Here is a 115343-nt window from a genome sequence, read left to right on the forward strand (position 1 = left end):
GTCAGGGCTGGTATCTGACCTATCACTACTGGCCGACCTCCTTCAACTCCCACATCTTCGAGGGAACGTTGTATTTCCCCGAGCCGCGCACTCCGCGCGAGCGTGTCGCCCAGGAACTCGCGGCCGTCTCGTTCAAGGAGTACGGCCTGCAAGACGCCAACACGCTGGAGGCGACGCAGAGCATGATCGAGTCGCGGGTGGTCGATCGATTCCTACTCAACGACCAGGAAATCCTGCTGCGGCACTTGCATAAGGAGACCGCGGCGTGGATCGATCAATACCGTCGGACCTCGACGGCGGGGGTGTGACCGCGGTGTCCTCCATGCTGCCCACCGAGTTCGCCGACCTCGAGCAGTTCACGGACTGGTGCCTGCCTTCCGAGCCGGAGCGCTATGCCAAGAGGCTGGCGAGCACCATGGCCGAGATGAAGGCGTTTTACGACGCGATCACGCCCCGGGCGGAAGAGGCCCTGAGTTACTGCGACAAGTTCTCCCTCGACGACCTGCCCGATGACGTCCTGAATCTGATGCACCTGCTGTATTCGATGATCATGGTGTCCTTTCCGGTGGAGTGCTGGAAGCAGCCTCGGGTGCCCGACTCCGGTGCGTCCACGCTGGATTGCGTGTCCGAGCCCGTTCCATGACCACCGTCCTGCGGGCGGCGCGGTGGGCCGACGTGGTCGGCGGCCAGGTTCGCTCACCGGCCGTGGTGGTGGTCGAGGGTGAGCGTATCGCCGCCGTCAATCCCGAAGGCGGCGTGCCGGATTCGGCCACCGTCATCGACCTGGGAGACGTGACGCTGCTGCCGGGCCTGATGGACATGGAACTCAACCTGCTGATCGGCGGGCCCGGCGGACCCGAGGGTCTGCCGTCACCGATGCACGGTGTCCAAGACGACCCCGCCTATCGCACCTTGCGCGGCGCGGTCAATGCGCGCACCACGCTGGAGGCGGGTTTCACCACCGTGCGCAACCTGGGTTTGATGGTCAAGACGGGCGGCTACCTGCTCGACGTTGCGCTGCAGCGCGCCATCGACCAGGGCTGGCACGCCGGCCCGCGGATCTACCCCGCCGGTCACGCCGTCACTCCGTACGGCGGGCACCTGGACCCGACGGTGTTCCAGCGACTCGCCCCGGGAATCATGCCGCTGTCGATAGCGGAGGGCATCGCCAACGGCGTCCCGGACGTGATCGCCTGCGTTCGCTACCAGATTCGCCACGGGGCCAAGCTGATCAAGGTCTCGGCGTCGGGCGGGGTGATGTCCCACAGCACGGCCCCGGGCGCCCAGCAATACTCCGACGCGGAATTCGCCGCGATCGCCGACGAAGCCCACCGCGCTGGGGTGCGGGTGGCCGCGCACGCCGTCGGCGACACCGCGATCCAAGCCTGCATCCGCGCCGGGATCGACTGCATCGAACACGGATTTCTGGCCAGTGACGAGACGATCCAGATGATGGTCGATCACGGCACCTTCCTGGTCTCCACCACGTACCTGACCGAGGCGATGGCGGTCGACCGGATCGCACCGGAGCTACGCAGGAAGGCCGAAGAGGTGTTTCCGCGCGCCAAGGCCATGCTGCCCAAGGCCATCGCCGCCGGAGTACGGATCGCCTGCGGCACCGACGCGCCCGCGATCCCGCACGGCCAGAACGCCAAGGAGCTCGGCGCGCTGGTAAAGCGTGGCATGAGTCCCATGCAGGCGATCCGGTCGGCGACCTTGGTGGCGGCCGAGCTCATCGAAGCCGACGGCGAGCTCGGCCGGCTCGCCCCCGGCTACCTCGCCGACATCATCGCCGTGCCCGGCGATCCCGCTCAGGACATCGACACCACACTGGAGGTGTCATTCGTCATGAAGGGCGGCCAGATCTACAAGCAGGGAGCCGAGCATGGAACTCACCGATAACCTCCTGTGGCTGCTCAAGCAGGCGTTCTACTATTCGCTGACCACGATCAACGACGCGATGCGGGTGCACGGTGTCAGCACCGCCCAGATCGGTGTGTTGCGCCAACTCGCCAACGAACCGGGCCTGTCCGGCGCCGAACTCGCGCGCCGCCTGCTGATCAGCCCGCAGGGGGTGCAGCTCGCCCTGACCTCCCTGGAACGCCGCGGCCTGGTGGAGAGAAAACGAGACCCCCAGCACGGCCGCATCCTGCAGGCCTACCTCACCGGCGAGGGGCGCAACGTCGCCGCGACGGTCGTCACCGACGCGATCGCCGCGCACGAGAAGGTGTTCGGCGTCCTCAGCGTTCAGGAGCAACAAACCCTGCGTGAGCTGCTCGGCCGCGTCGTCGAAAAGGGCACCGGCCATGAGCTTTTCAATGACCACGTCGAGAACTAGGGCAAGTCTCTAGTACTTGATATCAATGGCAAGTACTTGATACTGTTCGGGGGATGTCAGAACCCACAGCGGCCACCGGGGCGGGGCCGCGCGATACCGACGGGGTCGTGACCGAGGAAGTGACCATAGAGCTGGACCGGCGCGCCACCACGGTGGCCTACAGTGCGGGCGACACCCTGCTGCAGACGGCCCGCATGGCCGGCTTGGCGGCGCCATCGTCGTGCGAAACCGGTTCCTGCGCAACGTGCATGGCGCGTCTGACGCACGGGAGCGCGCGGATGCTCAACAATGACGCACTCGACGACGAGGAGGTCGACGACGGCTGGGTGCTGACCTGCCAGGCCCTGCCGACCAGCAGGACCGTGCGGGTGGTCTACGAGTGAACATGCAGGAGAGCAATCGCGATGGAACGTCGTCTGTGAGCCGGGTAGCCGTGGTGACGGGCGGTGCCTCGGGTATGGGCGAAGCCACCTGTCACGAACTGGGCCGGCGCGGACACAGGGTCGCCGTCCTCGACGTCAACGAGCAAGCGGCGCAACGTGTCACCGAAGATCTGCGTGCCGAGGGCGTCACCGCGATCGGCGTAGGCGCCGACGTCACCGACCGGCCCGCGCTGGAGCAGGCTTTCGCGAAGACCCGCAGCGAGTTGGGTCCGGTCACGGTGTTGGTGACCAGCGCCGGGCTGTTCGGATTCTCGGCCTTCGCCGACATCACCGCCGAGTCGTGGGCGCGGATCATCGACGTCAACCTGACCGGCACGTTCCATTGCTGCCAACTCGCGCTCCCGGACATGGTCGACGCCAAATGGGGCAGGATCGTGATGATCTCGTCGTCGAGCGCTCAACGCGGCTCACCGTTCGCCGCTCATTACGCGGCGGCCAAAGGCGGGGTGATCACGTTGACCAAGTCGCTGGCCCGCGAATACGCCCCGCACGGAATCACGATCAACAACATCCCGCCGTCGGGCATCGAAACGCCGATGCAGCACCAGGGCCAGGCCGCCGGCTATCTGCCGCCCAACGAGCAGATCGCCGCCAACATCCCGTTGGGTTACCTGGGCACGGGGGCCGACGTCGCCGCGGCGGTCGGGTTTCTGTGCTCGGAGGAAGCCAGGTTCATCACGGGCCAGGTCTTGGGCGTCAACGGCGGCGCCGTGTTGTGACGTCGATCAGGAGGTTTCTATGACCCGATCAGGCAGGCCCCCGGAGGGGTCCTGGACCGAACACTATCCCGAGCTGGGCACCGGCCCAGTGTCGTTCGGCGACTCCACGTCGCCGGAGTTCTACGAACTCGAACGCGAAGCGATCTTCAAACGCGCCTGGCTGAACGTCGCCCGGGTGGAGGAGCTGCCTCGCGCCGGCAGCTACCTGACCAAAGAGATCGAGGTGGCCCGCACTTCGGTCATCGTGGTGAAGGGGCGAGACGAGCGCATCCGGGCCTTCTGCAACGTCTGCCGCCACCGGGGAAACAAGCTGGTGTGGAACGACTTTCCCGCCCAGGAGACGCGGGGCACCTGCCGCCAGTTCACCTGCAAGTACCACGGGTGGCGCTACGACCTCGAGGGTGCCCTGACATTCGTGCAGCAGGAATCCGAATTCTTCGACCTCGACCCGTCCGAGTATGGACTGCGACCCGTGCACTGTGACGTCTGGAACGGGTTCATCTTCATCAACCTCGACGCCGAACCGCGGCAGAGCTTGCGCGAATTCCTGGGGCCCATGGTCACCGGGCTCGACGGTTACCCGTTCGGCAAGTTGACCGAACGTTACGAGTGGGTGGCACATAACAACAGCAACTGGAAGATCTTCGCCGACGCGTTTCAGGAGTACTACCACGTACCCTCGCTGCATCCCCAACAAGTGCCCCCCGACGTGCGCGACCCCAACGCCGGATTCACCTGTGGGCACTTCCAACTCGACGGTCCGCACCGACTCGTGTCGACCGCCGGCCGGCGACGGTGGCTGCTGCCGCCGGAGTACATGTATCCGATCGAGCGCGCCACCCAGAGCGGGCTGGTCGGGCCGTGGCGCACGCCGGATATCGGAGACCTACCTCCCGGCCTCAACCCGGGCGGCATCGAGCCCTGGGGCATCAGCAATTTCCAGATCTTCCCCAACATCGAGATATTGATCTACGGCGGCTGGTACCTGCTCTACCGCTATTGGCCCACCTCGCACAACACCCATCGCTTCGAGGCCTACACCTACTTTCACCCCGCCCGCAGCGTGCGGGAACGCATCGAACACGAAGTGGCGTCGGTAGTGCTCAAGGAATTCGCGCTGCAGGACGCGGGGATGCTCGGTGGTACACAGGCCGCGCTGGAGTACGGGATCGTCGACGACTTCCCCCTCAACGACCAAGAGATCCTGGTGCGCCATCTGCACAAGGTCGTCGCCGACTGGGTCGATGCCTACCGCAGCGAACACGCTCCGGCGCCGGCGGGGAGTTGATCGCATGCCAGATGCCATGCTGCCCAGCGCATTCAGCGAACTCGAGAAGTTCGCCCCACGGTGGTGCCTGGCTACCGAAACCGAACGCTGGAACGCCAGGATCACCAGCACGATGCCCGAGATGCACGAGTTCTACGACGCGTTCTTCCCGCGCCTCGAAGAGGCCATCGAATACTGCGACAAGTTCCCACTGGACAACGTGCCCGACGACGCGCTGAACCTGCTGCGCATGATCTATTCGTTGATCATGGTGGCAATGGCCGTGGAGATCATGCATCAACCCGCGCCCGTCAGCGCCGCCGACGCGGTCATGATCCGCACCGTCGAGCCGGTGCCCTGACGGCGGCCTCCAACATCATGGCCAGAAAGGACAGACCATGGGTCTGCTCACCATCAACAAGCTCACCGCGTCCGTCGGCGCGGAAGTCACCGGCCTCGATCCGGCCCGGCTGGCCTCCGGCGACCCGGTCGGTCAGGCGATCCTGGATGCGTTGGAGGACAACGGAGTTCTGGTCCTCCGCGGTCTGCACCTCGACCCAGAGATCCAGGTCGATTTCTGTCGTCTACTGGGTGAGGTCGACCATTCCGCCGACGGCCATCACCCGGTCGCCGGAATTTATCCCATCTCGCTGAACCCGGCCAAGAACTCCTCGGCGGAGATCTTGAAGGCCACGTTCGACTGGCACATCGATGGCTGCACGCCGCTCGGCGACGAGTGCCCGCAGAAGGCCACCGTCCTGTCGGCCGTGCACGTCGCCGAATGGGGCGGCGAAACGGAATTCGCCAACTCCTATGCCGCCTACGACGAACTGACCGCCGAGGAGAAGGACCGCTTCGGGGCGCTCCGCGTCGTGCACTCCCTGGAAGCCTCGCAGCGGCGCGTCCACCCAGACCCCACGCCAGAACAGCTGGCCCGCTGGCGATCCCGGCGCACGCACGAGCACCCGTTGGTGTGGACGCACCGCAGCGGCCGCAAGTCGCTGGTGCTGGGCGCTTCGGCCGACTACGTGGTGGGCATGGATCTCGAGGAGGGCCGAACGCTGCTCGAGGCGTTACTCGCGCGGGCCACCGGAGCGGACAAGGTGTACAGCCACCACTGGGCGGTGGGGGACACCGTCATCTGGGACAACCGCGGGGTGCTCCACCGCGCGGCCCCATACGATCCCACCTCACAGCGGGAGATGCTGCGCACGACCGTGCTCGGCGATGAACCGATCCGATAGCACCAAACCGGTCCGTCGTGCGCGCCGGCTATGGCACGGTTGGCAGGTGCTGAGATACGCGCTGACCGTCGCGGCAACCGTCCTGGGCGGCGCCGCGGCCATCCCGTTCGCCCCGCCGGCCGCCGCGGACCAGGACAACTACGTGGCCTTCCTGTCCCCGTCACGCAACATCAGCTGCGAGATCAACTATCAGCGTCGCGGCATCCCCGACGAGACATTCTGCTTCACCCTGGCGCCGCCGGCTTCGGTAAGCATGGACACCGCTGGAACCCTCTCCCGCTGCACGGGCGAAAGCTGCCTGGCCAATCCGGCGGAGGGCACCCCGATCCTCGGTTATGGCCAGACGCGGGGAGCCGGCCCGTTCACGTGCCGGTCGGAGAGCGGTGGGGTGACGTGCACGGTGGCCTCGGGGCGCGGCTTCACCGTCTCGAGTTCGGGAATCGCTCCGGTCGGGTGACGGCTGCGCGCGCAGCCCCGGGCCTGGCCTCACCGCCTACTGTTGTGCCGCCTTCGCCCGTGGACGTTGGGCGATCGGCGCGCTTTCCGCCGACCCGGTGCCCTCTTTGGGTAGCAACCACCACACCATCGGGTATGCGGTGGCAAAGCCGAGCCACATCCCGGCCCACATGACAAGCCAGAACGCCATGGAGGCGGGGGAGTAACCCAACACGAATGCGACGAGCAGCATGGAGGCCCCCATGCCCACGTCGAACGCGACGATCGCGAGAACCGAGATGCGCGAGGCCGCCCACAAGCGCTGCCGCGCCGACCGGCTCCGGTCGGTCACCGACAGCGAGTGATACTCGAATGCGATCAGCAGCGGCAGCGCAAAAGCCGCGATCAGCAACATCATCGGCCACACGCCCTGGCCGGCGATCGTCATACCGGTCCACATCACCAACGGCATGGCGATCATGTGGCCGACGAATGAGACGGCCCCGCCCGGAATGGTCTGCACGGCCGCCGTGGCCGGCAGCCCGAGCGAGGGCGGGCAACCGTGTTGTTGCTGCCAGTGTCGGGTGGCCGGCCGGGCCCAGCGGTAGTAGGCCCACCAGGCCAGCGGACCGGCGTAGATGGCGGTGATCGGCCAGACTGCCTCCATGGCACGCAGCGGCTGCCGATAACCACCCACGTAGATATCCGCGAGCATGGCAGCGGCCAGGAGCGCGCCGAGGCCCGTCACGATCCAGGCTAGAAGCGTCACCCACTCGGGTGCGGGCATAGACATCATGATGTTGGTCCTTCCTGTGTCGGTGGGAGTCTGAATCCCGTTGGAATGCGGGTGAACTCGATCTGCGTCGTGGTCATGCCGGTTCAGGCGACGCCCTGCTGGGCGAGCAGGGTCTCTGCGAGCCGGGCGATCTCGTCCGCGCAGCCCCACGACAGGGTGACGCCCGCGCCGCCGTGTCCGTAGTTGTGCACGATCCGGGTGCCGGGTTCGATCTGCAGCCGCACGCCGCCTTCGCGGAAGGGCCGCAGCCCCACCCGCACCGGGTCGGCGGCGTCCAGTCGGGCTTCGCGCAGAATCGGTAGGAATTCCCTGCAGCGTTCGAGCATCTGCTGCAGCGGCGCATAACTATCCAGCCGAAGGTCGGTGTTGTACTCACCGGGTTCGACCAGGCCGCCGAGCAATAGCCGGTTGGCCCCGCGGGGAACGATGAAGACCATGTCTTGGTCGTCGGTCCTCGTATCGTTGGCCACTGCGTGGGCGGCGGTCACGCGGGCCATGCGGCTGCCGTCGTTGATCACCCGCAGCAGCGCGCCACGGTGGGAAACCATGCTGGTGTCGCCGGCCAGTTCGCGCGCTCCCAGCCCCGAGCAGTTGACGATCAGCTCGGCACCGTACTCGGCCAGCAGTTCGTCTTCCCGCTCGGCGAGCCGCCCCCGAATGGCGCGCCGACCGACGGTGACGCCCGCGGCCTCGGCCTGGCCGGCCAGCCAGGCCATATACCAGTCGGTATCGATGGTGGGTGCCAGGTACGAATAGGCGTCCACCACCCCGGCGCGCGGGCTGACGCCGTAGGCGGCAATCAATTCGGGGTCGTGCACGAACCCGGGAACGAAGCGTCCGACCTCGGTCATCTTCGTCAGCTCAGCCGGGTCCTCGTCGACCGGACGAGAGAAGTAGAAGACCGCCGGGCGCAGGCTGACGCCGGTGCGCGGGTCCGCGGCGAGCCGGGCGAAGCGAATGTAGGAGTACCTCGCCCACTCGGCGGAACGGCCCAACACGGCCTCATCGTGGTGGCGGCCGCACACCGATGGCGGCCATTCCCACAAGGCTCCGGCCACCGTCGACACCGTGTCGACGCCGAACCGGTCGGCGATGACGACGACGCGCCAGCCTCGTCGGGCCAACACCAGCGCGGTGGTCCACCCGCTCACCCCGGCCCCGATCACCAGCGCGCCCGGCTGGTCCGCGCGCGCCGTCATGAGCGCGCCTCCCGCCGGTTGTCGGCATGGGCGTAGCGAAACTGCTTCGGGCATTTGGACAGAACAGAATTCATGGATCTCTCGTTTCTGGATCGGAGCGCCCCGCGAATCTGCGCGCGGCGAGAGTAAGGACGGCGGCGACCGGCCGACGGGGGAACCCACGACGGCTCGGCGCTGACCGATCAGATACGAGCGATGCAGAAGCGGGTCAAGATATTTCGACCCGAGCGGTGAAAGACGGAGCCGTCAGGTCGAGGCGGCCCCCGCGGCGCCGGGACCACCGGTGAAGCCAGTGAACCGGCCAAGACCAATGCCGAGACGACCAGGGCCAGTGCCACCAAATGGATTGTCGAGCACGCCTGTGCCACATGTTTGCAGGTCTGGTCCAGCGGCGAGCATGAGCCGCCCATCGGCGCCGGGTGCGCAAGCGTGGCCGCTCGCGGCCCGGCGGCGGCCGCCGGGAGGGACCGCGTTCCGGTAGCCGTCGCGCTCGCGGCCGGCAGGTGGCATCCCGCCGCGACACCCAGCGCCCAGAACAGGGCCACGACTGCGGTGGTGTAGCGCAGCCACTGGCTGGTGTGGGAGGTCTGCGTGCGCATAACAGTGGCGATGCTATCACCCCCCGGGGGTATATGTCAGTGACTGCGCCCAGCCGAGGAGTATGCACCTGAGCTCTCGGCAATTTAGCTTGGTACAACACGCTTTTTCGAACCGCAGGAAACTGCTTGCCCGCTATTGCGCTCGCTCCCGGTACCCTAACGGGGTATCTTCAAGCGGAAGGGGGTCATCCGCCCCGGGCTTCGATCATCGCCGAGCGATTGACCTTTGTTGCCGCGGTGCGGGGAATGGCATCGACGAACTCGACGGTCTTGGGGGCCTTGTAGTGGGCGAGCCGGGTCTTGGCGTAGTCGATCACCTGCTCTTCGGTGAGCGCCGCGCCGTCGGCGAGCTGCACCACGGCGTGCACCCGGCGTCCCCATTGCGGGTCGGCGAGGCCGATGACGACGACGTCGGCGATGCCGGGATGGCCGGCCATCGCCGACTCCACTTCGGCCGGGAACACATTCGCGCCGCCGGTGACGATCATGTCGACGCGCCGGTCGACGATGTAGAGGTAGCCGTCCTCGTCCAGGTAGCCGATGTCGCCGGCGGAGCGGAAGCCGTCTTCGGTCGACGGCAGCGGCGGCGCACCCCCGACATAGCGTGAGCCCGCGCTCATCGGTGCGCGCAGATAGATCTCGCCGTGCTCACCGGGGCCCAGCTGGTGTGTTCCGGCGTCGAGGATCCGGATCTCGGTGTCGCGGAAACCGCGGCCGACGCTGCCCGGATGAGCCAGCCACTCATCGCCCCGCAAGGCGGTGAGGCCCAGGTTCTCCGTCATCCCGTATGCCGACACGATCTGCTCCGGGCTCAGCAGCTCGAACCAGGTGTGCATGAGCGATGGGGGCATCACGGCGGCGCCCTGCAGGATGAACACGATGCTGGACAGGTCCCGCTGTCGGACGTCCGGCCGGGCCGCAATACGCGCCAGCATCGTGGGCGTGGCGGTGAAGTTCGTGATCCGAAAGCGCTCGACCACATCCAAAACCAATGCTGCGTCGAATTTTTGGAGTATGACCAGATGGTCACCGGCCAGCAGGAAGAAGAAGGTGGCGAAGCCGTTGGTGTGGTACATCGGCGCGGGCACCATGATGGTCTGCGGCTGGGCCACCGGCGTCCAGTTCGACAGGAACGGCTCGCCGTGCTGGGGGGTCCAGAGCGACGGCGCCAGGCTGAGGATCACCTTCGGCACGCCGGTCGAACCGCTGCTGCAGATGCCGTTGACATTGGGGGAGACGGCCACGGGCAGGGCGTCGGCGGGCTCGGCCGCCGCCTGCGACTCCAGGCGCCAGCGACTCGCCTCGTCGACGACCACCGCGGGGTTGATCACCTCGCGCACCCTGTCGCGCTCCCATTCGGGCAGGTCCCAGTGCATGGGCACGGGTACGGCGCCGATCTTCCAGCAGCCCAGCGTGGCCAGCACGAGGTGCTCGGAGTTTGGGATCGCCAGTGCGACAAGGGAACCCGTCGCGGCGCCGTGGGCGGCCAGCGCCCGGCCCCACTGGTTGGCGCGGGCGTCGAGTTCACCGAAGGTCAGCGATTGTGTGGTGCCGTCGAGCGCGACGACGGTGACCCCGAAGTCATCCGGGCGCCGCTCGGCGAGTTCTTGCAGTTTGACGCCGAACGGGATTCCGTCGGCTAACGGGTTGGCCGTCACCTCGTCCGCGGCGGGTTTGGTCACGCCGATACCGGCCCGCTGAACAGCGTTTCCAGCGAGCCGTCCCGCACGTCGGGGATCAAACGCAACGCGAGCGCCTCGGCGCCCAACGGCAGGCGGATCAAGGGCTGGGTATGCCGGTCGAGCACGCTGATGTCGGACTCATCGCAGAAACCCAGGGCGCCGAGCAGTTGGTGGGCGGTGCGTAGCACCTGCCGCGCCGTCTCGGATGCCTTGAGCCGAAGAACGAGTGCGTCCGCCGAATGGACCTGTATGGGCAGCGATTCCGGCCGGCACACGGTGAACTTCGCCAATTCGTACAGTCCGCGCACGGCGACGGCGGCCTCCGCGACGGCGAACCTGACGGCCTGAAAATCTGCCAGCGGTTTACCGAACTGAATGCGGGCGCGCACGTGATCGGTGACGATGTGCAGCGCCTGCTGCACCGATCCCAGAATCCGCCATGATCCCAGCACGAGATGAAGGTTAACGTCACTTGCCGGAATGGTGCCATGGGGTTCCCCGAGGGAAGCGGGCACCAGGAAGGGGCCGAGTTTGGCGGCGGTCCGCTTCGCCGGCGTCGGGCGGTAGCGGGTGCCGTTCAGGTCGGCGGCGATCCATTCACCGGGCAGGTCGCCGTGGTCGATCCGCGGCGCCTCGGGGTTGACCAGGACAAGACGAGCCCCGTCGACTGCCAACAACTCTTCGACAAGGGGGTAAGGCAACGCGGTCGCGCCGGCGGCCCGGCACAGCACGGCTGCGGCCAGCAGGTCGTCGGGCACCGAGCGGACATCGAGGTCGAACGCGCCGACCTCGCTCAGGGCCGTCCGGGCGGCGTCCCGGACGCCGTCGTCGGTCTCGGCGCGCAACGCCGCCTGTGGGCCGCCCAGACGGGCGAATCGCTTGGCCGCGACCGCGGCGAAGTCGTTGATGTCTTGTGGTAGATCGGTTTTCATCGGTGTTCTCCCAACACGTCCCGGGCCACCAACATCTTCTGTACTTCGATGGTGCCCGACGCCACGGTGGCCGCTTGGGCATAGCGCCAATGGTCCTCGATCGCCCCGTGCAGCGCCGCGCCGGAGCCGCTGTCCAGTGCGATCGGACCCAGCACGTCGAAAAGCAGTTCGGCGACCTGCTGGTCGCACGTGGTGGTGGCGATGCGGGCCGCGCTGGCCGCCGCGCCCGCCGCCGGATCATCCTGCAGAGACACCGCGCGATAGGCCAGCAGCCGGGCCACCCGGAGGTCGACGAGCGCCCGCACCCACCGCGATCGCAGCGACTCGGGCAGCGTGTCCCAGTCGTCGCCGAGTTGGGCGCGCATCCGCTCGAGCAGCGACTCGCACCGCGCGTAACGGGCGATGCCGACGCGCTCGAACGCCAGCGCTTCGCGCATCACCCGCCAGCCGTCGCCGACCTCGCCGAGGACGTCGCCGGGAAACGCCGGTACGCCGTCCAAGAACATCTCGTTGAGGTGGTGCGGCCCCAGCATCGATCCGATGGGCCGGACGGTGAAGCCGGGCCGGTCCATCGGGATCAGGAACAGGGTGAGCCGCTTGGGCTTTGGCGCCTCGGGATCGGTGCACGCCGCCAGCACACACCACGACGCCATCAGCGCGTACGACGTCCACACCTTCTGGCCGGTGATGCGCCAGCCGTCCCCGTCCCGGACGGCGCGGGTGCGTAACGAGGCGAGGTCGGTGCCGGCCTCCGGCTCGGAGAAGCCCTGACACCAGATCACGTCACCGGCGGCGATGGCCGCCAGGTGCTTGGCCTTCTGTTCGGCTGTTCCGTAACGCATCAGTGCCGGGCCCACCCAGTTGATGCCCATGTATTGCGGGCCGCGGGGCTCGTGCTGCGCCCACATCTCCTCGCGCAGCACGGTCTGCTGCCACACCGAACCGCCGCCGCCCCCATGCTCTTTCGGCCACGCCAGCGCCAGTAGACCCTCCGCGGCGAGCAGCTTGCAGAACGTTTCGGTGGTGGCGAGATCCCGCGGGTTCTCGGTGCAGGCCCCGAGGAAGTCGGCGGGAATGTGGTTGGCCACCAACTCTCGCAGGTGTTTGCGCAACTCCGCGGCATCGTCCCCGAGGTCGTAATCCATCGTCGTCATCCCTTCGGCAGCCCGAGCACCCGCTCGGCGATGATGTTGCGCTGGACCTCCGATGTTCCGCCGTAGATGGTCGCGGCCAGCGCGTCCTGGCGTTCGAAGAGCAGGTCTGGGTCGCTAAGCGATTGCATTCCCGCGGTGGCGGCGGCCAGCTCCCAAACGCGCTGCAAGGTAACCGATCCGAGCAGCTTCATGGTGTCGGCTTCGGGGCTCGGTCGCCCCGCGAGTTCGTTGCCCAGGGCGCGGTATCCGGTGGCCCGCAACGCTTCCGCGTCGGCGAGCAGGGAACCGAGCTCGGTGCAGGTATCCGCCGTCGGCTGCGCTCGGCGTACCGCGTCGAGGCCGCGCTTGATCTCGACCCAGTTCATGATCCAGATCATCTGGCGTTCGTGGTGCAGCGAGGACAGCGCGACGTTCCACCCGCCGTGCAGCGGCCCCAGGAGGTTGTCGGCGGGCACCTCGACATCGTCGAGGAAGACCTCGCAAAACGTCTCGTCGGAGATTGACGCCATCCGGATGGGCTCGATGCGCACCCCGGGGGAGTGCAGGTCGAGGATGAGGCAGGAAATGCCGCGGTGTTTCGGCGCCTCCGGATCGGTGCGCGCATACAGGGTGCACCACCGCGACTCGTGCGCTTGGGTGGTCCAGATCTTGTGTCCGGTCACCCGGAAGACGTCCCCGTCCCGCTCGGCCCGCGTGCGCAGCCCGGCGAAATCCGATCCCGCTTCCGGCTCGGACATGCCGAGGGCCCACCATTCGTCACCGCGCAGCAGCGGTACCAGCAGGCGGTCGACCTGGGCGGGCGTGCCGAATTGCCGGATGCCGGGTGCGGCGACGTTGGGGCCGGCGATGTTGGGCAGCTTGGGCGCCGACCGCAGCGCCGCCTCGATCCTGACTTCCATCGCGTCCCGCAACCCCAGGGACCGGCCGCCGTGCTCCCGCGGCCAGGTCGGCTGGATCCATCCGGCCTCGAACGCGGCGCGCTGGTAGTCCCGCCGCAGTTTCAGGTCCCAGCGGTATTGCCGATAGTTGGCGTAATAGTCCTTCGGCAGGAAATCGGTCAGCCAGGCACCGAATTCCTCGGTGGGCGAGATCATTTCGCGCTTCCCGCGAAGCGGCGACCTACCTCGTGGTAGAGCGCCCGGCTGTCTCCCAGCATCGCGCCGGCCTGCCATGCGTGCCGGACGTAGAGGTGGGCGTCGTGCTCCCAGGTCTGCCCGAGCGCACCGTGCACCTGGACCGCGGTTCTGGCGCAGTTGACGGCCGCATCGCCCGCCGCCGCCTTGGCGAGTGCCGCGCTGGTCCAGGCGGCGGCCGGGGACGTGGTCGGATCGGCCAGCCGGGCGGCCGCGGCGTAGGTGAGGCTGCGCGCGCGCTCCAAGCCGACGTAGTTGTCGGCGAGCGCGTGTTTGATTCCCTGGAACGCGCCGATCGGCGCGCCGAACTGGCGGCGCGTCTTCGCGTGTTCGACGGCGCGGTGCAGGGCGGCGCCGGCCACGCCGACCAAATCAGCGGCCACTGCCACCAACGGCCGCGTCAAGGCAGTTTCGCTATCGACGGGCGCGATGGCCACCGGCTCGGCGTCGACCTCCACGTCCGCAAGCGGTTGCGCGGGGTCGGTCGACTCGCCCGCGATCACGGTCACCCCGTCGCCGCAGCGAACGGCCGCCACCACCGTGCCGTCGGGGGCGGTGTCCGTCCGCGCCAGCGTGACGAGCAGATCGGCCCGGGACAGGTTGGGGACCGCGACCGCCCGACCCCGCAGCCGTCCGCCGTGCAGCGCCATCGGCGCACCGGCCAGCCGGGATCCCCTGGCATGCACCGCCAACGTGGCGACGGCTCCGCCCGCGATCTCGGCGAGGACCGCGTCCAGGCCGGCAGGCCGCAGTGCGCCGGCGGCCAGGCCGACACTGCTCAGCAGCGGAATCGGTGCCAGTGCGGCGCCGCATTCCTCGAGCACCACCGCGAGCTCGACCGGCCCGTAGTCGCCGGCCTCGGCGAGTTCCGTCCAACCGAGGTCGACAACCGTCTTCCACAGCGCGCGCCAGCGTTCCGGATCCGTGAACGCTTGCCGGGCTGCATCGGCCGGGCACTCCGTGCGCAGGATGTCGCGCACAGTGTCGCGCAGCGACAGCTGGTCCGCGTTCAGTCCGACATCCATAAGACCCCTAACATAATAAAAATAGTAAACTAGCGGCCCGGTTGGCAATCGCACGGCAACATACGCATAGGTGGGTGCATGGTCGAGTGGTATTTGTTCCTGCCGCAGGTGCGGCTGTCGACGGCCGACATCGTGGAACGGGCGCGCCGCGCCGAGGCCAGTGGCTTCGACGGCATCGCGTTCATCGACCACCTCGAGGCGCCCGGTCTGCCCGACGAAAGCATCTGGGAGGCAATGGGCATCGCCGGCTGGGTGGCTGCCAAAACCGAGCGGCTGCGGATCGGACACCTGGTGCTGTGCGACGCATTCCGCCACCCCGCCGTGCTGGCCAAGCAAGCCGTCACCCTGTCGGACGTATCGCAGGGCAGATTCGAGCTGGGTCTGGGCGCGGGGTCCTGGCCCGCGGAATTCGCCAGATTCGAGGTGGGCCAGCAGGATCCGGTGGCCAGGGTGGAGCAACTCGGGCACCACCTCGACTTGATCAGACGGTACTGGGGCGACGATCCGCAGGGCGGTCCCGTTCCGCAAGCCCCCCGGCGGTCGCATCCGATACCGCTGGTCCTGGGCGGCACCGGGCCCAGGATGATGGAACTCGTTCGCAGGCACGCGGATTGGTGGAACGTGCCGGCCAACCACCTCGACAAGTTGCCCAAGCTGGCGCCCGCCGCGGGGACGGCCCGGGTGTCGGTCCAGCAGATGGTCGGGTTTGTCCGGGCGGGCGGCGACCCGGACAAGGTGCGCGAGGTCAGCGCGCGGCGATTCGGCAACCTCGGGTCGGGGCTGGTGTGCGGCGACGCCGGCGAGCTGATCGCACACTTCACCGGCCTGGCCGCCCAGCGGGTCGAGCGGTTCTACGTGTGGTTCGCCGACTTCGCCGTCCCCGATTCCCTGCAGGAATTCGGCGAGACGGTGATCAAGACGTTCCCCGCCGCCGGCGACGGGCCTCCGTAGGCACCACCGGTGGCCGGGCGTACGGCCCGCGCTGCACCGCGCTCAGCCGGATCTCCGGCAGATCCACCGACGGGTCGACGGTGTCCAGCCAGGCGACCGCGTCCGCCACTTCCGAGACCCGAATCGCGTACATCTCGAAAGGAACGTCCTGCAGCATCTCGGTTTCCACCGGGCCGGGTGTGACGATGTGGACGCTGATGCCGTCGCGGTCGACTTCGGCCGCCAGGGCTCGTGCGAATGCGTTCATGCCGGCCTTCGATGCGGAGTAGGCGGTCCGCGCCATCATCGGTTCGTGTGCCGCCGACGAGGAGATGAACACGAACCGCGAACCCGGGCGCATCCGTGGCAGCGCGGCGGCGGTCACCACGAAGCACGAATCCAGGTTGGCCGAGATGATGGTTCGCCATTGTTCGAACGTCTGCTTGCGCGCGTAGGTTCCGCCCAGCGTGCCCGCGGCGTGGACGACGAGGTCGATCGTCTCCAATGCGCTTGTCGCAGCGGCGAACTCCTCCGGGTCCGACGCGTCGGCCACGACGTGGCGGGCACCGATCTCCTCGGCGGCCGCACGCAACGGCGCCTCGCGCCGCGCCGCCAGCACTACGTCGTAACCCAGCTCGACCAGCTTGCGGCCGCACCCCTTGCCGATCCCGCCGCTGCCGCCGGTGACCAATGCGGTTCTCAACGGCCGCCGCTTACGGTTGCCGGAAATCCCGCGTCCGCGACAAGGCTTGCGGCGACAACGCGTGGATCCGTTGATCGGAACGATCGGAGAGCACGTAGGTCTGGGTGTCCGCCAGGTGGCGACCGGCGATGCGGCGCGCCCGGTCGACGTCACCCTCCGCGATGGTCTCGGTCAGCTTGACGTGCGTGCTGAGCACCGCGCGGCGTTGGGCCAACGAGGGGTAGGTACCGCGCGCCGCGCTCTCGTCCGCCCACTGCTGTTCGTGGCTGGTCCACAGCGTCTCCAAGCTGCCGACCACCGCGATGATGGTGTGATTACCGCAGCCACGCACCACCAGATCGTGGAATTCCCGGCCGATTTCGGTGAACAGCCCACCGTCCTCGATGTTCTCGGCCATGGACTCGTTGAGCCGGTTGAGCTCCGGCACCAAGGTGTCCGCCCGGTCCGGTCGCCGCGCGGCCAGGGCGGCGCACGCGGGCTCGAGTTCCTGCAACGCCATGCCGAGGTCGGCGACCGCCACGGACTCGCTCTGCAACAACAACCCCAGCATGTACGCGGCGCTGGTCTTCGCCGGGGCGTGCACGACGGCCCCGCCGCGGTTACCCCGCCGGACCGAAACCAGGCCCTCGGTTTCCAGGATCCGCAGCGCTTCGCGCAGCGAAACCAGGCTCACGTTGAACTGGTCGACGAGCACCTCTTGGCGCGGCAACAGATCGCCGTCGGCGAGCTCGCCGTTGATGATCTGGCGGCGCAACTCGTCGGCTACGATTTCTGCGATCCGCGGCGCCGACAATCGGCGACGGGCGTCCTGCCCAATTCCCAAGGCGGTCATCCGATCCTCGATGCAAAGCAACTCGCTGGCTTAGCTATTTTAGCAGTAATGGTATAAATAGCTTCTTCGATCGCGCGTCGGTCGGGAGGGCGGGTACAAGTGAGCGAGCGGTCCGAAAGCCGGCCCACACCGCTGCGTGACCTGCGTGTCGTAGAGATCAGCGACCGGATAGCCGGCGACTACTGTGGGAAGCTGCTGGCCGATGCCGGGGCGGAAGTATGCAAAGTCGAACCGCGGCAAGGGGATTGGCTCCGGCGGTACTCCGCCACCGGGTCGGTGATCGGCGACGGGGCGAGTTCGCCGTTTTTCGCCTACCTCAACTCCGGTAAGCGCAGCACCACGCACCCCGCAGCCTCCAAGCGTCTTTCCGCCTTGCTGGCCGCCGCGGACGTCGTGCTGGTCACGGCCGGTCGGGCCCGGGCGGCGGCCCTGGGTGTCGACCCGCAGCGGCTGCTGGCAGCCTCCCCGGGCGCCGTCATCGTCACGATCTCCGACTTCGGGTGGACCGGACCGTACGCCGACCGGGCCGCCAGCGAGTTCACGCTGCAGGCGTGGGCGGGCTCGCCGGGCTTCCGGGGCGATCCCGCCGGACCTCCGATCTCCATCGGCGGCGACCTGGGGGAGTACATGGGCGGCGTGTACGCCGCGTTCGGGGCGCTGGCCGTGCGCCGCCGCGTCGAGCGCGGCGGCCCCGGTGAGCACCTGGATCTGTCCATGCTGGAGGCGATCACCGCCATGCAGAGCAGCGAATGGCTGCACTCCCAGCTGCTGCGGGTGCCGCCGATCCGCCGCACCCTCGAAGTGCCCTCGATCGAGCCCGCCAAAGACGGCTACGTCGGGATCACCATGGTCACCGGCCAGCAATGGCTGGACTTCGTCGCGATGGTCGAATGTCCACAGCTCGAGGAGATCGAGCAGCTGCGGTTCCAGATCGGCCGGTGGGCCTACCGCGACCTGATCCGCGAACAGATCCGCCCCTGGCTGGCCGAACGGACGGTCGAGGAGATCGTCGAACTCGGCCAACTGTTCCGGCTGCCCATCGCGGCGCTGGGTAACGGCTCCACGATCCGGGATATGGAGTACGTGACCCAGCGCGGGGCCTTCGTTCGCAACCCCGCCGGCTTTCACCAGCCCCGGCCGCCGTGGCTGATGTCGGCGTGCGCGCCAGCGCCGACCGGGGCAACCCCCGCTCTCGGCGGGGCCAACGATGAGACCCCTTGGCCGCCAAGGACGCCCGGGGAGGGCCCGGCTCCGCGCACGTTACCCCTGGCCGGCGTGCGCATCGTCGACCTGACCGCGTTCTGGGCCGGTCCCGCGGCAACCCATCTGCTGGCCGCGTTCGGCGCCGACGTCGTCAAGGTGGAATCCATCCAGCGACCCGATGGGATCCGCTATTCGGGTGGCATGCGCACGGATGTCGACGATTGGTGGGAGTACGGCTGGGTGTTCCACGCCATGAACACCAACAAGCGTTCGGTCACGCTCGATTTGGGCTCCGAAGACGGGCGCCGCCTGTTCACCGAGCTGGCCGCCGGCGCCGACGTGGTCATCGAAAACTTCTCCCCACGGGTGATGGACCATTTCGGCCTGACCGCCGACATGCTGCTGAACGTCAACCCCGAACTCGTGGTTGCCCGCATGCCCGCGTTCGGGCTCGACGGGCCGTGGCGGGACCGGGTCGGATTCGCCCCCACCATGGAGCAGATCGCCGGACTGGCCTGGGTGACCGGGCTGCCCGACGCGCCGCCGGTGACCCCGCGGGGGGCCTGTGATCCGCTGGCCGGCGTGCACGCCGCGTTCGCCGTGCTGGCTGCGCTGAACTTCGCCGACCGGACCGGATCGGGGCAGCTCGTCGAGTTGCCGATGCTCGAAACGGTGCTGAACGCCACCGCGATCCAGGCGATCGAATCCGAGGTCTTCGGCGTGACGCTGACCCGACGGGGCAACCGCGGGCACGGCGACGCGATCCAGAACATCTACCGGTGCGCCGGCCAGGACAACTGGATCGCGGTCACCGTGCGCGACGATCGGCAGTGGCGTGCGCTGGTCGAGCTGATGGGTCGACCGGCCTGGTGCGACGAGGAGCTCTCCACCGTCGCGGCACGGCGGCACAGGGCCGACGACGTCGATCGCCGGCTGGCGGAGTGGTTCGCCGACCTGCCCCTCGACGCGACGGTGGAGCAATTGGCCGGCGCAGGCATTCCCGCCGCGCCGGTGGTTTCGCCGTCATTGGTCACCGATAACCCTCAGCTGCGGCACCGCGGATTCTTGCAGACCCTGCACCACCCCAGCACCGGTGCGGGCCTTTATCCCTGCCCTCCGTTCGCCCGGCTGGCCGGCCAGGACAACTGGCTGCTGCGGCCACCGCCGCGATTGGGCGAGCACAATGAAGACGTACTGCGCGATCGGTGCGGGCTGACCGACGACGAACTGACGCGCCTCGCAACCAGTGGGGTGATCGGGACCCGACCCAAGGGCCTGTGAGAAGTGGAGGGCATCTGATGCGCGTGACAGTCGACGAAAACCTTTGTGAGGCCAACGGTTTCTGCGAATCGCTGGCGCCGGACGTCTTCGAACTCGGGGACGAGGACGTGGTGCAGATCGCGGACGGCCCCGTGCCACCGCGGCTCGAGATCGACGTGCGCGCCGCGGTGGATCAGTGTCCCAAGGCCGCGCTGCGGCTGATCGACTAGCGCTCGGTCACCGAAATCGGCATCGCGTCGTAGATCGACATATTGGTGGTCAGGTTCGGGTAAGCCACCCGTGCCGGGCCGATTTCGATGTCGTCGCAGCGCAACAGCAACTCGTCGAAGACCGCGCGGAGCTCCGCGCGGGCCAGCATGGCGCCCAGGCAATGATGCGGCCCGCCGCCCCCGAAGGCGACGTGCGGGTTGGGTTGACGGCCGACGTCGAACGTGAACGGTGAGGGGAAGACCTCCTCGTCGCGGTTCGCCGATCGCAGCATCGACACCACCCGTTCCCCCTGCGCGATGTGCTGGCCGTCCATCTCCACATCGATCTTCGCGGTGCGCGTCCAGTACGCGACCGGTGAGGCCCAGCGCAGCACCTCCTCGATGGCACTGGGCCGCAGCGCTTCCTGCTCGCGATAGCGCTCCATCTGGTCCGGATTCGCCATGAACGCCTGCAGCCCGATCGCCAGCGCGTTCTTGGTGGTGTCGCTGCCGGCGAACGCCAGCACGAAGAAGAAGAACTCGAGTTCGTTGGCGGGCAGGCTGAACTGCTCGCCGTCTGCGCCGGTGATCACCGCGGTCGCCAGCGTGCTCCAAATGTCATCGGTGGGGTTGCGCCGCTTCTCTGCGGTCAGCTCCATCGCGTAACTGAACACCGATGCGAAGAGGTCGAGCTCTGCCCGCCCGCTCGGGCCCGCCTCCGGCGCAAGCACCTTCAGGATGCGGTCGAAGATGTCGAATATCCGCGGCCGGTCCTCGTCCGGGATGCCGAGGATGTCGCCGATCACCGTCATCGGTAGTGCGTCGGCGACGTCCTCGATCCAGTCCCCGCCGCCCTTGGCGAGCAGCGCATCGATCATTCGCGCCGCACGCGCCCGGATGCCGTCCTCCAACTTGGCGATCGCCCGCGGATTGAACGCGTTGGAGATGAGTTTGCGGCGCTTGTTCAGGTCCGGCGGGTCCATCGTGATGATCGTCGGGGACGCCGAGAACATGGCTACCGGCTGGATGAGCGGGCCGTCGGCCGCGGTGAACGACTCGGTGTCGCGGTGCAGGCGGACCGCGTGCCGGTGTTTGGTCGCCACCCAGAAATCACGGTGCACGGTCTGGGCCACGCCCGGGGTCAGGCCGTGGCGGAAGATCGGCCGGCTGCTCCGTAACTCCGCGAACAGTTCGTCGGGAAAGCCGTTGCGCCACAGGGCGAAGTCGGAAAGGTCCACCGCCGCAGCCGTCATGCGATACCCCAGTTCTGCCAGGGCGCGTTAGCGCCGCGTTGACGTTCAATGCTTAAAATAGTAAAAATAGACCTTGTCGTCGAACCTTGGTGAGTGAAGGGCGGCCCGGTTGCGCTCGGCTCGCCTTGGTCTGGGCGGGATATGGAGAGCTGGTGACGCATACAATTTCGGACCCGGCGTCGGATTCGGCCGGAGACCCCTCGGAACGCGAGTTCGGTTCGGCCGGCATCGCGCTGTCGAGCTACCGGTTCCCGACGGGCTGGTTCATCGTGGCCTTCGGCTCCGAGGTGGCCGCCGGCGCCGTCAAGCGGGCGCACTACTTCGGTGAAGAGCTGGTCATCTTCCGCACCGAGACCGGCCGGGTGCACGTGATGGACGCCTATTGCCAGCACCTGGGCGCCAACCTTGGCGTCGGCGGCACCGTGGAGGGCGAGAACATCGTCTGCCCCTGGCACGGCTGGCAATGGCGCGGCGACGGCAGCAACGCGGTGATCCCCTACAGCAAGATCGGCTGCAAGAACAACGTCCGCATCCGCACCTACCCCAGCATGGAGTGGTACGGCTTCATCCTCGCGTGGCACGAGCGGCACGGCCGCGCGCCGTACTGGCAGCCGCCGGTGCTGCCCGAGCTGGAGACCAACGAGTACTACCCGTTGCACCCGCACACCCAGATGCTCAACCGGGTGAAGGTGCACCCGCAGATGATCATCGAGAACGCCGCCGACCCGTACCACGTGCAATACGTGCACAAGGCCGCCAATCCGGCGACCACCGCGTCGTTCGAGGTGTCCGGGTACCACTTGCACGCCACCGTCAACGCGCATTTCGGCGGTGGCCGCGCGTCGACCTGGCTGACCCCCAACGGGCCGGTCGACGCCAAGATCATCTACGACAACTACTCGCTGGGACTGGGGGTCGTCCGCTTCCCCAGCGAATTGGTGGCCACGGTCCAGGTCACGGGGCAGACGCCGGTCGACGAGGACTACACCGATTACTTCTACACCCAGGCTTCCGTCCGCGAGCCCGGCGACACGGGCGACGTGCCGACCGGTCGCGCAGCGAAATTCCTGGCGCTGCAACAGGAAGTCATCAAACAAGACTTCTTCACGTGGGAGAACATGAAGTACCTGGAGAAGCCGAACCTGGCTCCCGAAGAGGCCCACGACTATGCCGCCCTGCGCCGGTGGGCGCACCGCTTCTACCCGGGCGCGCAGCCCTCGCCGTCCGACTTCGGCTACACCGCCGACGGTCAGCCGGACCCGGCGGCCGCGAAAGCCTGAGCGGAAGCGCCGGAGGCCTCATGTGTCCCGACCGGAGCGGACCTCCCGGGCCCGCCGATTTCGGTGTCGAGGGCTTCACCGTGCCGGCCGTGCTCGATCGGCGTGCAGAACAGCATCCCGACCGCGTGATGATGTCGATCGCGGGCGTCGACGTGACCTTCGAGCAGATGCGGCAGCGGTCGTGCGCCGCGGCGAACATGCTGACGGACTTGGGGGTTCGGCCCGGGGATGGCGTGGCCCTGTTCACCGGCACTTGCCCGGAATGGGTCTACTTCTGGCTGGGCGCGGCGCGCCTCGGCGCCGTGAGCGCCGCCGTCAACGCCGCGAACAAGGGGGACTTCCTGCTGAACGCCCTGCGGCTGTCGCAGGCGAAGGTCGTCCTCACCGATGCCGAGCGCCGGCCCCGGCTCGACGAGGTGGCCGGCGCGTTGGACGCCGCGCCGAGCGTGGTGGCCCGGGGGGACTCACTCGAATGGACGTTGAGCCGAGACGCCGGCGCACCGCTCGCCGTCACTGCCGCCGCGGCGACGGACGTGGGATGCCTCTTCTACACCTCCGGTACCACCGGGCCGTCGAAAGCGGTTGCCACGACGTGGCATTACCTGTTCACGGTGGCCGCGACGGTCGCGTCGGCCTGGGAACTGGGTGCGGGGGAGGTGCTGTGGACGGCGATGCCGCTGTTTCACCTCAGCGCGGCGCCCAGCGTCCTGGCCCCGATGCTGCTCGGCGCGACGACCGTGCTGGCCGAGGCGTTTCATCCCGCCAAGGTGTGGGACGAGGTACGCGCCCGCGGTGCCGTCGGCTTCGCCGGTGCGGGCGCGATGGTGTCGATGCTGCGCAGTCTGCCCGCGGATCCGCGCGATGCCCAGCTTCCGTTGCGATTCATCTCCGCGGCTCCGATCGGCGCCAAGGACTACCGCGACATCGAAAAGCGTTACGGCTGCCGCATTGTCACGATGTACGGGATGACCGAGGCGTTTCCGATCGCCGTCAAGGCCCTGGCCGACGACGGCGTGCCCGGAACGTCCGGCCGGCCGAATCCGCATTTCGACGTGCGCATCGTCGACGAGAGCGGCGAGCCGGTGCCCGTCGGCGCGGTGGGGGAGATCGCCTGCCGGCCCCGGCACCCGCACGTGATGAGCGACGGCTATGTCGGCCCGGGCTTGCAGGTGATTCCCCACCCGGAATGGTTTCGCACGGGCGATCTCGGCCGGTTCGACAGCGAGGACAACCTGACGTACGTCGACCGCAGGAAGGATTCGCTGCGCCGGCGCGGTGAAAACGTTTCCTCGGTGGAAGTGGAAACCGTTGTCATGCAACATCCCGCCGTGGCCGAAGCCGCCGCCGTCGGGGTGCCCAGCCCGTTGGGTGAAGACGACATCCTGGTGGCCGTCACGTTGCGGCCGGGGGCCACATTGGACTACCCGGAGCTGCTCGACTTCTGCGCGGCCCGGATGCCGTACTTCTGCGTGCCGCGCTTCGTGGAGATCGTCAGCGAACTTCCCAAGAACGTCATCGGGCGGGTACGCAAAGACCTGTTGCGTGTGCGGGGGGTGACTCGAGAGGCGTGGGATCGTGAAGCTCAGGGCTATATCGTTAGCCGGTAAGTTACGTTAATGTTACGTAGTCGTCGGCAAGTTACTTTAGCGTTACATCCGTCCGCTCGTTGGCAGTCGTTTTCCGGGAGAGGCTGGAGACCAAAATGACGATGTCCTATCAGGAACAGCAAATGCTCCTGGCCGCCGCCGCCCGCGCTGCCATCCTGGATTTGAACGCCCGGCACAACCGGGCATATTCCAAGGGCGACCGGGACCGCTGGATCGCCACCTTCCGTCACTCCGGGGCCACCTACACCCGCGACGGCGATACCTTCGACGATCTGCGCGCCGCTTTCGACGGCGGCGACGGTCAGCGGTTGGTGACGGTCGATCACGAGATCCGCATCGACGGAGTCAACGCCGTAGGGCGTTGTGTTGTCCTGCTATTCGCCAGCATGTACGGCGACACCACCCTGCGCGCGACCGGGGTGTTCAAGGATGCCCTGGTCTACGAGCGCGGCGGCTGGTACTTCACTTCGCGCCAGCTGCAATGGGATTCGGTGCCCAGTCGGCATCCGCTCGTTATGTGAGCGGCGTGGACCCGGATCTCAGTTACCAGCTGGCCTTCGGCACCTACGAAGATGCGCTGCGAATGGTCGGCGCGACGAGCGAGCCGCGCGTCGCGGCCACGGCGGTCAGCGGCGCGCGCATCCAGTTGTTCGCCGCCATGGTCCACGACCGCAATCGCTCTTACTGGGACGCCGAGTTCGCCCGCCGGAAATGGGGAGGGCTGCTAGCGCCCCCGGCCCTGCTGATGGGCTGGTTGATCCCTCCGCCCTGGGAGCCGCAGGGCAGGCCGCCGGCGGCGTCCCTGGTGCTGCGGGTGCCGCTGCCTGGCACCACGTTCATCAACGCGGCCAACGATGTCGAGTTTCTGCACCCCATCGTCGAAGGCGATCTGCTCGCCGTCGTCGAGGAGCTGGTGTCGGTGTCACCGGAGAAGCGGACCCGGCTGGGTGTCGGCCATTTCGTCGAGACGCTGGAGACCTACCGGCGCCAGGACGGGACGGTGGTCGCCACGTGCCGGAACACCCTGTTTCGTTTCACACCTGGGGCGTCCCCGTGACCGGCGACGATCTCGACTTCGACGAGATCACCGTGCCGGTCGAGCTGCCGGAGCTGGTCGACCACATCAGCTACCAGCGAGTGGTGGAGAACGCGGGTGCGACCTGGGACTACTTTCCGGGGCACTTCGATCCTGAATACGCGCGGCGCCAAGGTAATCCGACCATCTACGTCAACACGATGCATCTCGCCGGCTTCGCGGACCGCGTCGCGACCGACTGGGCGGGGCCGAGCAGCCGCGTGGTGCGCCGATCCCTGAGGCTGATGGGCTCGATCTATGCCGGCGACACCATGATCGGCCGGGGCCGCGCGGTGGCCAAACGGCGCGACACGTCGGTGCACCCACCGCGCTGCCTCGTCGACATCGAGATCCAAGTGACAAATCAGCATGGCGCGCTGTGCTGCCCGGTCGAGCTCACTCTGCAGGTGCCCGAAGTCGGCGCAGCGGCGACGGATTGACGTAGGGGAACTGCCGGCCGATATCGCCGGTGCTATCGCAACGGGGAATCGCCGCATGCCCCCTGATGACATGCGTCACCGACAGCGTTTATAGCGGCGGCAGTTGCCCTTTGCATACCAGCGTCTGGAGTTCGACGTACTCGTGCAGGCCCTCGGGGCCGAATTCGCGCCCGATGCCCGACTGCTTGAAGCCGCCGAACGGGGCGCCGATGTCGAGGGTGTACATGTTGATGCCGTACGTCCCGGTGCGCACCCCCGCCGCGATTTCCAAGCCGTGCGCGATGTCGGAGGTCCACACCGAACCGGCCAGACCGTAGTCGCTCTCGTTGGCGATCCGGATCGCGTCGTCCTCGTCGCGGTAGCGCAGCACGGTCAAGACCGGACCGAAGATCTCCTCCCGCGCGATGCGCATGTCGTTGGTGGCGTCGGCGAACAACGTTGGCTGCACGTACCAGCCGCGCGGCGCCGGGCTGTCCTGGCCGCCGAGGACGACGCGGGCCCCTTCGGCCTGCCCGGACTTGATGTAGTCCTGGACGCGGCGCTGTTGGCGTTGTGCGACAAGGGGTCCGATGTCGGTGGCGTCGTCGGCCGGATCGCCGACGTTGAGGGCCGACATCATGTCGGCAAGCGCGTCGACGACCTCGTCGTGCCGGCGGTCGCTGACCAGGATCCGGGTCTGCGCGACGCAGGCCTGACCGTTGTTCATCAGGCCGGCGGTTTTCAATCCGGCCACCGTCTTGCCGATGTCGGCGTCGTCGAGGATGATCGCCGCGGACTTGCCACCCAATTCCAGGCTCACCCGCTTGAGTTGTTCGCCGCACAGGGCGGCGATGCGGCGCCCGACGGCGCTGGATCCGGTGAACGCGATCTTGTCCACGCTCGGATGCCGCACCAGCGCCTCGCCGATATCGGGTCCGCCGGGCAGCACCGAGACGACCCCGTCGGGCAGGTCGAGCTGCTCGATCATTTCCGCCAACCACAAAGCGTCCAAAGGGGTTTCAGGCGCGGGCTTGATGATGACGGTGCACCCCGCGATCAATGCCGGGATCAGTTTGGGCATGATCAGGAACTGCGGGACGTTCCATGGCACGATCGCGCCGACCACCCCCACCGGGGCCCTGCGCAGGTGCACTTCGCCGAGCACGCCCTGGCGCCTTTCCTGCCACGGAAAGTCGCGCGCGGCGGCCAGCGCCAGATGCATCAACGACGCCGCGGCCGCCGACTGGCCCAGCCGGCTGAAACTGCGCGGTGAGCCCATTTCGTCGGTGATCAGGTCGGCCATGTCCTCGATGTGGCCGGCGTAGATGGTGGCGAGCTGTTCGATCTTGGCCATCCGCTCGGCGTGGGTCATCCGCGGCCATGGGCCGTGGTCGAACGCGTGTCGCGCGGCGGCGGCGGCGGCATCGACGTCCTCGGGCCCGGCCACCTGGACGTGGCCGACCGGTTCTTCGGAGTGTGGGGAGATCACCGCGAGCTGCTGGGGGTTGGCGGGCTTGCGCCAGTGCCCCCCGATGAAGAGTTCGTTGTAGGACCGGTGGCCGGCGTTTTCTGTCATCCGGCACCTCCTCGAGGGTCGGGCGCAATGCGACAGGGACCGGGATTTCGCTATTGACGCTAACATAGCGAAAAAAGGCAGCGAGGCCCATATGACCAGCGATTGGCGCAGTTACCCCTTCCAGTTGGTGCCCGGCGACAGCCAGCTGGACTTCCCCGCCGCCGAAGGCGACCACCCGGACCAGGAGTCGGATACCTGGTTCATCGCCGGGCAGCTGGATGCCGCCGAGGCCGACCGGTCTTTCGCCTTCCTGACCATCTTCAACAAGAACCGGCCCGGCGGCGCCGTGGTCGCCGACTTCTACACGATGGCGCTGTTCGATCTGGATTCCGGCGATTACGGCACCTACACCGATTACGACATGCCGCCGGCCAATCTGGAGCCCGGAGCGCGGCGCAAGCTGACCCTGGCGGCGGGGCATCTCGACATCCACTACGCCAGCGGGGCGGGCACCGCGTCCTGGACCACCTGCCGCGACAACGAAGGTGGATTGCTGCCCTACACCTATCGCGTCAGCCTGGTCGGCGAGGACCAGTCGGGGCGGCCCATGCGGCTCGACCTGGCCGTAACCCCAACGCGCGCACCGACGCCGGTGGGTGCGTCGACATACAACGGAAAGATCTGCTGCTTCGGCCAGACGGAGACCTATTCGTATTTCCAGACGGGGATGGCGATGACGGGCACCCTGCGCTGGGGCGGTGTGGTCCACCAGGTTTCCGGCAACAGCGGCCATATCGACCGGCAGTGGTTCCCGAAGTACGCCGGCGGCGGTGGGACCGGGGGAGACCCGCGGGCCCGATCCCACGAATGGCGCACCATCAACTTCGACAACGGCGTGGACGTGAGCATCTGGCGGCAGTTCGACCGCACCAACCGCAATGCGCTGCAGCCGTTTACGGGGGTGACGATGAGTCATCCCGATCCGACCGTGCCGCCGGAATGCGCCGAGGACGTCGAGGTGGAGATCAGCAGCTACGTGCGGTGGCCGGACGCGGTGCAACCGCTGGTGCGGCCGCACGCCGCGGCCCGCTACATGCCGGACCGCCATCGGATCACCAGCCGCACCATGCAGCTCGACATCGTCGGAGAGCCGCTGGTGCCCGCTCCCGCGCACGGGCTGCCCATCGAATACATGGAGGGCCCATACCGCTACCGCGGAACCCTCTGGGGTAAGCCCGTGACCGGCTTCGCCTTCAACGAACGCTCCCTGGCCCTGTACCGCGACTGGGAGCTGGTCGAGGTGCTCGCCACCACCGTCGCGAACATGGAGCCCGCCGACCGGGACATGCAGATGGCCGCGGCTCTGCTGGTGCAGCTGCTGGCCCGCGGCCGTCGCAGCGAAGCGGTCGGGCTGTTGACCACGGTGCGCCCCGCTCAAAGTGACTCGCTGGCAACGCTGTTGGACGACCTCGTGGCGGTGCTGTCCGCCGAGGGGTCACGCCAGGACGGCTGACCCGGCTAGCGCCCGCGCCCAGGAGTTGTGGCGATGCTGCAGCCCGGGTTCGTTGCGGCCGAACAGCAGGTGGTCCCTGGCGCCGGACTCGAGGTTGGCCTGCAGGCTTTCGACCAGCCGGTAATCCTCGTCGCGCACCGTGGCATGCGCGTAGTCGAACACCGCTTGCGCGCCCGCGGCCACCGATTCGTCGGAAAGGTCCAGCGGGGTGGAATTCTGGTGCACGGTGATCGATCTTCCCGGCCGGTCGCCGGGGTAGATCCGGAACAGTTCGCCGTTGGCGATGGTCACCGACAGCACGATGTTGGGAAACAGCGCGTAGATCACGACCATGTTCTGGAACGGATTCCACTGCTCTTCGGGGACTCCGTCGAGCTCCAGGATCGCGTTGAGCGGGAAGATCAACCGGTGGTGCGGTCCGAACGCGTCGAAAACCGTGCAATTGCTGCGGGCGATGGTGGCGAAGGTCTGCCGGTGCACGGTGGCGAAATGGTAGTTCTCCGAGAAGGTGTCGACCGCCAGCTTCCAATTGATCGGACAGTCGAGCACCTTCTCGCCCAGCGGCGACCACCGCCCGATGCCCCACGAATCGAGCTCGTCGGCCAGGGGGCCGAGGTGCGCGGCGATGTCCAGCGCTGCGCCGGGTTGCAGTGCGACCCAGAGGAATCCGGCGAACTCGGCGGCCGGAAGTTCGGTCAGGCCGTCGGCCCTCACGGTCACGTCCGCAAAACCCTCACGGCCCGGCAGGCCGACCAGCCGCCCGTCGTTGTCGTAGGTCCACGCGTGATACGGGCACGTGAACCGCTTCGCGGTGCCGCAACCCGTCGCCACCTGCGACTGCCGGTGCAGGCAGACGTTATCGAACGCTTTGACCGATCCATCGGCGGTGCGGGTCAACAGGATCGACCGCCCCATCACCGTCTTCGTGCAGTAAGCGCCCGGGCCGGGCAGCTCCGAGACGTAGCCGACCAATTGCGGGCCGGCCATCACCATCGCCCGCTCCCGCTCGTGGCGCTCGGCCGACGTGTAGGCCTGTGCCTCGACCCGGTGTACGTCCGGGGCGAGATCGGTGGTCTTGTCGCGCGCCAGCTTCAGGGCGCGGCGCGTGAGGTCGATGAGTTGGTCGCGTTCCATCTGCCCAGTACAGACCTTGCGACAGTTGTAAGGTCAAGGAGTGCCTGACCGGTTGCTGATCGGCGACGTCACGGCCCTGACCGGGATCGCTTCCGGTCGCATCCGCCACTACGAAAAGGTCGGGTTGCTGCGTGCCGAGCACCTGTCCAACGGCTACCGGGTCTTCGGCGTGGAGCAGGTGCTCGACCTGCTGCGCATCGACCTGATGCGAAGTCTCGGCGTCAGCATCAACGACATCCAGCGCTTGGTCGCCGGTGGGCGTGCCTCGCTTGCGGGCGTGCTCGACGAGCACCGGACCCTGCTGCTGCGTCAGCGCGACCGGCTGGATCAGTTGATCGCGGCCATCGACCGATCCCGCGTCGCATCCCGCGCCGCCACCGACTGCCCGGACGCCGACGTCAACGAGGACATCCTGCGCACGCTGGCGACGACGCACCGCGACAGCATCGGCGTCATCGGGCGGCTCAGCGCGCCGCTGTCCGCGCCCATCGCCGCCATGTACGCCGACCTGTTCGACGAGTGGGACCTGCCCGTTCCGGCGCTGTTCGGGCAGATGGTCCTGCCGCCGGCGGCCAGCACCCTGCTGGCACAACTGGCCGAGACGCCGGGACGCCGGGTGCTGTTCGACCGGTTGCGCAACCTGGCCGGCGACGTGATCGGGTTGGGTGACGATCGGGTGGCCGCGACGGAGCTTGCCCGCAGCTGGGTCGATCGGCAGCTCACCGATCCCCTGCCCGACGACGTCGTCGGCGTGCTTCGCGCGGTGCGGCCGTCGCTGGAACGTGACCCGGTGATCGTGCAGGGATTCCGGGCCTGGGCGGGATCCATCAACCCGGCGGCCGCGCACTTCCTCGACGAGATCGCCCGTCAGACCGCTCACCGGAGCCTGGAGGCCGTGAGTGTCATCGTGCTGCCCGCGGCGAGGCCGAGCCAAACCGGCGATGCGGCACTGTGATGCAGATGTGACCAGTGTGGTCAACGAGTCGGATGGGGTTCCTGTCGTACTCTGTCGCTTGTGTCATCGGTTTCGCGACGCGACGTACTCAAATGGGCGGCCGCGGGCCCTGCCTTGGTGGGCCTGGGTGTCGCGGGTGCGGCGCTGCGCCCGGCGCCCGCGTCGGCGTCGCTGGGCACCCTGCTCGACTATGCGGCCGGCGTCATCCCCGCCAGCCAGATCCGGGCCGCCGGCGCCGTGGGCTCGATCAGGTATGTCTCCGACCGGCGTCCCGGGGGCAACTGGATGCTGGGCAAGCCGATCCAGGTCGCCGAGGCGCGTGACCTCAACAGCAATGGGCTGAAAATCGTCTCCTGCTACCAGTACGGCAAGGGCAACACCGCCGACTGGCTGGGCGGGGCCAATGCCGGAATCCAGCACGCGCAGCGCGGCATGCAACTGCACGCCGCCGCGGGCGGGCCCGCCAGCGCGCCGATTTACGCCTCGATCGACGACGACCCGTCCTATGACCAGTACAAACAGCAGATCGTGCCCTACCTGCGGTCCTGGGAGTCGGTGATCGGTCATCAGCGCACAGGTGTGTACGCCAATTCGAAGACCATCGACTGGGCGCTGCACGACGGTTTGGGGTCTTACTTCTGGCAGCACAACTGGGGATCGCCCAAGGGGTTCACCCACCCGGCCGCCCATCTGCATCAGGTCGAGATCGACAAACGCAGCGTCGGCGGGGTCGGGGTGGACATCAACGAGATCCTCAAGCCGCAATTCGGGCAATGGGCGTAGCCCGGCGGCTCGTTCACCGCGCGTCGCTCGCCCGCGTCTCTTAGAGATCCCAGCAAACACTCGTTCGCTCATTCTCCGCGGCGGCGGGCGCGATCGCCCCCGCGGCGACGCGGCGCGGGCGGGTCGGACGCGGCTTCGCGGCTCGAAATTTTTACATAACGATTACATAACAAAACTGCTTTGATCAGCGCAGTTATAGCTACTCGACCGTAACCACCTGCATGCAGCAGGTTTGTTCGCCGCGCCCGCGCCGCCAATTCAACCCGGTGTTACCCACGACACGGTTACCCGTGCGTAGAACTCATCAGTAACCGATCACCACGAAAAACGGGGGTCGGTCCTTATGACACTCTTAGTGCAGCCGATGCAGTCCGCCGCGCCGCTCGACCCACACGGGCGGTCCGCGACAACACACCGGTCAGCCGTTTCCCGGCTCTGATTCGACGCGGAATCGCCGAACCCGCCCGCCGGTGATGACCGGCCGAACGAACCGATACGTAAAGACGCATACAGGGAGACATAGAAGGTGACGATCCATGAGCACGACCGGGTGTCCGCTGATCGCGATGGAAATGGCCCCCACGCGGCAGCCGGGGAAGCCCACGCTCTGGTCGACCGTCTGACGGCCGGCGAGCCGTACGCCGTTGCGTTCGGCGGCCAGGGCAGCGCCTGGCTGGAAACCCTCGAAGAACTCGTCTCGTCGGCCGGGATCGAATCGGACCTGGCAACGCTGGTCGGTGAGGTCGAGCTGCTGCTCGAGCCGGTGGCCAAGGAATTGGTGGTGGTGCGCCCGATCGGTTTCGAGCCGCTCACGTGGGTGCGCGCGCTGGCGGCCGAGGACCCGGTGCCGTCGGACAAGCACCTGACGTCGGCCGCGGTGTCGATCCCCGGCGTGCTGCTCACTCAGATCGCGGCCGTCCGCGCTTTGGCGCGCCAGGGCATGGACCTCGACGCGACCCCGCCGGTAGCGATCGCCGGGCACTCCCAAGGCGTGCTCGCCGTCGAGGTGCTCAAGGCGGCGGGTGCCCGCGACGCCGAGCTGCTGGCGATGGCCCAGCTCATCGGCGCGGCCGGGACGCTGGTGGCCCGCCGGCGCGGAATCTCCGTGCTCGGCGATCGCCCCCCGATGGTGTCGGTGACCAACGCCGACCCCGAACGCATCAGCCGGCTGCTCGACGAGTTCTCTCAGGATGTCCGCACCGTGCTGCCGCCCGTGCTGTCCATCCGCAACGGCCGGCGTTCGGTCGTGATCACCGGGACGCCCGAACAACTGTCCCGCTTCGAGCTGTATTGCCAGCAGATCTCGGAGAAGGAAGAGGCCGATCGCAAGAACAAGCTGCGCGGTGGGGACGTGTTCTCGCCGGTCTTCGATCCGGTGCAGGTGGAGGTCGGCTTCCACACGCCGCGGCTGGCCGACGGCATCGACATCGTCGGCGGCTGGGCCGAGAAGGTGGGCCTGGACGTCGCCCTGGCCCGCGAGCTGACCGAAGCGATCCTGGTGCGACGCGTCGACTGGGTCGAGGAGATCAGCCGTGTGCACGAGGCCGGTGCGCGCTGGATCCTGGACCTGGGTCCCGGCGACATCCTGACCCGGCTGACGGCGCCCGTCATCCGCGGACTGGGCGTCGGCATCGTGCCCGCCGCGACCCGCGGCGGTCAGCGCAACCTCTTCACCGTCGGGGCCGTCCCCGAGGTGGCGCGGGCATGGTCGACCTACGCCCCGACCGTCGTTCGCCTGCCCGACGGCAGGGTCAAGCTCTCGACGAAGTTCACCCGGCTGACGGGCCGCTCGCCGATCCTGCTCGCGGGCATGACCCCGACCACCGTCGACGCCAAGATCGTCGCCGCCGCGGCCAACGCCGGGCACTGGGCGGAACTGGCCGGCGGCGGGCAGGTCACCGAGGAGATCTTCGCGGGCCGCATCGAGGAACTGGCCACCCTGCTCGAGCCGGGCCGCACCTATCAATTCAACGCGCTGTTCCTCGACCCCTACCTGTGGAAGCTGCAGGTCGGCGGAAAGCGGTTGGTGCAGAAGGCGCGTCAGTCGGGTGCGGCGATCGACGGCCTGGTGATCAGTGCCGGCATCCCCGACCTCGAGGACGCCGTCGACCTGATCGAGGAGCTGAACGACGTCGGCATCAGCCACGTCGTGTTCAAGCCCGGCACGGTCGAGCAGATCCGCTCGGTCATCCGCATCGCCACCGAGGTGCCCACCAAGCCGGTCATCATGCACATCGAGGGTGGACGCGCCGGTGGCCACCACTCATGGGAAGACCTCGACGATCTGCTGCTGGCAACGTATTCCGAGCTGCGGTCGCGTCCCAACATCACCGTCTGTGTCGGCGGCGGCATCGGCACCCCAGAGCGGGCGGCCGAGTACCTGTCCGGGCGGTGGGCGCAGGCGTACGGCTTCCCGCTGATGCCGATCGACGGGATCCTGGTCGGCACCGCGGCGATGGCGACCAAGGAGGCCACCACCTCGCCGTCGGTCAAGCGGATGCTGGTCGAGACCCAAGGCACCGACCAGTGGGTGGGCGCCGGAAAAGCCGTGGGCGGCATGGCTTCCAGCCGCAGCCAGCTCGGTGCCGACATCCACGAGATCGACAACAGCGCGTCGCGGTGCGGCCGGCTCCTCGACGAGGTCGCCGGTGACGCGGATGCCGTCGCCGAGCGTCGCGACGAGATCATCGCGGCGATGGCGAACACCGCCAAGCCGTACTTCGGCGACGTCGCCGACATGACCTACCTGCAGTGGCTGCAACGCTACGTGGAGCTGGCCATCGGCGCGGGCGACTCCACCGCCGACACCGCCGCGCCGGGCAGCCCCTGGCTGGCCGACACCTGGCGCGACCGCTTCCAGCAGATGTTGCAGCGGGCCGAAGCCCGTTTGCACGCAAACGATTCCGGTCCGATCGCCACGCTGTTCGCGGACCCGGCGTTGCTGGAAAGCCCCGAGCAGGCCATCGCCACGCTCGTCGGCGAATACCCCGATGCCGAGACCGTACAGCTGCACCCGGCCGACGTCCCCTTCTTCGTCACGCTCTGCAAGACGCCGGGGAAGCCGGTCAACTTCGTGCCGGTCATCGACAAGGACGTGCGGCGCTGGTGGCGAAGCGACTCGCTGTGGCAGGCCCACGACGCCCGCTACGACGCCGACCAGGTGTGCATCATCCCGGGCACCGCGGCCGTGGCCGGCATCACCCGGATGGACGAACCCGTCGGTGAATTGCTGGACCGCTTCGAGCAAGCCGCCATCGACGAGGTGCTGTCGTCCAACGGGCAGCCCCGCACCGTCGCGTCGCGCCGGATGGGCCGCCCCGACGTGACCGGACCGCTGGCCGTCGTGCTCGACGCCCCCGACGTGCAGTGGGCCGGCCGCACCGCGATCAACCCGGTCCACCGGATCGCCGACCCCGCCGACTGGCTCGTTCACGACGGGCCCGAGAGTCGCCGGGCCACACACTCGTCCACCGGGGCGCGGCTCGAGGTCGACGGCGACCGGGTGGTGCTGAGCGTTCCGGTGTCGGGGACCTGGATCGACATCCCGTTCACCTTGCCCCCCAACACCATTGACGGCGGAACTCCGGTGGTGTCCACCGAGGACGCCGCGACCGCCATGCGTGCGGTGCTGGCGATCGCCGCCGGTGTCGACGGGCCGGAGCTCTTGCCGGCGGTCGTCGACGGGACGGCCAGCGTGACGGTGGGCTGGGATCCGGAGCGGGTCGCCGACCACACCGGGGTCACGGCCACCTTCGGGGAGCCGCTGGCGCCCGGCCTCACGACCGTGCCCGACGCGCTCGTCGGGCTCTGCTGGCCCGCCGTCTTCGCGGCGATCGGCTCGGCGGTCACCGACACCGGCGTCCCGGTCGTCGAGGGCCTGCTCAGTCTGGTGCACCTCGACCATGCGGCCCACGTGGTCGGCGCGCTACCGAAGGTGCCGGCCGAGTTGTCGATCGCCGCAACGGCTTCGGCGGCCATTGACACCGACATGGGCCGTGTCGTCCGGGTCGCGGTCACGATCGCCGACGCCGGCGGCGCGCCGATCGCCACTCTCGATGAGCGGTTCGCGATCCTGGGCCGCACCGGTGCCGCCGAGCTCACCGAGCCGGTGCGGGCCGGCGGCGCGGTGTCGGAGAACGCGACCGACACCCCGCGTCGTCGCCGCCGCGACGTCCGGTTGACCGCCCCCGTCGACATGCGGCCGTTCGCCGTGGTGTCCGGTGACCACAACCCGATCCACACCGACCGGGCGGCCGCACTGCTGGCCGGCCTGGAATCGCCCATCGTGCACGGCATGTGGCTCTCGGCGGCCGCGCAGCACGCGGTGACGGCCACCGACGGCCAGGCACGCCCCCCGGCGCGCCTGGTCGGCTGGACCGCCCGCTTCCTGGGCATGGTGCGCCCCGGCGACGAGGTCGACTTCCGCGTCGAGCGCGTCGGAATCGACCAGGGCGCTGAGGTTTTGGACGTCGCCGCCCGCATCGGATCCGATCTGGTGATGTCGGCGACGGCGCGCCTGGCCGCCCCGCGCACGGTGTACGCCTTCCCCGGTCAAGGGATTCAGCACAAGGGCATGGGCATGGACGTCCGCGCCCGGTCCAAGGCCGCCCGCAAGGTGTGGGACAAAGCGGACAAGTTCACCCGCGACACGCTCGGCTTCTCGGTGCTGCACGTGGTGCGCGACAACCCGACCAGCATCATCGCCAGCGGTGTGCACTACAACCACCCCGAGGGCGTGCTGTACCTGACGCAGTTCACCCAGGTCGCGATGGCGACCGTGGCGGCGGCGCAGGTCGCCGAGATGCGTGAGCAGGGCGCCTTCGTCGAGGGCGCCATCGCCTGCGGCCACTCCGTGGGCGAGTACACGGCGCTGGCCTGCGTGACCGGCATCTATGAGCTGGAAGCGTTGCTGGAGACGGTGTTTCACCGCGGCTCCAAGATGCACGACATCGTTCCTCGCGACGAGCTGGGCCGCTCCAACTACCGGCTGGCGGCGATCCGGCCGTCGCAGATCGACCTGCCGGACGACGAGGTGCCCGGCTTCGTGGCCGCGATCGCCGACCGCACCGGGGAATTCCTGGAGATCGTGAACTTCAACCTGCGCGGCTCGCAGTACGCGATCGCCGGCACGGTCCGCGGGCTGGAGGAACTCGAAGCCGAGGTGGAGCGGCGTCGTGAGCTCACCGGCGGCAAGCGCTCGTTCATTCTCGTGCCGGGCATCGACGTGCCGTTCCACTCGCGGGTGCTGCGCGTCGGGGTCGCGGAGTTCCGCCGCTCCCTGGAACGGGTCATGCCGCGCGACAAGGATCCCGACGTCATCATCGGGCGCTACATCCCCAACCTGGTGCCCCGTCCGTTCACCCTGGACCGCGACTTCATCCAGGAGATCCGGGACCTGGTGCCCGCCGAGCCGCTCGATCAGATCCTCGCCGACTACGACACCTGGCTGAGCGAGCGCCGCAACGAGATGGCGCGCATCGTCTTGATCGAGCTGCTGGCGTGGCAGTTCGCCAGCCCGGTGCGCTGGATCGAAACCCAGGACCTGCTGTTCACCGAAGAGGCCGCGGGCGGTCTGGGCGTGGAGCGGTTCGTCGAGATCGGGGTGAAGTCGGCGCCGACCGTCGCCGGACTGGCCACCAACACCCTCAAGCTGCCCGAATATGCCCACAGCACAGTCGAAGTGCTCAACGCCGAGCGCGACGCCGCCGTGTTGTTCGCCACCGACACCGACCCGGAGCCGGAGCCGGAGGAAGAGCCGGCGATCGCGTCGGACGCCGGGGCAACCCCCGTGGAGGCCGCGCCGGCGCCGGTGTCGGCACCGTCCGGAGGCCCTCGTCCCGATGACATCGTCTTCGACGCCGCCGACGCCACCCTGGCGTTGATCGCGCTGTCGGCCAAGATGCGCATCGACCAGATCGAGGAGCTGGACTCCATCGAGTCCATCACCGACGGGGCCTCGTCGCGGCGCAACCAGCTGCTGGTCGACCTGGGTTCGGAGCTGAACCTGGGCGCCATCGACGGCGCCGCCGAGGCCGACCTGGCCGGTCTGCGGTCGCAGGTGACCAAGCTGGCGCGCACGTACAAGCCTTTCGGCCCAGTGCTCTCCGACGCGATCAACGACCAGCTGCGCACGGTGCTGGGACCCTCGGGCAAGCGGCCGGCCGCCATCGCCGAGCGCGTCAAGAAGACGTGGGAGCTCGGCGACGGTTGGGCCAAGCACGTCACGGTCGAAGTGGCGTTGGGGACCCGCGAGGGCACCAGCGTGCGGGGCGGCGCCATGGGTCACCTGCACGAGGGCGCCCTGGCCGATGCGGCCTCGGTCGACAAGGTCATCGACGCCGCGGTGGCCGCGCTCGCCGCGCGCCGCGGCATCGCGGTGGCGCTGCCGTCGTCGGGTGGCGGTGGCGGTGCGACCGTCGACGCGGCCGCGTTGAGCGAGTTCACCGACCAGATCACCGGCCGTGACGGCGTGCTCGCCTCGGCGGCCCGGCTGATCCTCAACCAGTTGGGCCACGACGATCCCGTCAGCGCCATGCCGACGACCACGGACGCCGAACTCATCGACCTGGTCACCGCCGAACTCGGCGCGGACTGGCCACGTCTGGTCGCGCCGGCGTTCGACGCCAAGAAGGCCGTCGTGTTCGACGACCGGTGGGCGAGCGCGCGGGAGGACCTGGTCAAGCTCTGGCTGACCGACGAGGGCGACATCGACGCCCGGTGGCAAAGCCTGTCCGAAAGGTTCGAGGGCGCAGGCCACGTCGTGGCCACCCAGGCCACCTGGTGGCAGGGCAAGTCGCTGGCAGCCGGCCGCCAGATTCACGCATCGCTGTACGGCCGCATCGCCGCCGGCGCGGAGAACCCCGACCCCGGCCCCTACCGCAACGAGGTTGCCGTGGTGACGGGCGCCTCGAAGGGTTCGATCGCGGCGTCGGTGGTCGCGCGGCTGCTCGACGGTGGAGCCACCGTCATCGCCACCACGTCGAAGCTCGACGACGAGCGGCTGGCGTTCTACCGCGGGATGTATCGGGACCACGCCCGGTACGGCGCGGCCCTGTGGGTCGTCGCCGCCAACATGGCGTCCTACTCCGATATCGACGCACTGGTCGAATGGATCGGGACCGAGCAGACCGAAAGCCTTGGGCCGCAATCCATCCACATCAAGGACGCGCAGACCCCCACGCTGCTGTTCCCGTTCGCGGCGCCCCGCGTGGCCGGCGACCTGTCGGAGGCCGGTTCGCGCTCCGAGATGGAGATGAAGGTGTTGCTGTGGGCGGTGCAGCGCTTGATCGGCGGGCTGTCCAAGATCGGCGCCGAGCGCGACATCGCGTCGCGCCTGCACGTCGTGTTGCCCGGCTCGCCCAACCGCGGAATGTTCGGCGGTGACGGCGCATACGGCGAAGCCAAGTCCGCGCTGGACGCGCTGGTGAGCCGTTGGCACGCCGAGTCCTCCTGGGCGTCCCGGGTCAGCCTGGCGCACGCGCTCATCGGCTGGACCCGCGGCACCGGGCTGATGGGCCACAACGACGCCGTCGTCGACGCTGTCGAGGAGGCCGGTGTCACCACCTACTCCACCGACGAGATGGCGGCGATGCTACTGGACCTGTGCGACGTCGAGTCCAAGGTCGCGGCGGCCGGCGCGCCGATCAACGCGGACCTGACCGGCGGCCTCGGCGAGGCCAACCTGGACATGGCCGAGCTGTCCGCCAAGGCCCGCGAGCAGGCCACATCAGGCGAGCAGGCGACGGAAGGCGTTGCGGCCGAAGGCACCATCGCCGCGCTGCCGTCCCCGCCGCGCGGCTTCAGCCCGGCGCCCCCGCCGGAATGGGCCGACCTCGACGTCGACCCGGCCGACCTGGTGGTCATCGTCGGTGGCGCCGAGATCGGGCCGTACGGTTCGTCGCGCACCCGGTTCGAGATGGAGGTCGACAACGAATTGTCGGCGGCGGGTGTCCTGGAGCTGGCCTGGACCACGGGCCTGATCCGCTGGGAGGACGACCCCCAACCCGGTTGGTACGACACGCAATCCGGCGATCTGGTCGACGAAGCCGAGCTCGTGGAGCGCTACCACGACATCGTGGTGGAGCGGGTGGGCATCCGCGAGTTCGTCGACGACGGCGCGATCGACCCCGATCACGCCTCGCCGTTGCTGGTCTCGGTGTTCCTGGACAAGGACTTCACCTTCGTCGTCTCCTCGGAGGCCGACGCTCGCGGATTCGTCGAGTTCGATCCGGAGCACACGGTCATCCGCCCGGTTCCCGATTCGAGCGACTGGCAGGTGACGCGCAAGGCCGGCACCGAGATCCGGGTGCCGCGCAAGACCAAGCTGTCGCGGGTCGTCGGCGCGCAGATCCCCACCGGGTTCGATCCGACCGTGTACGGCATCAGCCAGGACATGGCCAGCTCCACCGACCGGGTGGCGCTGTGGAACATCGTCGCGACCGTCGATGCGTTCCTGTCCTCGGGATTCACCCCGACCGAACTGATGCGGTGGGTGCACCCGGGCCTGGTGGCCAGCACCCAGGGCACCGGCATGGGCGGCATGACGTCGATGCAGACCATGTATCACGGCAACCTGCTCGGCCGGAACAAGCCGAACGACATCCTGCAGGAAGTGCTGCCGAATGTTGTTGCCGCACACGTCATCCAGAGCTACGTGGGCAGCTACGGTGCGATGATCCACCCGGTCGGTGCGTGCGCGACCGCTGCGGTGTCGGTCGAGGAGGGCGTCGACAAGATCCGCCTCGGCAAGGCCGAACTGGTGGTGGCCGGCGGCTTCGACGACCTGACGCTGGAGGCGATCATCGGCTTCGGTGACATGGCGGCCACGGCCGACACGTCCATGATGCGGGGCCGGGGCATTCACGACTCGAAGTTCTCCCGGCCCAACGACCGGCGGCGGCTCGGATTCGTCGAGGCGCAGGGCGGGGGCACCATCCTGCTCGCCCGCGGCGACCTGGCGCTCAAGATGGGTCTGCCGGTGCTGGCCGTGGTGGCCTACGCGCAGTCGTTCGCCGACGGCGTGCACACCTCGATCCCGGCCCCCGGTCTGGGCGCGCTGGGCGCCGGCCGCGGCGGCAAGGAATCGGCGTTGGCGCGCTCGCTGGCCAAGCTCGGCGTCGGCGCCGACGACATCGCGGTGATCTCCAAGCACGACACCTCCACGCTGGCCAACGATCCCAACGAGACCGAACTGCACGAGCGGCTGGCCGATTCGCTGGGCCGATCGGAGGGCGCCCCGCTGTTCGTGGTGTCGCAGAAGAGCCTCACCGGGCACGCCAAGGGCGGGGCGGCGGTCTTCCAGATGATGGGCCTGTGCCAGATGCTGCGCGACGGGGTGATCCCGCCCAACCGCAGCCTCGACTGCGTCGACGACGAGCTGGCCGGCTCGGCCCACTTCGTCTGGGTACGTGACACCCTGCGGCTCGGCGAGAAGTTCCCCCTCAAGGCCGGCATGGTGACCAGCCTCGGGTTCGGCCACGTGTCCGGACTGGTGGCGCTGGTGCACCCGCAGGCCTTCATCGCCGCCCTGAACCCCGAGCAGCGCGCGGACTACCAGCAGCGCGCGGAGGCGCGGCTGCTGGCCGGTCAGCGCCGGTTGGCCTCGGCGATCGCCGGCGGCGCGCCGATGTACGAGCGCCCGGCGGACCGTCGCTTCGACCATGACGCACCGGAGAAGCGGCAGGAGGCGGCGATGCTGCTGAACCCGGCATCTCGGCTGGGCGAGGACGATGCCTACGAGGTCTCGGCCGGATGACGTCTCCGACCGTCCGTTAGCCTGGCCACCCATGGGAATTGTCGGTGTGGGGATCGACGTCGTCTCGATCCCTGATTTCGCCGAGCAGGTCGACCAGCCGGGAACCGTCTTCTCCGAGACGTTCACACCCGGTGAGCGTCGCGACGCGTCGGACAAGAGCTCGTCGGCGGCGCGCCACCTCGCCGCCCGCTGGGCGGCCAAGGAGGCGGTGATCAAGGCCTGGTCGGGGTCGCGGTTCGCGCAACGGCCCGTGCTGCCCGAGGACATCCACCGCGACATCGAGGTGGTCACCGACATGTGGGGGCGGCCGCGGGTGCGGCTCAGCGGCGACATCGCCAAACACCTGGCTGACGTGACGATTCACGTGTCGCTGACGCACGAGGGGGACACCGCCGCCGCGGTGGCGATCCTGGAGACGACCGCCGACTAGCCTCGACGGCATGAGTGATCTTGTGGAGCGTGTCCGCGAGGTGTTGCCGTCGGTGCGCCGCGACCTCGAGGACCTGGTGCGCATCGAATCGGTGTGGGCCGACCCCGGCCGGCGCGACGAGGTGCACCGCAGCGCGCGGGCGGTGGCGGACCTGCTGTCGCAGGCCGGATTTGGCGATGTGCAGATCGTCAGCGAGGGCGGCGCCCCGGCGGTCATCGCGCGTCATCCCGCGCCCCCTGGTGCGCCGACCGTGCTGCTCTACGCCCACCACGACGTGCAGCCCGAGGGCGATGCCGGCCAGTGGGCGTCGCCGCCCTTCGAGCCCACCGAACGCGGCGGGCGGCTCTACGGCCGCGGCAGCGCCGACGACAAGGCCGGTATCGCAACGCATTTGGCCGCCTTCAGGGCGCACCGCGGCCAACCGCCGGTGGGGGTGACGGTCTTCGTCGAAGGGGAGGAAGAATCCGGCTCACCGTCACTGGGGCGGCTGCTGGCCGCCCATCGCGACGCGCTGGCCGCCGACGTGATTGTCATCGCCGACTCGGACAATTGGAGCACCGACGTTCCGGCGCTGACGGTTTCGCTGCGCGGCCTGGTCGACTGCGTGGTCGAGGTCGCCACCCTCGACCACGGGCTGCACTCGGGCCTGTGGGGCGGGGTGGTCCCCGACGCGCTGAGCGTGCTGGTGCGGCTGCTGGCGAGCCTGCACGACGACGACGGCAACGTCGCGGTCGCGGGCCTACACGAAAGTACCGCCGCGACTGTGGATTACCCGCCCGAGCGGGTGCGCGCCGATTCGGGGCTGCTGGACGGGGTGTCCGAGATCGGCTCGGGCTCGGTCCCGCAGCGGCTATGGGCCAAACCCGCGGTCACCGTGATCGGCATCGACACCACGCCCATCGACAAAGCGTCGAACACCCTGATCCCGCGTGCCCGCGCCAAGATCAGCATGCGGGTCGCGCCCGGTGGTGACGCCGACGCGCACCTGGACGCGTTGACCGCTCATCTTCAAAAGCATGTCCCGTGGGGCGCCCAGCTCAGCGTCAGCCGCGGCGACGTCGGCGAGCCCTACGCCATCGACGCCAGCGGCCCCGTCTACGACGCCGCGCGGGCCGCATTCCGGCAGGCCTGGGGGACGAAGCCCATCGACATGGGCATGGGCGGCTCCATCCCGTTCATCGCCGAGTTCGCCGACGCGTTCCCGCAGGCCAAGATTCTCGTCACCGGCGTCGAGGACCCCGGCACCCAGGCGCACAGCGTCAACGAGAGCCTGCACCTGGGCGTGCTGGAACGCGCGGCTATCGCCGAGGCGCTGCTGCTGGCGAATCTGGCCGAGTAAGGCGTCGAGATCGACGCCGGCGCGGAGAAGTACGCGTGAGCTTTTCGCTGGCGTCGATCTCGGCGGGAGGCTGGCAGCCTTGATGTTGTACTGCACGACCGATACGGGCGGCGGAACTATCTGCGGTCGCTCCGGGCCCCTGTCCAGCCGAGGTAGCCGAGGGCAACGCTGACGACGAGATAGAGGGCAGCCACGATCCAGAGCGACGTGGCGCTCCACGTCTTTCCCAGATAGTGCGGCTCGTTGAACGTTCCTGCCGCTATTGCAAAGCCGATATTCGCGTGCACCAGGCCGGCCCCGGCAAGGAATCCGCACAGGAATTTGAAGACCTCGCGCTTCATGTCGGGCCCCCTCCAGGCGTGCGCTGTTTCACCCCCAGGATCGTGGATATGCACGAAGGCGGGGTAGAGCACAAGGTCCCGCGCCGATGCGTCCGACAAGAAGGGAACACGCCGCCCGAGAACGCGCCGGCATCGATTGGCGTCGGCAGATGCGAACTCGCCGGCGGGAGAGCGTGGAGTCAGACGGAGAGGTCGCGGCGCAGCTTGGCGACGTGCCCGGTGGCCTTCACGTTGTACTGCGCAAGCGCGATCTTGCCATTTTCGTCGACCACGAAGGTCGAGCGGATCACGCCCCGCACGGTCTTGCCGTACATCTGCTTTTCGCCGTAGGCGCCCCAGGCCGTCAGCACCTTGCGCTCGGGATCCGACAGCAGCGGGAACGTCAGCTTCTCGGCGTCGCGGAACTTGGCCAGCTTCTCCGGCTTGTCGGGGGAGATGCCGATCACGTCCAGGCCGGCGTCGCCGAGTTCGTGGAGGTTGTCGCGGAAGTCGCAGGCCTGTTTGGTGCAGCCCGGCGTGGAGGCCGCCGGGTAGAAGTACACGATGACGCGGCGCCCCTCGTAGTCCGCCAGCGACACCTGGTTGCCGTCGGCGTCGGGCAGGCTGAAGGAGGGCGCTTTGTCGCCCGGCGCAAGCCGCGTGGTCTCGGCCATCTTCTGGGCCCCTTTCTGTTCACCGGAGCGTGGGGGTTATCGCCAGCTGATCTAGGGTAGTGCCTCAGGTGCATCAGGCCGATTGGGAGGACAGACACGTGGCGGACCGGGACCCCGAGGCCATCAAGCGGGACATCGACGTCGCCCGCGACCAGCTGGCGGCCACCGTCGACACCCTCGCCGTGCGGGCCAACCCCCGCCGCCTCGCCGACGACCTGAAGGCGAAGGCGATCGAGTTCGTCAAGAAACCAGCGGTGACGGTGACCCTGGCCGGCGTCGGTGTCCTGGTGGTCGTCGTGGTGGTGCACCGGGTGCGCAACCGCTGACCGGTCGGGTCATGCCGGCGCCCGTACCGTTCTGAACGGGCACCGGGATGTCGCCGTCCCGCGGCTGCGCCGAGCGCGCCGGGGCCGCAGGTCGCGGAAAGATCCACCGGCACTGAGGATTCGGCGGCGGGCCGTATCGCTACATCGCTCCCGCACGGCGCGCATACCACCGTCATTGCTCGTCGCCGAATGGCTGACGCCGATCCCGACGTCCAAGTCCGGCCGGCTGGGGCAAAGGCGCCGCGGGGTCGCACGGACACCTCAGGCGCCGCCGCGACGGCCCGAGGCCAGGCGTTTGGCGACCAGGCCCTCGAGCCCGGCGCGATAGCCAGAGCATCCATGCTGGTCGAGGGCGGAAACACGCCCTGAAATGCCCTCTGTGGTGCGCCGTCAGGGTTTCGAACCCCGGACCCGCTGATTAAGAGTCAGCTGCTCTACCAACTGAGCTAACGGCGCTTTCGACGGCCGAGACCGCGTACGCGACAATAACAGGCGTCCTGCCGCGGCGCGAAATCCTCCGATCCCCTCCAGGATAGACAACGCCGCCACGTGGGGTGGGATGTTTGCCGAGAGCCCGGCGGTTCCCGCGCTGTTGGTCGATGAAAGAGCCTGGTGCGCAGCACATCAGCGCGTTGAACGCCTCAGAAGAGCGTCCCGCAGTACGGGGCCCGGTCGGTGGCGAAGGCGACGCCCAGCTGGCGGAGCGTACCCGGCCGCAGCTCGGTGATCCGGCCCGCGCGGCTGAGTCCGGAGGCGCTGTGGGCGCCCATGTAGATCGTGGCCAGGTCGGCCAGGCCGATCTTCACGTCGGCGGGACCGTCGTGCGGCGTGCACTTCGCCACGCCGTCACGGGCCTGCAGCAGGAATTGCCCGCCCGCCAGGCCGAGCGGGTCGTCGACCTCCAGGGTGACCTCGATGTCGGCGGCATAGGCGCGGGCGCCCAGCACCTCGGGGACGTCGTTGATCCGGACCCACAGGAAATCGTCCACCCCGATGGTTTCCGCGGCCCGCAGGTCGGTGAGCTTGAGCGGCAGCGGATCGTCGACCGGCACGTCGATCTCGACGCTGTCGAACATCTCCAAGGCCGACAACGTGTGCAGCAACTCGGTGTGTGCCTCGTCGGTGACAGGGCAGAAATCTTGGACGACCACGTTGCCCAGCGGGGGCCGGTACCCGTGGTTCGACTGGCCGACGACGCGGTACGTCAAGAAGCCGTCCGGATGGATCGTGTAGTTCAACGCGGTCCCGGTGGCCCGCTCGGTCGGCCTGTCCGCCAAGTAGTCCGCCCACCAGGCGTCGTTGCGGGTCACCGCGCCAGGCGTTGTGGCGCACCATCTTTCGTAGATTTCCGGCAGCAGGTGCCGCGCCTCGGCGGTGTGCACCTCGCGAGCCCGGATCTGGCTCGGCCGGTTTCGCAGCTTTGCGAACCGGCGGTCGATGCGGTAGCTGCGGAGGTAGCTCGCCACGCCGGCGCCGAACCCGTCGTACATCGCGGTCTGGGTCGGCACCCCGAAGACGATCGGATAACCGCGGTCGATGAGTATGCCCAGCCCCTTGGCGCTGAGCTGTCCCCAGACCCCCTTGCCCTGATGCGTTGACGCGACCGCGATCATCGTCAGCCACGCGGCCCGCAGGCTGGCGCCGCCCGGCACCGTCAGCTGCGTGGGATAGATGATCGATGTCCCCACCAGCAACGGCCGATGCGGATCGGAGACGTCCTCGGCCACCAGGATGTCGTTGATGTCGACGCGCCGTTTCCACGCTTCCACGGCATGCTCGTCGACCGGATCCCCGAACGTGCGAGCCTGATTCTCGTAGACGGCCTGCAGGTCGTCCACGGTCGGATGTCTCATGCTGATGGCGTTTTCGGTCGAGTTCATCGCTCATCCAATCCGCTTATAGCCCAGCCAAACCGGCGCTCCGCCCTGCGAACGACGTAGTGAGGGCGCCCCTTCCGTTCGTTACCCGAGTGCCGAATTGCCAAACGTGGCCGGGCCGCCTCCGACGAAGGTGGGTCAGGCGGCCTCGTTCGGGTATAGGGATACGCCGGGGGAGTTAGCACTGAAAGGACCAACGATGCTGCAAGCACTCACCCGCCTGGCCATCGCCGCGCCGCGCCGCATCATCGCGGTCGCCGTCTTGGTGCTGGTCGGGGCGGCGGTGTTCGGACTCCCGGTGATCAACAGCCTGTCGGGCGGCGGATTTCAGGACCCGACCTCGGAGTCGGCCCGGGCGACCAACGTGCTGCGCGACAAGTTCAACCAGACCGATCAGCAAATGCTGATCGTGGTGACCGCCCCGGCCGGCGTCCAGAGCCGTCAGGCACGCGACGTCGGAACCGACATCGCGAACCGCCTGAAGACGTCGCCGGACGTCTTGAATGTCTCCTCGGCGTGGACCTCACCGCCCCAGGCCGCCGCCCAGCTGGTCAGCAAAGACCAGAAATCCGGGATGATCGTGGCCGGCTTGAAAGGCGGGGAGAACGACGCCCAGAAATACGCCAGCACCCTCACCGACGAACTGGTGCACGACCGCGACGGCGTCACGGTGCGCGCCGGGGGCATGGCGGTGGCCTACGCCCAGATCAACGACCAGAACGAGCGCGACCTGCTGTTGATGGAGTCCATCGCGATCCCGCTGAGCTTCGCGGTGCTGGTCTGGGTGTTGGGAGGCGTGGTCGCGGCGGCGCTGCCGATCGTGCTGGGCACCCTGGCGATCGTGTGCACGATGTCGGTGTTGCGGCTGATCAGCTTCGCGACCGACGTGTCGACGTACGCGCTGGACCTGAGCATCGCGATGGGGCTTGCCCTGGCGATCGACTACAACCTGCTGATCATCAGCCGCTACCGCGAGGAGCTGGCCCGCAGCGGCGACCGGGAGCGGGCGCTGATGCGGACCATGGCCACCGCCGGTCGGACGGTGCTGTTCTCCGCGACCACGGTCGGATTGTCGATGGCCGTGATGGCCGTGTTCCCGATGTACTTTTTGAGATCCTCGGCCTACACCATCGTGGCCACCGCGGTCCTCGTCGCGGTGTCGGCCGTCGTGGTCACCCCGGCCGCGATCGCGCTGCTGGGGCCCCGGCTGGACGCGCTCGACGCGCGTCCGCTGTTGCATCGCATCTTGCACGGGCAGCGGTCGTTCCGGGATCACGCGCACAAGCCGCTCGAGGAGCAGTTCTGGTACCGCTCGACGCGGTACGTGCTGCGCCACTCCCTGCCGGCCGGTCTGGGCGTCGTCGCGTTACTGCTGTTGCTGGGGGCGCCGTTCCTGGGCGTGAAGTGGGGCTTTCCCGACGAGCGCGTGCTGCCCCCGTCGGCGTCGGCGCGCCAGGTCGCCGACATGCTGGACAACGATTTCGCCAACGGATTCGGGACCGGGGTCACCGCGGTCGTTCCCGACGCCCGGGGCATCGGGCCCGCTGACCTGGACCGCTACGCCGCCGCCCTGTCGCGGGTGACCGACGTGTCCGCGGTCACCGCCCCGACCGGCACGTTCGTCGCGGGTCACCTGGTGGGACCGCCCGCCGCGGCCACCGGTGCGGCCAACGGCAGCGCCTTCCTGACGGTGACCAGCAGCGCACCGCTCTATTCGCCGGCCTCGAACACCCAGCTGGACCAACTGCACAAGGTCCCCGGACCGGCGGGCCGGTCGGTGGAGATGACCGGGCTGGCCCAGATCAACCGCGACAGCGTCGGCGCGATCACCAAGCGGTTGCCGCTCGTGTTCGGGTTGATCGCCGTGATCACGTTCGCGCTGCTGTTTCTGCTGACAGGCAGCGCGGTGCTGCCGCTGCAGGCGCTGGTGTGCAACCTGCTGTCGCTGACGGCCGCGTTCGGGGCCATGGCGTGGATCTTCCAGGACGGCAACCTGGGTGCGCTGGGGACCACCCCCAACGGGACGTTGAACGCGAACATCCCCGTGCTGTTGTTCTGCATCGCCTTCGGGCTGGCCATGGACTATGAGGTGTTCCTGGTGTCGCGGATCCACGAATACTGGCTGGCCTCGCAGGCGATCCAGGACACGCCGCCGACCGCCGCGGAGGCGCGCGCCGCCACGGACGAGAGCACGGCATTGGGCATCGCCGGCATCGGCCGGGTGGTCACCACCGCCGCGCTGGTGATGTCGATCTCGTTCGCCGCCCTGATACCGGCGCACGTGTCGTTCATGCGGATGCTGGGCGTCGGCCTGACCCTTGCCGTGCTGGCCGACGCCACCCTGGTGCGGATGGTCCTGGTTCCGGCGTTCATCCACCTGCTCGGCCGGTGGACGTGGTGGGCGCCCAAACCGCTGGAGTGGCTGCGGGAGCGGTCCGAGACCGGTGAAGATGCGGCCGCCGCGGTGGGGCGGCGGCGCTGGGCGGCTGACGCCCCCGAGTCGCAGCGCCCCTCGATCCGGAGGTGGCCCACCAAAGCCGCGACAAACCGTGGTTGATCCAGCGGAATTCGCTGCGCCGCAAAGGTATTCGCGGCCCCATCCGATATCGACGGAGAAGCCATGATGACCAAGACCGATATCGCCGTGCTGCTGGCGCTGGCTTCGGCGCTGTGCGTCGCGATGGGCGACGTGCTGCAGCAACGCGCGGCGCACTGCCTCGAGGACCGCTCGGTCGGCCACGTCGCGCTGTTCGCCAGCCTGCTGCGCAACCGGCGGTGGTGGTGGGGCGCGCTGCTGCTCGCCGGGAGCGTCGCGTTGCAGGCGGCCGCTTTGGGTCAGGGTTCGGTGCTGTTGGTTCAGGCGCTGCTGATGTTCTCGCTGCTGTTCGCGCTGCCGATCAACGCCCGGTTGTTCCATCGCAGGGTGACCGGGGCCGAGTGGATGTGGGCCGGCTTGCTCACCGCCGCGGTGACCGTGATCGTCGTCGTCGGAAATCCGCAGGCCGGTCACGCGTCCGCGCCGCTTGGCACCTGGGCCGCGGTGGCCGTCACCCTCGGCCCGCTGTTGGTCGCCTGCATCGTCGCGGGCCGCATCTTCGGTGGCGCCGCGGCCGCGGTGCTGTTCGCCCTGGTGTCCGGTTCGCTGTGGGGGGTCTTCGCGGTGCTGGCCAAGCAGGTCGTCGCCCGGCTCGGTGATGGCGGATGGGCGGTGATCCGAACCCCGGAGCTCTACGCGGCGATCCTGGTCGTCGTGGGCGGGGTGCTGTGGAGCCAGGCGGCGTTTCGGGCCGGGCCGTTGACCGCGTCGATGCCCACGCTGGAGGTGTCGCAGCCGGTCGTGGGGGCCGGGCTGGGGGTTGTCGTGCTCGACGAGACGTTGGACGCCGGTCGCGCAGGAATGGTCGCCTTGGCGGTGGCCGTCCTGGTGGTCGCGGTTTCCATCGTCCAACTCGCGCGCGTCGAGGCCGTCGCCACGCGCGATCGGGTCGAGGCCGAACTGCACGACAGGGTGGGCCAACCGGCCTGATCACGGGTCCGCAACACCACGTCGCGGACCGGCCGAGGCCGGCATGCGCGCCGGCAAAAACCCATTAGAATGCATCCACTGTTTCTGGTCAGCGGTGACCAACTACATCGGTTTGCATGGAAGGTCACTCGATGACGCCTTTGCGCAGACGACGATCGTGGCTGGCTGTCGCGATCGCTTCGCTTGCTGTGTTCGGCGTCGCCTGCGGTGGCGGCCACACCGCGGCGCCGGCGAAGGTCATCTTCGACAAGGGCACTCCATTTGCCGATCTGCTCGTCCCCAAGCTCACCGCCTCGGTGACCGACGGCGCCGTCGGCGTCACCGTGGATGCACCGGTGACGGTCAGCGTCGCCGACGGCGTTCTCGCGTCGGTCACCATGGTCAACGAGAACGGCAAGTCGATCAGCGGTCAGCTGAGCCCCGACGGCCTGCGCTGGTCGACTACCGAGCAACTGGGCTACAACAGGCGCTACACCTTGAGCGCCAAAGCGCTGGGCATGGGGGGCGCCGCGAATCGGCAGATGACCTTCCAGACCAGTTCGCCCGCTCACCTGACCATGCCCTACGTCTATCCCGGCGACGGTGACGTCGTCGGGATCGGCGAGCCGGTGGCGATCCGCTTCGACGAGAACATCGCCGATCGGGTCGCGGCGCAAAAGGCGATCAAGATCACCACCAACCCGCCCGTCGAGGGCGCGTTCTATTGGCTCAACAACCGCGAAGTGCGTTGGCGCCCGGAACATTTCTGGAAATCGGGGACGACCATCGACGTGGCGGTCAACACCTACGGCGTCGACCTGGGTGACGGCATGTTCGGTGAGGACAACGTCAAGACGCACTTCACCATCGGCGACGAGGTGATCTCGACCGCCGACGACACCACCAAGACGGTGACCGTGCGCGTCAACGGCGAAGTGGTCAGGACGATGCCGACGTCGATGGGCAAGGACAGCACACCGACCGACAACGGGTTCTACATCATCGGCGGCCGGTTCAAGCACATCATCATGGATTCGTCGACCTATGGCGTTCCGGTCAACTCGCCCAATGGATATCGCACCGAAGTCGACTGGGCCACCCAGATGTCCTACAGCGGGGTCTTCGTGCACTCCGCGCCCTGGTCCGTCGGTGCGCAGGGCCACACCAATACCAGCCACGGGTGCCTGAACGTGAGTCCCAGCAACGCCGAGTGGTTCTACGACCACAGCAAGAGCGGCGACATCGTCGAGGTGATCAACACCGTGGGGCCGACGTTGCCGGGCACCGAGGGGCTGGGCGACTGGAACATCCCGTGGGCGCAGTGGAAAGCGGGCAACGCCAACACCTGACGTGCGGTCAGGAAGCGGCCTTCCGGCCGATTGGGGTGGCTGACGGGACTCGAACCCGCGACACCCAGGATCACAACCTGGTGCTCTACCAGCTGAACTACAGCCACCATTGCCGCCCTCTGGCCGTGAGGCCAACGAGCGGCGACGTCGATACTAGCCGGTCGGTGGCTCGGGGGCCGAATCGATCGGTCCCGGTGCGCCCGCTCCGCGGTCCAGATCGGCGACCACGGCCTCGATCTCGCTGGTAGACGGCCCCGGCGGGGCGACGAACGCGGTCCGGCGGTAATACCGCAGCTCGCGGATGGATTCATGAATGTCGGCCAGCGCTCGGTGGGCCAGCCCCTTGACCGGCTGGCCGAAGTAGATGCGCGGATACCAACGCCGGCAGAGCTCCTTGATGGAGCTCACGTCGATCATCCGGTAATGCAGGAACGCGTCCAGCGCGGGCATGTCGCGGGCGATGAACGCGCGGTCGGTGGCGATGGAATTGCCCGCCAGCGGCGCCGTCTTGGGTTGCTTGACGTGCTTGCTGACGTAGTCGAGCACCATGGCCTCGGCGGTCGCCAGGTCGACGGTGGACGCCCTCACCTCGTCGATCAACCCTGAACGCGTGTGCATTTCGGTGACGACGTCGATCATCGACGACAGGGCGGACTCGTCGGCGTGGATCACCACGTCGACGCCGTCGCCCAGGACGTTCAAATCGGCGTCGGTGACCAGGGCCGCGATCTCGATCAGCTTGTCCGATCCGAGATCCAGCCCGGTCATCTCGCAGTCGATCCACACCAACTCGTCTCGCACAGCGCTCACATTAGGCCCACGCGGCGCTTATGTTGCCCGTCGCCCCCAACTCCACCGGAGAAGTAGGGTGAGCGTTGCCGTACCGCATGCCGAACCAGTGGAGAACGGGGGCGCAGCACGATGAGCACCGAATCGGCGGAGACGCCCGCCCGCAGGATCGCGAACGGTTACGCCGTGGACGGGCAGGCGCTCGAACTGGGAACGGTCGTCATCGAGGGAGCGGCCGACCCGACGGCCCGGATACGCATTCCGCTGTCGACGATCAACAGGCACGGCCTGGTGGCCGGCGCCACGGGAACCGGCAAGACCAAGACGCTGCAGCTGATCGCCGAGCAACTCAGCGCCGCGGGCGTCGCGGTGATGATGGCCGACGTCAAGGGCGACCTGTCGGGCCTGGCCCGGCCGGGGGAGGCCAACGAGAAGACCGCGGCGCGCGCCAAAGACACCGGCGATGACTGGGCGGCGACCGGATTCCCGGTCGAGTTCTTGTCGCTGGGCACCGGCGGAGTGGGTGTCCCGGTCCGCGCGACCGTTGCCAGCTTCGGCCCGGTTCTGTTGTCGAAAGTGCTGGGGCTCAACCCCACTCAGGAGTCGACCCTGGGCCTGATCTTCCACTGGGCCAAAGCCGCGAACCGTCCGCTGGTCACCTTGGATGATCTGCGCGCCGCCATCGGCCACCTGACAAGCGATGAGGGTAAGGCGGACCTGAAATCGCTGGGCGGTGTCTCGCCGACGACGGCGGGCGTCATCCTGCGCGCGCTGGTGAATCTCGCTGCCGAGGGCGGTGACACGTTCTTCGGCGAGCCGAAGCTCGATCCCCAGGATCTGCTGCGCGTCGACGATCAGGGACGCGGCATCGTTTCGCTGCTCGAGTTCAGCGGCCAGTCGCTGCGTCCGGTCATCTTCTCCACGTTCCTGATGTGGGTGCTCGCCGATTTGTTCACGGTGCTGCCCGAGGTCGGTGACGTCGACAAACCCAAGCTGGTCTTCTTCTTCGACGAGGCGCACCTGTTGTTCGCCGACGCGTCCAAGGCATTCCTCGAGCAGGTCGAGCAGACCGTCAAGCTGATCCGCTCGAAGGGCGTCGGGGTGTTCTTCTGCACGCAGTTGCCGACGGACCTTCCCAATGACGTGCTGTCCCAACTGGGTGCCCGAATCCAGCACGCGCTGCGGGCATTCACCCCCGACGACCAACAGGCGTTGGCCAAGACGGTGCGGACCTATCCGAAAACCGATGTGTACGAACTGGAATCGGCGTTGACGTCGCTGGGTATCGGAGAGGCCGTCGTCACCGTGCTGTCCGAGAAGGGCGCGCCCACACCCGTCGCGTGGACGCGGATGCGGGTGCCACGCTCGTTGATGGCGTCGATCGGTGACGACGCGATCGCGCAGGCGGCGAAAGACAGTCCGCTGCAGGCGAAATACGGCCAAACGGTTCAACGGCCGGCGCAGCCGCCGGCCGCCGCCGGGGACGGACACGCCGGTTCGCCGCAGCCACCGCAGGCCCAGTCGGACTACCCGCCGGTCCCGCCGAACGAGCCGCCCCCACCGATGCCGCAGCCCGCGGAGCCCAAAGGGCCGGCGATGTGGGAGGAAGTGCTGAACAACCCCACCGTGAAAAGCGGCATCAACACGGCAATACGCGAGATTACGAAGAACCTGTTCGGCAACGGCCGGCGCCGGCGCCGCTGACCCCTACCCGCCGCCGAGCTTCTTGTAGAAGCTGCCCACGATAGGCGCGACGATAGCGCGGGGGGCGTACCCGCTGGCCACCGACATCGCCTTGGACGTCAGGCCCGGTACCACCCGCATCTTGTTGCGCTCCAACGCATCCAGCGACAGCTTGGCGGTGTGCTCGGTCGAGATCCACAGGAAGTCCGGCACCAGCCGTTCGACCAGCGACCGTTCGGCGTCATCGGGCAGATCGGTGCGCACCGGTCCCGGCGCCAGCAGCGTCACGTGCACACCCGAGTTGCGCAGCTCGCCGCGCAGCGACTCGCTGAAGGTGTTCGCGAACGCCTTACTAGCCGCATAGGTCGCGTTGTAGGGGATCGGCGAATTGCCCGCCGCCGAGCCCGAAATCAGGATGCCGCCGGCCCTGCGCTCGACCATGCCGGGCAGCACCGCGAGCGCGAGGTCGTGCACGCCCAGCACATTCAGCTGCAGCTGGGCCTTCTCGACCGCGGGGTCCAGCGTCGCCACCGGACCGAACGTCGCGGTACCGGCGTTGGCGCACAGGATCGAGATGGGCCGGGCGGCCAGTTCGTCGCAGAGTTTCGCCCGTTCGCCGGGGTCGGCCAGGTCGGCGGGACGCACGTCGACCGCGACGCGATACTTGTCGCTCAGGCGGGCAGCCAGCGCGTTGAGCAGGTCTTCGCGCCGGGCGGTGACGATCAGGCTGTGGCCGCGCGCGGCCAGTTCAGTGGCCAGGGCTTCACCGATGTTCTGCGAAGCGCCGGTGACGACGGCGCGCGCGTCCGGGCTGGGAGCGGGGATCGGCATGAGGCAATCGTAGACAGCCGCCGCGGCGTAGCCGGGCGCGGCGGGTCGCTGCGGGAACCAATCGCAGCGATCGCGAGCGCGGCGTAGCCGGGCGCGGCGGGTCGCTGCGGGAACCAATCGCAGCGATCGCGAGCGCGGCGTAGCCGGGCGCGGCGGGTCGCTGCGGGAACCAATAGGCTGCCGGGCATGGGCCAGCCGTCGTCGCGTTCCCTCACGCCCGCGCCATCCCGGGTGGTGGCCTGGGCGCTGTGGGACTGCGGCTCCACCGGCCTGAACGCGATCGTGGCGACCTTCGTCTTCGCCGTGTACCTGACCAGCAGCGTGGGGATAGGCATCTCCGGCGGCACCACGCCGGCGAGCTGGCTGGGGCGCGCCGCGGCGATCGCCGGGTTGACCGTCGCGCTGCTGGCGCCGGCCGTCGGCGTCTGGGTGGAATCCCCGCATCGCAGGCGGGTGGCGCTGAGTGTGCTGACCGCGCTGGCCGTCGTGCTCACGTGCGGGATGTTCTTCATCCACGACCGCCCCGGCTACCTGTGGGCGGGGCTGGTGCTGATGGGCGCGACGGCGGCGTGCGGCGACCTGGCCAGCGTCCCGTATAACGCCATGCTGCGCCAACTTTCGACGCCACAGACCGCCGGCCGGATCTCCGGGCTGGGCTGGGCGGCGGGTTACGTCGGCAGTGTCCTGCTCCTGCTGGTCGTCTACACCGGGTTCATCTCCGGGTCCGGCTCCGGGCCGCACGCGACGCGGGGGCTGCTGCGGGCGCCGCTTCACGATGGCCTCTACGTCCGGGAGGCGATGCTGGTCGCGGCGGCCTGGCTGGCGATCTTCGCCCTGCCACTGCTGTTCGTCGCACACCGGCTTCCCGACTCGGCCGAGGTGCACGCGCCGACGAGCATGCTCGGCGGCTACCGCAAGCTGTTCACGGAGGTGTCCGCCGAATGGCGGCGCGACCGCAACCTGGTCTACTTCCTGTTCGCGAGCGCGCTTTTCCGGGATGGGCTGGCGGCGATCTTCGCCTTCGGCGCCGTGCTCGGCGTCAACGTCTACGGCATCTCACAGGGCGACGTGCTCATCTTCGGTGTGGTGGCCAGCGTGGTGGCCGCGGTGGGCGCCGTGCTGGGCGGGTTCGTCGATCACCGGATCGGGTCGAAGCCCGTCATCGTGGGATCGCTGGTCGCGATCGTTGTCCTGGGCCTGACCCTGATGCTGCTGTCGGGTGCGGTGGCCTTCTGGGTATGCGGCCTGCTGCTGTGCATGTTCATCGGTCCGTCGCAGTCGTCCTCCCGCGCCCTGCTGCTGCAAATGGCCAAGCATGGCCGGGAGGGCGTCGCCTTCGGCCTGTACACGATGACCGGCCGGGCGGTGGCGTTCGTCGCGCCGTGGTTGTTCTCCGTGTTCGTGGACATATTCGGCGCCGTGCGCGCCGGCCTGGGCGGCATCTCGCTGGTGCTGATCGCCGGACTGCTCGCCATGCTGGCGGTTCGGGTGCCGGCGCGCGGCGCCTTCGCGGCCGAACCGACGTAGGCGCTTAGCGCCTGGCGTCGCAGATCGTCAGGCCCACGCCGACGCGCTTGCTCATCTGCACGCCGTTGACGGTGACCGAACAGGTGACGTTGTGGCCGATGTTGACGATGGTGACGTTGGCCGGGTGCGCGGCCGTCGCGGCCAGGCTGACCTCTTTGCTCCAGGGCAACGCGACGTTGAATTCGGTCTGGATGAGGTCCCCGGTGTCGATGTACATGATGCTGATCGCGCGGCCTTCGCCGGCCACGCTGTAGACGATGTCCTGCATCGCGGCCGGGCCGGGCGACTCGCTGGGTGTCGGCGCGCCGCCGGTCGGCGGCACCGGGGCCGGGATGCGCGGCTGGGAGGTGCGTGTCGACGGGCTCGGCACTGTCGGAGTCGTCTCCGGCATGGCGGGCAACGGCGGGACGGCGGTCTGCGTCTTGATCGCGTCGTTCACCAGCACCAGGGCGATGACCAAGGCGACCACGAGCAGCACGGCCGCACCGGCGACGATCCACAGCCAACGCGGTGGATGCTTCGGGCCTTCCGGCGGCGGGGGAGCCAGGCCCGGGGGAGGCGGTTGGCCCGATGGGCGAAGCTCTTGTTGCCAGTAGGCCGGCAGCTGTTTGGTGGTGTTGGTGTCGTTCGCCCATGACGGAGGCTGCCCGCCGTAGGCGGACGCATAGGGCGTCTGATCGGCGTAGGCCGGATCGGCCGGGGGCGGGTACCACGGACCCTGCTGCCCCGATCCGGGCATAGAAGCACTGAACCGGTCGGTGGGACGTGAATCGTTCATCTCCACCTCATGGATTGCAGAGTACCTGCGCCGGGCGCCGGGCCGGTGGTTCACCTCACCGGCCGGCGGCTCAGGGGCACTCGTTGCCGGCGGCGAGCGCGGCGACGGTCATCGCCCGCATGACGGCGCGGGATCGCGCGGCGCGGGCAGGCTTGCTGCGGGAGGCGTCGGGGGATTTCATGCTGTACGGCGTCGAGTTCAGCAGGCCGAACACCGCGTGGGCGGTCAACCGCGCGTCGGCCTCGGCCAGGTCGGGGTTCAGCTCGCGCAGCACCCCGACCCACACCTCGACGTACTGGCGTTGCGCTTTGCGCACCTGCTTCTCGGCCGCCTCGGGCAGGTGCGCGAGGTCGCGGTCCTGAATGCGGATCAGGTCCGGCTCCCCGAGCGCGAAGTCGAGATGAAAATCGATCAATCCGTCCAGCGCGGCGGCCGCGTCGGAGTTGCGGGCCCGCACGTCGCGGGCGCCGGCGAGCAACCGCGCGCTGATGCCCACCAGCAGCTCGACCAGCAGCGACTCCTTGTTGGGGAAGTGCCGGTAGATCGCCGGTCCGCTGACGCCGGCGGCGGCGCCGATGTCTTCGAGCCGCACGGCGAGGAAGCCGCGCTCGGCGAACAGTCGCTCGGCGGCCGAGAGTAGCTGCAGGCGCCGGTCGGATTTCAGCTGGCTGCGCCGCTTCGGGGCATCGGGGGGACCGGTCCGGTCGTCGGAGGTGGACGTTGTCATGACGAACCCCCGTCCAGTTGGTTAATCGTCACTAACTTAGCACGAGTTATCCACGATTAACCTGCGGTAACGGACGGCACCATGCCGGAACGGCGTTTCTGGACCGGTGGGGTCGCCAATGGTATTCTCAGCGGCGAGTTAATGAGCATTAACTCAAAACCGCCCGCCCGACGGCAAGGAGGCTGCTGCGGCGATGGACAAGGTGGTGGCGACGGCCGCCGAGGCGGTTGCCGACATAACCGACGGATCCTCCCTCGCGGTGGGGGGCTTCGGGTTTTGCGGCATCCCCGAGGCGCTGATCGCCGCGCTGGTGACCACCGGCGCGCGTGACTTGGAGACGGTGTCCAACAACTGCGGCGGAAACGGCGTCGGGTTGGTTCGCCTGTTGGAGCACAAGCGAATTCGCCGGGCCATCGCCTCCTACGTCGGTGACAACAAGGAGTTCGCCCGCCAGTTCCTCGCGGGTGAACTCGAGGTGGAGCTCACCCCGCAGGGCACGCTCGCGGAGCGGCTGCGTGCCGGCGGGATGGGAATCCCGGCCTTTTACACCCCGGCGGGCGTCGGCACCCCCGTCGCCGACGGTGGTCTGCCGTGGCGTTACGACGCATCCGGCGCGGTGGCCGTGATGTCGCCGCCGAAGGAGACCCGCGAATTCGATGGCGTCACCTATGTCCTGGAGCGGGCCATCCGCACCGACTTCGCGCTGGTACACGCCTGGAAGGGCGACCGGCACGGCAACCTGGTCTACCGCCGGGCCGCCGCCAACTTCAACCCCGACTGCGCGCAGGCCGGCAGCATCACCATCGCCGAGGTGGAGCATCTCGTCGCGCCGGGAGAAATCGATCCCGCGACGGTGCACACCCCGGGCGTCTTCGTGCAACGGGTCGTGCATGTGCCCGACCCGGTCAAGCCGATCGAGAAGCTGACGGTGCGCTGATGCCATGGAGTAGAGAGGGTTTGGCGGCGCGGGTGGCCGCGGAATTCGAAGACGGCCAATACGTGAACCTGGGCATCGGGATGCCCACCCTGGTGCCCAACCACATCCCGGCCGGCGTCACCGTCGTCGTGCATTCGGAGAACGGAATCCTGGGGGTGGGGCCCTATCCCCGGCCCGAGGACGCCGACGCGGATCTGATCAACGCCGGCAAGGAGACGGTCACCACGATGCCGGGTGCGGCCTTCTTCGGTTCCTCGGCCTCGTTCGGGATCATCCGCGGCGGGCACCTCGACGTGGCCGTGCTCGGGGCGATGCAGGTTTCGGCCACCGGCGACCTGGCCAACTGGGTGATTCCGGGAAAGCTGGTGAAGGGCATGGGCGGCGCGATGGACCTGGTCCACGGCGCGCGCAAGGTGATCGCGATGATGGAGCACACCGCACGCGACGGCAGCCCGAAAATCGTTGCGCGGTGCACCCTTCCGCTGACCGGCACGGGCTGTGTCGACCGCATCATCACCGATCTGGCCGTCATCGACGTCCGCGATGACGGTTTGCACTTGATCGAGACCGCCCCCGGCGTCTCGGTCGACGAGGTGCTGGACAAAACCGAACCGCCGCTTGTGCTGGCGACAACCGGGAGGCATTCGTGACTTCAACCGTGATGACCGCGCCGTCGTTCGCCGACGAGCACCGCCGGCTGGTCGCCGAATTGAACGCCAAGCTGGCGGCCGCGGCGCTGGGCGGCAACGAACGCGCGCGCGAACGCCACGTCAGTCGCGGCAAGCTGCTGCCGCGCGAGCGGGTGGACCGGTTGCTCGACCCGGGCAGCCCGTTCTTGGAGCTGGCCCCGCTGGCCGCCAACGGGATGTACGACGACGAGTCGCCGGGCGCGGGAATCATCACCGGGATCGGCCGGGTGTCCGGGCGGGAGTGCGTGATCGTCGCCAACGACGCCACGGTGAAAGGTGGCACCTACTACCCGATCACGGTCAAGAAGCACCTGCGCGCGCAGGAGGTCGCGCTGCAGAATCGCTTGCCCTGCATCTATCTGGTGGACTCCGGGGGCGCATTCCTGCCGCGTCAAGACGAGGTGTTCCCCGACCGCGAGCACTTCGGCCGGATCTTCTACAACCAGGCGACCATGAGCGCCAAGGAGATTCCGCAGGTGGCCGCCGTCCTCGGTTCGTGCACGGCGGGTGGAGCGTACGTGCCGGCCATGAGCGACGAGGCCGTCATCGTGCGCGAGCAGGGCACCATCTTCCTCGGCGGGCCGCCACTGGTGAAGGCGGCCACCGGGGAGATCGTCTCGGCCGAGGACCTCGGCGGCGGCGACCTGCACTCGCGGGTCTCCGGTGTCACCGACCACCTCGCCGACGACGACGAGCACGCGCTGCGCATCGTGCGCGCGATCGCGGCGACCTTCGGCCCGCGCGAGCCCGGCCAGTGGGACGTCCGGCCCACGGTCGAGCCGACACACGCGCAGACCGAGCTTTACGACGTGGTGCCTCCGGATCCCCGGGTGCCCTATGACGTGCACGAGGTGATCGTGCGGCTGGTCGACGGCGGAGAGTTCAGTGAATTCAAGGCCAATTACGGCAAGACGCTGGTGACCGCCTTCGCGCGCATCCACGGCCACCCCGTCGGGATCGTCGCCAACAACGGTGTCCTGTTCAGCGAATCCGCCTTGAAGGGCGCGCATTTCATCGAGCTCTGCGACAAACGCAAGATTCCGTTGCTGTTTTTGCAGAACATTGCCGGGTTCATGGTCGGACGCGACTACGAAGCGGGCGGCATCGCCAAGCACGGTGCCAAGATGGTAACCGCCGTGGCCTGCGCCCGGGTGCCCAAGCTGACGGTGGTGATCGGCGGATCCTATGGTGCGGGCAATTATTCGATGTGCGGACGGGCGTACTCGCCGCGCTTCCTGTGGATGTGGCCCAACGCCCGGATCTCGGTGATGGGCGGCGAGCAGGCCGCCTCGGTGCTGGCCACGGTGCGCGGCGAGCAGCTGGCCGCTTCGGGCAAACCCTGGCCGCCCGACGAGGAGGAGGCCTTCAAGGCGCCGATCCGCGCCCAATACGAGGACCAGGGCAACCCGTATTATTCGACCGCGCGCCTGTGGGACGACGGCATCATCGATCCGGCCGACACCAGAACAGTTGTCGGGCTGGCCCTTTCGATATGTGCTCACGCCCCGCTGGAGCCGGTGTCCTACGGCGTCTTCCGGATGTGATGACCATGTTCGAGACCGTATTGGTGGCCAACCGCGGCGAGATCGCCGTCCGGGTGATGCGAACCCTGCGCCGGCTGGGCATCCGCTCGGTGGCGGTATACAGCGACCCTGACGCCAACGCCCGCCACGTCCTGGAGGCCGACACGGCCGTCCGGCTCGGGCCCGCCGCGGCCCGCGACAGCTACCTCGACATCGGCAAGGTGCTGGACGCGGCGGCACGCACCGGAGCTCAGGCGATCCACCCGGGCTACGGGTTCCTCTCGGAGAACGCCGAATTCGCCGCCGCCTGCGAGCGTGCCGGGGTGGTGTTCCTGGGGCCGCCGCCGCGGGCGATCCAGGTGATGGGGGACAAGATCACCGCCAAGAACGCGGTCGCCGCATTCGACGTGCCGGTGGTGCCCGGGGTGGCCAAGCCCGGACTGACCGACGAGGAACTGGTCGCGGCCGCCGACGAGGTCGGGTATCCGGTGCTGATCAAACCGTCGGCGGGCGGCGGCGGCAAAGGCATGCGCCTGGTCGAGGACCCGAGCCGGCTGCGCGACGCCTTGCTGGGGGCACGGCGGGAGGCCGCCTCGTCGTTCGGCGACGACACGCTGTTCCTGGAGCGATTCGTGTTGCGGCCCCGGCACATCGAGGTGCAGGTGCTCGCCGACACCCACGGCAACGTGGTGCACCTCGGCGAGCGTGAGTGCAGCCTGCAGCGGCGCCACCAGAAGGTGATCGAGGAGGCGCCTTCTCCGTTGCTCGACCCGCAGACCCGCGCCCGCATCGGAGCGGCCGCCTGCAACACCGCCCGCAGCGTCGACTACGTCGGGGCGGGCACCGTGGAGTTCATCGTGTCCGCCGATCGGCCCGACGAGTTCTTCTTCATGGAGATGAACACCCGGCTGCAGGTGGAACACCCGGTCACCGAAGCTATTACCGGCCTGGACCTGGTCGAGTGGCAGCTACGGGTCGCGGCCGGAGAGAAGCTGGGCTTCGCGCAGGACGACATCGAACTGCACGGCCACGCGATCGAGGCCCGGGTGTACGCCGAGGATCCCGCACGGGGCTTCTTGCCCACCGGCGGTCGGGTGCTGCAGGTCGTCGAACCGTCGGGGGCCGGGGTCCGCGTCGACTCATCGCTGCTGGCGGGCACGCTGGTCGGCAGCGACTACGACCCGATGCTGAGCAAGGTGATCGCCCATGGCGAGGACCGCGACGAGGCGCTGGCGAAACTCGACGGGGCGCTTGCGCACACGGCGATCCTGGGTGTGCAGACCAACATCGAATTCCTGCGGTTCCTGCTGGCCGACGAGCGCGTCCGCGCCGGTGACCTGGACACGGCGCTGCTCGACGAGCGGGTGGCGGACTTCGCACCGCTGCCGGCCCCCGACGACGTGCTCGCCGCCGGGGGCCTCTACCGCCAGTGGGCCCTGGACCGCCGGGCCGCGGGTAACCCCTGGGCCGTGCCGACCGGGTGGCGGGTCGGCGGGGCACCGGCGCCCGTCCGCACCGAAATGCAGACACCGCTGCGCAGCGACACCGTGTCGGTATGGGGCACGCCCGGCGCCGCCCGGGTGCAGGTGGGCTCGGGTGAGATCGGTTCGGCCAGCGTGCAGCTCGACGGTTCCCGGATGGACGTCACGCTGGACGGCGTGCGCCGCGAATACCGATGGGCGGAGGCCGACCGTCACCTGTGGATCGCCGACGAGCGCGGGGCCTGGCACCTGCGCGAGGCCGAGGAACACAAGATTCACCGCGCGGCCGGCGCGCAGCAGGCCGAGATCCTCAGCCCCATGCCCGGCAGTGTGATCGCGGTCCAGGCACCCTCGGGCACCGAGGTATCCGAGGGTGACGTGGTGGTGGTCGTGGAGGCGATGAAGATGGAACACTCGCTCTCCGCGCCGGTTTCGGGACGAGTGGAGCTCTTGGTCTCCGTCGGCGATCAGGTCACCGTCGACCAAGTGCTGGCCCGGCTGGTCCCCGAAGAGCCCGACACAGCAGCCGATTCGAGTAAGGACGAGACATGACGACATCCATCACCGCGGGAACGCTACCCAAGGAATACGAAGATCTTCGCGACACCGTGGCCGAGTTCGCGCGCACCGTGGTCGCGCCGGTGTCGGCCAAACACGACGAAGAGCACAGCTTCCCCTACGAAGTCGTCGCCAAGATGGGCGAGATGGGGTTGTTCGGCCTGCCGTTCCCCGAGGAGTACGGCGGGATGGGCGGTGACTACTTCGCCCTGTCTCTGGTGCTCGAGGAACTGGGCAAGGTCGACCAGTCGGTGGCGATCACGCTGGAGGCCGGCGTCAGCCTCGGTGCGATGCCGATCTACCGGTTCGGCTCCGAGGAACAGAAGGCCAAGTGGCTGCCGGACCTGACGGCCGGCCGGGCGCTGGCCGGTTTCGGGCTCACCGAGCCGGGCGCCGGCTCGGACGCGGGCGCCACCCGCACCACGGCCCGGCTCGACAACGGCGAGTGGGTGATCAACGGCAGCAAGCAGTTCATCACCAACTCCGGCACCGACATCACCAAACTGGTCACCGTCACCGCGGTGACGGGAACGGTCGGTGACGGCAAGAAGGAGATCTCGACGATCATCGTGCCCAACGGCACACCGGGATTCACCGTCGAACCGGTCTACAGCAAGGTCGGCTGGAACGCCTCGGACACCCACCCGCTGAGCTTCGCCGACGCCCGCGTTCCCGAGGAGAACCTGCTGGGCGCCCGCGGCACCGGCTACGCGAACTTCTTGTCCATCCTGGACGAGGGCCGCATCGCCATCGCCGCGCTGGCCACCGGCGCCGCGCAGGGCTGCGTCGACGAAAGCGTCAAGTACGCCAGGGAACGCCAGTCGTTCGGTCAGCCGATCGGCTCCTACCAGGCCATCAGCTTCAAGATTGCGCGGATGGAGGCACGCGCCCACGTCGCGCGCACGGCGTACTACGACGCGGCCGCAAAGATGTTGGCAGGCAAGCCGTTCAAGAAGGAGGCGGCCATCGCGAAGATGATCGCGTCGGAAGCGGCCATGGACAACGCCCGCGACGCCACCCAGATCCACGGCGGCTACGGGTTCATGAACGAATATCCGGTCGCGCGGCACTACCGCGACAGCAAGATCCTCGAGATCGGTGAGGGCACCACCGAGGTGCAGCTGATGCTCATCGCGCGGTCGCTGGGGCTGTCATGAGCGAGCAGAGCGGCAAGTCGATCATTCAGCGGGGCTTGTGGTTCGAGGAGTTCGAGATCGGCACCACCTACCTACACCGTCCCGGCCGCACCATCACCGAGGCCGACAACGTCTTGTTCACCACGCTGACGATGAACACCCAGTCGCTGCACCTGGACGCGGCCTGGGCCGCCGAGCAGCCGGGCTTTCGGGGGGAGCGGTTGGTGAACTCGATGTTCACCCTGTCCACGCTGGTCGGCCTGTCCGTCTCGCAGTTGACGCTGGGGACCATCGTCGCCAACCTGGGCTTCTCCGAGGTGTCGTTTCCCAAGCCCGTCTTTCACGGCGACACCCTCTACGCGGAGACGGTGTGCACCGGCAAGCGCGAGTCCAAGAGCCGGCCCGGCGAAGGGATCGTCACCCTCGAGCACACCGGGCGCAACCAGCACGGCGACGTCGTCGCGCGCGCGGTGCGGACCACGCTGGTCCAAAAGCGGCCGGACGGTGAGGAGTCACGATGAACCTGCACTCCGCCGGCCCGGGGTGGCTGTTCTGCCCGGCCGATCGTCCCGAGCGGTTCGCGAAGGCCGCCGCCGCGGCCGACGTGGTGATCCTCGACCTCGAGGACGGCGTGGCCGAGGCGGACAAGCCCGCCGCCCGCAAGGCGCTGCGGGAGACCCCGCTGGATCCCGAGCGCACCGTGGTGCGCATCAACGCGGCGGGCACCGAGGAATACGCCCGGGACCTGGACGCCCTGGCCGAGACGGCGTACACGACGGTGATGCTGTCGAAGACCGAGTCGGCCGCGCAGGTGTCCGCGCTGGCACCGCGCGACGTCATCGCGCTGATCGAGACGCCCCGCGGGGCGGTGTTCACCACCGAGATCGCCACCGCCGACGGGACCGTCGCGATGATGTGGGGCGCCGAGGACCTGGTCGCCGCCCTTGGCGGCAGCTCCAGCCGGCTGGCCGACGGCACCTACCGCGACGTCGCCCGCCACGTCCGGTCGACGGTTCTGCTGGCGGCGTCCACCTTCGGCCGCATCGCGCTCGACGCGGTGCATTTGGACATCCGCGACCTCGACGGCCTGCGCGCGGAAGCCAACGACGCCGTCGCGGTGGGCTTCCACGGGACGGTCTGCATTCACCCGACCCAGATTCCGGTCGTGCGCGACGCCTACCGACCCAGCGAGGACAAAGTCGACTGGGCGCGAAGGGTATTGGCGGCCGCCCGCACCGAGCGCGGCGTTTTCGCCTTCGAGGGGCAGATGGTGGACTCGCCGGTGCTCAAGCACGCGGAGATGCTGGTGCGCAGGGCGGGGCAATCCGCCGCCCAGTGACCGCCCACAGCGCCGTGCCCGACGGCGCGACACGGTCGCGATCGCCGCGGTCTCTTCTGATTTGAGCGCATAATGGTCAGTACGCCAGTGTCGCGGCGAGCGGAGACTTTCGGGTAGCTGGTCATCGACTTCGGCTCGCGGCGGGTCTCGGGAGCTTTGCTGTGGCCCCTGCGGCACCGAGGTAGGGAGACGGTATGGCAAAGGCGCCTGAACTGCCGATGACCGTCGACCTGGACCCGGTGCAACTCGTCGCCGCGGACGGCACACCGACGCCCGAACTCCGCTACGGCCGCGACCTTCCCGCCGAGACACTGTGCTGGCTCTACGAGATGATGGCGGTCACCCGGGAGCTGGACACCGAGTTCGTCAACCTCAAGCGCCAGGGGGAGTTGGCGCTGTTCGCGTCCTGCCGCGGTCAGGAAGCCGCCCAGGTGGGCGCGGCGGCCCCTTTGCGCAAGACGGACTGGCTGTTTCCCCAATACCGGGAGCTCGGCGTGTATCTGGTGCGCGGCATCCCGCCCGGGCACGTCGGGGCGGTGTGGCGCGGAACCTGGCACGGCGGACTGGAATTCACCAAGAAATGCTGCGCCCCGACCTCGATTCCGATCGGCACCCAGACCCTGCACGCCGTCGGCGCGGCGATGGCCGCGCAGCGTCTCGGCGAGGATTCGGTGACGGTGGCCTTCCTCGGCGACGGTGCCACCAGCGTCGGGGACGTGCATGAGGCGCTGAACTTCGCGGCCGTGTTCGCCACGCCGTGCGTGTTCTTCGTGCAGAACAACCAGTGGGCGATTTCGGTGCCGATCCACAAACAGACCAGGGCACCGTCGATCGCGCACAAGGCAATCGGGTACGGCATGCCCGGGGTCCGGGTGGACGGCAACGACGCGCTGGCCTGCTACGCCGTGATGGCCGAGGCCGCCGGCCGCGCCCGGGCCGGCGGTGGCCCGACCCTGATCGAGGCGGTCACCTACCGGCTCGGCCCGCACACCACCGCCGATGATCCCAGCCGCTACCGGACCCAGGAGGAGGTGGACCGCTGGGCGGCGCTCGACCCGATCCCGCGCTACCGCACCTACCTGCAGGGGCAGGGCCTGTGGTCGGACCGCTTGGCGGAGCGTGTTGCTGCCCGTTGCAAGCGGATGCGCGCCGAGCTGCGCGACGCGGTGTGCGGGGCACCCGATTTCGACGTCGACGAGGTATTCACCACCGTGTACGCCGAGATGACGCCCGGGCTCGAGGCGCAGCGCCACCAGCTGCGGGCCGAACTGGGGAGGCCCGAATGACCCAGCTCGCGGATCGACCCGCCGGTCCGGCCGAAACCCTCACTCCGGCCTCGCAGAACGTAGCGCTCGGTGTGCAGTCGCTGACCATGGTGCAGGCGCTCAACCGAAGCCTGCATGACGCGATGGCCGCCGACGACCGGGTGCTGGTGTTCGGTGAGGACGTCTCGGTCGAGGGTGGGGTGTTCCGGGTGACCGACGGACTCGCCGGAACGTTCGGCGACACGCGCTGTTTCGACACGCCGCTGGCCGAATCCGCCATCATCGGCATCGCGGTCGGGCTGGCGTTGCGCGGCTTCGTCCCGGTGCCGGAGATTCAATTCGACGGGTTCTCCTACCCCGCTTTCGATCAGGTGGTCAGCCATCTGGCGAAGTACCGCACCCGCACCCGCGGCGAAATCGACATGCCGGTCACGGTGCGGATCCCCTCCTTCGGTGGAATCGGTGCCGCAGAACATCATTCGGAGTCCACCGAGTCGTATTGGGCCCATACCGCGGGTCTGAAGGTGGTGATCCCCTCCGGCCCGGCCGACGCGTACTGGCTGCTTCGCCACGCGATCGCCTGCCCGGACCCGGTGATGTTCCTCGAGCCGAAGCGGCGCTATCAGGTCCGCGGCACGGTCGACACCGAGCGTCCGGAACCGCCGATCGGGCAGGCGATGGTACGAAGGCCCGGCTCCGACGTGACGGTCGTGACCTACGGCAGCCTGGTCGGCACCGCCGTCGCCGCGGCCGAAGAGGCGCAGCGGCAACGTGGTTGGAGCATCGAGGTCATCGACCTGCGGTCACTGGTCCCGTTGGACTTCGAGACCGTGGCCGCGTCGATTCATCGGACCGGACGTTGTGTGGTGATGCACGAGGGGCCGCGCAGCCTGGGGTATGGCGCCGAGTTAGCCGCCCGGATTCAAGAGGAGATGTTCTACGAGTTGGAGGCGCCGGTGTTGCGCGCCTGCGGATTCGACACCCCCTACCCGCCGGCCCGGCTGGAGCGACTCTGGCTGCCCGGCCCCGACCGGTTGCTGGACTGCGTCGAGCGTGCGTTGGGGCAGCCATGAGCACCGACGAAAGAGTGAAGGCGTTTCGCGTCCCCGATCTCGGCGAGGGGTTGCAGGAAGTGACCGTGACGCACTGGAACGTCGCCGTCGGCGACGACGTCGAGCTCAACCAGGTGTTGTGCTCGGTGGAGACGGCGAAGGCGGAGGTGGAGCTGCCCAGCCCGTATGCGGGTCGGATCGTCGAAACACACGGCGGCGAAGGCGATGTGCTGCCGGTGGGGGCGGTGTTGGTCCGCATCGACACGGCCGCGCTGAACGGCGACGATCGCGGGGACGCCGGGACGGTCCCCACTTTGGTCGGCTATGGCGCCGACGCCGGCATCGACGCCAGCCGACGAACCCGCCGCCCGCTCGCCTCCCCTCCGGTGCGCAGATTGGCCAAGGACCTGATGGTCGACCTGCGGTCGCTGCAGGGCGATCCCGACCGCATCATCACCCGCGCGGACGTGCTGGCGGCCGCGGGCCAGAACGGCGCCGACGTCCGGCCGGTCCGTGGCGTGCAGGCGCGGATGGCCGAGAAGATGACGTTGTCGCACCGCGAGATCCCCTCCGCCACAGTCGGTGTCGCGGTCGACTGCACCGAATTGCTGCGGCTGTCCGACCGGGTGTCGACGGAGGAGAAGATCACGCCGTTCGTCCTGACGATGCGGCTGCTGCTCGTCGCGTTGCGCCACAACGAGATTCTCAACTCGACATGGGTCGACTCACCCGACGGACCGGCGGTTCGCGTCGAGCATCGCGTGCACCTGGGATTCGGAGTCGCCTCCCCGCGCGGGCTGCTGGTCCCGGTGATCACCGACGCGCACACCAAGACGACCCGCGAACTGGCAACACGGGCAACCGAATTGATCACCGGCGCGCGAGCGGGCACGCTGACCCCGGCGGAACTGCGCGGCTCCACCTTCACCGTGTCGAATTTCGGTGCGCTGGGCGCCGACGACGGCGTGCCGGTGATCAACCATCCGGAGGCGGCCATCCTGGGAATGGGGGCGATCAAACCGCGCCCGGTGGCCGTCGGTGATCAGCTCGTGGTGCGCCCGACCATGACGCTCACCTGCGTGTTCGACCACCGCGTCGCCGACGGCGCGCAGGCGGCCCAGTTCGTCACCGAGCTGAGGGATTTGGTTGAGTCACCGATGACCGCGCTGCTGGACCTGTAGTCGGCTGTGCGGCGGTTACCGGCGCTGCGCCGCGGCCAATCGCTGGGCGAACTCCGGTGACTGGATGGAATAGGCCTGCGGCCCGAGTTCGGTGCGCATGGCGAACACGTGTTGTTCGTGATCGAGCGATCCCGGGCTGGCGGTGGCGCGCATGGTGGCCTTCGTCGCCAGGACGACCTCGCGCGGGGCCGCCGCGGGCCCGGCCGCCAGCTCCAGCGCCGCGGCGACGGGATCGTCGGCGACGGCCAGCGCCAAGCCGTGGTGCACGGCGGCTTCGGCGTCGAAACGCATGCCGAAGAGCAGTGCCGCGCGGGCGACCTGGGGGCCCACCGCCCGCTGCAGCATCCACGTCGCACCGCCGCCGGGGTGCAGCCCCAGCTTCTGGAACCGGGCGTCGAACATCGCCGCCGGCCCGGCGATGCGGACGTCGGCCGCCAATGCGAGATTCAGGCCCGCGCCGACGGCCGCGCCGTTGACCGCGGCGATGGTGGGCAACCGGCAACTGCCGACGGCCATGAAGCCGTCGTAGAGCTGCTGCAGACCCGTCTCGGCTTTGTCGCCGCCGGCGGCTCCGAGCGCGCTCAGATCCGCGCCGGCGCAAAAGGCCTTGCCGGCACCGGTGACCACCACGGCGTGCACGTCGGGATCGGATTCCGCCCGCTCGATGGCCGCGCGCAGCCGCGCCGACATCTCGGCGGTGACCGCGTTGCGCCGGTCGGGGTCGTTGACGGTGATCAGCGCGACGCGATTGTCGACGGTGTACAAGACGAGGTCTGACTGGGCCATCGGGTACCTCCGCGGCTCGGGGGATGGCGGGTCTTGGGCGACGCACGGTTACGGCGCCGCCGGCTGCGACTCGGGGCAGGGGTAAGGGTACTGCGGGGCGTCGGGGTGGATTTTCGCCACGTCGGTTGCCGTATGAGTGTGGAACCGCCCGGTCCTGAACAGCCGATTAATTGCCTGCGCTTCGGCGCCGTCGCGGATTGCTTAGCGCCGACAAACGCGAACGCTATTGGGTGGCGTCGGAATTCAGCAAAGAATCGTTGAGTAAAAAACGAATGCGTTAGCGGTTTCCTCGTCCAGACCTCGATCGCAATCCGCGCGGTCGGACCGCGTTGATTACAAAGATGTATTTAAAGAGGCGACGTTCTCGTCGACCTCGGGTCTCGCCAACTTCGTCGCCAGTTCATCGAGCGCCGCCTGGCGCCGTCTCACCGCCCACGTCCGTTGCTCCGGCTGCGCGCCGGAAACGACCGTCTTGGGCACCGCGTCATTGCGCAATCTGGTGTTCGCGTAGTGGATTGCGGCATCGATCATTTCGATGTAGCGCTCCGCTTCGTCGAGGGCACACGTGCCCTCGATGCGCTGGACCTCGTCCCAGCAGGGATAAGAGGAGTATCTGGCATCGAGCCGTTGCTGCGATACCTGTAGACCGAAGTAGCAGCGCCAGTCTCGGCTTAGCCACCCCCGTGTCTTGACCTCGACTTTGATCCTATTTCCCAGGCCGGCTACGAACTTTGGTTTTCCAACTCGTACCACCGGTTGCCAGTCGTCCGACGTCATCATCGACCACCCCTCGAATAGAGACGCCTTTAAGTCATGATCCCCCTGCTGGCGTCATCTGCTCGCACGACACGCCAATTGTGGTTCCCGAACCGTCTAATAGGCAAACTCTGGGCGACGCGCAGCGATGAAACCGTTGTTAAAAACCATTTCCACCGGGTGACGCCGATGCGACGGGCCTGCCAGAGAAGGCGCATCGCGGCCTCGCGCGCACTCCGCACTTTCGCCCGGCGGTGGGCCGGGCCAGACTTGTGGGATGAAGACACGCGATCTGACCGCCCACACGCCGACCGGGGCGCCCCCGCCGCCATGCCACCGCTGGCCGCAGGCGCCGACGTCGGCGCGAGCGGCGTGATGGTGCCCGCCGGCGGGTCTGCGCCGGAGCCGCCCCGCCTGTTGAACGGCCTTTCGGACATACGCGCGTTCTTCCACACCAACAAGGTGCCGCTGTACTTCATCTCGCCGACGCCGTTCAACCTGCTCGGCGTCGATCGCTGGATACGGAACTTCTTCTACCTCACCTACTTCGACTCTTTCGAGGGCACCCACTCGCGCGTGTTCGTGCCGCGGCGGCGCGACCGCCGCGATTTCGACTCCATGGACGAGGTGTGCAGCCACCTCCTGTCCGACCCCGAGACGCTCGAGTTCATCGCCGGTAAAGGTCCCGGTGGCAAGTGCTGCTTTGTGATGATGAACGAGGAAATCCAGGCCCTCGCGCGGTCCGCGGGCCTCGAGGTCATGCATCCGCCGATCGAGCTGCGCAATCGCCTGGGCTCCAAGATCGTCATGACGCGCCTGGCCGAGGAGGCGGGGGTACCGAGCGTGCCCAACACGATCGGGCGGGCCGGCTCGTACGACGAACTGCTGGCGCTCGCACAAGACGCCGGCTTGGGCGATGACCTCGTCATCTCGATCGCGTATGGCAATGCCGGCAGCGGGACGTTCTTTGTGCACGGTCAGCGCGACTGGGACGAGCACGCCGGTGACCTGGTCGGGCAGGACCTCAAGGTCATGAAGCGCATCCGCAATGTCGAGGTGTGCCTCGAGGGCGCCGTGACCCGCCACGGCACCGTGGTCGGGCCCGCGATGACCAGTCTCGTCGGCTATTCGGAGCTGACGCCGAGCCGGGGCAGTTGGTGCGGCAACGACATCTGGCACGAGGTGCTTCCGCCCGCCCAGACGCACGCCGCGCGAGAAATGGTGACAAAGCTGGGCGACGTCATGCGCCGCGAGGGCTACCTCGGTTACTTCGAGGTGGACCTGCTGCATGACCTCGACTCCGACGAGCTCTACCTCGGCGAGGTGAATCCTCGCCTGAGCGGCGCGAGTCCGATGACGAACCTGACAACCGAGGCCTACGCCGACATGCCGCTGTTTCTGTTTCACCTGCTCGAGTACATGGACGTGGAGTACGAGCTCGACATCGACGAGATCAACGCGCGCTGGGAGCGGGGCTACGGCGAGGACGAGGTCTGGGGCCAGGTGATACTCACCGAGACCTCGCCGGATATCGAGATGTTCACCGCGACGCCACGCACCGGAGTATGGCGCATCGACGACGACGGTCGGGTCACCTTTTCGCGGACCGCCAACGACTGGGCCACGCTCCTCGACGGCTCCGAGGCCTTTTACATGCGGGTCGCGGCGCCCGGCGACTTGCGTTCCGAGGGCGCCCAACTCGGCGTGCTCGTCACCCGCGCACACCTGCAGACCGACGACTATCAGCTCAGCGAGCGGTGCCAGCGCTGGGTCAAGGGCATGAAGGCGAAGTTCACCTCAACGCCCCTGACGCCCGCCGCGCCGATCGTCTCGCGACTCGTCGCGCGCGCGTGAGCGTCCCGGCGGGAATCTCACTGGACAACTGGCTGTCGCCGCCGTATTCGCGGTGGTCGTTCCAGCACGTCGAAGACATGGTGCCGACGGTGACCATCGCGCGCGGGACCGGGCCGGTCGCGGCGCTGCCCGCGGCCCCTGCGCCGGTGGCCGAGATCCGGGTGACCAGCACCAACGGGGCGACCACGACCGTCGGCGCGGTGATGGCCGCCACCGTTACCGACGGCTGGGCCGTCGCGCACCGCGGCTCGCTGGTGGCCGAGGAGTATCTCGACCACCTCAGGGCGGACAGGCGACATCTGCTGTTCTCGGTGAGCAAGTCGATGGTGGCGGCAGTCGTCGGCGCGTTGCACGGCGCCGGTTCGATCGAGGTTGACGCGCCGGTGACGAAATACGTTCCCGCCCTAGCGGACTGCGGTTACGACGGTGCGACGGTGCGCCACCTGCTGGACATGAGGTCCGGCATCGCCTTCTCGGAGAACTACGACGACCCGGCCGCGGAGATACACCTGCTCGACCAGGCGATGGGCTGGGCGCCCAAAAGGAAGGCGGACGGACCCGCCACGGTGCACGACTTCCTGCTGACCCTGCGCCAGAAGTCGCCGCATGGCGGCCCGTTCGAATATCGCTCGTGCGAAACCGACGTCCTCGGGTGGATCTGTGAGGTCGCCGGCGGCCGGCGGATGACCGACCTGATGTCCGAACTGCTGTGGACCCGCATCGGCGCCCAGAGCGACGCCACCATCGGTGTCGATCCCGCCGGCACCGGATTTTTCGACGGCGGCATCAGCGCATGCCTGACGGACATGATCCGGTTCGGCTCGCTGTTCCTGCGCGACGGCGTGTCGCTGACCGGCCGGCAGGTGGTGCCACCGGCATGGATCGCCGACACCCTCGACGGCAGTCCCGACTCGCGTGCGGCGTTCGCCGCCAGCCCCGACCACGACACCGATCTGCCCGGCGGGATGTACCGCAACCAGATGTGGTTTCCCTACCCGGGCAACGACGTCGTGTTGTGCCTGGGCATGTGCGGCCAGATGATCTACGTCAACCGCCCCGCCGAGCTGGTCGCGGCCAAGGTTTCCGCCCAGCCGCACTCCCACGAGCCGCACATGCTGGACACGCTGCGCGCCTTCGACGCGGTGGCACGCGAACTGGCCGGAATCGCGCGTTAGTGCCCCCGGCACGACTCGAACGTGCGACCTAGGGATTAGAAGGCCCTTGCTCTATCCACCTGAGCTACGGAGGCAATGTGCAGGTCATTCTATTCCACCGGCGTGTCGCGCCCGACTCGCCGCCGCGCCGCGCGCGAAAAGCGTTCGCGCGCCGCGGTTATCGGCTATGGTTGGGAACCTCGACACACGTAGAACATCGGCCGGTCATCGGCCGTTAACCGCAAGGATGCGTGTGCATACCGTCGAGGGGTGGCGTTGCTATGAGCGTGACCACGCACGTGGCTTCACGGTGCTCGTGGGCTGGTAACCAGGCCGTACGCCTGGCGGGCGATGCGATGGATGCCTATCGGGTCGGCACGTTGTTGCTGCGCGGCTCGCCATTGGCGCTGGGCTGCCTCGCCGGCTGGCTCTCCACGGAGTTTCCCCCGCACGTCGTGACGGGGCACGCGTTGTCGCGCGTCGCGCACCCGTCCATCGGACGCATCGGCGCCAGTTGGGCGGCGCAACGGGCGGACCGGGCGCTCAGCGCCGCGCTCGAGGAAGCCCTCGGTCCGGACTTCCGCGAGCAGGTCTGCCACCCGGCCGGCATCAGGCCCGTCTGCGCCCCGCGCGGCGGGGTGTTGAACAGGCCCGGGCCGCACCGCCGGTATGCGGCGCAGACCTCCGACATCCCCTACGGTCCCGGTGGACGCGACAACCTGCTCGACATCTGGCGGCGCCACGACCTGGCGCCGGGGCGGCGGGCGCCGGTGCTGATCCAGGTTCCCGGCGGGGCGTGGACCGTCGGCGACAAACGGGTGCAGGCCTACACGCTGATGAGCCGCATGGCCGAGCTCGGCTGGATCTGCGTCTCGATCAACTACTGCAAGAGCCCGCGCTCGACGTTCCCCGCGCACCTCATCGACGTGAAGAGGGCGATCGCCTGGGTCCGCCAAAACATCGCCGACTACGGCGGTGATCCCGATTTCATCGCGATCACCGGCGGGTCGGCGGGCGGGCACCTGGCCTCGCTGGCCGCCCTCACCCCGAACGACCCGGCGTTCCAGCCCGGATTCGAAAGCGCCGACACCACGGTTCAGGCCGTCGCGCCCTATTACGGGGTGTACGACTTCACCGACGCCGAGCACATGCACGACCTGATGCTGCCGTTCCTCGAGCATTTCGTCATGAAGGCCCGCTACGCCGACGAGCCCGAGCGGTTCCGGGCGGCGTCGCCGGTCTCCTACGTGCACAGCGGGGCGCCACCCTTCTTCGTGCTGCACGGCGAGAAGGACGAATTGGTGCCCAGCGGCCAGGCCCGCGCCTTCTGTGCCGCGCTGCGTGCGGCCGGCGCCGCCACGGTGGCCCACGCCGAACTCGCCAACGCCCACCACGCGTTCGACATCCTCTCGACGGTCCGCTCGCGGCTGGCCGCCGACGCCGTCGCGGATTTCCTGGGCGTCGTGTACGGGCGGCGCGTCAGCCCGTTGCTGGACTTCGTCCCGCTGGCGGCCACGTCGGCCAGCTGAGCCGGCGGCGCCCGGCCCCGACCGCTCCTTTCACCAGCGCGGCAACCCGACTAGCGTTGTGTTGGCGATGGGGTTGGTGGTGGGTCCGAGGCAGGAGGCTTGATCTTCGGTGACAGGGTTGGCGGGTCGGTCGGAGAGCGATGACTGAGTCCGATGGGGTCGTGAAATTGTCCGACCAGCTGGGACCGGTCGACTATCTGATGCATCGGGGCGAAGCGAATCCGCGGACGCGGTCGGGGATCATGGCGCTGGAGCTCCTCGACACCACGCCGGACTGGGACAAGTTCCTGACCCGATTCGAAAACGCCTCCCGACGGGTGTTGCGGCTGCGGCAGAAGGTGGTCGTGCCGACCCTGCCGACGGCGTCGCCGCGCTGGGTGGTGGACCCCGACTTCAACCTCGAGTTCCACGTCCGGCGGATGCGGGTGGCCGAACCCGGCACGATGCGCGACGTCTTCAACCTCGCCGAGGTGATGCTGCAGTCGCCGATGGACATCTCCCGGCCGCTGTGGACGGCCACTCTGGTCGAGGGTCTGCCCGACGGGAAGGCCGCGACGCTGCTGCACGTCAGCCACGCGGTCACCGACGGCGTCGGCGGGGTGCAGATGTTCGCCGAAATCTACGACCTGGAGCGCAACCCGCCGGCCAAGCCGACGCCCCCGCTGCCCATTCCGCAGGACCTCACGCCCAATGACCTGATGCGCCAAGGCATCAACCACCTGCCCACCGCCGTGGTCGGCGGCGTCCTGAGCGCGGTGTCCGGGGCGGTCTCGGTGGCCGGGCGTGCGGTCCTCGAACCCGCGTCCACCGTGTCCGGCGTCGTGGGTTACGCCCTCTCGGGCATGCGGGTGCTCAACCGGGCGGCCGAGCCGTCGCCGCTGCTGCGGCGGCGCAGCCTGGCCACCCGCACCGAGGCGATCGACATTCCGCTCGCCGACCTGCACCGGGCCGCGAAGGCCGGTGGGGGATCGATCAACGACGCCTACCTCGCCGGCCTGTGCGGCGCATTGCGCCGTTACCACGAGGCGCTCGGCGTGCCCATCAGCACGCTGCCGATGGCGGTGCCGGTGAACCTGCGGGCCGAGGCCGACACGGCCGGGGGCAACCGGTTCACCGGCGTCAACCTGGCCGCGCCCGTGGGTACCGTCGACCCGGTTTCGCGGATGAAGAAGATCCGCGCGCAGATGACGCAGCGCCGCGACGAGCCCGCGATGAACATCATCGGTTCCGTCGCGCCACTGCTCAGCGTCCTGCCGACCGCGGTGCTCGAGGGCCTCACCGGTTCGGTGATCGGCTCCGACGTGCAGGCCAGCAACGTCCCGGTGTACCCCGGTGACACCTACATCGCCGGCGCAAAGGTGTTGCGGCAGTACGGTATCGGCCCGCTGCCGGGGGTGGCGATGATGGTCGTGCTGATCTCGCGCGGCGGCTGGTGCACCATCACCGTGCGTTACGACCGGGCGGCGGTGCGCAACGAGCCGCTGTTCGCCCAATGCCTGTTGGAGGGCTTCGACGAAATCCTGGCGCTGGCCGGTGATTCGGCACCCCACGCGGTGCCCGCCTCGTTCACCGAACCGGCGACGTCGGCGCGGACGGTGGCGGGCTCATGAGCGCCGAGAAAGACGAAGGAACTGCTGGCGGGGACATGCGTCTGCCCGGCTCGGTCGCCGAAATCATGGCCAGCCCGCCGGGCCCCAAGATCGGCGCGTTCTTCGACCTCGACGGGACGCTGGTGGCCGGCTTCACGGCGGTGATCCTCACCCAGGAGCGGCTGCTGCGCCGCGACATGGGCGTGGGTGAGCTGCTCGGCATGGTGCAGGCCGGCCTGAGTCACACGCTGGGCCGCATCGAGTTCGAGGATCTCATCGGCAAGGCCGCCGCCGCGTTGGCCGGCCGCGTGCTCGACGACCTGGAGGAGATCGGTGAGCGGCTGTTCGTGCAGCGCATCGAGTCACGGATCTACCCGGAGATGCGCGAGTTGGTGCGCGCGCACGTGGCTCGCGGGCACACCGTGGTGCTCAGCTCCTCGGCCCTGACCATCCAGGTGAACCCGGTGGCGCGGTTCCTGGGCATCTCGAACATGTTGACCAACAAGTTCGAGACCACCGAGGACGGGATCCTCACCGGCGGCGTGCAGAAGCCGATCCTGTGGGGACCCGGCAAAGCCGCTGCGGTGCAACGGTTTGCGGCCGAGAACGGCATCGACCTCAAGGACAGCTACTTCTACGCCGACGGCGACGAGGACGTCGCCCTGATGTATCTGGTCGGCAACCCGCGCCCGACCAATCCCGAGGGCAAGATGGCCGCCGTGGCCAAGCGCCGCGGCTGGCCGATCCTGCGATTCAGCAGCCGGGGTCCGGTGGGTCTGCGGCGCCAGCTGCGCACCCTCGCCGGCTTCGGCTCGATGTTCCCGGTCGCCGCCGGTGCCGTGGGCATCGGCGTGCTGACCCGCAACCGCCGGCGCGGCGTCAATTTCTTCACCTCGACGTTCTCCCAGCTGTCGCTGGCGATCACCGGCGTGCACCTCAACGTCATCGGCCAGGAGAACCTGACCGCGCAGCGGCCGGCGGTGTTCATCTTCAATCACCGCAACCAGGTTGACCCCGTCATCGCCGGCGCGCTGGTGCGCGACAACTGGATCGGCGTGGGCAAGAAGGAGCTGCAGAAGGACCCGGTCATGGGGACGCTCGGCAAGCTGCTCGATGGCGTGTTCATCGACCGCGACGATCCCGTCGCGGCGGTCGAGACGATGCGCGAGGTCGAGGACCGGGCCAGGAAGGGGCTGTCGATCGTGATCGCCCCCGAAGGCACCCGGGTCGACACCACCGAGGTCGGGCCGTTCAAGAAGGGGCCGTTCCGCCTGGCCATGGCGGCCGGCATCCCGATCGTTCCGATCGTGATCCGCAACGCCGAGATCGTCGCCGCCCGGAACTCCACCGTGGTCAATCCCGGCACGGTCGATGTCGCGGTGTTTCCGCCGATTTCGGTGCAGGACTGGACCGTCGAGAACCTGCCGGAGCGCATCGCCGAGGTTCGCCAGCTGTACCTGGACACGCTGGCCGACTGGCCCGTCGGCGACGAGCTGCCCCAGGTCGGCCTGTACGCGGAGAAGAAGACCGCGACGAAGGCCAAGGCGCCGGTGAAAAAGACTGCGGCCAAAGCTGTCCCGAAGGCGACGGCGAAGAAGGCCGCGCCCGCGAAGAAGGCCGCGCCGAAACCCCCGCCCGCCGAGGCGGCCGTCAACGCCGAACCGGCCGAAGGGCAGCCGTGACCGAACCGGCCGCGGATACCACCGCGGTCCTCACCGGCGAGGACTCGCTGGTGCTGGCGTCCATGGCGTCGCCGGTCGAGCGTCAACTGGTCACAAGCTGGATGGCTCAACAGTGCGGCGACAAGCCGGGGGCCAGATTCGACGTCCTCGAACTGCCGCCGCCCAACGCGCCACCCGACGCGCTGACCGCACTGATCGAGCGTCTCGAGGCCGGCGGCGACGGCGACCGTTCCATCGTGCCGGTACGGGTGTTCTGGCTGCCGCCGCCGGATCGCGGCAGGATCGCCAAGCTGGCCGGCCTGCTGCCCGGGCGGGATCCCTACCACCCCAACGACCGTCAGCAGTTGCACATCGTGCGCAACGCCCCCCGGCGGGCGCGGGTGGTGGCCGGCGAACCGGCAAAGGTGTCCGAACTGCGCCAGCAATGGCGCGACATCACCGTCGGCGAGAACGAGACCGACTTCGCCCGGTTCGTGATCCGCCGCGCGCTATTGGCGCTGGAACGAGTGGAGTATCGAATCCTGGGGCCGCAGTACAAGTCTCCGCGGCTGGTGAAGCCGGAGATCTTGGAGTCCAGCCGGTTTCGCGCCGGGCTGAAGAAGATCCCCGGCGCGACCGTCGAGGAAGCCGGCCGGATGCTCGACGAACTCTCCACCGGCTGGAGCAGGGTGTCCGTCGACCTCGTGTCCGTGCTCAGCAGGGCGATCAGCCGCGGGTTCGATCCGGAGATCGACTACGACGGGTATCAGGTCGCGGCGATGCGCGCCGCCCTGGAAACCCATCCCGCGGTGCTGTTGTTCTCGCACCGCTCCTACATCGACGGCGCGGTGGTCCCCGTGGCGATGCAGGAGAATCGTCTGCCGCCCGTGCACGTGTTCGCGGGGATCAACCTGTCATTCGGCGCGATGGGTCCGCTGTTGCGCCGGTCCGGGGTCATCTTCATCCGCCGCAACATCGGCGCAAACCCGCTCTACAAGTACGTCCTGCGCGAATACGTCGGCTACATCGTCGAAAAGCGGTTCAACCTGAGTTGGTCCATCGAGGGCACCCGGTCGCGCACCGGCAAGATGCTGCCCCCGAAGCTCGGCCTGTTGTCCTACGTCGCCGACGCCTACCTGGACGGCCGCAGCGAGGACATCCTCCTGCAGCCGGTGTCCATCAGTTTCGACCAGCTGCACGAGACCGACGAGTACGCGGCCTACGCCCGCGGCGGCGAGAAGACGCCCGAAGGCGTCGGCTGGCTGTACAACTTCATCCGCGCGCAGGGCGAGCGCAACTACGGCAAGATCTACGTCCGCTTTCCCGAAGCCGTGTCGATGCGCCAGTACCTCGGCCCGGCCCACGGCCCCATGACCCACGACCAGGACGCGAAAAGGCTTGCGCTGCAGAAGATGTCATTCGAGGTCGCCTGGCGGATCCTGCAGGCGACGCCGGTGACCGCGACGGGCCTGGTGTGTGCGCTGCTGCTGACCACCCGCGGCGCGGCGCTGACGCTCGACCAGCTGCACCACACCCTGCAGGACTCGCTCGACTATCTGGAACGCAAGCAGACCCCCATGTCGACGAGCGCGTTACGGCTGCGCTCGCGCGACGGGGTGCGGGCGGCGGTCGACGCGTTGTCCAACGGGCACCCGATCACCCGGGTCGACGGCGGCCGCGAGCCGGTGTGGCGCATCGCCCCCGACGAACAGCACGCGGCGGCGTTCTACCGCAACTCGCTGATCCACGCCTTCCTGGAGACGTCGATCGTCGAACTCGCGCTGGCCCACGCCCGGCACGTCGAGGGCGACCGCATGCAGGCCTTCTGGGATCAGGCGATGCGGCTGCGCGACCTCCTGAAGTTCGACTTCTACTTCGCGGACTCGGCGGCGTTTCGGGAGAACATCGCCGAAGAGATGGCCTGGCACGACGATTGGGAAGCCCACGTCGCCGCCGGCGGCGAGGAGATCGACGCGCTGCTGTTCGCCAAGCGGCCGCTGATGGCGGACGCGATGCTGCGGGTGTTCTTCGAGGCGTACGAGATCGTCGCCGACGTGCTGCGGGACGCGCCACCCGACGTCGATCAGAAGGAATTGACGGAATCCGCGCTCGGCGTTGGCCGACAATACGTGGCGCAGACGCGCGTCCGCAGCAGCGAATCGGTGTCGACGCTGCTGTTCGCCACCGCATACCAGGTGGTCGCCGATCAGGACCTGATCGCACCCGCGCCCGATCTCGCCGAACGGCGGATCGCTTTCCGGCGGGAACTGGGGGGCATCCTGCGGGACTCCGATCACGTCGGACGGATCGCCCGCGACCAGTTCGTCGCCCGCGAGATCAAGGCGCGTGAGGAGCGCCTGCCTCGATAGCCGCCGGCGCACGGCCATACCCTGGCTGTATGACGGTCGATCGGTCTGTGGCCCCACGCGCGCTGGTGTGGCCGATGCTGACCGGCGTTGCCGTGCTGGCCGGCTGCACGGCCGCCGGCATCGGAGCCCTGTCGCTGGCCGACGCGCTGACGGCCACCGGCCTGCCGAACCCCGGCCCCGCTACCACTCTGGGGCTGCCGTTCGTCCGGGCGGCCGGGGAGATCGCCGCGGTGCTCGCGGTCGGGTCGTTCCTGTTCGCGGCCTTTTTCGTGCCGCCGCAACGCAACGGCGTCCTGGACGCCGACGGCTATCGGGCGCTTCGCCTGGGAACGGTCGCGTCGGGGGTGTGGGCGGTGTGCGCCGCGCTGCTGGTCCCGCTCACCATTTCCGACGTGTCGGGGCGGCCGCTGGTCGCGCTCCTGGACCCGGTGCGGATCTGGTCGGTGGCCGGTCTGGTCACCACCGCCTCCGCGTGGCGCTGGACTGCGGCGCTGGCCGCGGTGGTGATGCTGGCCAGCCTGCCGGTGTTGCGCTGGTCGTGGACGCCGCTGCTGTTCGCCGGCTCCCTGCTGACGCTGATCCCGCTGGGGTTGACCGGCCACTCGTCCGCCGGCGGGGCGCACGACCTGGCCACCAACAGCCTGCTGATCCACCTGGTGGCCGCCGCGCTGTGGGCCGGTGGCCTGCTCGCGCTCGCCGCGTACGGGCTGCGCGGCGGGGGGTATGTCGCCCTGGCGGCACGGCGGTTCTCCGCGATCGCGCTGTGGTGTTGGGTCGCGATGGCGCTCAGCGGTGTGGTGAACGCTGTGGTGCGCGTCCCGATCGGTGACCTGTTCACCTCGGACTACGGGCGCCTGGTGCTCGCCAAGTTCGCCGCGCTGTGCGTGCTGGGGATCCTCGGTTGGCGCCAGCGGCGCTCGGCGGTGTCCCGCTTGCAGGCGGAACCGGATCTTCCCGACGCGCGTCGCGCCCTGCTCCGGCTGGCGCTCGCCGAGGCCGCGGTCTTCGGGCTGACGTTCGGCGTCGCCGTCGGGCTGGGCCGCACCGCGCCGCCGCCCCCGCCGAACCGGCTGCCCTCGATCCCCGAGGCCGAGATCGGCTACGACTTCGACGGGCCGCCGACGCCGGCGCGCATCCTGTTCGACTGGCGCTTCGACCTGATCTTCGGCACGGCCGCCATCGTCTTCGCGGTTCTCTACGTGGCCGCCGTGCTGCGGCTGCGCCGCCGGGGGGATGCGTGGCCGCCGGGCCGGACCGCCGCGTGGCTGCTCGGCTGTTTCACGTTGCTGTTCGTCACCTCCTCGGGGATCGGCCGCTACATGCCGGCGATGTTCAGCGTGCACATGATCGCCCACATGGGCCTGTCGATGCTGGTCCCGATCCTGCTGGTGCTTGGCGCCCCGGTCAGCCTGGCGCTGCGGGCGCTGCCCGCCGCGGGCCGCGACGACCCGCCCGGGATGCGGGAATGGCTCTTGGCCGCGCTGCACAGCCGCTATTCACGCTTCGTCACCAACCCCGTGGTCGCCACCGTGTTGTTCGTCGCCGGGTTCTACGGGCTGTACCTTTCCGACCTGTTCGACACCGCCGTCAGCAGCCACGCGGGGCACCTGGCGATGAACGTGCACTTCCTGCTCAGCGGCTACGTCTTCTATTGGATCGTCATCGGGGTCGACCCCACCCCGCGCCCGATCCCCCCGCTGGCCAAGGTGGGCGTGGTGTTCGCGTCCCTGCCCCTGCACGCGTTCTTCGGGGTGGTGTTGATGGGCACCCGCAAAGTCCTCGGCGCCGACTACTACCGGTCGCTCGGATTGAGCTGGCACACCGACCTGCTGGGGGACCAGCGACTCGGCGGTGGCATCGCCTGGGCGGCGGGGGAGGTGCCCCTGGTGATCGTGATGCTCGCGCTGTTGGTGCAGTGGGCGCGCAGCGACAAACGCACGGCCCGCCGGCTGGACCGCGCCGCCGACCGCGACGACGACGCCGAGTTGGTCGCCTACAACGCGATGCTGGCCGAGTTGGCGCGGCGCGACGAGACGCCGAAGCGCTCCCACCAGCCCGCGGACTGATCCACAGTCGCGGTTCCTTCCACAGGGGCGATCGCTCGAACCCGTTTCGGGTCGGTGATACGCCGATCCCGTCGGTGGCGCCGGGCTCAATGGCAGCCAGGACGGGCGGTGAACGCGTTTTCCGCCCAATAGCAACCGAGAAGGGATCAGCCCAATGTTCGAAACCTCACTCACCGTCGTCGGACACATCGTCAACGACCCGCAGCGCCGCCGCGTCGGCGATCAGGATGTCATCAAATTCCGGGTGGCCAGCAATTCCCGCCGCCGTACCGCCGACGGCGGCTGGGAACACGGGAACTCGCTGTTCATCACCGTCAACTGCTGGGGAAAGCTGGTCACCGGCGTGGGTGCCGCGCTGGGCAAGGGCGCGCCGGTGATCGCGGTGGGCCACGTCTACACCAGCGAGTACGAGGACCGCGACGGCAATCGCCGCTCGTCGCTGGAGATGCGTGCGACGGCGGTCGGACCGGACCTGTCGCGGACCATCGTGCGGATCGAGAAGCCCGGCTACACCGGTCCCGACGTGGAACCCGTGGCCGTCGGCGGAACTTCGGTGGGTGCCGCCGACGTTGGTGGTGACGAGGACCTGAAGGCTCGCGAGGAACCGGCCTCGCCCGGTAACGCCGCTGCTTGACGGCGCCGGCCGTCCGTTCCGGCTTGACGGTCGGCTTAGGGGCGGGCCGAGGGCCGTCGGGCGGTGCCTAGGATGGTCCGCGAGATCACTCTGCAGAAAGGCATAACCGCGGCATGGCTGAGTTCATCTACACGATGAAAAAGGTCCGCAAGGCGCACGGCGACAAGGTGATCCTGGACGACGTCACGTTGAGCTTCTATCCGGGCGCCAAGATCGGTGTCGTCGGCCCCAACGGCGCCGGCAAGTCGAGCGTCTTGCGGATCATGGCCGGGCTGGACAAGCCCAACAACGGCGAGGCCTTTCTGGCGACCGGCGCCAGCGTCGGCATCCTGCAGCAGGAGCCGCCGCTGAACGAAGAGAAGACGGTGCGCGGCAACGTCGAAGAGGGGCTCGGCGACATCAAGGTCAAGCTGGATCGCTTCAACGAGGTCGCCGAACTGATGGCCACCGACTACTCCGACGAGTTGATGGAGGAGATGGGCCGGCTGCAGGAGGAGCTCGACCACGCCGACGCCTGGGACCTCGACTCGCAGCTCGAGCAGGCCATGGACGCGCTGCGCTGCCCGCCGCCGGACGAGCCGGTGACGAACCTGTCCGGTGGCGAGCGGCGCCGCGTGGCGCTGTGCAAGCTGCTGTTGTCCAAGCCCGACCTGCTGCTGCTGGACGAGCCGACCAACCACCTGGACGCCGAAAGCGTGCAGTGGCTGGAACAGCACCTGGCCGCCTACCCGGGTGCGGTGCTGGCGGTGACTCACGACCGGTATTTCCTGGACAACGTCGCCCAGTGGATCCTCGAGCTCGACCGCGGTCGTGCCTATCCCTACGAGGGCAACTACTCGACCTATCTGGAGAAGAAGGCCGAGCGGCTGTCGGTGCAGGGCCGCAAGGACGCCAAGCTGCAGAAGCGCCTCACCGAGGAGCTGGCCTGGGTGCGGCAGGGGGCCAAGGCGCGGCAAGCGAAGAACAAGGCCCGCTTGCAGCGCTATGAGGAGATGGCCGCCGAGGCGGAGAAGACGCGCAAGCTCGACTTCGAGGAGATCCAGATCCCGGTCGGGCCGCGGCTGGGCAACGTGGTCGTCGAGGTGGACCATCTCGACAAGGGCTACGACGGGCGCACCCTGATCAAGGACCTGTCCTTCACGCTGCCCCGCAACGGCATCGTGGGCGTCATCGGCCCGAACGGTGTCGGCAAGACGACGCTGTTCAAGACGATCGTCGGGCTCGAGCAGCCCGACAGCGGAACGGTCAAGGTCGGAGAAACCGTCAAGCTCAGCTACGTGGACCAGTCCCGCGCCGGTATCGATCCCAAAAAGACCGTGTGGGAAGTCGTTTCGGACGGCCTGGATTACATCGAGGTCGGCCAGAACGAGATCCCGTCCCGCGCCTACGTCTCGGCGTTCGGTTTCAAGGGCCCAGACCAGCAGAAGCCGGCCGGCGTGCTGTCCGGTGGTGAGCGCAACCGGCTGAACCTTGCGCTCACGCTGAAAGAAGGCGGCAACCTGATCCTGCTCGACGAGCCGACCAACGACCTCGACGTCGAGACCCTGGGGTCGCTGGAGAATGCCCTGGAGAAGTTCCCGGGCTGCGCGGTGGTCATCTCCCACGATCGCTGGTTCCTGGACCGCACGTGCACGCACATCCTGGCCTGGGAGGGCGACGAGGACAACGAGGCCAAGTGGTTCTGGTTCGAGGGCAACTTCGGTGCCTACGAGGAGAACAAGGTCGAACGGCTCGGTGTCGACGCGGCGCGGCCGCACAGGCTGACCCACCGAAAGCTCACGCGCGACTAGTGTCAGCTGCGCAGCCCCGTCGAAGCGGCCCCGACGGCGGCTGTGGGGGCGCCCCCGTTGCGGGGCAGAGTGGGCGGTTGAGCACAATGGCATCTGTCATGAGTTGGGAGCCATCGGCATGACGATCGATCCCGGAGCCAAGCAGGCCCTCAAGCCGTGGACCGCCTTCAGCCAGCAGCAGGACATACCGGACTGGATTGCGCGGGCCTACATCGAGAGCTATCGCGGTCCGCAGGGCGACGAACCCGGGGCGGGGCAATCTGGTCCGATCGACCTGACCGTCCCCAACGCCATCGTGACCCCTGGCATGCTCGGTGCCCACTATGAGCTCGGCCGCCACCGCCCCTCCGGCCAGAGCCGGGTCGCGGTCTACCCGCCGGACGACCCGGCCGGGTTCGGGCCGGCCCTGCAAGTCGTCACCGATCACGGCGGCATGCTGCTGGACTCCGTCACGGTGCTGCTGCACCGGCTCGGCGTGCCCTACGCCGCCATCATGACCCCGGTCTTCGAGGTGCAGCGCAACCCGAAGGGCGACCTTGTCAGCATCGATTCGAAGCCGCCCGGCGCCCCGCAATACGTGGGCGAGGCATGGATACACGTGCAACTGCTGCCGTCGGTCGACAGCAAGGGCCTGGCCGAAGTCGAACGGCTGTTGCCCAAGGTCCTGTCCGACGTGCAACAGGTCGCCAGCGACGCGGGCGTGCTGATTGACACCCTGACCGGGCTGGCCGCAGAAGTCGAAACCAACGCGCACGGCCACTTCTCGGCCCCCGACCGCGAGGACGTCGCGGCGCTGCTGCGGTGGCTGGGCAACGGCAACTTCCTGCTGCTGGGCTACCAACGCTGCCGTGTCCACGACGGCCTGGTCTTCGGCGACGGTTCACCGGGCCTGGGCGTCCTGCGGGCCCGCACCGGGTCCCGCCCCCGGTTGACCGACGACGACACGTTGCTGGTGCTGGCCCAATCGGTCGTCGGCAGCTACCTGCGCTACGGCGCCTACCCGTACGCCATCGCGGTCCGGGAAAACGTCGGCGGCGAAGACGGCGTCGTCGAGCATCGCTTCGTCGGCCTGTTCACCGTCGCCGCGATGAACGCCGACGTCCTGGAGATTCCCACGGTCTCGACCCGGGTCCGCGACGCGCTCGCCCTGGCCGACAGCGACCCGATCCACCCCGGCCAGCTGCTGCTCGACGTCATCCAGACCGTCCCGCGCTCGGAACTGTTCACGCTGAGCGCCGAACGGCTGTTGGCGATGGCCAAAGCGGTGGTGGACCTGGGATCGCAACGGCGTGCGCTGTTGTTCTTGCGCGCCGACCGGCTCCAATACTTCGTCTCGTGCCTGGTCTACCTGCCCCGGGATCGCTACACCACGCAGGTGCGGCTGCAGATCGAGGACATCCTGGTGCGCGAATTCGGTGGCACGCGACTGGAATTCACCGCGCGGGTCAGCGAATCGCCTTGGGCCCTCATGCATTTCATGGTCCGGCTGCCCCAGAAAGAAGAGGCCGCGGCCCCGGTCGACGTCTCCGAGGACAACCGGGTCCGCATCCAGGGGATGCTGAGCGAGGCCGCGCGCACCTGGACCGACCGGCTGATCGCCGCGGCCGCGGAAGGCTCCGTCGACCATGGCGACGCCGAGCACTACGCGACCGCCTTCCCCGAGGTCTACAAACAGGCCGTCACCCCCGCCGATGCCATTGAGCACATCGCGATCATCAAAGAGCTGCAAGACAACTCGGTGAAGCTGGTGTTCTCCGAGCGCGGAGGGGAGGGGGCCGCCCAACTGACCTGGTTCCTGGGCGGGCGCACCGCCTCGCTGAGCCAGCTGCTGCCCATGCTGCAGAGCATGGGCGTGGTGGTGCTCGAGGAGCGGCCCTTCACGGTGACCCGCCCGGACGGGCTGCCGGTGTGGATCTACCAGTTCAAGATCTCCACGCACCCCACCATCGCGCCGGCGAAGACGGCGGCCGAGCGGGAGGCGACCGCCCAACGATTCGCCGACGCGGTCACCGCGATCTGGCAAGGTCGTGTCGAGATCGACCGCTTCAACGAGCTCGTCATGCGCGCGCGGCTGACCTGGCAGCAAGTCGTGCTGCTGCGCGCCTACGCGAAATACTTACGACAGGCGGGGTTTCCGTACAGCCAGTCCTACATCGAGTCGGTGCTCAACGAGCATCCCTCCACCGCCCGATCGCTGGTCGTCCTGTTCGAGGCGCTCTTCGATCCTCGCCCGTCCGGTACGTCGGCCAACCGCGACGCCCAGGCCGCGGCCGCCGCGGTCGCCGCCGACATCGACGCGCTGATGAGCCTGGACACCGACCGCATCCTGCGGGCGTTCGCCTCGCTCGTGCAGGCGACGTTGCGCACCAACTACTTCGTGACGCGAGAGGGCTCGGCCCGCGCCCGAAATGTGTTGGCCCTCAAGCTCGACGCCCAGCTCATCGACGAGTTGCCCCTGCCCCGGCCCAAATACGAGATCTTCGTCTATTCGCCGCGGGTCGAAGGCGTGCACCTGCGCTTCGGCCCGGTGGCACGCGGCGGGCTGCGCTGGTCGGACCGGCGCGACGATTTCCGCACCGAGATCCTCGGCCTGGTCAAGGCGCAGGCGGTGAAGAACGCCGTCATCGTGCCGGTCGGGGCCAAGGGCGGTTTCGTCGTCAAGCGGCCACCGATGGCGACCGGCGACCAGGCGGAGGACCGCGAAGCCGCCCGCGCCGAAGGCGTCGCCTGCTATCAGCTGTTCATCTCGGGATTGCTCGACGTCACCGACAACGTCGATCACAAGACGAAGAAGGTCAGCCCGCCGCCCGAGGTGATCCGTCGCGACGGCGACGACGCGTACCTGGTGGTGGCCGCGGACAAGGGCACCGCCACCTTCTCCGACATCGCCAACGACGTCGCCAAGTCCTACGGGTTCTGGCTGGGGGATGCGTTCGCCTCGGGCGGATCGGTGGGCTACGACCACAAGGCCATGGGCATCACCGCGAGGGGGGCGTGGGAGGCCGTCAAACGCCACTTCCGGGAGATGGGCGTCGACACCCAGGCCGAGGACTTCACCGTCGTGGGCGTCGGTGACATGAGCGGCGACGTGTTCGGCAACGGCATGCTGCTGTCCGAACACATCAGGTTGATCGCCGCTTTCGACCACCGGCACGTCTTCCTCGACCCCGATCCCGACACCGCGGCCTCCTGGCGGGAACGCAAGCGCATGTTCGACCTGCCCCGCTCCAGCTGGGACGACTACGACAAGTCGCTGATCAGCGAGGGCGGCGGGGTGTACAGCCGCGAGCACAAATCCATCCCCGTCAGCCCGCAGGTGCGCGAGGCGTTGGGCATCGACGGCTCGGAAGAGGGGGTCACCGAGATGACCCCGCCCAGCCTGATCAAGGCGATCCTGCAGGCGCCGGTCGATCTGTTGTTCAACGGCGGGATCGGCACCTACATCAAGGCCGAATCCGAGTCCGACGCCGACGTCGGCGATCGCGCCAACGATCCGGTGCGGGTCAACGCAAGTCAGGTGCGCGCCAAGGTGATCGGCGAAGGCGGCAACCTGGGCGTGACCGCGCTCGGCCGGGTCGAGTTCGACCTGTCGGGCGGGCGGGTCAACACCGACGCCATGGACAACTCCGCCGGCGTGGACTGCTCGGACCACGAGGTCAACATCAAGATCCTGATCGACTCGCTGGTCACCGCCGGCAAGGTCGACCCCGGCGAGCGCAAAGAGCTGCTGGAGTCGATGACCGACGAGGTCGCGCAGCTGGTGCTCACCGACAACGAGGATCAGAACGACTTGATCGGCACCAGCCGCGCCAACGCGGCGAGCCTGCTGCCGGTGCACGGCAGGCAGATTCAGTACCTGGTCGACGAGCGGGGGCTGAATCGCGAACTGGAAGCGCTGCCTTCGGAGAAGGAGATCGACCGCAGGTGCGAGGCCGGCATCGGTCTCACCTCGCCCGAGCTGTGCACCCTGATGGCGCACGTCAAACTCGGGCTCAAAGAGGAGATGCTGAACACCGAACTGACCGAGCAGGACGTGTTCGCCTCCCGGCTGCCCCTGTACTTCCCGACGCCGCTGCGGGAACGGTTCACCCCCGAGATCCGCACCCACCAGCTGCGCCGCGAGATCGTCACCACCATGCTGATCAACGACCTGGTCGACACCGCCGGCATCAGCTACGCGTTCCGCATCACCGAGGACGTCGGTGTCGGGCCGGTCGACGCGGTGCGGACCTACGTCGCCACCGACGCCATCTTCGGCGTGGGCCAGATCTGGCGGCGCATCCGCGCGGCCAATCTGCCGGTCGCCCTGTCGGACCGGCTCACGCTGGACACCCGCCGGCTCATCGACCGCGCCAGCCGCTGGCTGCTCAACTACCGTCCACAGCCGCTGGCCGTCGGCGCCGAGATCAACCGGTTCGCGGCGAAGGTCCAGGAGCTGACCCCCCGGATGTCGGAGTGGCTGCGCGGCGACGACAAGGCCATCGTCGAGAAGGAAGCCGCCGAATTCAGGTCGCAGGGAACGCCCGAGGACCTGGCGTACATGATCGCCGCCGGCCTGTACCGCTTCAGCCTGCTCGACATCATCGACATCGGTGACATCAACGACATCGACGCCGCCGAGGTCGCGGACACCTACTTCGCGCTGATGGACCGGCTGGGCACCGACAGCCTCCTGACGGCGGTATCCGAACTGCCGCGCAACGATCGCTGGCATTCCCTGGCGCGCTTGGCGATTCGAGACGACATCTACGCATCGCTGCGGTCGCTGTGCTTCGACGTGCTCGCGGTGGGGGAGCCGGACGAAAGCGGCGAGGAGAAGATCGCCGAGTGGGAACACCTGTCTGCATCGAGGGTGGAGCGGGCCCGCCGCACTCTCATCGAAATTCAGGAAAGCGGGGAGAAGGACCTTGCGACGCTGTCGGTGGCCGCGCGTCAGATCCGGCGCATGACCCGCACCAGCGGAAGAGGTTCGTCGAGTTGAGCGTCGGCTTCGTAGCCCCCGTACCGGTGCGCTGGTCGGACATCGACATGTACCAGCACGTCAACCACGCCACCATGGTCACGATTTTGGAGGAGGCGCGGGTTCAGTTCCTGCGTGAAGCGTTCGAGGTCGACATCTTGACCATCGGGTTGCTGATCGCCGAAGTCAAGGTGACCTATAAAGGTCAGCTGCGGCTGGTCGATTCGCCGCTGCAGGTGACGATGTGGACCAAGCGGCTACGGGCCGTCGACTTCACGCTGGGCTACGAGGTGCGCTCGGTGTCCGCGGATCCGGAATCCAAGCCCGCCGTCATCGCCGAGTCGCAACTGGCGGCGGTCCATATCGAGGAGGAGCGGCTGGTGCGGCTCTCCGCGCATCATCGGGAGTATTTGCAGCGGTGGATTCGGTAGTTGATCGCGGCGTTTGGCTGGGGCCACAGGACCGGCCCGCTCAGCGCAGGGACCTGGCAGCGTTCGTCGATCATGCGCTGCGCCTCGACGACACCGCGGTCATTCGCCTCCGCAACCGATCCGCAGGGCTGCTGACGGCTTGGGTGGCAACGGGTTTCGATGTCCTGGCCAGCCGGGTGGTGGTCGGCCGGGTGCGGCCCGAGGACCTGTCCGTGGGCGCCGACGCCCTGGCGCGCGGCCTGACCGCGATGGATGACTCGGGCTACGTCGATCCCGGGTTCCCGATGGACTCGGCGTGGCGGGGGGCGTTGCCCCCGGACGCCGGCTTCACCCACATCGAGGACATACCCGCCCGGGTGGTGCTCGACCTGGCGCAGCGCGGCGCGCGGCTTGCCAAGGAGCACGGCAGTTCTCACGGCCCGCCCGTGTCGCTGCTCGACCAGGAGGTCATTCAGGTGAGCGCGCCCGACACCAGCGTCGGGCTGCCCATGCGGTGCGTGTTCGCTTTGACCGCAATGGGTTTCCTGCCGCAGTCCCCGGACGCCGTCGGCGCCGACGAGATGATCCGGGTGCGGATCCTGCCCACCTGGCTGCGCATCGACGCCCGGTTCGGCTCGGTGTACCGGCGCCGCGGGGACCCCGCTCTGCTGCTGAGCTGACGCTCCGGGCGGCGATCACCTCGAGTCACGTCCCGTAGGCCATCCACAGCGGGAGAACCGAGTCGAGGTAATCCATGAACTTCTGCAGGCCCACGCGGTATTGCCCGTATCCGTAGGGGTCTTCGGCGTATTCCGGGAAGGCGATGCCCAGCCCGAACAGGCCGGGGGCGATGATTCCGTTCATCCGGTTGTACCCCAGCGGTCCCCACTGGGGCGTCTCGGGCAGCTTTCGCGGCTCGAAACCGACGGTGTAGACCACGCGGTCACACTCGGCGACCTTCTCGTCGAACTCCGGGCTCGACACCAGGCACCTCTCCAGCCGTTCCGGGCACACCCCGTCGATGTTCTCGCGAGCCCACACCGCGGCCCGCCCCTTGAGGCCGGTGTCGTCGAACAGGATCCAATCATCCAGGTAGATCGCGTATTTGAGCGGGCTGCGGTAGAAGTTGATCACCTTGGCGACCGGAAGCCGCAGCAGGTGGGGCAACACGATCATCGACGAGTGCGACGAGCCGAAGACCCCAACCGTCGCTCCTTCCAGCGGCACCTCGGCGAGCTTGTCGGCATCCAGGGCGACCTCGACCGGAATCTCGTCGATGGGGTAGTCGAGGCTTATCGGTACCGCGCCGACCGCGAGAACCACGTTGTCCGAAGTCAGTTCCGGGCCGCGTGTCTCGATCCGCCACCGCCGCTGCCCCAGGGTCAACGTGGTGGCCGTCGTCTCGAATGTGTGCACCTGCTGGCGCAGCTGCCCGGTCACCCACACCAATGGATCGGCGACGAGGGCAAGGGCGCAGGTCTCCTCAGGGTCGACTTCGGCCAGCGGCAGCGGCGGAGCTTGTGAGAACCGAAACGCCGCAGAGCCATTCAAGTAACTCATGAAAGTCCCGGCGATGGTGTTGCTGGACACCGATCTCCACTTACCGCCCAGATCCCCTGCGGCAAAGGCGGGATCCACCCAGGCGATCTTGTCGGGCGGTATGCCGTGATCCAGTAACCGTCCCACCGCGGCAATGCCCGCGGGTCCCGCCCCGATCACCGTCCACGCGTAGGTCGCCATGTACTAGGTATAGAGGAGCGGCACGCCGGGCGCGGAGCCGCAAGCCTGGGATCGGGTCACACGATGTCGGCGAACATCAGCGCCGTACCGGCGGCGGTGACCGTCTGGGTCACGATTTGCGCGTAGCTGAGTCCAACGGTGCGTGGCGCCGATTTCGTCCAGCGCTGCGCCATCCAGCGGTACGCCCAGAACATCGCCACCGCGCCGAACCCCAGGGCCGCGGTCCAGTTCACGATGCTGACCCAGTCCGGTACGGCCGGGGACATGCGGTGCGCTGCGTGCTGCATCCCCGACGCGGGGCTGTGCGCGGGCATGCTCATCGCAGCGTCGCCCGGGTGACCGGCGCGGCCCGGCGAGCTGCCGTTCATCGCAACGTACATCCAGGCCATCGCCACCATCATCAGGGCGTAGTAGTAGTTGGTCAGCCTGCCGTCGCCGGCCCAGGGCCCGTGGCCGGCGATGCCGACGAACCAGGCGCCGCCGAGCAGGAAACACGTCGCGGCGACGACGGTCGGGAAGGTCATGCCCACCCCCCACGCCATCAGGATCATCACCGCCGACATCGCCAGGTGCAGCAGCTGGCTGACGACGCCGGTCCAGCAGCGGCGTTGGGCGACAAGGAAATATCCGTAGGCCGCGAAGCTGACGGTGAAGAGCGCCGTCACCAGCCATCGCAACGTGTTATCCACCAATCCGCCTTTCGCCGGTGGGCTCGCACGGCGCCAGCCGCAGACCCGGAATCGGCGGTTCGATCTCGGTCATGGCACGACAGTACCCCCGCAGGGTATCTCCACGTCGGAGCCACCCCGGTAGCCGGCTGATCCCGAGGCGAAAGCGTCTGGACCGCCGCGGCTTTGGGTGCGCCGTCAGGCCAGCCACGCCGCGGCGTCCGGGGCGAGCTGCCCGTCGACCAGCGGGGCGCTGGCCACGATGAGCTCTCCCGGTGGCAGTGGGGTCGGTCGGCGGCCGGCGTTCAGCGCGCACACCGCCCCGCCGCCGCGGCGCCGGAAGACCAGCGCATCCCGTGGCGCGTCCAGCCAGTCGATCTGGTCGCCCTCGAATTCGGTGCGCTCCTTGCGCAATTTGATGACGTGCCGGAAGAACGACAGCGTCGATTCGGGGTCCGCGAGCTGGCGCTCGACGGTCAGCGCCGCCCACTCCCGCGGCATCGGCAACCAGGTGTCGGGCGAGCTGGAGAACCCGAACGGGGGAGTATCGCCGGACCACGGGATCGGCACCCGGCACTTGTCGCGGCCGCGTTCGGTGTGCCCGGAGCGTTCCCACGTCGGGTCCTGCAGCACCTCGTCGGGCAGCTCGACGTCTGGCAGCCCCAGTTCCTCGCCGTTGTAGACGAACACCGCACCCGGCAGGGCGAGCATCACCATCGCCATCGCTTTCGCCCGGCGCAGCCCGACCTCGCCGCCCCCGTACCGGGTGACCTCCCGGCCGACGTCGTGGTTGGACAGCGTCCAGGTGGGGATGGCGTTTTCGATCGCGATGGCCTCCATCGAATTCTGGATCGCGTGCTGGATCTGGTCGGCGGCGAAGTCGATCTTGGTCAGCCGGAAGTTGAAACCCAGGTGCAGTTCGTCGGGTCGCAGATACTCGGCCCACAGGAGGTTGTCGAGCACCCACACCTCGCCGATGGTCACCGCGTCGGCATAGTCGTCGACGACCTTGCGGATCCCGCGGTGGATCTCGTGCACGCTGGGATGGTTGAAGCGCGGGTCGTCGTCGCTGTGGCTCAGCACCTTGACGTCGTCCTTGGCGTCGGGCAAATCGGCCGGCTTGGCCATGCCGTGTGCCACGTCGATGCGGAAGCCGTCCACGCCGCGCTCCAGCCAGAAACGCAGCGTCTTCTCGAAATCGTCGAAGACGTCGGGGTGTTCCCAGTTGAGGTCCGGCTGCTCGGTGTCGAAGAGGTGGAGGTAGTACTGGCCCGGATTGCCGTCCGGCTCGACCACCCGCGTCCAGGCGGACCCGCCGAACACCGACGTCCAGTTGTTCGGCGGCAGTTCCCCGTCGGGGCCCCGGCCGTCGCGAAAGTAGTAGCGCTCGCGCGCCTCGGTGCCCGGCCCCGCGGCCAGCGCGGCCTGGAACCACGGGTGCGCCGAGCTCGTGTGGTTGGGCACCACGTCCATGGTGATCTTGATGCCCCGCTCGTGCGCCGCCGGGATCAGGCGCTCAATGGCCGCCATCCCACCGAACAGCGGATCGATGTCGCGCGGGTCGGCGACGTCGTAGCCGTGGTCGGCCATCGGCGAGACGGTGACCGGGTTGAGCCAGATCGCGTCCACCCCGAGTCGCTCGAGGTGATCCAGATGGGCCAGTAATCCATCGATGTCGCCCACGCCGTCGCCGTCGCTGTCGGCGAACGACCGGGGATAGACCTGATAGAACACCGCGTTCGACCACCATGCTCCGGGGCTCATCCTGCTCCGTTCGGTTGGGTATCAGAAGGGCGAATTGACCAGTGAGTGGGCGGCCATCTCCAGGTAGTCGAGCAACTGGCGCCGGTGCTCGTCGTCGAGGGTCTGCGAGTCGATCGAGGCGACGGCGGTGTGCATGCAGCGCAGCCAGGCGTCGCGCTCGATCGGGGTGATCCGGAACGGGACGTGCCGCATCCGCAACCGGGGATGGCCGCGCCGTTCGGAGTAGGTGCGCGGGCCGCCCCAGTACTGCTCGAGGAACATGCGCAACCGTTCCTCGGCGCCCGCCAGGTCGTCCTCGGGGTACAGCTGGCGCAGGATCTCGTCCTCGGCCACCTGGGCGTAGAAGCGGGACACAATCGCATGGAACGTCTCGGCACCGCCGACGGCGTCATAGAAGGACTGGGGCTCGGAATCCATCGCCTCCATTGTGGTCCATGCCGGCGGCATCCGGCCGAGCCGGGCCGCGGGCGCTCTGGCTGTTCACCCGGACGACATGCCGTTCACCTGCAATAGGGGTGCGATTGGCGACGAATCATGGTGGACTATCCGCGGAGGATCTATGGCGCAGGGCAAGAGACGCCGCAGCCACCGCAGTTCCGGTGCCGCGGCAGGGTCAACCGGGCCCCCGACCGCGTCATGCCTGCATAGCGTCGACACCCATCCCCCCAACCGCCAGGACTGCGCGTCGCTGTGGAGTCGCCGGCGGGTGCTGCTGCTGAATTCGACCTACGAGCCGCTGACCGCGCTGCCGATGCGGCGGGCGATTGTCATGGTGATCTGTGGCAAGGCCGACGTGGTGCACCACGACCCCGCCGGACCGGTGATCCACTCGGCCACCAGCTCGATCCTGGTGCCCTCGGTCATTCAGTTGCGGTCCTACGTCCGCGTTCCGTACCGCGCCCGGGTCCCGATGACCCGGGCCGCGCTGATGCATCGCGACCGGTTCTCCTGCGCCTACTGCGGGGCCAAGGCCGACACCGTCGACCACGTGGTGCCGCGCAGCCGCGGCGGCGACCACTCCTGGGAGAATTGCGTCGCCTGCTGCTCGACCTGCAACCACCGCAAGGGCGACAAACTGCTCACCGAGCTCGGCTGGGTGCTGCGCCGGACGCCGCTGCCGCCGACGGGGCAGCACTGGCGGCTGCTGTCGACGGTCAAGGAGCTCGATCCGGCATGGGCGCGCTACCTCGGCGAAGGCGCGGCGTAGCGCCCGGATCGCACGACATCTCGTGTCCGAGTGTGCCGAGGGATCGTCGGGTGGGATACGGTTTTCGTCGTGAGCCTTTTGCAGATTCACCTGTACTTCATCGGGATACCGTTGCTGCTGGTGGCCGTGCTGGCGGTGCTGATCTGGTCGCACAAGGGACCGCACCCGGCGACCTACAAGTTGGGCGAGAAGTGGACGCACCCGCCGATCCTGTGGGCGGCCACGGACGAAGACGTCGGTCACGCGCACGGCGGGCACGACACACGGGAATTCTCAGTCGGAGGTGGCGCCAGTGGCACATGGTGAGATAGCGACCGTCGAGCCCGGCGAGCTGCCCGACGGCTGGGTGATCACCACCAGCGGGCGGATCTCCGGGGTGACCCAGGCGGGCGAGCTGTCCGTCCATTACCCCTTCCCGATCAAGGACCTCGTCGCCATCGACGACGCCCTGAAGTTCGGCTCGCGGGCGTCGAGGGCACGGTTCGCCATCTACCTCGGCGACCTGGGCAACGACACCGCCGCGCGCGCCCGCCAGATCCTGGCCAGGGTGCCGACACCGGACAACGCCGTGCTGCTGGCCGTCTCGCCCGACCAGAAGGTCATCGAGGTGGTCTACGGCTCCGAGGTGCGCGGCCGCGGCGCCGAGTCGTCCGCGCCGCTCGGGGTCGCCGCCGCGTCGTCGGCGTTACAGCGGGGCGACCTGGTGGACGGGCTGGTCAGCGCGATCCGCGTCCTCAGCGCGGGCATCGCCCCGGCCTAACGGCGATCGCAAGCGCGCCGTAGCCGGGCGCTGCGGGTCGCCGCCGTCGGGTTAGTGGCGATCGCAAGCGCGGCGTAGCCGGGCGCTGCGGGTCGCCATCATCGGGCCATCAGCCGCTCGCGAGGGTGCGTGTTCGTACGCGACACGCCGGTCGCCGGTGTGCAGACACGCACGCTCGGCGAGTGAGTCGGCCTAGTCGGCCGCGTCGAACCGGCGGGCCCGCAGGGCCCGCTTCACGCCGGCCTGGCCCTCGAGCACCAGCCGTCGCAAGGCCGGCGGCACGTCCGGGTCGGACAGGAACTTGTCGGCGGCCGCGATGCCGGCGTCGCTGATGTTCCAGTGCGGGTACAGCCCGATCACCACGGTTTGCGCGACCTCGCTGGACCGCCGCGCCCACACGCCCGGTATCGCCGCGAAATAGCGGTCCGTGAACGGTTCGAGCAAGCCGTGCTGGCCGGCCGGGGCGAAGCCCGCGATGATGGAGCGGGCGGTGATGTTGGCCAGGGTGTCGTCCTCGATCACCGTGGTCCAGGCCTCCTCCTTGACCTGCAGTTGCGGCCGCGCCGTCGCCGCCTGGGCGCCGTTTCGCTTGCCGGCGGCTGTCGGGTCGCGCTGCACCTCGGCGTCGATGAAGGGCGTCGCGGGCCCGTCGGCGTCGATTTCGCCCGCGCTCGCGAGTGCGGTCACGATGCGCCACCGCAGGTCGGTGTCGATCTCGAGGCCGGCCAGGCCAAGCTCGGCCGGATCGTGGTCGAGCAGGTCCGCCAGCGTCACGACGTGCCGGGTCGACAACACCGCCGAGCACAGGCTGTTGACGAACGCGAGCTGGTGATCGGAGCCGGGCTGCGCCGCGCGTGCCAGCTCCAGCAGCCGGTCGGCGAACTGCGGCCACCCCCGCTCATGCGCCCAGCCCGGCTCGGCATAGGAAGCCAGCGCCGTCTGCGCCTGCAGCAGCAGCCGCTGCGCCACCCCGACCTCGGTCTCGGCGTGCACCCCGGTCGAAACCAGGGCCACGAAGTCGCGCGCCCGCAGTTCGGCCTCGCGCGTCATCTCCCACGCCGCCGACCACACCAGGGAGCGCGGCAGCGGCTCGGCGATGTCGGCGATGCGCCGCAGCGCGGTCTGCAGTGACTGCGGGTCGAGCCGCAGCGAGCAGTAGGTCAGGTCGTCGTCGTTGACCAGCACCAGCTGGCCGCGGGAAACCCCCACCAGCGCAGGCACTTCCGTGACCGGGCCCGCGACGTCGAGTTCTTCCCGCCGCACCCGCACCAGCTTGCCGGCTCCGTCGTCGTCGTAGATCCCGATCGCCAGCCGGTGCACCCGGGTTTCGCCGGCCCCCGGCGCGGCACCGCTCTGGGTCAGCGCGAACCGGGTGAACGTCCCGTCGGCGTCGGTGTCGAAGTCGGCGCGCAGCGTGTTCAACCCGGTCGTCTTCAACCATTGCTGACCCCAGTCCGACAGGTCTCGGCCCGACGCCTTCTCCAGCGCGGCGACCAGGTCGTCGAAGGTGGCGTTGCCGAACGCGTGGCTGCGGAAGTAGTCGCGCAGCCCGGCCAGGAAGTGCTCCAGCCCGACGTAGGCCACCAGCTGCTTGAGGACCGAGGCGCCCTTGGCGTAGGTGATGCCGTCGAAGTTCACCTCGACCGCGGCCAGGTCGGGGATGTCGGCGGCGATGGGGTGTGTCGACGGCAATTGGTCCTGGCGGTACGCCCACGACTTCTCGACTGTGGCGAAAGTCGTCCAGGCCTCGGTGAATTCGGTGGCCTCGGCCTGACACAGCACCGAGGCGAACGTCGCGAACGACTCGTTGAGCCACAGGTCGTCCCACCAGGTCATGGTGACCAGGTCCCCGAACCACATGTGCGCCATCTCGTGCAGGACGGTTTCGGCGCGCCGCTCGTAGGAGGCCCGGGTGACCTTGCTGCGAAAGACGTAGTCCTCCAGGAAGGTCACCGCGCCCGCGTTTTCCATTGCGCCGGCGTTGAATTCGGGGACGAACAGCTGATCGTACTTGCCGAACGCGTACGGCAGCCCAAAGTTCTTGTGGTAGAAGCCGAACCCCTGTTTGGTCTGGGTGAACAACCGCTCGGCGTCCATGTGGCGCGCCAACGATTCCCGGCAGAAGATGCCCAGTGGGATCTCCCCGTGTTCGTCGGCGTAGGTGTCCTTCCATTCGGCGTACGGGCCGGCGATGAGCGCCACCAGATAGGTGCTCATCCGCGGCGTGGTGGCTAAGGTGTGCACCCCGTTTTCGATCGACACCGTGGCGCCGTTGGAGACGACCTTCCAATGCCGGGGCGCCGTCACGCGCAGGTCGAACGTCGCCTTGAGGTCCGGTTGGTCGAAGCAGGCGAACATGCGCTTGGCGTCGGCGGTTTCGAATTGCGAGTACAGGTAGGTCTCGTTGTCGACCGGGTCGACGAAGCGGTGCAGCCCCTCACCGGTGTTGGAGTAGCGGCAGTCCGCGTCGACGACCAGGACGTTGTGTTGCTCCAGGCCGGACAGCGCGATGCCGGTCGATTCGTCGTATTCGGACACGTCGATGTCGTGACCGTTGAGCGTGGCGCCATGCACCGTCTCGGCGGCGAGGTCGATGCACGTGTCGGCGCCGGGAAGCGCGTCGAACACCACCGTGGTCGTGGACCGGAACGTGCGTTCGCCCGGGTTCCCGGTGCCATCGGTGACATCGAGTTGGATCTGGTAGCTGTCGACGGTGACCAGGGCCGCGCGTTCGACGGCCTGGTCCCGCGTGAGATTAGGAAGGGCCACGCGTCCAACTTACGTGCCCCGTTCGCGTCCCGGGCACTGCGGGAACAGCGGCGCGGCGCCTACGGTTGTGCTCAACGGTGTGTCGACCGACGAGAGGACTGCGCTATGCCTGACAAGGGTGCCGGGAAAGACCAAGCCGATTTCTGGTTCGATCCGCTGTGCCCGTGGTGCTGGATCACGTCGCGCTGGATCCTCGAGGTGGAGAAGGTTCGCGACATCGACGTGCACTTCCACGTGATGAGCCTGGCGATCCTCAACGAGAACCGCGAGGGCCTGACCGACAAGTATCGCGAGATGATGAAGCACGCGTGGGGGCCGGTCCGGGTGGCGATCGCCGCCGAGCAGGCCCACGGTGCCGAGGTGCTGCACCCGCTGTACACGGCCATGGGCACCCGGATCCACTACGAGGACAACAAGAATCTCGACGAGGTCATCAAGTTGTCCCTGGCCGACGTCGGCCTGCCCGCGGAGCTGGCCGAGGCCGCGCACAGCGACGCCTACGACGACGCCCTGCGCAAGAGTCACCACGCCGGCATGGACGCCGTCGGCGACGACGTCGGCACGCCGACCATCCACGTCAACGGGGCGGCGTTCTTCGGGCCGGTGCTCTCGAAGATCCCGCGCGGCGAGGAGGCCGGCAAGCTGTGGGACGCGTCGGTGACCTTCGCGTCTTACCCGCACTTCTTCGAACTGAAGCGGACCCGCACCGAGAAGCCCGAATTCGACTGACCGGTTGCCCGTGTAAGGATTGCGGGCATGCGCGTCTACCTCGGCTCTGACCACGCCGGATTCGAGCTCAAGCAACAGATCATCGAGCACCTGAAAGCGTCCGGGCACGAGCCGATCGATTGCGGTGCCTACACGTACGACGCCGAGGACGACTACCCGGCGTTTTGCATCGCCGCCGCGGTTCGCACGGTGGCCGATCCGGACAGCCTGGGCATCGTGCTGGGCGGGTCGGGCAACGGTGAGCAGATCGCCGCCAACAAGGTGCCAGGAGCCCGGTGCGCGCTGGGGTGGAGCGTGGAGACCGCGACGCTGGCCCGCGAACACAACAACGCCCAGTTGATCGGGATCGGTGGTCGCATGCACACCGTCGAAGAGGCGCTGGCCATCGTGGACGCGTTCCTGACCGCGCAATGGTCGAAAGCCGAACGCCACCAACGGCGTATCGACATCCTCGCCGAGTACGAACGCACCCACCAGGCGCCGCCGGTGCCCGGCGCACAGGGCTGAGGCGCCTATGCCCGAAGGGCACACCCTGCACCGGCTGGCCCGGCTGCACCAGCGCCGTTTCGGCGGGGCGCCCGTCGCGGTGTCGAGCCCGCAGGGCCGCTTCGCCGATGCGGCCGTGGTGGACGGGCGCGTGTTGCGCCGCACCAGCGTCTGGGGCAAGCACCTGTTCCACCACTATGACGGCGGCCCGATCGTGCACGTGCACCTGGGTCTCTACGGCGCCTTCACCGAATGGCCACGCGAGGACGCGGTCCTTCCCGCACCGGTCGGGCAGGTGCGGATGCGCATGGTCGGCGCCGACTACGGCACCGACTTGCGCGGGCCGACGGTGTGCGAGGTGATCGACGAGGGTCAGGTTTCCGGGGTGCTGGCCAAGCTCGGTCCCGACCCGCTGCGCAACGACGCCGACCCGTCCTGGGCGTGGAATCGAATCAGTAAGTCCCGCAGGTCCATTGGTGCACTGTTGATGGATCAGACCGTCGTCGCCGGCGTCGGCAACGTCTACCGCAACGAGCTGCTGTACCGCCACAACATCGACCCGCTTCGGCCCGGCCGGGAAATCAGCGAGGCGGAGTTCGACGCGGCGTGGACCGACCTGGTGGCGCTGATGAAGGTCGGCTTTCGCCGCGGCAAGATCATCGTGGTCCGGCCCGAGCACGACCACGGACCGCCGTCGTATCGGCCTGGGCGGCCCCGGACGTATGTCTACCGGCGCGCGGGCGAGGCCTGCCGGGTGTGCGGGGATTCGATCCGCACGGCCGTCCTGGAGGGGCGGAACCTGTTCTGGTGCCCCACCTGTCAGAAATGACGGGCCGCGTCCGCCTCGACGCTAGATGACGCCGAGCGTGGCGTAGACCTGGTTGCTGAGGGCCAGGCTGCGCGGGTCCGCGTTGGCCTTGGTGGCGTCGAACCGGTTCGCCACGTACGCGTAGCCGATGCGGTGTTCCAGGTCGACGAAGCCGAAGGAGCCACCCAGGCCGCCGTGGCCGAAGATCCGCGGGTTGGGCCCGTTGACGCACCGCTGGTTGAGCATGTAGCCCAAACCCCAGCCGTGGTCGGCGACGCGCGGCCCCAGCACCAAGTCGGTCTCCAAGCCGCCCTGACACTCGCGCACGAGGTCCATGTGCTCGCGGCTGAGCACCTTCTCCTGCGCGAGCGCGTTATAGAACGTCGCCAACCCCAGGGCCGACACCTGCCCGTTGGTGCCCGGGAACTCGAGTTCGCGCCACAGCCGCAGGTCGTGGGAGCCGAGCTCGTCGTCGGGGGCGAAACCCATCGAGATCGACAGCCCCGCCTTGGGATGGTCGGCCAGGCTCACCGGGTAGCCGGGGGCCTGCGCGTCGGCCAGCAGGTCCCGGGCGTGCGGCTTGTTGACCCGCTCCGCGCAGCGGCTTTGTTCGGCCAGGGACAGGCCGATGTGGACGTCGGCGCCGAACGGTTCGGCGATCTCGGTGCGCAGGTATTGGCCGATCGTCCGGCCCGTGACGCGGCGGAACACCTCCCCGAGGATGAATCCGAACGTGGTCATGTGGTAGCCCTGCGCGGTGCCCGGCTCCCAGTAGGGTTCGGCGGCCGCCAGCTGGCGGCAGACGAAGTCCCAGTCGGCGACGTCTTCCCAGCGCAACCGGGTGCGGGGGCCGATCACGCCGGACCGGTGGCTCATCACCATCGCCAGCGTGATGTCTTTTTTGCCCGCCTGCCCGAACTCGGGCCAGTAGTGGGCGACCGGGGCCTGCAGGTCCAGCTCGCCGCGATCGGCCAGTTGATGGACACAGGTGGCCGACAACCCCTTGGTCCCGGACAGGACCGTGGTCAGGGTGTTCTGCTGCCAGGGCCGGGTCTGGGCGGCGTCAGCCCAGCCGCCCCAGAGATTGACGACGAGGCCGCCGTCCACCCACACCGCGACGGCCGCGCCCACTTCGTCGCCCAGCCTGAAGTTGCGTTCGAACGCGTCGCGCACCCCGGCGAAGTCCGGCGCGCATGACCCGTGGATCGGCGCATCCGTTTCTGGGTCGCTCATGGCGCCTCTCTGTGGAGCAGATCCTTAACCCGAGCGGGCGACGGGAATCGAACCCGCGTAGCTAGTTTGGAAGACTAGGGCTCTACCATTGAGCTACGCCCGCATGTATTGGTCGAGCGTGACTGTAGCTGTCGACGAAGATCAAATCTAATCGATGCGGTCTTGTGATCGCTCCGTGAGGGTCTGCGAGGTCGCCGCGACGCCCGTGGCCAACCCGGGCTCGAGGGGCCTTAGGATCATCGAGGTCAGCGCGGGGTGTAGCGCAGCTTGGTAGCGCATCCGCTTTGGGAGCGGAAGGCCGCAGGTTCAAATCCTGTCACCCCGACCAGCACCACCCCGCGCCGCATGTACGCGGCCCACCGAACGCCAGGAACGACCACCGAGGAGCACCCCCGTGAAGAGCACTGTCGAGCAGCTGAGCCCCACCCGGGTCCGCATCAACGTGGAGGTGCCGTTCGCCGAACTCGAGCCCGATTTCCAGCGTGCCTACCGAGAGCTGGCCAAGCAGGTGCGGCTGCCCGGCTTCCGGCCCGGCAAGGCGCCGGCGAAGTTGCTGGAGGCCCGGTTCGGCCGGGAGGCACTGCTGGACCAGGTCGTCAACGAGGCGCTGCCGGCGCGGTACGGGCAGGCGGTCGTGGATTCGGAGGTGCAGCCCCTGGGTCAGCCCGAGATCGAGGTCACCAAGAAGGAGTATGGCGAGGAGCTGGCGTTCACCGCCGAGGTCGACGTCCGCCCCAAGATCGAGCTTCCGGACCTGTCCGCGCTGAAGATCTCGGTGGATCCCGTCGAGGTCAGCGACGAAGACGTGGACGCCGAACTGGAGTCGCTGCGCGCCCGGTTCGGCACCCTGACCGGGGTGGACCGTCCCGTGGCCACCGGTGACTTCGTCTCGATCGACTTGACGGCCACCATCGACGGCGAAGAGGTGCCGGGGGCCGCCGCGCAGGGGCTGTCCCACGAGGTCGGCTCGGGCCGTCTCATCGCGGGCCTCGACGACGCGCTGGTCGGTCTGTCCGTCGAGGAGTCCCGCGAGTTCACCGCGCAGCTGGCGGCCGGCGAACACGCCGGGCAGGACGCGCAGGTGACCGTCACCGTCAAGTCGATCAAGCAGCGCGAGCTCCCCGAGCCCGACGACGAGTTCGCCCAGTTGGCCAGCGAGTTCGACACCATCGACGAGCTGCGGGCCAACCTGCGCGAGCAGGTGGGGCGGGTCAAGCGCGCTCAGCAGGCCGACCAGATACGGAACGCCGCGCTGGACGCTCTCTTAGACCAGGTCGACGTGCCGCTGCCGGAGGCGATCGTCAAGGCGCAGTACGACAGCACCCTGCACAACGCCCTGCACGGCCTGGATCACGACGAGGCCAAACTCGACGAGGTGCTCGCCGGGCAGGGCAAGACGCGCGAAGAGTTCGAGACCGAAACGCGCACCGCGGCGGAGACGGACGTCAAGAGGCAGCTGCTGCTGGATGCGCTGGCCGACGAGCTGGAGGTCCAGGTCGGCCAGGACGACCTCACCGAGCGGCTGATGATGACGTCTCGCCAATACGGCATCGAGCCGCAGCAACTGCTGGGCTACCTGCAGGAGAACAACCAGCTGCCGGCCATGTTCGCCGACGTGCGGCGCGGGCTGGCCGTCGCTGAGGTGGTGCGGGCGGCGACGGTGACCGACAGCGGCGGGAACGCCATCGACACCGATGAGTTCTTCGGCAAGCGCGGGGAGGCCGACGATGCCGCGCCGACGGGCGAGGCTGACGAGGTCGACGAAGCCCCCGAAACCGAAGCGTCCGACGACGAAGCGGAGTGACCCGTCTTGACGCTGTGAGCGAAAGCGCCCAATTGAGGAGGAGCGTGACCGCGAAACGGTGGGCCAGGTTGGTTAGTGTCGGTGCATAGAAGAACTCGAGAAAGCAGGTAACCCAGTCGTGTCTGACATGCGTTCGCCCTCGCAGGGGCTCAACCTCACGGACTCGGTCTATGAGCGCTTGCTCTCTGAGCGCATCATCTTCCTGGGTTCGGAGGTGAACGACGAGGTCGCCAACCGGCTGTGCGCGCAGATCCTGTTGCTCGCCGCCGAGGACGCCGACAAGGACATCTCGCTCTACATCAACTCGCCGGGCGGATCGATCAGCGCCGGAATGGCGATCTACGACACCATGGTGCTGGCGCCGTGCGACATCGCGACCTACGCGATGGGCATGGCGGCATCGATGGGGGAGTTCCTGCTGGCGGCCGGCACCAAGGGCAAGCGCTACGCGCTGCCACACGCCCGCATCCTGATGCACCAGCCGCTGGGTGGCGTGACCGGAAGTGCGGCCGACATCGCCATCCAGGCCGAGCAGTTCCACGTCATCAAGAAGGAGATGTTCCGGCTCAACGCCGAATTCACCGGGCAGTCGATCGAACGCATCGAGGCCGACTCCGACCGCGACCGCTGGTTCACCGCCCCGGAGGCCCTGGAATACGGGTTCGTCGACCACATCATCACCCGCGCCGCCCACATCACCAACGGAGAAGCCCAGTGAGCACCCAGCACCCGAACATGCAGCCCCAGGCGCGCTACATCCTGCCGTCGTTCATCGAGCACTCCAGCTTCGGCGTCAAGGAGTCCAACCCGTACAACAAGCTGTTCGAGGAGCGCATCATCTTCCTCGGCGTCCAGGTCGACGACGCTTCGGCGAACGACATCATGGCGCAGCTGCTGGTGTTGGAGTCGCTGGACCCCGACCGCGACATCACCATGTACATCAACTCGCCCGGCGGCGGATTCACCTCGCTGATGGCGATTTACGACACCATGCAGTACGTCCGCGCCGACATTCAGACGGTGTGCCTCGGCCAGGCGGCGTCGGCCGCGGCGGTGTTGCTGGCCGCCGGAACGCCCGGCAAGCGGATGGCGCTGCCCAACGCTCGCGTGCTGATCCACCAGCCGTCGCTGCAGGGCGTGATCCAGGGCCAGTTCTCCGATCTGGAGATCCAGGCCGCCGAGATCGAGCGGATGCGCACGCTCATGGAGACCACCCTGGCCCGCCACACCGGCAAGGACGCCGCGACCGTCCGCAAGGACACCGACCGGGACAAGATCCTGACCGCGGAAGACGCCAAGGAGTACGGGATCATCGACACCGTCCTGGAGTACCGGAAGCTTTCCGCGCAGACCGCTTAGCGTTGTCGGCATGCTCGCCGGCCACACCTTGGTCAGGACCGAATCGCTGGTCTGAGCCGATTCATGCCGGCCGCGGTAGGGTGATTTCGTGGGGATCTGCCCATGCTTCACCGGGTCGGCATCTCCAGCGGAAGTGGGGTTCGGTCTGCGCACCCAGCCTCGGTTGGGTCACGACCGCGACACGCCAAAGACACGCAAAGCGCGTCTTTCACGGGTGACGGGCAGCGTCTGGCTATATGTTTCATTCAGACGGGATCAGCATGACTCCCCCGAATATCATGGGCGCGATTCGGCCTTAATGGTCGCGTCGGGCCCGATCTAGCGGGTAGCGTCGGGGCATACATGCGGCACAGCAAGACGAACGGCGAAAAGGAAGTAGGCCCTCAGCACCATGGCGCGCATCGGAGACGGCGGTGACCTGCTGAAGTGCTCGTTCTGCGGGAAGAGCCAGAAGCAGGTCAAGAAACTCATTGCTGGTCCCGGTGTGTACATCTGCGATGAATGCATCGATCTCTGCAACGAGATCATCGAAGAGGAACTCGCCGACGCCGACGACGTCAAACTCGACGAACTGCCCAAGCCCATGGAGATCCGGGAGTTCCTGGAGGGCTACGTCATCGGGCAGGACACCGCCAAGCGAACGCTGGCCGTCGCGGTCTACAACCACTACAAGCGGATCCAGGCCGGGGAGAAGGGCCGCGACTCCCGCCACGAGCCGGTCGAGTTGACCAAGTCCAACATCCTCATGCTCGGGCCGACCGGCTGCGGCAAGACCTATCTGGCCCAGACACTCGCCAAGATGCTCAACGTGCCGTTCGCCATCGCCGACGCCACCGCGCTGACCGAAGCCGGCTATGTCGGTGAGGACGTCGAGAACATTTTGCTCAAACTCATCCAGGCCGCCGACTACGACGTCAAGCGCGCCGAGACCGGCATCATCTACATCGACGAGGTGGACAAGATCGCCCGCAAGAGCGAGAACCCCTCGATCACCCGCGACGTCTCCGGTGAGGGCGTCCAGCAGGCCCTGCTGAAAATCCTGGAGGGCACCCAGGCTTCGGTGCCCCCGCAGGGCGGCCGCAAGCACCCGCACCAGGAGTTCATCCAGATCGACACCACCAACGTGCTGTTCATCGTCGCGGGCGCCTTCGCCGGCCTGGAGAAGATCATCTACGAACGTGTCGGCAAGCGCGGGCTGGGCTTCGGCGCCGAGGTGCGCTCCAAGGCCGAGATCGACACCACCGATCACTTTTCCGACGTCATGCCCGAGGACCTGATCAAGTTCGGGTTGATCCCCGAGTTCATCGGGCGGCTGCCGGTCGTCGCGTCGGTGACCAACCTCGACCGCGAGTCGCTGGTCAAAATCCTGTCCGAGCCGAAGAACGCGTTGGTCAAGCAGTACACGCGGCTGTTCGAGATGGACGGCGTCGAGCTCGAGTTCACCGACGATGCGCTGGAGGCGATCGCCGATCAGGCCATCCACCGTGGCACGGGTGCCCGTGGTCTGCGCGCCATCATGGAAGAGGTCCTGCTGCCGGTGATGTATGACATCCCGAGCCGCGACGACGTCGCCAAGGTCGTGGTGACCAAGGAGACGGTGCAGGACAACGTGCTTCCGACGATCGTGCCGCGCAAGCCGTCGCGCACCGAGCGCCGCGACAAGAGCGCCTAACACAACCCGCGGTCGTATAGCCGCGCTTTTGGGTACTAGATGCCCATGCCGGCCGCCGCTGAAGCCCCCAGCCCCGTGCCGCGCCGGCTGACGCGCGCGCTGGACCTGCTGAACTTTCTGTTGGCCGACGTCCGTGACGGGCTGGGCCCCTATCTGTCGATCTACCTGCTGCTGGTCCACCGCTGGGATCAGGCGTCGATCGGGTTCGTCATGGCGGTCGGGGGGATCGGCGCGATCGTCGCGCAGGCCCCCGCCGGCGCGCTGGTGGACCGCAGCACGGCCAAGCGCGCGTTGATCGCCGGCGGTGCGCTGACCATCACCGCCGGTTCCCTGGCCATGCCGGTGTTTCCGGGCCTGTACTCGATCTCGGTTCTGCAGGCCGTGACCGGCATCGCCGGCTCGGTGTTCGCCCCCGCGTTGGCCGCGATCACCTTGGGCGTCGTGGGTCCGCGTTTCTTCGCCCGCCGGATCGGACGCAACGAGTCGTTCAACCACGCGGGCAACGCGTCGGCCGCGGCCATCACCGGTGGCTTGGCGTACTTCTTCGGCCCGGTGGTGGTGTTCTGGGTGCTGGCCGTCATGGCGGCCGCGAGTGTGCTTGCGACGCTGCGGATTCCGGGCGAGGCGATCGATCATGACGTGGCGCGGGGCATGGACCACGTGCCGGGTGGGCCGCACGAGACGCCCTCCCGGATGGGGGTGCTGCTGCGCAATCGCAGGCTGATGATCTTCGCCGCGACGGTCATCGCCTTCCACTTCGCCAACGCGGCCATGCTGCCGCTGGTCGGTCAGTTGCTGGCGCTGCACAACAAGGACGTCGGGACCGCGCTGATGGCCGGTTGCATCGTGGCCGCGCAAGTGGTCATGGTGCCGGTCGCGTACCTGGCCGGAGCCAAGGCCGATTCCTGGGGGCGAAAGCCCATCTTCCTGCTCGGCTTCGCGGTCCTTGCCGCACGCGGATTTCTCTACACCCTGTCCGGCAACCCGTATTGGCTGGTCGGCGTGCAGCTGCTGGACGGCGTCGGGGCCGGCGTATTCGGTGCACTGTTCCCCCTCGTCGTCCAGGACGTCACGCACGGCACCGGCCGGTTCAACGTGAGCCTGGGCGCCGTCACGGCCGCGACGGGGATAGGCGCCTCGGTGTCCAATCTCGTGGCCGGCTGGATCGTGGTGGCCGCCGGCTACGACGCCGCCTTCGCCTTCCTGGGGGCGCTCGCCGGCGCGGGCTTTTTGCTCTACCTGGTCGCGATGCCGGAGACGGCGCCGAAGGAATCGGCCGCATCGGGGAAAAGTGACCAATACCACAGTTTTCAACGGACCGCACCACCCTCCGCGCGCTGACATTGGCTTTAGGTGTAAAACCGCTGTATGCAACGGTTTAGAGACGATCGTTCTCCCCTAAATCGAGTGCCATAATTGGTACTAGCAGTGACACACAAGCTCGAGGGCGCGGGAGTCGCTTCAACGGCGCGTAACCTAAAACTCCAGCGAAGTGCCTATCCGGATAACGAATGGAAGGCGGATACGTGGATCCGAACGGCAGCGGGGCCGGGTCTGATTCTCACAACGGCTCGAATGGTTCCCCTTCCGGTGGCGGGTCGGACCGCCGGCGCCTGGAGCAGGTTGTCATTCGCTTCGCCGGGGACTCCGGCGACGGGATGCAGCTGACGGGCGACCGGTTCACCTCGGAGGCGGCGCTTTTCGGTAACGACCTCGCGACCCAGCCGAACTATCCCGCCGAGATCCGGGCGCCCGCAGGAACCCTGCCCGGGGTCTCCTCCTTCCAGATCCAGATCGCCGACTACGACATCCTGACGGCCGGTGACCGCCCCGACGTGCTCGTGGCCATGAACCCGGCGGCGCTCAAGGCCAACCTGGGCGACCTGCCGCGGGGCGGCATGGTGATCGCGAACTCCGACGAGTTCACCAAGCGCAACCTGACCAAGGTGGGTTACGTGACGAACCCGCTCGAGTCCGACGAGTTGTCCGAGTACGTCGTGCATTCCGTCGCGATGACCACGCTGACGCTGGGCGCCGTCGAGGCGATCGGCGCCTCGAAGAAGGACGGCCAGCGCGCCAAGAACATGTTCGCGCTGGGCCTGCTGTCGTGGATGTACGGCCGCCCGATCGAAACCAGCGAGAAGTTCATCCGGGAGAAGTTCGCCCGCAAGCCCGACATCGCCGAGGCCAACGTCTTGGCCCTCAAGGCGGGCTGGAACTACGGCGAGACGACCGAGGCGTTCGGCACCACCTACGAGGTCTCGCGGGCGACGCTGCCATCCGGCGAATACCGGCAGATCTCCGGCAACACCGCGATGGCCTACGGCATCGTCGCGGCCGGGCAGCTGAGCGACCTTCAGGTGGTGCTCGGCAGCTACCCGATCACGCCGGCGTCGGACATCCTGCACGAGCTGTCCAAGCACAAGAACTTCAACGTGATCACCTTCCAGGCCGAAGACGAGATCGGCGGCATCTGCGCGGCCATCGGCGCCTCCTACGGCGGTGCGCTCGGTGTCACGAGCACTTCGGGCCCGGGGATCTCGCTGAAGTCCGAAGCGTTGGGTCTGGCGGTGATGACCGAGTTGCCGCTGCTGGTCATCGACGTACAGCGGGGCGGGCCGTCGACCGGCCTGCCGACCAAGACCGAGCAGGCCGACCTGCTGCAGGCGCTGTACGGCCGCAACGGGGAGTCGCCGGTCGCCGTGTTGGCGCCGCGCTCGCCGTCCGACTGCTTCGCCGTCGCGATCGAGGCGGTGCGCATCGCGGTGTCCTATCACACGCCGGTGATCGTGCTGTCCGACGGCGCGATCGCCAACGGCTCTGAGCCGTGGCGCATTCCGGATGTCAGCACGCTGCAGCCGATCAAGCACACCTTCGCCAAGCCCGACGAGCCCTTCCAGCCGTACAACCGCGACCCGGAGACGCTGGCCCGGCAGTTCGCCATCCCCGGCACCCCCGGCCTCGAGCACCGCATCGGCGGGCTGGAGGCGGCGAACGGTTCGGGCGCTATCTCCTACGAACCGGTCAACCACGACCTCATGGTCCGGTTGCGTCAGGCCAAGATCGACGGCATCTCGGTTCCCGATGTGGAAGTCGACGACCCGACCGGGGACGCCGAGCTACTGCTCATCGGCTGGGGCAGCTCGTACGGCCCGATCGGCGAAGCCTGCCGGCGCGCGCGGCGCAAGGGCGTCAAGGTCGCGCATGCGCACCTGCGCCACCTGAGCCCGTTCCCGGCGAACCTGGGCGACGTGCTGCGGCGCTACCCGATGGTGGTGTGCCCCGAGATGAACCTGGGCCAGCTGGCGCTGCTGCTGCGCGGCAAGTACCTGGTCGACGTGCAGTCGGTCACCAAGGTCCAGGGCGTCGCCTTCCTGGCCGACGAGATCGGGCGCGTTATCCGCGCCGCGCTGGGCGGCACGCTGGCCGAGATCGAGCAGGACAAGACGATGGTCGCCAGAATGGCGGCAGCGACGGTGGGAGCGGGAGCTAGCGAATGACCGACCTGATGGGAAATCTGGCGGGGAACGACCTGGGGCTGACCCCGAGGTTACGGAAGAACGACGGCGTCCCCACCACGGATCAGCCGCAGAAGGGCAAGGACTTCACCAGTGACCAAGAGGTCCGCTGGTGCCCCGGCTGCGGGGACTACGTCATCCTCAACACCATCCGTAACTTCCTGCCTGAGCTGGGACTGCGCCGCGAGAACATCGTGTTCGTCAGCGGCATCGGTTGCTCCAGCCGCTTCCCCTACTACCTGGAGACCTACGGGTTCCACTCCATCCACGGCCGCGCACCGGCGATCGCGACCGGGTTGGCGCTGGCCCGCGAGGACCTGTCCGTGTGGGTGGTCACCGGCGACGGGGACGCGCTCTCGATCGGTGGCAATCACCTGATTCACGCGCTGCGCCGCAACGTCAACATCACGATCCTGTTGTTCAACAACCGGATCTACGGGCTGACCAAGGGCCAGTACTCGCCCACGTCGGAGGTCGGCAAGGTCACCAAGTCGACACCCATGGGCTCGCTGGACCACCCGTTCAACCCGGTGTCGCTGGCCCTGGGCGCCGAGGCGACGTTCGTCGGCCGCGCCCTGGATTCCGACCGCAACGGACTGACCGAGGTGCTGCGTGCGGCCGCCGAGCACCGCGGCGCCGCGGTGGTCGAAATCCTGCAGGACTGCCCGATTTTCAACGACGGCTCATTCGACGTGCTGCGCAAGGAGGGCGCCGAGGAGCGGGTGATCAACATCCGCCACGGCGAGCCGATCACCTTCGGCGCCGACGGGGAGTACTGCGTGGTGAAGTCCGGGTTCGGCCTGGAATTCGCTAAGACCGCCGACGTGGCCGTCGACGAGATCATGGTGCACGACGCGCACACCGACGACTCGGCCTACGCCTTCGCGCTGTCGCGGCTGTCCGATCAAAACCTCGATCACACGGTGCTCGGCATCTTCCGGAACGTCAGCCGGCCCACCTACGACGACGCGGCGCGCTCCCAGGTGCAGACCGCGCGGGCCTCGAAGCCGTTCGACGATGCCGCCCTGCAGTCGCTGCTGCGCGGGCGCGACACCTGGACCGTCGACTGAGGTGGGCGAGACCGTGCCCGAGACAGCTGCACTGGCCGGGGTGGTGCTCGCCGGCGGCGCATCACAACGCATGGGCCGCGATAAGGCCAGCCTCCCGGTCCCCGCATCCGCGGGCTCCCAGGCGACCACGATGGTCGAGCACGTGGTCGGCATCCTCGGGCAGCGTTGCGACCCGGTCCTGGTGATGGCCGCCCAGGGCCAGCCGTTGCCGGAACTGCGGGCCCGGGTCATGCGCGACGAACTGCGCGGGTTGGGGCCGTTGCCGGCGACCGGGCGGGCGCTGCGCGCGGCCGCCGACGCCGGTGCCCGGCTCGCCTTCGTCTGCGCCGTCGACATGCCTTTCCTGGCAATCGATCTCATCGACGATCTCACCCGCCGGGCGCTGGAGACCGGCGCGGAAGTGGTGCTGCCGTGGGACGGCCAGGACCACTACCTCGCCGCGGTGTACCGGACCGACCTGGCCGGCCGTGTCGACGCCTTGGTGGCGGCCGGCGAGCGCAGCATGCGCGCCCTGGTGGACGCGTCGGACGCCCAGCGCGTCCTGACGTCGGATTCACGGTCGCTGACCAACGTCAACACCGACGCCGAGTTGCGCGCCCTCGCGCAGCCGCGCAGCTGACCCGATCCGCCCGGATAGTTTTTCTGGATCGCCGGCAGCCGCCTTCGGGCACACGAAAATTGGCCGAGCCATTCGACATACGGCGAGTTTTCCTTTCGCTCCAAGAATGGCCGGGCGCACTAACTGTTTGGTGTACTAGTCGAATTCGACGCTCGATCGTGATCTGTTGGCGCATAGCACATTTCGGACGGAATGACGGCGCCTGTGTCGGCGACAGTGGCGCCCGGGGCGGCTCGCCGCCGGCCGCACGCCGCGGCCGGCGAGCAAATTGCACGGCCGAATGGCGCAAGGCTCGGTGGCCATGCGGTGACGACGTTCCGGTCGATCCCTGCTCAGTTAGCGTACGGCCGCATATCTCTGAAATCGTTGTCCAGAAAGGACTTTCGGTGTTCCTGCCGTCGATCCGCGGGCGATCGTGGATCTCCTGCGCGTTCGCTATTCGACCGACGCAAGTTAGCCAGCAGCGCAACGTAATTCGTCCGCATCGTCGGGCGTGGCGGATCGGCGGTATCGCGTAACTTGTTGTAAGCTACGCCGCTTCGCGCGCGGAGCCCGGTCCGGTACAGCGAAACCGATCTCAACGCACTAGCGCAAATGCGTGTGCCAGTTCACAAAATGCGCGTGATTCGGGTCACGATTTGACAGCGATTGCGAATGTTGGGTACTTCGCGGAATTGCCGTGCTGACCTGCCAAAATGACGACGCGATTGCGCCGTGATCACCCCGTTACCGAAACGAGATGTCCGTTTTCCGAAGATGACGAATGCGGCTGGGTCTCGTACGGTCCCTGTTAGCCCACAACGGGTTACGGAAGAGTAACTGAAAACAGAATCACGGACCCGCGTGTGAGCGGGGCTGCGGACGGCGAAGCCCAGTCCGCGGCCGGTGGGTAGCACCCCGCCGGGCGTTTCGAGCCCACCGCTGTCGTGCCGGAACAAGTCGGCACGTTCCGAAGCAGGTTTTCCGCATCAACCAAAGACCGTCAGCCCACCCCCGTGGGCTTGCTTTGGCGCGCGCGCACCGCGAAAGGAAAAATATTGAAGAACGTCCGTAAGACGCTCGTTCTCGCCGCGGTCACAGGCACCCTCGTGACCATCCCGTCGGCCACCGCGACTGCGGAGCCGATGGGTTTCGACCCCAACATGGCGCCCGCCGGGGCGCCGGACGCGCCCCCGCCGCCCCCGGCGCCGGACGCACCCCCGCCCCCGGCTCCGGACGCCCCGCCGGCTCCGGATGCCCCCCCGCCGCCGCCGGCGCCGGACGCACCGCCGCCGGCACCCGCGGGCTTCGACCCCAACGTGCCGCCGCCCCCGGGCCCGGAGGCCCCGCCGCCCCCGCCTGTCCGCGCCTACAGCGTGAACTGGGACGCCATCGCGCAGTGCGAGTCGGGTGGCAACTGGTCGATCAGCACCGGTAACGGGTTCTCCGGGGGCCTGCAGTTCACCCCGAGCACCTGGCGCGCCAACGGCGGGTCGGGCTCTCCCGCCGGCGCGAGCCGCGAGGAGCAGATCCGGGTGGCCGAGAACGTGCTGCACTCGCAGGGCATCGGCGCGTGGCCGGTCTGCGGGCGTCGCGGCTGACGACCCACAACGCAGTAGTACGCAGTAGTAAGTAGTGCCGGGCCATTGGTCCGGCACTACTTATCTGCGGGTAGCGTCGGGCCCGTGACCGCAACGCCGCGCGAATTCGACATCGTGTTGTACGGGGCGACCGGCTTCGTCGGGAAGTTGACCGCCGAATACCTGGCCCGGACGGGGCCGGATACCCGGGTGGCACTGGCCGGCAGATCGACCGAGCGCTTACAGGCCGTCCGCGAGACCCTTGGCCAGGCCGCGCAATCCTGGCCGCTGGTCGCCGCCGACGCCTCGTCGCCGTCGACGCTGAACGAGATGGCCGCCCGCACCCAGGTCGTCATCACCACGGTCGGGCCGTACACCCGCTACGGGCTGCCACTGGTGGCCGCGTGCGCGGCGGCGGGCACCGATTACGCCGACCTGACCGGCGAGGCGATGTTCGTCCGCGAGAGCATCGACCTGTACCACAAGCAGGCCGCCGACACCGGCGCGCGCATCGTGCACGCCTGCGGATTCGACTCCGTTCCCTCGGACCTCAGCGTGTACGCGCTCTACCGCGCGGCGCGGGACGACGGCACCGGCGAACTCGGCGACACCGACCTGGTGGTCCGGTCCTTCTCGGGTGGGGTGTCCGGCGGAACCGTGGCGTCGATGCTGGAAGTGCTCGACACCGCATCCCGCGATCCCGACGCCCGCCGCCAACTCGCGGACCCGTACACGTTGACCACCGACCGCAGCGCGGAACCGGAGATCGGCCCCCAGCCCGACCTGCCGTGGCGCCGCGGTCGTCAGATCGCACCGGAGCTGACCGGCGTGTGGACATCGGGATTCGTGATGGCGCCCTACAACACCCGCATCGTGCGGCGCAGCAACGCGTTACTGGACTGGGCCTACGGCCGCCACTTCCGCTACACCGAAAGCATGAGCCTGGGGTCGTCCCCGCTGGCCCCGCTGGCATCCGCGGCGGTAGGCGGGGTCGCCAACGCCACTTTCGGATTGGGCAGCCGCTACTTCCGGCTGCTGCCGCGCCGGCTGGTGGAGCGCATCGTGCCCAAGCCCGGGACCGGCCCCGGCCCGGCGGCGCGCGAGCGCGGTTTCTACAAGCTCGAGACCTACACCACCACAACCACCGGCGCGCGTTATGTCGCGCGCATGGAGCAGCGCGGCGACCCCGGCTACAAGGCGACCTCGGTGCTGCTGGGGGAGTGCGGCCTCGCGCTCGCGTTCGACCGCGACAAGCTGCCCGACCTGCACGGCGTGCTGACCCCGGCGGCGGCGATGGGCGATGCCCTGCTGG

Annotated in this window: 95 protein-coding genes, 5 tRNA genes and 2 pseudogenes (2 of these 102 only partly in view); 69 read left to right on the forward strand and 33 right to left on the reverse strand. The window is 68.3% G+C overall.

The features are described from left to right. The 10 genes and pseudogenes from U8D42_RS04705 to U8D42_RS04750 form a co-directional block, all read left to right on the forward strand. Positions 1-308: the final stretch of an aromatic ring-hydroxylating oxygenase subunit alpha gene (locus tag U8D42_RS04705; RefSeq protein ID WP_322859059.1), read on the forward strand. Its footprint begins 961 nt before the window's first position; only the last 308 of its 1269 coding nucleotides appear in the window; its start codon lies off the left edge, out of view; the stop codon is at positions 306-308. Between the two features lie 14 nt (positions 309-322). Further along, positions 323-643, forward strand: a complete 321-nt coding sequence (locus U8D42_RS04710; protein WP_322859470.1) for a hypothetical protein — start codon at positions 323-325, stop codon at positions 641-643. Next, positions 640-1902, forward strand: coding sequence for a metal-dependent hydrolase family protein (locus U8D42_RS04715; protein ID WP_322859058.1), 1263 nt, complete (start codon positions 640-642; stop codon positions 1900-1902). The genes U8D42_RS04710 and U8D42_RS04715 overlap by 4 nt, the downstream gene beginning before the upstream one ends. Next, entirely contained in the window at positions 1886-2338 is a 453-nt protein-coding gene (locus tag U8D42_RS04720) for a MarR family winged helix-turn-helix transcriptional regulator (RefSeq protein WP_085239131.1), read from the forward strand. The genes U8D42_RS04715 and U8D42_RS04720 overlap by 17 nt, the downstream gene beginning before the upstream one ends. 116 nt (positions 2339-2454) lie before the next feature. Next, a pseudogene (locus tag U8D42_RS04725) lies at positions 2455-2721 on the forward strand (2Fe-2S iron-sulfur cluster-binding protein); the annotation flags it as partial. A 2-nt stretch (positions 2722-2723) separates the two neighbouring features. After that, entirely contained in the window at positions 2724-3500 is a 777-nt protein-coding gene (locus U8D42_RS04730; RefSeq protein ID WP_322859057.1) for an SDR family NAD(P)-dependent oxidoreductase, read from the forward strand. A gap of 19 nt (positions 3501-3519) precedes the next feature. Further along, the gene (locus tag U8D42_RS04735) at positions 3520-4788 is read left to right on the forward strand and encodes an aromatic ring-hydroxylating oxygenase subunit alpha (protein WP_322859056.1); all 1269 of its coding nucleotides are present in this window, start codon (positions 3520-3522) and stop codon (positions 4786-4788) included. 4 nt (positions 4789-4792) lie between these two features. Beyond that, complete coding sequence (locus U8D42_RS04740) at positions 4793-5128, forward strand: hypothetical protein (RefSeq protein WP_322859055.1); 336 nt, start codon at positions 4793-4795, stop codon at positions 5126-5128. Between the two features lie 37 nt (positions 5129-5165). Then, on the forward strand, positions 5166-6011 hold the full coding sequence (locus tag U8D42_RS04745) for a TauD/TfdA dioxygenase family protein (protein WP_322859054.1): 846 nt from the start codon (positions 5166-5168) through the stop codon (positions 6009-6011). Next, the gene (locus U8D42_RS04750; protein ID WP_244275201.1) at positions 5995-6468 is read left to right on the forward strand and encodes a hypothetical protein; all 474 of its coding nucleotides are present in this window, start codon (positions 5995-5997) and stop codon (positions 6466-6468) included. The genes U8D42_RS04745 and U8D42_RS04750 overlap by 17 nt, the downstream gene beginning before the upstream one ends. Positions 6469-6504: 36 nt before the next feature. Here U8D42_RS04750 and U8D42_RS04755 read toward each other — a convergent pair whose 3' ends face one another. The 9 genes and pseudogenes from U8D42_RS04755 to U8D42_RS04790 all read right to left on the reverse strand — a co-directional run bounded on the left by U8D42_RS04755 (position 6505) and on the right by U8D42_RS04790 (position 14966). Further along, on the reverse strand, positions 6505-7233 hold the full coding sequence (locus tag U8D42_RS04755) for a DUF4396 domain-containing protein (RefSeq protein ID WP_322859053.1): 729 nt from the start codon (positions 7231-7233) through the stop codon (positions 6505-6507). Between the two features lie 92 nt (positions 7234-7325). Then, entirely contained in the window at positions 7326-8441 is a 1116-nt protein-coding gene (locus tag U8D42_RS04760) for an FAD-dependent oxidoreductase (protein ID WP_085239125.1), read from the reverse strand. Between the two features lie 182 nt (positions 8442-8623). Then, entirely contained in the window at positions 8624-9040 is a 417-nt protein-coding gene (locus U8D42_RS04765; RefSeq protein WP_322859052.1) for a hypothetical protein, read from the reverse strand. Between the two features lie 185 nt (positions 9041-9225). After that, positions 9226-10722, reverse strand: a complete 1497-nt coding sequence (locus U8D42_RS04770; RefSeq protein WP_322859051.1) for a class I adenylate-forming enzyme family protein — start codon at positions 10720-10722, stop codon at positions 9226-9228. After that, positions 10719-11654: an acyl-CoA dehydrogenase family protein gene (locus U8D42_RS04775; protein WP_085239123.1), complete on the reverse strand. Its 936-nt coding sequence runs from the start codon at positions 11652-11654 to the stop codon at positions 10719-10721. The genes U8D42_RS04770 and U8D42_RS04775 overlap by 4 nt, the downstream gene beginning before the upstream one ends. After that, a complete protein-coding gene (locus tag U8D42_RS04780; RefSeq protein ID WP_322859050.1) occupies positions 11651-12808 on the reverse strand; it encodes an acyl-CoA dehydrogenase family protein in 1158 nt (385 codons plus the stop codon). Before U8D42_RS04780 ends, U8D42_RS04775 begins: the two co-directional genes overlap by 4 nt. Next, positions 12805-13317 carry an acyl-CoA dehydrogenase family protein gene (locus U8D42_RS29330; protein WP_431523856.1) on the reverse strand — a complete coding sequence of 171 codons (513 nt, stop codon included), beginning with the start codon at positions 13315-13317 and terminating at the stop codon, positions 12805-12807. The genes U8D42_RS04780 and U8D42_RS29330 overlap by 4 nt, the downstream gene beginning before the upstream one ends. 9 nt (positions 13318-13326) lie before the next feature. Next, positions 13327-13980, reverse strand: a pseudogene (locus U8D42_RS29335) (acyl-CoA dehydrogenase family protein); the annotation flags it as partial. Beyond that, complete coding sequence (locus tag U8D42_RS04790) at positions 13899-14966, reverse strand: acyl-CoA dehydrogenase family protein (RefSeq protein WP_085239121.1); 1068 nt, start codon at positions 14964-14966, stop codon at positions 13899-13901. The pseudogene U8D42_RS29335 and the gene U8D42_RS04790, both read right to left, overlap by 82 nt. Positions 14967-15044: 78 nt before the next feature. On the opposite strand from U8D42_RS04790, the gene U8D42_RS04795 reads away from it, so the two are divergent. After that, positions 15045-15917 carry an LLM class flavin-dependent oxidoreductase gene (locus tag U8D42_RS04795; protein WP_322859049.1) on the forward strand — a complete coding sequence of 291 codons (873 nt, stop codon included), beginning with the start codon at positions 15045-15047 and terminating at the stop codon, positions 15915-15917. Here U8D42_RS04795 and U8D42_RS04800 read toward each other — a convergent pair. Continuing rightward, positions 15880-16599: an SDR family oxidoreductase gene (locus U8D42_RS04800; protein ID WP_322859048.1), complete on the reverse strand. Its 720-nt coding sequence runs from the start codon at positions 16597-16599 to the stop codon at positions 15880-15882. The genes U8D42_RS04795 and U8D42_RS04800 overlap by 38 nt on opposite strands. 10 nt (positions 16600-16609) lie before the next feature. Next, a complete protein-coding gene (locus U8D42_RS04805; RefSeq protein WP_085239118.1) occupies positions 16610-17431 on the reverse strand; it encodes a FadR/GntR family transcriptional regulator in 822 nt (273 codons plus the stop codon). Between the two features lie 99 nt (positions 17432-17530). Between U8D42_RS04805 and U8D42_RS04810 the strand changes: the two genes are divergently transcribed. Continuing rightward, the gene (locus U8D42_RS04810; protein WP_322859047.1) at positions 17531-19915 is read left to right on the forward strand and encodes a CaiB/BaiF CoA-transferase family protein; all 2385 of its coding nucleotides are present in this window, start codon (positions 17531-17533) and stop codon (positions 19913-19915) included. A gap of 17 nt (positions 19916-19932) precedes the next feature. Next, entirely contained in the window at positions 19933-20124 is a 192-nt protein-coding gene (locus U8D42_RS04815) for a ferredoxin (RefSeq protein WP_067947112.1), read from the forward strand. Here U8D42_RS04815 and U8D42_RS04820 read toward each other — a convergent pair. After that, the gene (locus U8D42_RS04820; RefSeq protein ID WP_322859046.1) at positions 20121-21356 is read right to left on the reverse strand and encodes a cytochrome P450; all 1236 of its coding nucleotides are present in this window, start codon (positions 21354-21356) and stop codon (positions 20121-20123) included. The two genes, U8D42_RS04815 and U8D42_RS04820, sit on opposite strands and share 4 nt — an antisense overlap. Positions 21357-21508: 152 nt before the next feature. On the opposite strand from U8D42_RS04820, the gene U8D42_RS04825 reads away from it, so the two are divergent. The 5 genes from U8D42_RS04825 (at position 21509) to U8D42_RS04845 (ending at position 25758) form a co-directional block, all read left to right on the forward strand. Further along, positions 21509-22636, forward strand: a complete 1128-nt coding sequence (locus U8D42_RS04825) for an aromatic ring-hydroxylating oxygenase subunit alpha (RefSeq protein ID WP_090420820.1) — start codon at positions 21509-21511, stop codon at positions 22634-22636. A gap of 20 nt (positions 22637-22656) precedes the next feature. Further along, positions 22657-24243, forward strand: coding sequence for an AMP-binding protein (locus U8D42_RS04830; RefSeq protein WP_322859045.1), 1587 nt, complete (start codon positions 22657-22659; stop codon positions 24241-24243). A 95-nt stretch (positions 24244-24338) separates the two neighbouring features. After that, a complete protein-coding gene (locus tag U8D42_RS04835; protein ID WP_085239112.1) occupies positions 24339-24764 on the forward strand; it encodes a nuclear transport factor 2 family protein in 426 nt (141 codons plus the stop codon). A 62-nt stretch (positions 24765-24826) separates the two neighbouring features. Next, entirely contained in the window at positions 24827-25300 is a 474-nt protein-coding gene (locus U8D42_RS04840; RefSeq protein ID WP_208859392.1) for a MaoC family dehydratase, read from the forward strand. Beyond that, entirely contained in the window at positions 25297-25758 is a 462-nt protein-coding gene (locus tag U8D42_RS04845; protein ID WP_085239111.1) for a MaoC family dehydratase, read from the forward strand. Before U8D42_RS04840 ends, U8D42_RS04845 begins: the two co-directional genes overlap by 4 nt. Positions 25759-25846: 88 nt before the next feature. Here U8D42_RS04845 and U8D42_RS04850 read toward each other — a convergent pair whose 3' ends face one another. Further along, a complete protein-coding gene (locus U8D42_RS04850; RefSeq protein WP_322859044.1) occupies positions 25847-27313 on the reverse strand; it encodes an aldehyde dehydrogenase in 1467 nt (488 codons plus the stop codon). Positions 27314-27404: 91 nt separating this feature from the next. On the opposite strand from U8D42_RS04850, the gene U8D42_RS04855 reads away from it, so the two are divergent. Then, complete coding sequence (locus tag U8D42_RS04855; RefSeq protein WP_322859043.1) at positions 27405-28766, forward strand: lipocalin-like domain-containing protein; 1362 nt, start codon at positions 27405-27407, stop codon at positions 28764-28766. Here U8D42_RS04855 and U8D42_RS04860 read toward each other — a convergent pair. Continuing rightward, positions 28749-29900, reverse strand: a complete 1152-nt coding sequence (locus U8D42_RS04860; RefSeq protein WP_322859042.1) for an aromatic ring-hydroxylating oxygenase subunit alpha — start codon at positions 29898-29900, stop codon at positions 28749-28751. The genes U8D42_RS04855 and U8D42_RS04860 overlap by 18 nt on opposite strands. Before the next feature lie 40 nt (positions 29901-29940). Between U8D42_RS04860 and U8D42_RS04865 the strand changes: the two genes are divergently transcribed. The 5 genes from U8D42_RS04865 to U8D42_RS04885 all read left to right on the forward strand — a co-directional run bounded on the left by U8D42_RS04865 (position 29941) and on the right by U8D42_RS04885 (position 43161). Next, a complete protein-coding gene (locus U8D42_RS04865; RefSeq protein WP_322859041.1) occupies positions 29941-30855 on the forward strand; it encodes a MerR family transcriptional regulator in 915 nt (304 codons plus the stop codon). 60 nt (positions 30856-30915) lie between these two features. Beyond that, positions 30916-31638: a glycoside hydrolase domain-containing protein gene (locus tag U8D42_RS04870; RefSeq protein ID WP_322859040.1), complete on the forward strand. Its 723-nt coding sequence runs from the start codon at positions 30916-30918 to the stop codon at positions 31636-31638. Positions 31639-32164: 526 nt separating this feature from the next. Continuing rightward, the gene (locus U8D42_RS04875) at positions 32165-41392 is read left to right on the forward strand and encodes a polyketide synthase (RefSeq protein ID WP_322859039.1); all 9228 of its coding nucleotides are present in this window, start codon (positions 32165-32167) and stop codon (positions 41390-41392) included. 31 nt (positions 41393-41423) lie between these two features. Then, complete coding sequence (gene acpS / locus U8D42_RS04880) at positions 41424-41822, forward strand: holo-ACP synthase AcpS (RefSeq protein ID WP_046182674.1); 399 nt, start codon at positions 41424-41426, stop codon at positions 41820-41822. 10 nt (positions 41823-41832) lie between these two features. Then, complete coding sequence (locus tag U8D42_RS04885; RefSeq protein WP_322859038.1) at positions 41833-43161, forward strand: dipeptidase; 1329 nt, start codon at positions 41833-41835, stop codon at positions 43159-43161. Positions 43162-43277: 116 nt separating this feature from the next. Here the strand turns inward: U8D42_RS04885 and U8D42_RS04890 are convergent, their stop codons facing one another. Both U8D42_RS04890 and bcp read right to left on the reverse strand, forming a co-directional pair. Further along, positions 43278-43502 (reverse strand): hypothetical protein, encoded by a 225-nt coding sequence (locus U8D42_RS04890; RefSeq protein WP_322859037.1) that lies wholly within the window; start codon positions 43500-43502, stop codon positions 43278-43280. 179 nt (positions 43503-43681) lie between these two features. Beyond that, positions 43682-44155, reverse strand: a complete 474-nt coding sequence (bcp, locus tag U8D42_RS04895) for a thioredoxin-dependent thiol peroxidase (protein ID WP_322859036.1) — start codon at positions 44153-44155, stop codon at positions 43682-43684. Positions 44156-44253: 98 nt separating this feature from the next. Between bcp and U8D42_RS04900 the strand changes: the two genes are divergently transcribed. Then, positions 44254-44481: a DUF3618 domain-containing protein gene (locus U8D42_RS04900; RefSeq protein ID WP_067947172.1), complete on the forward strand. Its 228-nt coding sequence runs from the start codon at positions 44254-44256 to the stop codon at positions 44479-44481. A gap of 380 nt (positions 44482-44861) precedes the next feature. Here the strand turns inward: U8D42_RS04900 and U8D42_RS04905 are convergent. Together U8D42_RS04905 and U8D42_RS04910 are read right to left on the reverse strand one after the other, a co-directional pair. Then, positions 44862-44937, reverse strand: a tRNA-Lys gene (locus U8D42_RS04905). A 185-nt stretch (positions 44938-45122) separates the two neighbouring features. Then, positions 45123-46361 (reverse strand): GNAT family N-acetyltransferase, encoded by a 1239-nt coding sequence (locus tag U8D42_RS04910; protein ID WP_322859035.1) that lies wholly within the window; start codon positions 46359-46361, stop codon positions 45123-45125. Positions 46362-46557: 196 nt separating this feature from the next. On the opposite strand from U8D42_RS04910, the gene U8D42_RS04915 reads away from it, so the two are divergent. From U8D42_RS04915 to U8D42_RS04925, 3 genes are all read left to right on the forward strand, one after another. Then, positions 46558-48915, forward strand: a complete 2358-nt coding sequence (locus U8D42_RS04915) for an MMPL family transporter (RefSeq protein ID WP_322859034.1) — start codon at positions 46558-46560, stop codon at positions 48913-48915. 66 nt (positions 48916-48981) lie between these two features. Next, positions 48982-49884, forward strand: a complete 903-nt coding sequence (locus U8D42_RS04920; RefSeq protein ID WP_090421592.1) for a DMT family transporter — start codon at positions 48982-48984, stop codon at positions 49882-49884. A 116-nt stretch (positions 49885-50000) separates the two neighbouring features. Continuing rightward, positions 50001-51212, forward strand: a complete 1212-nt coding sequence (locus U8D42_RS04925; RefSeq protein ID WP_322859033.1) for a L,D-transpeptidase — start codon at positions 50001-50003, stop codon at positions 51210-51212. Positions 51213-51243: 31 nt separating this feature from the next. On the opposite strand, the gene U8D42_RS04930 is transcribed toward U8D42_RS04925, so the two are convergent. Together U8D42_RS04930 and orn are read right to left on the reverse strand one after the other, a co-directional pair. After that, positions 51244-51319 (reverse strand) — tRNA-His (locus U8D42_RS04930). Between the two features lie 46 nt (positions 51320-51365). Beyond that, positions 51366-52013, reverse strand: coding sequence for an oligoribonuclease (gene orn / locus U8D42_RS04935; RefSeq protein WP_322859032.1), 648 nt, complete (start codon positions 52011-52013; stop codon positions 51366-51368). 120 nt (positions 52014-52133) lie between these two features. On the opposite strand from orn, the gene U8D42_RS04940 reads away from it, so the two are divergent. After that, positions 52134-53705: a helicase HerA-like domain-containing protein gene (locus U8D42_RS04940; RefSeq protein WP_322859031.1), complete on the forward strand. Its 1572-nt coding sequence runs from the start codon at positions 52134-52136 to the stop codon at positions 53703-53705. A 3-nt stretch (positions 53706-53708) separates the two neighbouring features. Here the strand turns inward: U8D42_RS04940 and cmrA are convergent, their stop codons facing one another. Next, a complete protein-coding gene (cmrA, locus tag U8D42_RS04945; protein WP_322859030.1) occupies positions 53709-54515 on the reverse strand; it encodes a mycolate reductase in 807 nt (268 codons plus the stop codon). 186 nt (positions 54516-54701) lie between these two features. On the opposite strand from cmrA, the gene U8D42_RS04950 reads away from it, so the two are divergent. After that, the gene (locus U8D42_RS04950; protein ID WP_322859029.1) at positions 54702-56042 is read left to right on the forward strand and encodes an MFS transporter; all 1341 of its coding nucleotides are present in this window, start codon (positions 54702-54704) and stop codon (positions 56040-56042) included. A gap of 4 nt (positions 56043-56046) precedes the next feature. On the opposite strand, the gene U8D42_RS04955 is transcribed toward U8D42_RS04950, so the two are convergent. Both U8D42_RS04955 and U8D42_RS04960 read right to left on the reverse strand, forming a co-directional pair. Continuing rightward, complete coding sequence (locus U8D42_RS04955) at positions 56047-56826, reverse strand: MmpS family transport accessory protein (RefSeq protein WP_322859028.1); 780 nt, start codon at positions 56824-56826, stop codon at positions 56047-56049. Positions 56827-56890: 64 nt separating this feature from the next. Further along, positions 56891-57547, reverse strand: a complete 657-nt coding sequence (locus tag U8D42_RS04960; RefSeq protein WP_322859027.1) for an SACE_7040 family transcriptional regulator — start codon at positions 57545-57547, stop codon at positions 56891-56893. A 193-nt stretch (positions 57548-57740) separates the two neighbouring features. On the opposite strand from U8D42_RS04960, the gene U8D42_RS04965 reads away from it, so the two are divergent. The 10 genes from U8D42_RS04965 to U8D42_RS05010 all read left to right on the forward strand — a co-directional run bounded on the left by U8D42_RS04965 (position 57741) and on the right by U8D42_RS05010 (position 68708). Then, positions 57741-58484, forward strand: a complete 744-nt coding sequence (locus U8D42_RS04965) for a CoA transferase subunit A (protein WP_322859026.1) — start codon at positions 57741-57743, stop codon at positions 58482-58484. Further along, positions 58484-59134, forward strand: a complete 651-nt coding sequence (locus U8D42_RS04970; RefSeq protein ID WP_322859025.1) for a 3-oxoacid CoA-transferase subunit B — start codon at positions 58484-58486, stop codon at positions 59132-59134. The genes U8D42_RS04965 and U8D42_RS04970 overlap by 1 nt, the downstream gene beginning before the upstream one ends. A gap of 11 nt (positions 59135-59145) precedes the next feature. Then, complete coding sequence (locus tag U8D42_RS04975; RefSeq protein ID WP_322859469.1) at positions 59146-60717, forward strand: carboxyl transferase domain-containing protein; 1572 nt, start codon at positions 59146-59148, stop codon at positions 60715-60717. 5 nt (positions 60718-60722) lie between these two features. Then, complete coding sequence (locus tag U8D42_RS04980) at positions 60723-62729, forward strand: acetyl/propionyl/methylcrotonyl-CoA carboxylase subunit alpha (protein WP_322859024.1); 2007 nt, start codon at positions 60723-60725, stop codon at positions 62727-62729. Then, positions 62726-63892 (forward strand): acyl-CoA dehydrogenase family protein, encoded by a 1167-nt coding sequence (locus tag U8D42_RS04985; RefSeq protein WP_085239088.1) that lies wholly within the window; start codon positions 62726-62728, stop codon positions 63890-63892. The genes U8D42_RS04980 and U8D42_RS04985 overlap by 4 nt, the downstream gene beginning before the upstream one ends. Further along, positions 63889-64392, forward strand: a complete 504-nt coding sequence (locus U8D42_RS04990; protein ID WP_085239087.1) for a MaoC family dehydratase — start codon at positions 63889-63891, stop codon at positions 64390-64392. Before U8D42_RS04985 ends, U8D42_RS04990 begins: the two co-directional genes overlap by 4 nt. Continuing rightward, positions 64389-65210, forward strand: a complete 822-nt coding sequence (locus U8D42_RS04995; protein ID WP_322859023.1) for an HpcH/HpaI aldolase/citrate lyase family protein — start codon at positions 64389-64391, stop codon at positions 65208-65210. The genes U8D42_RS04990 and U8D42_RS04995 overlap by 4 nt, the downstream gene beginning before the upstream one ends. Before the next feature lie 194 nt (positions 65211-65404). Continuing rightward, positions 65405-66496 (forward strand): pyruvate dehydrogenase (acetyl-transferring) E1 component subunit alpha, encoded by a 1092-nt coding sequence (gene pdhA, locus U8D42_RS05000; RefSeq protein ID WP_322859022.1) that lies wholly within the window; start codon positions 65405-65407, stop codon positions 66494-66496. Further along, positions 66493-67548, forward strand: coding sequence for a 3-methyl-2-oxobutanoate dehydrogenase subunit beta (gene bkdB, locus U8D42_RS05005; RefSeq protein ID WP_322859021.1), 1056 nt, complete (start codon positions 66493-66495; stop codon positions 67546-67548). The genes pdhA and bkdB overlap by 4 nt, the downstream gene beginning before the upstream one ends. Continuing rightward, positions 67545-68708: a dihydrolipoamide acetyltransferase family protein gene (locus tag U8D42_RS05010; protein ID WP_322859020.1), complete on the forward strand. Its 1164-nt coding sequence runs from the start codon at positions 67545-67547 to the stop codon at positions 68706-68708. Before bkdB ends, U8D42_RS05010 begins: the two co-directional genes overlap by 4 nt. A gap of 15 nt (positions 68709-68723) precedes the next feature. Here the strand turns inward: U8D42_RS05010 and U8D42_RS05015 are convergent, their stop codons facing one another. Together U8D42_RS05015 and U8D42_RS05020 are read right to left on the reverse strand one after the other, a co-directional pair. Next, positions 68724-69494 (reverse strand): enoyl-CoA hydratase, encoded by a 771-nt coding sequence (locus U8D42_RS05015; RefSeq protein ID WP_085239082.1) that lies wholly within the window; start codon positions 69492-69494, stop codon positions 68724-68726. 333 nt (positions 69495-69827) lie between these two features. Beyond that, positions 69828-70271, reverse strand: coding sequence for a hypothetical protein (locus U8D42_RS05020; RefSeq protein ID WP_322859019.1), 444 nt, complete (start codon positions 70269-70271; stop codon positions 69828-69830). A 351-nt stretch (positions 70272-70622) separates the two neighbouring features. On the opposite strand from U8D42_RS05020, the gene U8D42_RS05025 reads away from it, so the two are divergent. Then, entirely contained in the window at positions 70623-72104 is a 1482-nt protein-coding gene (locus U8D42_RS05025) for a biotin carboxylase (protein ID WP_322859468.1), read from the forward strand. Then, positions 72101-73279 (forward strand): serine hydrolase domain-containing protein, encoded by a 1179-nt coding sequence (locus U8D42_RS05030; protein WP_085239080.1) that lies wholly within the window; start codon positions 72101-72103, stop codon positions 73277-73279. The genes U8D42_RS05025 and U8D42_RS05030 overlap by 4 nt, the downstream gene beginning before the upstream one ends. On the opposite strand, the gene U8D42_RS05035 is transcribed toward U8D42_RS05030, so the two are convergent. After that, a tRNA-Arg gene (locus U8D42_RS05035) sits at positions 73280-73353 on the reverse strand. Positions 73354-73539: 186 nt separating this feature from the next. Here U8D42_RS05035 and U8D42_RS05040 point away from each other — a divergent pair. From U8D42_RS05040 to U8D42_RS05085, 10 genes are all read left to right on the forward strand, one after another. Continuing rightward, a complete protein-coding gene (locus tag U8D42_RS05040) occupies positions 73540-74787 on the forward strand; it encodes an alpha/beta hydrolase (RefSeq protein ID WP_322859018.1) in 1248 nt (415 codons plus the stop codon). 140 nt (positions 74788-74927) lie between these two features. Continuing rightward, the gene (locus U8D42_RS05045; RefSeq protein WP_322859017.1) at positions 74928-76397 is read left to right on the forward strand and encodes a WS/DGAT/MGAT family O-acyltransferase; all 1470 of its coding nucleotides are present in this window, start codon (positions 74928-74930) and stop codon (positions 76395-76397) included. Further along, entirely contained in the window at positions 76394-78058 is a 1665-nt protein-coding gene (locus tag U8D42_RS05050; protein ID WP_322859016.1) for an HAD-IB family hydrolase/lysophospholipid acyltransferase family protein, read from the forward strand. The genes U8D42_RS05045 and U8D42_RS05050 overlap by 4 nt, the downstream gene beginning before the upstream one ends. Continuing rightward, the gene (locus U8D42_RS05055; protein WP_322859015.1) at positions 78055-80406 is read left to right on the forward strand and encodes a glycerol-3-phosphate 1-O-acyltransferase; all 2352 of its coding nucleotides are present in this window, start codon (positions 78055-78057) and stop codon (positions 80404-80406) included. Before U8D42_RS05050 ends, U8D42_RS05055 begins: the two co-directional genes overlap by 4 nt. A 29-nt stretch (positions 80407-80435) precedes the next feature. Next, positions 80436-82472, forward strand: coding sequence for a cytochrome c oxidase assembly protein (locus U8D42_RS05060; RefSeq protein WP_322859014.1), 2037 nt, complete (start codon positions 80436-80438; stop codon positions 82470-82472). A gap of 154 nt (positions 82473-82626) precedes the next feature. Beyond that, positions 82627-83106, forward strand: a complete 480-nt coding sequence (locus U8D42_RS05065; protein WP_085239074.1) for a single-stranded DNA-binding protein — start codon at positions 82627-82629, stop codon at positions 83104-83106. A 113-nt stretch (positions 83107-83219) separates the two neighbouring features. Beyond that, entirely contained in the window at positions 83220-84896 is a 1677-nt protein-coding gene (gene ettA, locus U8D42_RS05070; protein ID WP_322859013.1) for an energy-dependent translational throttle protein EttA, read from the forward strand. Positions 84897-85014: 118 nt separating this feature from the next. After that, positions 85015-89877, forward strand: a complete 4863-nt coding sequence (locus U8D42_RS05075) for an NAD-glutamate dehydrogenase (RefSeq protein WP_322859012.1) — start codon at positions 85015-85017, stop codon at positions 89875-89877. Beyond that, positions 89874-90287 carry an acyl-CoA thioesterase gene (locus U8D42_RS05080; RefSeq protein ID WP_085239071.1) on the forward strand — a complete coding sequence of 138 codons (414 nt, stop codon included), beginning with the start codon at positions 89874-89876 and terminating at the stop codon, positions 90285-90287. The genes U8D42_RS05075 and U8D42_RS05080 overlap by 4 nt, the downstream gene beginning before the upstream one ends. After that, positions 90275-90946, forward strand: a complete 672-nt coding sequence (locus U8D42_RS05085) for a hypothetical protein (RefSeq protein WP_322859011.1) — start codon at positions 90275-90277, stop codon at positions 90944-90946. Before U8D42_RS05080 ends, U8D42_RS05085 begins: the two co-directional genes overlap by 13 nt. Positions 90947-90971: 25 nt before the next feature. Here the strand turns inward: U8D42_RS05085 and U8D42_RS05090 are convergent, their stop codons facing one another. From U8D42_RS05090 to U8D42_RS05105, 4 genes are all read right to left on the reverse strand, one after another. Further along, a complete protein-coding gene (locus U8D42_RS05090) occupies positions 90972-92006 on the reverse strand; it encodes an FAD/NAD(P)-binding protein (RefSeq protein WP_322859010.1) in 1035 nt (344 codons plus the stop codon). Positions 92007-92062: 56 nt separating this feature from the next. Further along, entirely contained in the window at positions 92063-92695 is a 633-nt protein-coding gene (locus U8D42_RS05095) for a DUF5134 domain-containing protein (RefSeq protein WP_322859009.1), read from the reverse strand. A gap of 177 nt (positions 92696-92872) precedes the next feature. After that, positions 92873-94438 carry a glycoside hydrolase family 13 protein gene (locus U8D42_RS05100; protein ID WP_322859008.1) on the reverse strand — a complete coding sequence of 522 codons (1566 nt, stop codon included), beginning with the start codon at positions 94436-94438 and terminating at the stop codon, positions 92873-92875. A gap of 21 nt (positions 94439-94459) precedes the next feature. Continuing rightward, the gene (locus tag U8D42_RS05105; RefSeq protein ID WP_085239227.1) at positions 94460-94855 is read right to left on the reverse strand and encodes a globin; all 396 of its coding nucleotides are present in this window, start codon (positions 94853-94855) and stop codon (positions 94460-94462) included. A gap of 142 nt (positions 94856-94997) precedes the next feature. On the opposite strand from U8D42_RS05105, the gene U8D42_RS05110 reads away from it, so the two are divergent. The 3 genes from U8D42_RS05110 (at position 94998) to U8D42_RS05120 (ending at position 96405) form a co-directional block, all read left to right on the forward strand. Further along, positions 94998-95645, forward strand: a complete 648-nt coding sequence (locus U8D42_RS05110) for an HNH endonuclease (protein WP_085239067.1) — start codon at positions 94998-95000, stop codon at positions 95643-95645. A gap of 78 nt (positions 95646-95723) precedes the next feature. Then, complete coding sequence (gene ctaJ / locus U8D42_RS05115; protein ID WP_085239226.1) at positions 95724-95951, forward strand: aa3-type cytochrome oxidase subunit CtaJ; 228 nt, start codon at positions 95724-95726, stop codon at positions 95949-95951. Then, positions 95938-96405 carry a DUF5130 domain-containing protein gene (locus tag U8D42_RS05120; RefSeq protein ID WP_085239066.1) on the forward strand — a complete coding sequence of 156 codons (468 nt, stop codon included), beginning with the start codon at positions 95938-95940 and terminating at the stop codon, positions 96403-96405. The genes ctaJ and U8D42_RS05120 overlap by 14 nt, the downstream gene beginning before the upstream one ends. Positions 96406-96597: 192 nt before the next feature. On the opposite strand, the gene pepN is transcribed toward U8D42_RS05120, so the two are convergent. Next, on the reverse strand, positions 96598-99174 hold the full coding sequence (gene pepN / locus U8D42_RS05125) for an aminopeptidase N (RefSeq protein ID WP_322859007.1): 2577 nt from the start codon (positions 99172-99174) through the stop codon (positions 96598-96600). A 105-nt stretch (positions 99175-99279) separates the two neighbouring features. On the opposite strand from pepN, the gene U8D42_RS05130 reads away from it, so the two are divergent. Genes U8D42_RS05130 through U8D42_RS05140 form a run of 3 tightly spaced genes read left to right on the forward strand, consistent with a single transcriptional unit; the run spans position 99280 to position 101218 of the window. After that, complete coding sequence (locus tag U8D42_RS05130) at positions 99280-99903, forward strand: DsbA family oxidoreductase (RefSeq protein ID WP_322859006.1); 624 nt, start codon at positions 99280-99282, stop codon at positions 99901-99903. 27 nt (positions 99904-99930) lie between these two features. After that, a complete protein-coding gene (locus U8D42_RS05135) occupies positions 99931-100410 on the forward strand; it encodes a ribose-5-phosphate isomerase (protein WP_322859005.1) in 480 nt (159 codons plus the stop codon). A 7-nt stretch (positions 100411-100417) separates the two neighbouring features. After that, entirely contained in the window at positions 100418-101218 is an 801-nt protein-coding gene (locus U8D42_RS05140; RefSeq protein WP_322859004.1) for an Fpg/Nei family DNA glycosylase, read from the forward strand. A gap of 21 nt (positions 101219-101239) precedes the next feature. Here U8D42_RS05140 and U8D42_RS05145 read toward each other — a convergent pair whose 3' ends face one another. Continuing rightward, the gene (locus U8D42_RS05145) at positions 101240-102430 is read right to left on the reverse strand and encodes a serine hydrolase domain-containing protein (RefSeq protein ID WP_322859003.1); all 1191 of its coding nucleotides are present in this window, start codon (positions 102428-102430) and stop codon (positions 101240-101242) included. A 32-nt stretch (positions 102431-102462) separates the two neighbouring features. Beyond that, positions 102463-102533, reverse strand: a tRNA-Gly gene (locus U8D42_RS05150). Positions 102534-102681: 148 nt separating this feature from the next. On the opposite strand from U8D42_RS05150, the gene U8D42_RS05155 reads away from it, so the two are divergent. From U8D42_RS05155 to U8D42_RS05205, 11 genes are all read left to right on the forward strand, one after another. Then, a tRNA-Pro gene (locus tag U8D42_RS05155) sits at positions 102682-102758 on the forward strand. A 66-nt stretch (positions 102759-102824) separates the two neighbouring features. Then, the gene (gene tig / locus U8D42_RS05160; RefSeq protein ID WP_322859002.1) at positions 102825-104234 is read left to right on the forward strand and encodes a trigger factor; all 1410 of its coding nucleotides are present in this window, start codon (positions 102825-102827) and stop codon (positions 104232-104234) included. A 127-nt stretch (positions 104235-104361) separates the two neighbouring features. Beyond that, complete coding sequence (gene clpP1 / locus U8D42_RS05165) at positions 104362-104952, forward strand: ATP-dependent CLP protease proteolytic subunit ClpP1 (RefSeq protein ID WP_066958374.1); 591 nt, start codon at positions 104362-104364, stop codon at positions 104950-104952. Positions 104953-104969: 17 nt separating this feature from the next. Then, positions 104970-105593 (forward strand): ATP-dependent CLP protease proteolytic subunit ClpP2, encoded by a 624-nt coding sequence (clpP2, locus tag U8D42_RS05170; RefSeq protein WP_431523857.1) that lies wholly within the window; start codon positions 104970-104972, stop codon positions 105591-105593. Between the two features lie 391 nt (positions 105594-105984). Further along, positions 105985-107265: an ATP-dependent Clp protease ATP-binding subunit ClpX gene (clpX, locus tag U8D42_RS05175; RefSeq protein ID WP_085239058.1), complete on the forward strand. Its 1281-nt coding sequence runs from the start codon at positions 105985-105987 to the stop codon at positions 107263-107265. Positions 107266-107310: 45 nt separating this feature from the next. Further along, positions 107311-108606 (forward strand): MFS transporter, encoded by a 1296-nt coding sequence (locus tag U8D42_RS05180; RefSeq protein WP_322859000.1) that lies wholly within the window; start codon positions 107311-107313, stop codon positions 108604-108606. A 185-nt stretch (positions 108607-108791) separates the two neighbouring features. After that, complete coding sequence (locus tag U8D42_RS05185) at positions 108792-110765, forward strand: 2-oxoacid:acceptor oxidoreductase subunit alpha (protein ID WP_090421583.1); 1974 nt, start codon at positions 108792-108794, stop codon at positions 110763-110765. After that, entirely contained in the window at positions 110762-111853 is a 1092-nt protein-coding gene (locus U8D42_RS05190) for a 2-oxoacid:ferredoxin oxidoreductase subunit beta (protein ID WP_322858999.1), read from the forward strand. The genes U8D42_RS05185 and U8D42_RS05190 overlap by 4 nt, the downstream gene beginning before the upstream one ends. 1 nt (position 111854) lies before the next feature. Further along, complete coding sequence (gene mobA, locus U8D42_RS05195; RefSeq protein ID WP_322858998.1) at positions 111855-112472, forward strand: molybdenum cofactor guanylyltransferase; 618 nt, start codon at positions 111855-111857, stop codon at positions 112470-112472. A 1037-nt stretch (positions 112473-113509) separates the two neighbouring features. Further along, entirely contained in the window at positions 113510-114052 is a 543-nt protein-coding gene (locus tag U8D42_RS05200) for a transglycosylase family protein (protein WP_322858997.1), read from the forward strand. A gap of 84 nt (positions 114053-114136) precedes the next feature. Further along, positions 114137-115343, forward strand: the 5' portion of a protein-coding gene (locus tag U8D42_RS05205; RefSeq protein WP_322858996.1) for a saccharopine dehydrogenase family protein. The gene runs 53 nt beyond the window's last position; 1207 of the gene's 1260 nt are visible here — the first part of the coding sequence; it begins with the start codon at positions 114137-114139; the stop codon falls past the right edge of the window.

It is taken from the genome of Mycobacterium europaeum, from assembly GCF_034555895.2.
GTDB classification, from domain to species: Bacteria; Actinomycetota; Actinomycetes; order Mycobacteriales; family Mycobacteriaceae; genus Mycobacterium; species Mycobacterium europaeum.

Excerpts from the sequence above, each read along its gene's own strand:
- U8D42_RS04710 (WP_322859470.1), top strand. The coding sequence starts at position 323 with ATGCTGCCCACCGAGTTCGCCGACCTCGAGCAGTTCACGGACTGGTGC.
- U8D42_RS04715 (WP_322859058.1), top strand. The coding sequence starts at position 640 with ATGACCACCGTCCTGCGGGCGGCGCGGTGGGCCGACGTGGTCGGCGGC.
- U8D42_RS04720 (WP_085239131.1), top strand. The coding sequence starts at position 1,886 with ATGGAACTCACCGATAACCTCCTGTGGCTGCTCAAGCAGGCGTTCTAC.
- U8D42_RS04730 (WP_322859057.1), top strand. The coding sequence starts at position 2,724 with ATGCAGGAGAGCAATCGCGATGGAACGTCGTCTGTGAGCCGGGTAGCC.
- U8D42_RS04735 (WP_322859056.1), top strand. The coding sequence starts at position 3,520 with ATGACCCGATCAGGCAGGCCCCCGGAGGGGTCCTGGACCGAACACTAT.
- U8D42_RS04740 (WP_322859055.1), top strand. The coding sequence starts at position 4,793 with ATGCCAGATGCCATGCTGCCCAGCGCATTCAGCGAACTCGAGAAGTTC.
- U8D42_RS04745 (WP_322859054.1), top strand. The coding sequence starts at position 5,166 with ATGGGTCTGCTCACCATCAACAAGCTCACCGCGTCCGTCGGCGCGGAA.
- U8D42_RS04750 (WP_244275201.1), top strand. The coding sequence starts at position 5,995 with ATGAACCGATCCGATAGCACCAAACCGGTCCGTCGTGCGCGCCGGCTA.
- U8D42_RS04755 (WP_322859053.1), bottom strand. The coding sequence starts at position 7,233 with ATGCCCGCACCCGAGTGGGTGACGCTTCTAGCCTGGATCGTGACGGGC.
- U8D42_RS04760 (WP_085239125.1), bottom strand. The coding sequence starts at position 8,441 with ATGACGGCGCGCGCGGACCAGCCGGGCGCGCTGGTGATCGGGGCCGGG.
- U8D42_RS04765 (WP_322859052.1), bottom strand. The coding sequence starts at position 9,040 with ATGCGCACGCAGACCTCCCACACCAGCCAGTGGCTGCGCTACACCACC.
- U8D42_RS04775 (WP_085239123.1), bottom strand. The coding sequence starts at position 11,654 with ATGAAAACCGATCTACCACAAGACATCAACGACTTCGCCGCGGTCGCG.
- U8D42_RS04780 (WP_322859050.1), bottom strand. The coding sequence starts at position 12,808 with ATGACGACGATGGATTACGACCTCGGGGACGATGCCGCGGAGTTGCGC.
- U8D42_RS29330 (WP_431523856.1), bottom strand. The coding sequence starts at position 13,317 with ATGGCGTCAATCTCCGACGAGACGTTTTGCGAGGTCTTCCTCGACGAT.
- U8D42_RS04790 (WP_085239121.1), bottom strand. The coding sequence starts at position 14,966 with ATGGATGTCGGACTGAACGCGGACCAGCTGTCGCTGCGCGACACTGTG.
- U8D42_RS04795 (WP_322859049.1), top strand. The coding sequence starts at position 15,045 with ATGGTCGAGTGGTATTTGTTCCTGCCGCAGGTGCGGCTGTCGACGGCC.
- U8D42_RS04805 (WP_085239118.1), bottom strand. The coding sequence starts at position 17,431 with ATGACCGCCTTGGGAATTGGGCAGGACGCCCGTCGCCGATTGTCGGCG.
- U8D42_RS04815 (WP_067947112.1), top strand. The coding sequence starts at position 19,933 with ATGCGCGTGACAGTCGACGAAAACCTTTGTGAGGCCAACGGTTTCTGC.
- U8D42_RS04820 (WP_322859046.1), bottom strand. The coding sequence starts at position 21,356 with ATGACGGCTGCGGCGGTGGACCTTTCCGACTTCGCCCTGTGGCGCAAC.
- U8D42_RS04830 (WP_322859045.1), top strand. The coding sequence starts at position 22,657 with ATGTGTCCCGACCGGAGCGGACCTCCCGGGCCCGCCGATTTCGGTGTC.
- U8D42_RS04835 (WP_085239112.1), top strand. The coding sequence starts at position 24,339 with ATGACGATGTCCTATCAGGAACAGCAAATGCTCCTGGCCGCCGCCGCC.
- U8D42_RS04840 (WP_208859392.1), top strand. The coding sequence starts at position 24,827 with ATGGTCGGCGCGACGAGCGAGCCGCGCGTCGCGGCCACGGCGGTCAGC.
- U8D42_RS04850 (WP_322859044.1), bottom strand. The coding sequence starts at position 27,313 with ATGACAGAAAACGCCGGCCACCGGTCCTACAACGAACTCTTCATCGGG.
- U8D42_RS04855 (WP_322859043.1), top strand. The coding sequence starts at position 27,405 with ATGACCAGCGATTGGCGCAGTTACCCCTTCCAGTTGGTGCCCGGCGAC.
- U8D42_RS04860 (WP_322859042.1), bottom strand. The coding sequence starts at position 29,900 with ATGGAACGCGACCAACTCATCGACCTCACGCGCCGCGCCCTGAAGCTG.
- acpS (WP_046182674.1), top strand. The coding sequence starts at position 41,424 with ATGGGAATTGTCGGTGTGGGGATCGACGTCGTCTCGATCCCTGATTTC.
- U8D42_RS04885 (WP_322859038.1), top strand. The coding sequence starts at position 41,833 with ATGAGTGATCTTGTGGAGCGTGTCCGCGAGGTGTTGCCGTCGGTGCGC.
- U8D42_RS04890 (WP_322859037.1), bottom strand. The coding sequence starts at position 43,502 with ATGAAGCGCGAGGTCTTCAAATTCCTGTGCGGATTCCTTGCCGGGGCC.
- bcp (WP_322859036.1), bottom strand. The coding sequence starts at position 44,155 with ATGGCCGAGACCACGCGGCTTGCGCCGGGCGACAAAGCGCCCTCCTTC.
- U8D42_RS04910 (WP_322859035.1), bottom strand. The coding sequence starts at position 46,361 with ATGAACTCGACCGAAAACGCCATCAGCATGAGACATCCGACCGTGGAC.
- U8D42_RS04915 (WP_322859034.1), top strand. The coding sequence starts at position 46,558 with ATGCTGCAAGCACTCACCCGCCTGGCCATCGCCGCGCCGCGCCGCATC.
- U8D42_RS04920 (WP_090421592.1), top strand. The coding sequence starts at position 48,982 with ATGACCAAGACCGATATCGCCGTGCTGCTGGCGCTGGCTTCGGCGCTG.
- U8D42_RS04925 (WP_322859033.1), top strand. The coding sequence starts at position 50,001 with ATGGAAGGTCACTCGATGACGCCTTTGCGCAGACGACGATCGTGGCTG.
- U8D42_RS04940 (WP_322859031.1), top strand. The coding sequence starts at position 52,134 with ATGAGCACCGAATCGGCGGAGACGCCCGCCCGCAGGATCGCGAACGGT.
- cmrA (WP_322859030.1), bottom strand. The coding sequence starts at position 54,515 with ATGCCGATCCCCGCTCCCAGCCCGGACGCGCGCGCCGTCGTCACCGGC.
- U8D42_RS04950 (WP_322859029.1), top strand. The coding sequence starts at position 54,702 with ATGGGCCAGCCGTCGTCGCGTTCCCTCACGCCCGCGCCATCCCGGGTG.
- U8D42_RS04960 (WP_322859027.1), bottom strand. The coding sequence starts at position 57,547 with ATGACAACGTCCACCTCCGACGACCGGACCGGTCCCCCCGATGCCCCG.
- U8D42_RS04965 (WP_322859026.1), top strand. The coding sequence starts at position 57,741 with ATGGACAAGGTGGTGGCGACGGCCGCCGAGGCGGTTGCCGACATAACC.
- U8D42_RS04970 (WP_322859025.1), top strand. The coding sequence starts at position 58,484 with ATGCCATGGAGTAGAGAGGGTTTGGCGGCGCGGGTGGCCGCGGAATTC.
- U8D42_RS04975 (WP_322859469.1), top strand. The coding sequence starts at position 59,146 with ATGACCGCGCCGTCGTTCGCCGACGAGCACCGCCGGCTGGTCGCCGAA.
- U8D42_RS04980 (WP_322859024.1), top strand. The coding sequence starts at position 60,723 with ATGTTCGAGACCGTATTGGTGGCCAACCGCGGCGAGATCGCCGTCCGG.
- U8D42_RS04985 (WP_085239088.1), top strand. The coding sequence starts at position 62,726 with ATGACGACATCCATCACCGCGGGAACGCTACCCAAGGAATACGAAGAT.
- U8D42_RS04990 (WP_085239087.1), top strand. The coding sequence starts at position 63,889 with ATGAGCGAGCAGAGCGGCAAGTCGATCATTCAGCGGGGCTTGTGGTTC.
- U8D42_RS04995 (WP_322859023.1), top strand. The coding sequence starts at position 64,389 with ATGAACCTGCACTCCGCCGGCCCGGGGTGGCTGTTCTGCCCGGCCGAT.
- pdhA (WP_322859022.1), top strand. The coding sequence starts at position 65,405 with ATGGCAAAGGCGCCTGAACTGCCGATGACCGTCGACCTGGACCCGGTG.
- bkdB (WP_322859021.1), top strand. The coding sequence starts at position 66,493 with ATGACCCAGCTCGCGGATCGACCCGCCGGTCCGGCCGAAACCCTCACT.
- U8D42_RS05010 (WP_322859020.1), top strand. The coding sequence starts at position 67,545 with ATGAGCACCGACGAAAGAGTGAAGGCGTTTCGCGTCCCCGATCTCGGC.
- U8D42_RS05015 (WP_085239082.1), bottom strand. The coding sequence starts at position 69,494 with ATGGCCCAGTCAGACCTCGTCTTGTACACCGTCGACAATCGCGTCGCG.
- U8D42_RS05020 (WP_322859019.1), bottom strand. The coding sequence starts at position 70,271 with ATGACGTCGGACGACTGGCAACCGGTGGTACGAGTTGGAAAACCAAAG.
- U8D42_RS05040 (WP_322859018.1), top strand. The coding sequence starts at position 73,540 with ATGAGCGTGACCACGCACGTGGCTTCACGGTGCTCGTGGGCTGGTAAC.
- U8D42_RS05045 (WP_322859017.1), top strand. The coding sequence starts at position 74,928 with ATGACTGAGTCCGATGGGGTCGTGAAATTGTCCGACCAGCTGGGACCG.
- U8D42_RS05050 (WP_322859016.1), top strand. The coding sequence starts at position 76,394 with ATGAGCGCCGAGAAAGACGAAGGAACTGCTGGCGGGGACATGCGTCTG.
- U8D42_RS05060 (WP_322859014.1), top strand. The coding sequence starts at position 80,436 with ATGACGGTCGATCGGTCTGTGGCCCCACGCGCGCTGGTGTGGCCGATG.
- U8D42_RS05065 (WP_085239074.1), top strand. The coding sequence starts at position 82,627 with ATGTTCGAAACCTCACTCACCGTCGTCGGACACATCGTCAACGACCCG.
- ettA (WP_322859013.1), top strand. The coding sequence starts at position 83,220 with ATGGCTGAGTTCATCTACACGATGAAAAAGGTCCGCAAGGCGCACGGC.
- U8D42_RS05075 (WP_322859012.1), top strand. The coding sequence starts at position 85,015 with ATGACGATCGATCCCGGAGCCAAGCAGGCCCTCAAGCCGTGGACCGCC.
- U8D42_RS05090 (WP_322859010.1), bottom strand. The coding sequence starts at position 92,006 with ATGGCGACCTACGCGTGGACGGTGATCGGGGCGGGACCCGCGGGCATT.
- U8D42_RS05100 (WP_322859008.1), bottom strand. The coding sequence starts at position 94,438 with ATGAGCCCCGGAGCATGGTGGTCGAACGCGGTGTTCTATCAGGTCTAT.
- U8D42_RS05105 (WP_085239227.1), bottom strand. The coding sequence starts at position 94,855 with ATGGATTCCGAGCCCCAGTCCTTCTATGACGCCGTCGGCGGTGCCGAG.
- U8D42_RS05110 (WP_085239067.1), top strand. The coding sequence starts at position 94,998 with ATGGCGCAGGGCAAGAGACGCCGCAGCCACCGCAGTTCCGGTGCCGCG.
- U8D42_RS05130 (WP_322859006.1), top strand. The coding sequence starts at position 99,280 with ATGCCTGACAAGGGTGCCGGGAAAGACCAAGCCGATTTCTGGTTCGAT.
- U8D42_RS05135 (WP_322859005.1), top strand. The coding sequence starts at position 99,931 with ATGCGCGTCTACCTCGGCTCTGACCACGCCGGATTCGAGCTCAAGCAA.
- U8D42_RS05140 (WP_322859004.1), top strand. The coding sequence starts at position 100,418 with ATGCCCGAAGGGCACACCCTGCACCGGCTGGCCCGGCTGCACCAGCGC.
- U8D42_RS05145 (WP_322859003.1), bottom strand. The coding sequence starts at position 102,430 with ATGAGCGACCCAGAAACGGATGCGCCGATCCACGGGTCATGCGCGCCG.
- clpP1 (WP_066958374.1), top strand. The coding sequence starts at position 104,362 with ATGCGTTCGCCCTCGCAGGGGCTCAACCTCACGGACTCGGTCTATGAG.
- clpP2 (WP_431523857.1), top strand. The coding sequence starts at position 104,970 with ATGCAGCCCCAGGCGCGCTACATCCTGCCGTCGTTCATCGAGCACTCC.
- clpX (WP_085239058.1), top strand. The coding sequence starts at position 105,985 with ATGGCGCGCATCGGAGACGGCGGTGACCTGCTGAAGTGCTCGTTCTGC.
- U8D42_RS05180 (WP_322859000.1), top strand. The coding sequence starts at position 107,311 with ATGCCGGCCGCCGCTGAAGCCCCCAGCCCCGTGCCGCGCCGGCTGACG.
- U8D42_RS05190 (WP_322858999.1), top strand. The coding sequence starts at position 110,762 with ATGACCGACCTGATGGGAAATCTGGCGGGGAACGACCTGGGGCTGACC.